Genomic DNA, 115,343 nt, shown 5'->3' with positions numbered 1-115,343 from the left:
GTTGTTCAAAGCCTGGTTATCATCAAAAAGTTTAACCCGGATGTAGTAATCTCATGCGGCGGATATGTTGCCGGACCCGTAGGATGGGTAGCAACAAAAATGGGAATTCCGCTCGTAATCCAAGAACAAAATAGTTTTCCAGGTATAACCAACCGCATGCTGGGCAAAAATGCAGAGCTCATTTTTACTGCTTTTGATGATGCTGAAAATTATTTCCCTAAGGGAAAAACACAGTTAGCCGGTAATCCCACAAGAAAATCCCTGAGCCGGGCAAATCGCGAAGAGGCACTGCAAACGTTTGACTTTAGTAATAACAAAAAAACGCTTTTGATATTAGGCGGGAGTGGCGGTGCTAAAAGCATCAATACGGCAATGCAGAAACATATTGAAACACTCCACAACGATTTAGGACTTCAGATTATCTGGCAATGCGGCAAACGATATTATGATACGCTTCGCAAAGATGTGACACCAAAGAAATTTGAACATTTGAGACTGAAAGATTTTATCAATGATATGGCCGCGGCCTATGCAGCGGCAGATTTGGTAATAAGCCGAGCCGGGGCCCTCTCCTGCTCAGAGCTGGCACTAACCGGAAAACCGAGTGTCCTTGTTCCCTCACCTAATGTAGCCGGTGATCATCAGACCAAAAATGCACGATCGATGGCTGTTAACGGCGCTGCTAAATTGGTAGCTGATGATGAGCTGGAAAGTAATTTGGGAGATGTTGTTAAAGACATCATTGATGATGAGCAGCAACTAAACAAAATGAGCAAAGCAGCTAAAAACTTAGCACGACCCAATGCCGCCGAAGAAATAGCAGCCGAAACACTAGAACTAGTCAAAAAGAAAAAACAAAATTAATGTCATCCGGAATTTATTTCAGGATTTAAACGATCCTGTTCAATAGATACTGAAATAAGTTCAGCATGACATGTGCGAGATAAAATAAACATAAAATGAGTACGCAAATACAAACACAACCTATTTTTGGCAGAACCCGACATATCCACATGGTCGGGATTGGCGGCATCGGTATGAGCGGCATGGCCGAGATATTACTTCAAAAGGGATATTACATTACCGGTTCGGATGCCAACATGGGCGAAACCATTGAACGACTCCAAGAACTCGGTGCCGAAATATCCATCGGTCACGATGCCAAGAATATCGAAGGAGCTGATGTGGTTGTTTACACCAGCGCGGTACAGGCAGAAGAAAACATTGAAACAAGTGCCGCACTTGATCAAGGGATTCCAGTAATAAAGCGTGCTGAAATGCTGGCTGAACTTATGCGTATGAAATATGGCGTAGGTGTTGCCGGCACTCATGGAAAAACAACCACCACAACGATGATCGGCCATGTAATCCAGGATGGCAGCTTTGATCCAACCATTATGGTAGGTGGCAAAGTACACAGTTTTTCCAAAACAAATGCCGTGGTTGGAAAGGGCGATATTATTGTTGTTGAAGCAGATGAGTTCGACCGTACCTTTTTACGACTTACACCGAGCTTGAGCGTTATTACCAATATTGAAGCCGAACACCTGGATATTTACGACAATCTCGAAGATGTCAAAGAAGCCTTTATAGAATTTGCCAATAAAGTACCGTTTTACGGCGCTGTGGTACTTTGTCTGGATGATCCCAATGTCCGAAGCATTATTCCCGACATTGATCGCCGCACTACTACATACGGATTAACCCCCCAGGCACAAATACGAGCAGTTGATATCGAGGTCGATCACTTTAACAGTAAATTTACCGTTATCAAAGAAGGAGAAAAACTCGGTGAGATTAATCTCCAGGCTCCCGGTGAACATAATGTGAAAAATGCGCTGGCGGCCGTGGCAGTAGGACTCGAACTTGATATCGATTTCAAAGATATAAAATCAGGCCTTGAGCGATTTGAAGGGGTATTCCGGCGGTTCCAATTGAAGACAGAAAAAGATGACGTAATAGTAATCGATGATTATGCGCATCATCCCACAGAAGTTCAGGCTACACTTAATGCAGTACGAAAGGGATGGAAAGATCGTCGCATTGTAGCCGTTTTTCAGCCCCATTTATATTCGCGAACCCAAGAACTTTATAAGGAGTTTGGGCTTTCATTTTTCGATGCCGAAGTGTCTGTCATCACAGATGTATATCCTTCCCGCGAAGAACCTATTGAAGGCGTTACCGGCAAACTTATTGCTGATGTCGCCAAGGAGTATGGGCATCGCAAAGTTCACTATGTGGAGGACAAAAATGACTTGCCGGCGAAACTAAAGGATATCGTAGAGCCGGGAGATGTTGTGATCACCATGGGAGCAGGCGACATATATAAGTACGGCGAACAATTTGTAGAAGCACTGGAAGCAGGAATATCAAAATTGAAATAATAATTAAGATCCTGAAACAAGTTCAGGATGACACGAATATGTTTTAATTAAATAAATGACTGAAAACGAGCAACATACCGAATCCCCAAAAAGCCAAAATGCCTGGCCTTGGATTGCCGGTGCAGTACTTGTGCTGGGATTAGCAGGTATGGCCGGACTTTACTGGAATTCAACTATGAAAGTACATGGTGTCCAGTTTGAGGGCAACCATTTTGTGTCGGAACAGGACCTGCATTTGGTAGAAGTCCCAACAGGCATCAATCCGGACAGCATGGATTTTGGGGTAATCAGAAATAGATTTGAGGAATTACCCTATGTAAAACAGGCCGATATCAGTATAAATCCAAACGGTACAATCCATATCAATATAACTGAACGCCAACCCATTGCTCTATTAGCGGACAATAAGAAGAAAATATATATCGACAGCGAAGGGATTAAACTGCCTATTGTACCGGGGAAAACGGTTGATGTACCGATTCTATATGGATTTACTGCTACGTCGATTGGAGACACACTGCAGGGTAAGGCATTTGAAACGGTTTCGGACTTTTTAACAGCGGTTCGCAGCAATAATGTTGCTGATGCTACGATTAGCGAAATAGCATGGTCTTCGTCCAATGATGGAATTGTTGCGTTGACAAACCAGAATGGCGTAAAGTTGATTTTTGGCAAAGGGGATTTCGATACCCGAATTCGCAACTGGGAAGCATTTTATGGTAAAGTTATCAAACAAAAAGGAATTGAAAAGATGCGTTCGGTCGACCTGAGATTTGAAGGTCAGATTGTGACGCGGGAAAATTAAAACGAAAATTTAAGTATAAACTACAGCGTCATCCTGAACTCGTTTCAGAGTCAAATAACAAATTAACGAACTAAGATGCTGAAACAAGTTCAGCATGACACGATGACTAAATAAATCACAATAGTACGTGGATAACATTATGGAAGAACAAGAAGATAGAATTGTCGTTGGTCTGGATATTGGCACTACAAAAGTATGCGCAATTGTTGCATCCATCGATCCACAGGACAGAATAAATATCCTGGGCGTAGGTAAAGCACCAAGCGATGGATTAAATCGCGGCGTGGTTGTAAATATCGATAAAACGGTAAATGCCATTCAAACTGCCGTTGAGCAGGCGCAGCTGGCTTCCGGCATCGAAGTAAATTCCGTGAATGTAGGTATTGCCGGAGACCATATCCGCAGTATGCGCAGCAAGGGAGTGATTACTATCAACAACCGTGATAATGAAATTACAGTAGATGATGTTGAACGACTGCTCGAAGATTGTCAACGCATTATGCTGCCAACTGACCAACAGATTATCCACGTGATTCCACAGGAATTTGTCGTTGATGGTCAAGACGGTATAAGCGATCCGGTGGGCATGAGCGGCATGCGAATGGAAGCCGAAGTCCACATTATAACGGGCCTTGTTTCTGCCGCTAAGAACATTTACCGATGTGTTGAGCGTGCAGGCTATCAAGTGGCCGATATCATTCTGGAGCCTCTTGCTTCTTCTTACTCCGTACTCGATGAAGAAGAAAAAGAAGCCGGCGTGGTGCTGGTCGATATCGGCGGAGGAACAACGGATGTCGCTATCTTCCAGGATAATACCATACGTCATACGGCTGTCATTGCCATTGCAGGTAAAAAGGTAACCGATGATATCCGTGTCGGGTTAAGCGTTCTCGATGATCAGGCTGAAAAACTGAAGCGTGAGCACGGCGAAGCATATGTGGATATGATCCAAGAAGATGAAGCCATTACCGTGCCCGGCATTGCAGGACGTCCACCAAAAGAAATCACAAAAAGCATCCTCGGGAAAATTATACAGGCCCGCATGGAAGAAATCCTGGAAATTGTCGCCATCGAAGTAAAACGGAGCGGCTATGCCGACAATCTCAGTGCCGGGGTCGTGCTTAGCGGCGGCGGATCGCTGATTAATAATGTCTGTCCCCTGGCCAATGAAATACTCGGCATGGATGCCAAAATAGGTAAACCGATCGGGCTTAGCGGCGGACTCATTGAAGAAGTAAATAATCCAATTTATGCAACGGGTGTGGGACTGGTAATGCACGCAATAAAGACCGGTTCCGGCCCTACAAACCAGGCAATCGTACCATCGTCCACCAAAGGATCGAGCGTGGAAAAAGTAATGAATCGCATCGCTGAACGGATGAAGAGCTGGTTCAAAGAACTTTAAAAAATGCCGACAGCCATATCTGCTGTCACAAAGAGAAAAACATATAGCAATCAAATAGCAATAAACAGTACACAGCAATCTAAAAAAGGAGTAAATATTATGTCTAACCTCAACTCTCGTTTTAGTTTTGACATCGACGGTCAAGACAATGCGAAAATCAAAGTGATAGGTGTTGGAGGCGGCGGAGGCAATGCCGTTAACAACATGATCGAAAAAGGCCTGACCAGTGTGGAGTATATTGCTCTTAACACTGATGCACAGGCACTAAAAAATAGCATGGCTGACCTTACCATCCAGGTGGGGGCCAACCTTACCAACGGACTTGGTGCCGGAGCACGTCCTGAAATTGGCAGGGAAGCCGTGGAAGAAAATCGACACGAAATTGAAGAAGCCATCGAAGGCGCCGACATGATTTTTGTTACAGCCGGCATGGGTGGCGGAACCGGAACGGGAGGTGCGCCTGTCGTTTCAGGTATTGCCAAACGCAAAGGTATCTTAACGGTCGGTATTGTAACCACACCATTCGACTGTGAAGGTCCAAAGCGAATGAAATATGCACTCGAAGGCATTACTGAGCTCAAGAAAAACAGTGATACCGTCATTGTTATTCCCAACGAGCGATTGATGGATATCGCCGACGAAGATACCACCTTGCTCGAAGCCTTTGAGCAGGCCAACCAGGTTCTCTATAATGCAACACGCGGTATTTCGGATCTCATCCTGATGCCCGGCCTTATCAACCTTGACTTTGCCGATGTGCGAACAACCATGCTTGACGGTGGTGCCGCCATCATGGGTGCTGCAAATGCAACGGGCGAAGACCGAGCCGAAATTGCAGCCCGTGAAGCCATTAACTCCCCACTGCTCGATGGGGTGAGCATCAACGGTGCACGCAATGTGTTGGTTAACATTTCTTCCGGGGCAAATCTCGGAATGCAGGAAACCAATACGGCAACCAGCATCATCCAGCAAGAAGCCGGAGAAAATGCCGAGATTATTCTCGGTACAGTGCTCGACGAAAGTTTTGATGATGAGCTGCGAGTCACCGTTATTGCTACCGGGTTTGATCTGGCTGAAAGTAACAAAGAAGCTCGCGTAGCGCCCAATGAGACTAAGAAAGGGACTCAAAAGAAAGCCGATGACGATAAACTGGATATGCCAAAAGCCAGTGATGTTACCGGCCACAGCCGATATTCTGCAACAAACGAGCCTTTTTATAAAGGCGAGAAAAATCTAAAGCAGATGGATCAGCCGGCATTTCACCGTCGCGGTCTTAAAAACGTGCGTCCCCTCAATGATGATGAGAAAGAGGAAAAAGAAATGCAGGACGAGCAGGAGAAAAGCAACGAACTGCTCAACAATCGCCGCGAACGAATCGACAAAACCGATTCCGATCAGCCTGCATTTCTGCGCAAAATAATGGATTAACTGTTGATATATATCCTGTTTAGATTGCTATGTACCTAACAAATGGCTGGTAACTACCAGTTTCATTTAATCCCTTTACTCTGGGATTTTGATTGCTATAAAATGAAAAGGAGTCCTTTGATCGGGACTCCTTTTTTTTCTTTGCATTTCCTTTAAAACTTTATCTATATAACAACCTCAATAAATAATCGTACGCAAGAACTGCTTTGCATAAAAAATCACTTTTGCACTATTACAGCTTTAACATTCAATAAAATGTCACCATGATGCGGTTTTCAAAACTCTATTTTTTCACAGTATTTATTTTCCTCTTCTCTTTTCATTCTCTCACAGCTCAAAACCAAAAGCAGAAGCTTGAGCCTGAAGATTACGATCAGTGGCAATACATTGCATCCACCGAGCTTTCTGCAGACGGCAACTGGTTTTCATATAACATAAGCCTCGAAGATGGCGATGGGTGGCTGATCATCAAGGAGGTAGGAGCGGACTCTACTGAAGAACACAAATTTATGCATGGAGAACGAGTTGACTTTTCCCAGAATAATAAATGGGCAGCTTTTCTGATTGGGGTTTCCGAGGATAAAAAAGAGCAGCTCGAAGAAAACAAAAAGCAGGTCCGCTACAAACTGGGCCTGATGAATTTGGAATCTGCTAAGGTAGACACCTTCGAAAATATTCAGGAATATGCTTTTTCTGATGATGGCCGGTATCTGGCTATGAAAAAGTACAAACCTGAAGAAGTCAAAACTGATGGCACCGACCTGATCTTGCGTGACCTTACTCGGAAAACAAATCAGTTAATCGGCAATGTTTCGGAATTCGCCTTTAACGATAGTGGATCAAAACTTGCTGTTCTCCTTGACTCAAACGAAAAGCTTGGAAATGGAGTCCATCTTTATGACTTACCATCCAACCGAATTACCGTGCTTGATAGTGATACAACAAGTTATAAAGATCTCAGTTGGCACGAGGATAAAAACGCATTGGCATTTTTAAAATCAGCAGAACACGAAGATTATAAAGATCCCACACACCGTATCATGGCGTTTAAAAATCTTGATGCCACACCAAGACAATTTGAATTTAATCAGCAAAAAAGCAATGCCTTTCCCGAGGATTTTCGTGTTGTTGACTATCGGTCACTAGAGTGGTCAGAGGATGGAAGTTCCCTCTTTTTTGGCATTAAAGAGTGGGAAAAAGCAGAAAAACCTGACACTACAAAAGAAGAATCAAAAGATGAACTTGATCCGTCAAATGTAGAAGTCTGGCACTGGCAGGATGATGATATTCAACCCAAGCAGAAAGTACTGGTCAATCAGCTTAAAGAAGACAATCACCTCTCTGTATGGCACCTTGACGAGAAGACGTTTGTACAACTCGGCACTGAGCAATTTGAGCAGTTACAACTAACCGGAAATCAGCAACATGCCGTAGCATACGACCCGCATCCCTACGAGCCGGCTTTCGAAGAAAACTGGCGGGATGTCTACTTGATTGATGTTAATACCGGTGAATCCGAACAAATTCTCAAGCGTCAAGAACAAGTACGTACCTCTCCAGATGGCAAATACCTGCTCTATTTCAAAGATCAAAACTGGTGGACCTACGATATTGCAAACAAGAATCATCATAATGTAACAGGAGATATTGACACACGATTCGAGAACTTTACAAACGTAAACGGACGTGACCATCGCCGGCCCTTTGGAATGGGCGAATGGTCAGAAGATGACTCCTGGGTACTGATTTATGACCAGTATAATACTTATAAAGTTTGGACAGATGGGAGCAATTATCAAAAAATTACGGAAGGTAACAACGACAAGATTCGATATCGGCAGGTTCGATTTGAGTATGACAATGATGGTATTGCCTCCGATGAAGATATTTACTTTTCGATGTACGGAGATAAAACCAAAGACCGGGGATATGCCCATATTGACGAGAGCCAAACTGCCGAAACACTGATGTACGATTCCAAGATGTTCAGCAGCCTTGCCCAGGCCGATTCAACCAAAAACTTTGTTTACCAAAAACAGTCGGCCACCGATTCGCCCGACTACTTTCATGTAGATCATGATTTTAATGATCCGGTTGCACTTACGTATACCAATCCCCAACAAGACAAATACTACTGGGCTGACGACGAACTCATTACCTTTACCAACGAAAATGGAAAAGAGCTCGAGGGACGCCTGCTTTATCCGGCCAATTATGATCCGGACAAAAGCTACCCGATGATCACCTACATTTATGAAAAGCTCTCTCAGTCAATGCATAGCTACAGTATGCCCTCAAAGAAAAGTCCCTATAACGCGCGACGTTTCTCTTCTGAGGGATATTTCGTATTTCTTCCGGATATTACTTACGAATTGAGTGATCCCGGAATGTCTGCTGTCGAAAGCGTCGTTCCCGCTGTAGAAAAAGTTATCAAAACCGGTATGATAAACGAGGATCAAATTGGCCTTACCGGCCACTCGTGGGGAGCCTACCAAACGACGTTTATCATCACGCAAACCGACTTATTTAATTCTGCTGTTGCCGGTGCCCCGCTTACCAACATGATCAGCATGTATAATTCGATCTACTGGAATACCGGTACGACCGACGCCCGAATTTTTGAAACGAGTCAGGGACGATTTCCCGATCCCTGGTGGAAAGACTGGGATAAATTCGTGGAAAATTCTCCTATCTTTAATATGGAAGGCGTTCAAACACCGCTACTGGTAGAGTTCGGTACGGATGATGGTGCCGTCGACTTCAACCAAGGCGTTGAACTATATAATACGATGCGCCGCATGCAAAACCCATTTGTGATGCTGGTGTATGAAGGCGAAAACCACGGCTTGGCGCGTGAAGAAAATCAAATCGATTACGCCACCCGTGCTTTTGAATGGCATGAGCATTATCTGCTTGGAAAAGAAGCTCCGGAATGGATTACGGATGGGCTTCCCTACCTGGAACGTCCGGCAATGCAGGAAAAAGAAAAGCAGGAGAACAACTGAATTTCTAATCCCTTTATTCTGGGATTTTGATTGCTATAAAAGAAAGGAGTCCTTTCATCGGGACTCCTTTTTTAATGATTACTTAACCGATAATTATGCATTAGATTAATGAGCATCATTAAGCCAAGCTGTTGATCAAAAAACTTCTACAAGTAATTTAACAGCCATGCCAATAGCCAATACCGAAAAGGCATACTGCAAATATCGACGATTGATTTTCAGATTAAATAACGCCCCGAGAAATCCTCCCAACAATCCTCCCAACGCCAACGGAAAAGCTGCTCCAAAATCTACATACCCCCAGTGGAATTCCGTAAGCGTACCAATATCATTTCCTGTGAACCCAAGCTGTATCCATCCCGAAAGGGAAATCAAAACAATAGCCAAGGATGAGATACTCACCGACCGTGCAAAACTTTTTTTAAAGACCAGATTCATCAGCGGCACCATCACTCCTCCGCCCCCAATCCCAGCCAGGGCCGCCACAAAACCGCCGAGTCCACCGGTTGCAAATGACTGCGGTAACGTTACAGGCGTTTTATTTTGATCAATTTCATGTTTATTCCGTGCACCGCGACGGTAAAACATATACGCGACATATAATAACAGCAGACTAAAAAAGATCACAAACTCCTGCTGGCTGTAGTATGGGGATGTAATTACCAACTTTCCCAAATAAACGCCACCCGCTCCCATCAAGCCAATGGTTATACCCTCTGACCAATAAAAGTTTTTTTGCTGAAATTGTCGTATCGAACTCCCAAAAGCTGCAATGAAGGTGCAGAAAAGTGAGCTTCCAATGGTCAAAATTACAGGATTTGCAATGCCGGCATCGCTAAATACAATAAACAAAATGGGAGTAAATAAGATACCGCCACCCAACCCAAAAAGCCCGGCGACAATACCTGCTAAAACTCCAAGAAGTAAAAGAATGAGCATCTCCATCAGATTGTAAACTCTCCTTGCATCACGGTACAGGCTTTCCCTGAAATTTCCACCCTATCTTTTTTATAATGACAATATACCGTTCCTCCGCGCCGGGAAACTTGTCGTCCAACCAGCTGCTGCTTTCCCAAGCGATTGCTCCAATAGGGAGTCAACATCGTATGGGCCGAGCCGGTCACGGGATCTTCATCAACGCCGGCATTGGGCGCAAAAAATCGTGACACAAAATCGAGATCATTCTTATCGGCAGCAGCCGTTACGATGATACCCCGCACATCGGCTTTAGCCATTGCTCTAATATCCGGATTTAAATTTCGAACCTGGTTTTCTGATTCAACCACATACAAATAATCGGTATCACGATAGAGTTCTTGAACCGGAACGCCTACGGCCTCCTCCAAAAAATTGGGAGCCTCTTCCCTGTTTAATGCTGCAGTGGGAAAGTTCATTGCCAATCGATTGCCTTCTTTTCGAACCGTCAATCTCCCACTGTTAGAATCAAAATGGATGGTCTGCTTGTTGTATCCAAGCTCTTCAAAAAGTACCTGTGCCGTCGCCAGCGTCGCATGCCCACACAAATCCACCTCGGTGGTTGGCGTAAACCACCGCAGCCGATAATCGTTATCCTGCGCAACAAAGAAAGCCGTTTCGGAGAGATTATTTTCCATGGCAATTTGCTGCATGAGCTCATCGGGCAACCATTCATCCAGCGGACATACAGCTGCGGGATTTCCCTCAAAAGGTTCTGAAGCAAAGGCATCAACTTGATATATAGGTAATTTCATTTCAATAACGGTAATTTTTTTAACGGAATCTCCCTGTGGAATTAACAATTATTTTACTCTTTTCAAATTCATCATTTCTGCAGTAAGAAGCTTATATTTAGGCGTATTTTGAAAAATTATTGTTATAGATCCTGAACCAAGTTCAGGATGACATGAGACAGAAAACATAAATGCATTTATTCCCGGAACATCTAAGTAATAAAATTGGATTTGAGTCTATTCGCGAAGCCACTGTCAAAAAAGCGCAGTCAGACATGGCTCGTAACCAGCTCAAATCCTTGATGCCTTTTTCCGACCGACAGGTTATTGAACGCCGGCTTTCCCAAGTCAAAGAGATGATGGATCTGCTGTTGAACGACTCGTCCTTTCCCCTTCGTAACCTTCACGATGTCCGTGACTCTCTCGACAAAGCTCGACCCGAAGGCAGTATTATTCCGCTGGAAGCTTTTGTAGAAATTTTGGAAGTCAGTATTACTGCGCGCGTCGTCAAGTCGTATATCGACCAGCGAAAGGAACATTATCCTGCGCTTACAAAAATTGCCGTGGGACTTATCCCACTTAAAGACTTGGAGGAAACCCTTCAAGATGTACTCACCGAGAATGGCGAACTCAGAAGTGATGCCAGTCCCAAGTTGCAATCCATCCGAAATAAGATCAATAAACGAAAAAATGACCTGCGCACAACTATTAACCGGGTAATGGGACGCCTATCCAAGCAAGGTATGACATCTGATGAAGGCGCCACTATTCGTAACGGACGCATGGTGATTCCGGTTCAAGCCGAGTATAAACGAAAGGTACAGGGTTTTGTCCACGATGTATCTTCATCGGGACAAACGGTATACCTGGAACCGGTGGAAGCACTCGACATCAACAATGAAATTCGTCAGCTCGAATCGGAGGAAAAGCAGGAGATTGAACGCATACTCCGCGAACTAACCACGCACGTTCGGCATCAGCGAGATTCCATCCGGCAAAACCTGGAAACGCTAACTACCTTTGATGTCATTTCTGCCAAAGCGCAACTAAGTATCGATCTGGATGGTTTTGTGCCCGTGATTTCAGAGTCTTCCCATCTATATCTGAAAGAGGCTTACAATCCGCTTTTACTTCTTAAAAACCTGCAGCTTCCCGAAAAAAAACAGGAAAAAGTAGTGCCTCTTGATATGGAGCTTTCTGAAGATGAGCACTGCCTTGTCATTACAGGCCCCAATGCCGGCGGTAAATCGGTGGCACTAAAAACGCTGGGCTTATGCAGCATGATGATTCAATCCGGATTTGCCATTCCGGCTCGCGACAGCTCGGAAATCCCTATTTTTGACAGCATTTTCGTGGATATGGGCGACGATCAATCCATCGAAAATGATTTAAGTACCTTTTCCTCGCGCCTGGAATGGATGAAGCACACCTTGAATAATGCCGATGATCAAAGCCTGATTCTCATTGATGAGGCCGCAGCAGGAACCGATCCTGAGGAAGGCGGTGCGCTGTTTCAATCCCTCATTGAAATCCTGATGGAGCGCCAAGCCAAAACCTTGGTTACGACCCACCACGGCTCACTTAAAGTTTTTGCCCACGATCACGAACATGCGGTCAATGGCTCAATGGAATTTGATCAGGATACCCTTTCTCCCACCTACCGTTTTAAAAAAGGCGTACCCGGAAGCAGCTATGCGTTTGAGATTGCTGAGCGAATGAAGCTTCAGGACGAGCTTCTGCACCGTTCCCGCACACTGCTGGGCGAAGCCAAAAGCGATATGGAAACGCTTATTACCGAGCTCGAATCCAAAACGCAGGAAGCCGAAGAGCTCAAAAAGAAATACAATCAGCTGCAATCCAAAACACAAAAAGAGCGGAATCGTTACGAAGAAAAACGCTCGGCTATCGAAAAAGAAAAAGAACAAATACGAGAGAAAGCGCTTAAGGAAGCGAAAGAAATTATGGACTCCGCCAACCAAAAAATTGAGGAGGCCGTACAGCGAATCGTCGAACAGGGTGAAAAAGATGACGAAACGATTAAGGAAGCGCGAAAAGAAGTGGAGTCCCATCGCAAAAAAGTGGCATCCGAGCTACGGGAATTGGAGGAAGAGCAGGAACAGGATCAGGATTCATCCGAACAGCCGGAAGTTGGGGATTTGGTACGGTTAAAAGACGCCAATACGACGGGGGAACTCAAAGAGGTCAACGGCAATAAGGCAGTGATTTCAGCCGGCGGTCTTCGAGTTAAAACAAAATACCAAAAGCTGGTCAAGGTTGAAGATGCTTCAAATCGCAAACCAAAAAAGCAAAAGGTTAAAGTTAATTTTGAGGACAGCAGCCGATTCAAGATGGTAAAACCTCAACTCAGCATTCGGGGTATGCGCGGAGATGCCGCAATGAAGGAAGTTCAGCGCTACATCGATGATGCTGTGGCCGCGAGCAAAAGGGATGTACAGATTATCCACGGCAAAGGAGAAGGAATCCTCAAAAAGCTGGTGCACGAATATCTCGACAAACGCAAAGAAGTTGAAGGATATGAGATGGCTCCTATTTCACAGGGCGGCGCAGGGTGTACCGTTGTAAAATTCAAGTAGCGGCAGAGGATTTGCTACCACTATTGATTACAGTTCTTTTTCAATTATCTCAATAATAGAGCTCCAACTCCCCTCGGCCTGCTCATCAACCGTAATATCCTCTTTCCCCAGCTTATCAGTCACAGCCTGATCACCGGAAATAATATAAGAATCGCTAAAATTGGTATTTGGAAAAGCAGCCAACATTCGGTTTACTGAGCGGCGTGAGTGAAAGATCACAAACTCCGGTTGATGCGCCGCAAAGTCTTTTCGATACTCTTCCAATTTATTTTCTTCCGGCCCTTCTAGCGTAAACAACACTAATTCGTTAACCTCAATCTCCAACTCGCGAAGCAAAGCAGGCAGATCTTCCGCAGTTTTATCGCCACAGGGATATAGCGTTTTGCCGATGCGTTTAATCCGCAGCATAAATTCCAGCAGATTAATCGCCTTTCCCTCTGAATGTGGATGCACCGCCGGAATGCCCTGCTCTTCAAGATAATCTGCTGTATGTTGATTAAGTGCCAAATTCAGCTGATTTCGCGCTTCCTCCATCTTGTCAAACTCCTGCAAGCAGTCAACCCAAAACTGGGCATTCCGTTTACTGCCGTGAACGATGTTCTCATATTCTTCGATGTTTTCCAAAGCATCCAGAATATCTCCATTATCTTCCAGCGCTTCATAACGCTCCAAGGGATAATGTAAGACAGATACGGGTTTTTCCTCTAACCTATCTCGAAAAACTTCGGTGTCTTCCGGTGCGGCTGTTAACAAAACTGATCTGCTCATTATTAGTATACTTCTTAAAGCTTAAAATTACTGTACGGTGTTTAAAAATAAGATGAACACTGAGTCTAAAACGAACTCAGTACAATAAAACTCTTCTGTCTTAAAATCCTAAAACATATACCCTACGCCAATATAAATACGACTCACATCTTCAGAAAAGCCAATCTCTCCCCGCAAAATAAAATCAGGATTAAAAATAGACATCGCTCCACCGAATCCCAGGGTTTGATGGTATCCCTCCAACAAATCATTTATATCATCTGTTTCCGTAAATACACGTCCCGCATCCGTAAAAAGCTGACCACCAAACTTAAGGCCGTAAAACTCGGGAAACTTAAGCAACCACGTTCGTAATTCCAGCGTGTAGGCCAATGAGGTATTACCCTTAAAACGATTCAAAGGATAACCTCGGAGCGTTTTTTTATCCCCCAACGTAGATAATTCCCAATATGGCGTATCGCCCGTTGCATGACGCGCTTCCAGTCGATTTGCCACTGTAAGCCAATCAAATAGATGAAAATATTGTCGTAATTCTAATCGAGCTGTAGCTAAACCATAATTACCAATCCATTTGGGGGCCGCACGCAGTTCCAGCTCTGCCCTGTTTCCTCGCCGGGGATCAAACTCGCTATCGCGATTCTCCCAAATGAGTCCTGTATTCAAATTGTTAACCCAGCCGCCCTCACTTCCATTAGGCGTTTGCAGTGCAAAAGATGATTGGTCCTCATTTATATAGGGGATATGATATTCAGTAGCAGCTCCAAACTGTATATCAAGCTGCTTTCGCCCCTGCTCAAATATCGGTTTTCGTATCCGGTAATCCAGGCTAAATCCTATCGACCTGAAAAAATAGTAATCGTCTTCCCATCGCTCATCGGTAAACGTAGTCTCATTTCCAATCCCAAAAAACTGGTCCTGTGTATAGCGATAAAAATAAATATCTGCTATTGATCGAATTTCCCGACCGAACGCCCGGGTCTGCTCGTATCTTGCATTCACCTCAACAAATCCTTTGGTAGTCGCTATGCCCGACGTCTCCAACACATTATTAAACGGCCGTTGGTTTCCCCGGTAATCGTACCGACTAAAAATGAGTCCACCTAAAAACCCCTCATTAGAACTATAACCCAACGCCGGAACCAATGCAGTTGACACGGAATCCGGACCTACCCGGGAAGCTACCATCTGGGCCTTTCCCGAAGAACCTATCAGTAATATGAAGATAAATAATAGCGATGCGTAGCGAATCAAAACGATAATCTTTTAGGAATCAAGGTGACCTTCTTCTTCCAATATTTCGAGTGTTTCCACCGCATGCCGCAAATGGGGAATTACGATACTCCCTCCCACAACCAGCGCAACATTCAAGGCGTCCACAATTTCATCTTTGGTAAATCCACTTTTAGCACTTTGTTCCAGGTGATAATCGATGCAATCATTACAGCGAAGCACTGTCGAAGCCACTAATCCAAGTAGCTCTTTGGTTTGGGCCGGCAATGCACCCTCTTTATATGTGTTGTTATCGAGATTAAAAAAGCGTTTGATACCTAAATGATCAAGATCAAACACTTTGTCATTCGCTTCCTCGCGTTCCTTGCGAAATTGTTCCAGTCGGTTGCTTTCTATTTTGCTCATCCTTTTACTACATTCTGTTTGAAAAAAGACCTGTTAAGATACGACTTATTCTCAGGAAGTTTAATCATAATTCCAAGCCGGATGGCTAAGACTCCTTTTACCTGTGAGCAATAAAAATACACGTCCCAAACATAAACTTGTAGTGCTGGGTGACAGTGTCAGCCAAGGATTCCAAAATGGAGGGATTTACCGTACTGATCTCAACTTCCCTAATTTTTTACGTCAGTGCTGGGAACCTGAACCTGATTTTGAGCAGCCGCGATTTACCGCCCAAGCGGGAATCCCCCTCAATCTGGAGGTACTGGCGCGCGGTCTTTCTGATGAGTTCGGCAATTCGATCGAGTGGAATGAATACCTGCCAGCCATCAGCTATTTATACTCTACACTGCGGCGGGTAAAACGCTATTGGGAGGGAAAGATAAAGCCTCTGAAACAGGAACGCGATATGCCTTACCATAACCAGTCGATTTGGGGATTCGCGATGAATGATACTTGGATGATTACCGAACAACACAGCCGCGAATATATCAAAACCCAGCCTGAGACCTACTCGATCTTTGATATGCTTCCCGATCATGCCATGTATGTCACTGCCCGATTGGTTCTTAACCCTTCTTTCGATGAAAAATTCAGCCAATTTACCCAGCTCAACAACGTAGAATATTTACAAGAGAACGGTGGCATCGAGAATCTCATTATTTCAGCGGGACATAATAATGTTATCGGTGCAGCATCTGACCTAAAATATGAACTTTCCGAAAAAGGGGATTTAAATAAATTCCCTTCCAAACGCAACTATACCGTCTATCGCCCTGAACACTTTGAAGAAGAATACCGCAATCTGGCAGAAAGGGTAAGCAAAATCGGAGCTGAACGCGTTATCACCCAAACTATTCCTTATGTCACTATTCCTCCCGTTACCCGTGGGGTCAACGCAGATAAATCACGTGAAAGCCACACCGGTTACTTCGACTATTATACTCGCTTCTGGATTTGGGATGCCGACTTTGACCCCGACAAACACCCCCATCTTACCAAGGAACAGGCTATTTCGCTGGACCAACATGTGGATGAGTACAATACCATTATTAAAAATGTTGCAGATGAATATGGCTGGATTACTGTGCCCCTAAATCGGTATGTCAGCGGTATTGCACGACGAAGACTGGGGGGCAAAATGCGATTACCTTATCCCGAAGAATTCTGTAAAGCAATGAAACGAAATCCCGATACAAAACATCTTGTTGAGGATACAAATAATCCCAAATTGAGTACCGACTATCTACGTATTGATCGCGATTCAGAAAAAGTATACAAAGGAGGTATTTTCAGTCTGGATGGCATCCATCCTACCACTATCGGTTACGGGCTAATTGCGCATCTATATAAAGAAACCATGGAAAAGCACGGTATCGAATTTCAACGCTCGCTGGACTGGGACCATATCATAAAAAGCGATACGCTGGTAACAAATCCTCCCTACGTATTGGTTGAACTAAGAAAGTTCCTGCGCTTTCTGTCAATGGGTCGGCAAGAAAAACTATCGGTTGTTAGTAACAGCTTGCTCAATCAATTGATGGATACCTTTTCTGATCGGGACTAGTCTCGCTTACCCTTTTTCCAAAAATATTATCGGGGGTTCAGGTCATACCCAACAAGACTATTAAAAATTCGATTTTCTATTTAGAATTAGTCTATATAGTTATTATTTTCCCTCGCTAATTAGAACTAATATAAATAAATATTACCAAAAATGTTACGCACTGCACTATCCAGCCTCGTGTTACCTGCTCTGGCGGTATCACTTGTTATCTCCTCTTGTGATGTCCTCGATGGCAATAATGATGATTCAAACATTCAAGCTCCCGATACCTACGAATTTACCCGTAATGGAGAATCAACGGTCGCATATCCCGGTCAAAATGATCGACTGGACATGGTTGAAGAAATGAAGGCCTATATTGCTACAGCCAATGACGGCCAAATTATCACCGAACAAGCTCTAAATGATATGTTCGAAAACACGAATGGAGACGGAGGTGGTCACTTTTCGTTTACTTCAGATCGCGATCTAAAAAGCAAAACTTTTGCTCCCGACCTAGACAATAATCTTTTTGAAGGTATTTTTGCTGATGCTGCTGCTGCCAGTGAAAATGGCAACTCTGGTGTTCGGGCACAAAATGGTGTTGCAGGTCTTATTGAACGCGAAGAAAGCGGAAGCGATATTTTGGTAGATGCAAAAGGCCGTGAATTCACTCAACTAGTTGAGAAAGGGTTGATGGGGGCTGTTTTCTACAATCAAATTTTTAACGTGTATCTGACTGATGAACGTATCGGTCCCGATGTTGAAAACAGCGAAACTGAAGAAGGAGCAAACTATACTCCCAAAGAACACCACTTTGACGAAGCCTACGGCTATTTCAATGCTCCGGCAGATTTTGAATCAGGTTGGCCCGAGTCGCGTAACAATGAGCTTCGGTTCTGGAGCAAATACTCCAATGGCTCTGATGCACAACTTGGTTTTAATGACACCATCATGGATGCCTTTATTCTGGGAAGAACAGCTATCGTCAACGGCAACCAGGATGAACTTAATGACCAAGTTGATGAGCTGTATGAAAACCTGGAATTACTCTCAGCAGCAACGGCCGTTCACTATATCAACAGTACTCTTAGCCACCTTAATAGTGACAATACCGGAGAAGCTTTTCATGCACTTTCAGAAGCTTGGGCATTTGTCAATGCGTTGAAATACAGCCCCAATAGAAAGATCACCAACGATCAGGTTAACCAGATCATAAACACTGATTTTGGCGATAACGGGAACTTCTGGGAAGTGACCCCACAGGGATTGAACAATGCAAAGTCTACGCTTGTTGAAATTTATCCTGATCTCGATTCTGTTCAAGACCAGCTATAAGAATTACAATCATAGAACCGAATCCTTTCGAGGATTCGGTTCTCATTTAATTCAGCAATCTCATGATACACTTCCGAAACACTTTTATTGTTACGTTACTTTTGCTCTTTCTCGGGGCATGCGGCAGTAGTACATCATCTGATGAACAGCCAAATTTTGATCGGGCAGCTATGCTCGAGAATTACGGCAATAATATTATCCTACCGGCTTTTGAGTCACTGCAAACATCCGTTGATGACTTGCAGGTGGCAGCACAGGATTTTGAAACTGAACGCACGCCTCAGAACCTAGAAACCCTGCAAGAGGCGCTTAAAAATGCACGGTTAGTCTGGCAGGATGTAAGCCCCTTTCAATTTGGCCCTTCTGAAGCTGTTTTACTGCGGGCTTCGCTGAATACATATCCGGTTGATACCACAAAAGTTTCCGACAGGGTATCCAGCGGCGAATATTCGTTCGGTACCATAAACAATCGTGATGCAGCCGGCCTCCCTGCTCTTGGATATCTGCTGCACGGGGTAGGAGACACTGACGAAGAAATATTGGCAATGTATACTACTGACAAAGATGCTCAAAACCGCCTTGATTACCTACTTGATAATATCGCATTCATAAAAGAACAAGTCGATACAGCAACAAACGACTGGCAAGCTTCCGGTGGAGATTATATCGGCATGTTTTTAAGTGAAGAAAATGCCGGCACCGATGTGGGAAGTTCTTTAGGCATGCTCATCAACAGCTATGTCCGACATTACGAACGTTTCCTTCGGGATGGCAAAATTGGTATTCCGGCCGGCGTACGAAGTGCAGGAACTCCTCGTCCACTTGCTGTTGAAGCCTATTACAGCGGCTATTCCGTTGAATTGGCCTCAGCAAATTTACGGCAGGTAGAAAGAATCTTTACCGGCGGTGATAGTAGAGGACTGGACGATAACCTTGAAGCGCTCGGAGCCGGAGATCTGGCCAATGAAATACAAAATCAAATTGATGAAGCGCAGTCTGCACTCGAGGGACTTAACGATCCGCTTTCGCAGCAGATTGAAGAAAACAACGATCCCGTCTTAACCACTTTTGAAGATATACAACAGGCTGTAACGCTGGTCAAGGCAGATATGACTTCTATTCTGGGTATTACCATCACCTATCAAGATAACGACGGTGATTAACGACGAATGATTCCCGAGGCCATTAAAAAGCATATTACAGGAAGGGCTTCTATTGCCCCACTGGCGGTATTCCGTTTCCTTTTTGGATTCATCATGTTGGTAAGCATTATAAGATTTGCCGCCAACGGATGGATTTATGAGCTGTATATAAAACCTGACTACTTTTTTACTTTTTACGGCTTTGACTGGGTCACGCCGCTGGGTGAAACGGGCATGTACCTGTTATTTCTGGGGATGGGCTTGGCTGCCCTGTCCATCATGCTGGGCTATTTTTATCGCTTCGGTATCGTTTTCTTTTTCCTGGCTTTCACCTATGTCGAACTCATCGACAAAACAAACTACTTAAATCATTACTATTTTGTCAGCATCGTAAGTTTTCTGCTGATGTTCGTACCAGCCAACCGAAGCTTTTCCCTTGACGTCCTTCGCAAACCTTCGCTTCGACGTGAAAACGTACCCGCCTGGACAATTAACATCTTTAAACTGCAACTAGGACTTGTATACTTTTTTGCCGGCGTAGCCAAACTCAATCCCGACTGGCTTCTCAATGCCATGCCGCTCCAAATCTGGCTACCCGCAAATGCCGACCTCCCCATCGTCGGCCCCCTGCTTGAATATACGGTAAGCGCCTATATCTTCAGCTGGGCAGGTGCCTTTTACGATCTAACCATTGCCTTTTTTCTACTCTGGAAACGGACCCGAGTTCTGGCATACCTGGCTGTGATCGTTTTTCACATGTTCACGTGGTTCCTGTTTCAGATCGGGATGTTCCCGTTCATTATGATTTTGTGTACGCTCATTTTCTTTTCAGCGTCTTTCCATCAAAGAATTATTCGGTTCATATCCAGTGCTATAACCTATCTTCCGTTTTCCATGCCCGAAACCAAACCTGCTGAGAACAAAAAATTTCAGCTCACCAAAAGCACAAATAGTATTATAAGCGGTATCCTGATCATTCATTTTGTACTTCAGTTTTTAGTGCCGCTTCGCTTTATGCTCTATCCGGGTAATCTTTTCTGGACTGAACAAGGATTTCGCTTTTCATGGCGGGTTATGCTGATGGAAAAAGCAGGACATGCTACCTTTCATATCCGAAATCCCGAAACAGGGAACAAATGGCAGGTAAGGAACTGGGACTACCTCACACCAAACCAAGAAAAGGAGATGTCTACACGACCGGACATGATTCTGCAATTTGCCCATCATCTTGAAGACCAGTACCAGAAAAACTTTGGCTGGGATGTAATAATCACAGCAGAATCTCATGTCACATTAAACGGGCGGCGCAGCCAACCTTTAATTGATCCCAACGTAGATCTGACTGAGCAAGAACGCGGGTTTGCTCACAAAGACTGGATTCTACCCTTTAACGAGAAACAACAAAACTGGTTTAAGAATCTACAATGATGAAGCTTCGTGCAATACCCTTTTTACTTTGTTTGATCCTTTCCTTTTTTGATTTAGCATTTGCTCAAAGTTTTACTTTATCGGGTACCGTTACGGATGACAGTGGCGACCCTATTGAGGAGGTGAGCATCTATGTTTCTGAAAGCAACTCGGAAACCCAAGGAAAGCTGCCGATTCAATATCAATCCAAAACCTCTACCAATCAGCAGGGACAATATGTCATTCGTGACCTGACATCCGGCAAATATGTTGTAATCGCATATTATCCCGGCAAGCAAACACAAAGCAAAGCCGTAACTATAACAAGCGACACAGAAAAGAATTTTGAACTCCAGGGGTTTGAGAGTGAAATGGCAGAAGTTGTTGTAGACGCAAAACAACAGCAGCAAACAAGTGGAATCACTCGACTACAATCCGTTGAAGGAGTAACCATCAACGAGAGCAAAAAAAATGAAGTGCTCGTTCTTGAGGATATGGTTGTCAACAAGGCAACAAATAACAACCGGCAGATCTATTCTAAAGTGCCCGGTCTAAATATCTGGCAGAGCGGGGATGCCGGCATACAAACCAGCGTGGGCGGACGCGGGCTGAGTCCCAAACGCAATTCCAATTTCAACACACGACAAAACGGATACGATATCGCCGCTGATGCCCTCGGATATCCCGAGAGCTACTATACACCTCCTGTAGAAGCCTTAAAACGCATTGAGATCATTCGGGGTGCGGCTTCGCTACAATACGGAACACAGTTTGGCGGTATGCTAAACTTTGAGTTTAAGGACGGTCCCGAAGATACCCCCTTCAAGCTAAATACCAATCAATCTGTTGGTTCATTCGGATTATTTAATTCCTTTAACAGCGTGGGAGGTACAAAAGGTGACGTCAGCTATTATGGTTTTTACCAATATAAAACCAGTGATGGGTGGCGGCCGAATTCACAGCTGGATCAACATACCGCATATGTTTCCTTTGATCTCAATCTGAGCGAAAAGCTTACCTTGACGCCTGAGTACACCCACATGCATTATCTGGCGCAGCAGCCAGGCGGATTGACCGACGCCCAGTTTTACGATGATCCCAGCCAATCAAACCGGGAACGAAACTGGTTCAAAGTGAACTGGAATATTTTTGCCCTCGATGCAGATTACATCTTTAACAGTAAAACCAGAATCAATAGCCGCTTTTTTGGCCTGCTTGCCGGTCGTGATGCCCTTGGTAACCTGCAGCGTATAGATCGACTTGATTTCGGAGGAGAACGAGATTTGCTTAAAGATGACTTCCAAAACTGGGGCAACGAAACGCGGCTGATTCACCGGTATAATTTTCTTGATGGGATATCTGTTTTCTTGGCTGGCACCCGTTTTTATAACGGCTATACTCATCGCCGCCAAGGTAATGGTCCGGCCGGAAGTGAACCCCACTTTCGATATCTGAACCCTGCCAATCTCGAAGGGTCCGACTTTGATCTGCCCAGCCAAAACCGGTCCGTATTTGTCGAAAACATATTCAACATAACACCTAAGTTCAGCATAACACCCGGCCTGCGCTTTGAATATATTAAAACCGAAGCCGAAGGGTATTATCGCAACATCGTAAGAGATTTGGCCGGCAATATTCTGGTCGATGAACGCATTACCGAAGACCGCAGTCGAGAACGATCACTTGTACTGTTTGGTATCGGATCCAGTTACCGGCCAAGCAGTGAACTGGAAATCTACGGAAACTTCTCCCAGAACTATCGCGCTATGAATTTTAATGATATCCGCGTCGATGTCGGTAACCTGGAAGTAGATCCCAATATACAGGATGAGCGCGGCTATAATATCGACCTGGGGATTCGCGGGCAAATTGATGACCTCTTTCAATATGATGTCACTGCGTTTCACCTTTCTTATGAAGATCGGATCGGTACAGTTCTTCGCACCGAACCAAACCCAAAATTCAATGGCTTAATTGATCGGACTTTTCGGTACCGCACCAATATAGCTGATGCCAAAATCTACGGCATCGAATCATTTGCCGAGGCTAACCTGCTGAAACTTCTTAATCTTGATACTGATACCCGTCTCTCAGTTTTTACAAATCTCGCTCTGATTAACGCCACGTACAGTGAGTCTGATGAACCCGGCATTGAAGGTAATGACGTAGAGCTCGTTCCCCCTCTTAATTTCAAAACGGGACTCACCTTATCTAAAGGCGGTTTTGAAGCATCCTATCAATTTTCCTATGTAGCAGAACATTTCTCTGATGCTTCGAATGCTAGGCGTACTCCTACAGCTATTGAGGGCATTATTCCTTCTTATAAAGTGATGGATTTATCCGCTAAATACAGCTTTAGCCGATTTACGCTGGAAGGGGGCGTCAATAATCTGATGAATGAAAAGTATTTTACGCGACGAGCTACCGGCTATCCCGGTCCCGGTATTATTCCAGCCAAGATTCGCAATTTTTATGTATCCGTTGGCATAGAAATATAATCCATAAAAAAGCCCTGCCAAAAACTGGCAAGGCTTTTCAAACTCATTAGCAAAATTCTGCTAAATCAATCCTGCTTCACGAAGCATGTTTAAAGTCCCCTCTAACTGTTTAAGCTGTTCGTAATCATATTCTGGACTAAGCTCAAAAGCATCCTCAGCATCAAGCATATAATCCGGCAGCTCCACATCACGAATCACCGGATATTCGTGCACTGATTCTGCTGCAAACTTTTGTGCCTGCTGCGATAGCAAAAAGCTTAAAAACTGCTGGGCTTTTTCGGGATCCTCGGCCGTAGTAAGTTGTGCTGCACCGGTTACCATAGCCAAATTACCGACATCGCCTTCAGCAAAATGATATGTTTCTACCTTTGACCCAGCGTCAAAATCCCCGGCATCCATGGAAGTGTCCGAATCTGAATCCGTATCGGTATCTGAAGATTGATTTCCTGAACTTCCATATTTCATCCTTAAAATGTAATAATGATTGGTAAGTGCGATATCAATTTCACCACCGGCCAGGGCCTGCAGCATGGGCGTATTTGAGCTGTATGATTTAGGATTCAATTTCTTCATACCTTCCAGCCATTTCATGGCCACATCATCTCCTTGGATAAGACGCATGCTGGTCATAAAATCGTAAAAACTGGAATACGTTGGCGTCCATCCTATGCGTCCATCAAACTGTTCCAGTGATGGGATATCCATAACTGATTCGGGGAGATCTGCCTCGTCAACTTCATTGGAATTATAAGCCAATGTCCGAAATCGGACGGTCACCGGTATCCATTCTCCTGATGAAGAAGTATAAGAAGCCGGCTTTGATGTCAACGAATCGGGAAGCGAAACCAGTTTTCCTTCCTGAGAAGCATTCGCCAAAGCTCCGGTCGTATTAGCCCAGTAGATATCGGCCGGACTTTGATCACCTTCTTCACTCATCACAGCCAGAAGTTCAGCATCATTACCATAACGCACCTCAATGTTAATGCCGGTTTGCTCTTTAAAATCCTCTACCAAGGGATCAACCAATCCTTGACTTCGCCCTGAATATACAACCAATTCATCTTCGGTTGTATCTCCACATGAACTCAAGAAAAAAGCAGCAATTCCGACTGCCAGTACTTTTAATACATTTTTCATAATTATAAATCCTCAGTCTTCACTTGTCATTAATATTTTATTACTATCATTTTGGTGTAAGCAACCACACTGATCTTAATTAGATTAATTCTAATTAAGCTACAAAATGTATTGAATTTATGGTACAATGACCAATAAAAAACCATCTGTTGGCATACTTGGGGCAGGAATTTCGGGATTATCAGCAGCCTATAAATTATCTCAAAATAATATCAATGTAACGGTCTATGAAAAGGAGAACCAAGTAGGTGGAGCCATCAAAACCCATCAAGAAAATGGATGGTTGGTCGAAGAGGGACCCAACACGCTAATGGTCAAATCGAAGGAGGTTTGGAATCTTCTGGAGGAATTAAATCTTAAAAAAAGCAGTATCGAAGCGGGTAAAACTGCCAAAAAGAGATTCATCGTTAAACACAATCACCTTACTCCTCTACCAATGTCGCTGGGCAGTTTTTTGACAACCAGTCTCTTATCCTTGAGAGCAAAATTCAGATTACTCCAAGAGCCTTTTGTTTCACAATCAAATAAAGAGGATGAGTCCATTGCTGATTTTGTCACACGTCGTCTCGGCACCGAACCCCTGGATTATGCTGTAAATCCATTTGTATCCGGAATTTATGCCGGTGATCCTAAAAAGCTATCGGTTAAACACACCTTTGAACCGCTCTGGAATTTGGAACAGCAACACGGCAGTTTGTTCATGGGGATGTTCAAGCGTGATCTCAATAGCAATTCCCCAAGACGCGCCTTACTCTCTTTTGAAAAGGGGAATCAGCAATTACCAATAGCAATAGCTGATACTCTGAAGAAAGGGGTCCAAACCGAAACAGAAATACAGTCTGTCGTTAATAATAGTGAAAAATGGATTGTCAGGGGGCAACAAAACAACAATACTTTTACTGGTGAGCATGATATCATTATTTCAACGCTTCCGGCACATTCCCTCTCAACTTTGTTTAATAATTCTGTTTTCAAGCCGCTTGATAATCTGCCATATGCCCCCCTAAGTGTTGTAGCATTAGGCTTCTCTGATGAACAGATTGGTCATCCGCTTGATGGTTTTGGAATGCTTATTCCCGAAGCGGAAAACCGTAAAACATTGGGAGTGCTATTTTCATCCTCATTATTTCCCGGCAGAGCTCCTGAAAATCATCAACTGCTGACTTGTTTTATAGGTGGGGCGAGGAATCCGGAACTTGCGGAAAATAGCCAACAAAAGTTACAAAATACCGTTTTATCTGAAATTAGAGAGCTGCTGGATATCACCGGGGAACCAGTATTTTCGCATTACCGCTTTTGGCCCCAAACGATTCCCCAATATGAAGTGGGGTATGATCGATTTCTCAACCAGATAAACGAAGCCGAAAAACAACAAAAAGGTCTTTTTATCGAAGGCAACTTTCGAGGCGGCGTATCGGTACCCGACTGCATTTTATCGGGATTTGAAACGGCTAAAAAAGTTCAAACGTTTTTAAAAGGACAGTAACAATTTCCAAGAGTTTACAAACTCCAATTCTGTTAAAAATTTAGTACCTTCATAGACAAAATCAGCAAGTATTATTTTTTAAGAAAATCCGAATTAAAAGCAACCTAATTATTATGGCTAATGCATTTTTTGAAATTCGGGAACCGGAAAATGAGTCCTATAACTCATACGCTCCCGGCACGCCCGAACGTGAGGAACTCCGTAAAGAACTGGACCGGCTAAAAAATCAGGAGATTGAAATTCCGGCGATTATTGGCGGTAAGGAAGTAACAACTGATCGTCAAAAAGATGTAGTCATGCCCCACAATCACAGCCACAAGCTGGGTACTGTTCATCTTTGTGGTGAAAAAGAGGTGGAAATGGCTATTGAAACAGCACTTGAAGCAAGAAAAGGGTGGGCTGAGATGCCCTGGCAAGATCGGGCAGCAATCTATTTAAAGGCTGCTGATCTCATAACCGGTCCCTATCGTTACACGATGAATGCTTCTACGATGCTGGGACAGTCGAAAACCCCTCACCAGTCTGAAATTGAGGCGGTTGGAGAATTTGCGGATTTCTTACGCTTTAACGCCTATTACCTGCAAGAGATCTATAAAGATCAGCCGTATTCTCCGGACGGCATGTGGAACCAGATGGAATACCGTCCGCTTGAGGGATTCGTCTTTGCCGTAACGCCTTTCAATTTTACCGCAATTGCCGGGAATCTGCCGCTGGCTCCTGCGCTGTGTGGCAATGTGTCGCTGTGGAAACCGGCATTATCCTCGATCTATTCCAGCTACTTTATCATGAAAGTATTGAAAGAGGCCGGCATGCCCGATGGCGTGATTAACTTTCTGCCGGGCCACGGTCCTGATGTCGGTGATCCTGTCCTGCAAAGTGAGCATTTATCAGGATTACACTTTACCGGATCTACTGGTACGTTCCAGCATCTATGGAAAAGCATTGCCGAAAATATTGAGCATTATAACACGTATCCTCGCATTGTCGGTGAAACAGGCGGTAAGGACTTCATTTTTGCTCATGAATCGGCCGATGTCGATGCCGTTGTTATTGCAGCTATCCGTGCTGCTTATGAATACCAGGGACAGAAATGCTCAGCGGCTTCGCGCATGTATCTGCCGGAATCAATCTGGCCAGAGTTCCGCGAGAAGTTCCTTGATGAAGTTAAAGATGTGAAGTACGGCGACGTAGAAGACTTCACCAACTTCATGGGCGCTGTAATCGACCAGAAAGCATTCGATAATATTTCTTCCTACATCGATTACGTCAAGGAATCTGATGACGCCGAAATTCTTTACGGCGGCGATTATGACGATTCGGAAGGATACTTTATTGAGCCGACCCTGGTGCAGGCTCACGATCCGAAATTCAAGACTATGGAAGAAGAGATCTTTGGTCCGGTGCTCACGGTCTATGTCTATGAAAATGATAAATTCGACGAAACACTTGAGCTGTGTGACAATACCTCACCATATGCGTTGACAGGTGCTATTTTTGCCCAAGAACGCTATGCGCTTAACAAGATGGCAGACTATCTGCGTCAGGCTGCCGGCAACTTCTACATCAACGACAAGCCGACGGCAGCGATCGTCAACCAGCAGCCCTTTGGCGGAGCGCGCAAATCCGGAACCAACGACAAGGCCGGAAGTGCTGCCAACCTGATGCGCTGGATTTCAGTCCGTTCTATCAAGGAAACGACCGTTCCGGCCAAAGACTGGACGTATCCATATATGGAAGAAGAATAACCATAGATCCTGAAACAAAACTTACCCCGAAACCTCGGAGTTCAGGGTGATACATAATTAATAAGGCTCCCGACCTTTGGTGGGGAGCCTTTCTTATTTATAGTTATATATAGAAGCATTGTTCTACAGCAGAGCTGTAGAATGAGTAGGTGAAATATAAACTACGAGTCGACACTCAAATCCTCTTTCAAGTTGTTGAATGATTCTTCGACACTGTCAAGCTGATCATCAATGTTCTCCTTGAGATCATACCAGCTCTCATCGGCCTTAGCCCTTAATTCTTCCAAACCATTTTCAAGCTTATCCTTTTTGTCATTCAGACTCTCCCACTGTTTTTCGAGCTCGGATTTCTTTTCTTCTGATTCTCTATCAATTTTCTGTTTCAGCTCCTCCATATCCCTCTCAAGTTCAGCAAGCTCTTCTTCAACATTGTTAAGGAATTCCTGCTTCTTTACTTCAACTTCCTTTTGAGCTGATTGTATAGTTTCTTCCACCCCTTCTTTTGCCTGTGGTGTATTACGCTCTGACTTTTCGGTGCAAGCAGTAAATCCTAAAACAAATAAAATTGCTGCGAAATAAATTGTTAATTGTTTCATGACAGAATAGTTTATTTTAGCATTCGTTATTGAACTTAATACCTATCATTTTATTCCATACCCTGCATTTTGTTCCAACAATGATATTGGGTTTTGCTTTTTAGATATTAAACCGAATTTCTTTTTAGACAATTAACCAACTATGAAAATCAGCATTTTGGGCTGCGGATGGCTTGGCCTGCCGTTGGCCGAACGGCTTCGCGACGAAGGACATCAAATCAAAGGGTCAACAACAAGTGAAGAAAAACTGCAACTTCTCAAGGGAAAAGAGATACAGCCTTTTCTTCTGGAGTTAACACCCGGCTTGCACTGTGATAACTGTGAGGATTTTTGGGATGCTGATGTGCTTGTTCTCAACATCCCACCCGGTCGAAGCAAAGATAATGTCAAAGAATTTCATCAGCAGCAGATACAGGCAGTTATTGACCGGCTTTCTGAGTCACCCATAAATTTTGTGGTATTTATAAGTTCAACTTCTGTATACCCGGAAAAGGCAGGTATTGTAAGCGAAGAGGATACTAAAAAAGGAAAGGCCTCTCGTGCCTCCGGGAATGCTCTTTTGGAAGCTGAACAGATGCTTCGAAAAGAGTCGGGGTTTGAGACTACCGTTATTCGATTTGGTGGATTATATGGTCATGACCGCCATCCCGTTAAATACCTGGCCGGACGAAAAAATATATCCAAGGGTAATGCACCCGTTAATCTCATTCACCAGAAAGATTGCATTAATATTATCCAAAAGATTATCGAAGAAAATATTACTGGGCAAATTTTCAATGGTGTTTCCGACGGGCATCCACCCAAAAAAATGTACTATCCCGCAGTGGCCAAAGCGATGGACCTAGAACCCCCGACCTTTAATGACGACGAAAGCAAAGAGTACAAAATTGTTTCAAATAGAAAACTAAAAATGATGCTTAACTATAAATTTAGTCACCCCAATCCTATGGATTTTTAGGGTTGGTAGCCCGTGGTTCGTAATCCATTGCAATCCACTCATTATTGTTGCCACTTTCTATAGCTTTATGGATAAAATGCACGCCACGAGCCCCATCCTCAACGGATGGAAAGTCCTGTGCTAACTTATTAGGCTTATCTCCCGACCGACGAGCTGCAATCACCTCGGCTACATTTGAATAAATATTAGCAAAGGCCTCTATAAAACCTTCAGGATGTCCCGCCGGTATACGGTTATGATAATTTGCACCATCCGAAAGATAATCATTTCCTCTTTTGTAGATTTTCTCTGGCTTGTCAGGATACTTTATTCGTAAATAATTGGGATTCTCCTGCTCCCATTCGAGGGCGGCCTCATCCCCATAAAGTCGAATTCTCAGACCATTCTCTTCTCCTATGGCAACCTGGGATGCATACAAAATTCCTCGCAATCCATGTTCGTAATGCACCAACATACTGGCATCATCTTCAAGCTTACGACCTTCACCGAAGGCATGAATATCAGCATATAACTCCTTGAGCTTAGTCCCTGTAATGTAACGGACCAAATGCTCGGCGTGGGTTCCAATATCAGCCACAGTTGCAGATACGCCTGCCACATTGGGATCCAACCGCCAAACATCCTTCTCCTTTTCTACTGAATCGGACAACCACCCCTGGGGATATTCCACTACTACTTTCCGAAGTGACCCCAGCTCCCCGTCCTGCACCAAGGTTCTTGCTTCCTTTACCATCGGATAACCCGAATAATTATAGGTAACCGCAAAAATTGTATCGTGCGCATTTACTAATCGACAGAGCTGTTCGGCTTCTTCAATAGTGTTAGTCATAGGCTTATCACAGATCACATGAATGCCTGCTTCTATAAAAGTTTTACATACCTCATAGTGCAGGTGATTGGGTACCGTGACACTTACCACATCGATGCGCTCACCATCAGACAATGAAGCTTCTTTTTGGGCCATCTGCTGAAAAGTATCATATACCCTATCATTTTCGATCCCCAGCTCTCGCCCCATTTTCTTGGATTTCCTGGGATCTGAAGAAAATACTCCCGCCGTTAGCTGCATCATCCCATCCAAATTAGCCGCCATGCGATGCACCTTCCCAATAAAACTTCCCGGTCCTCCCCCCACCATTCCATACCGAATCTTTTTATCCATATCCATTTATTGATTCAACTTTTTTAAAGCGCTGTAATATATAAATCTTTTGTCCGCTTGACGATCTACATAAATCATATATCTTATGTACAAAACAAATCAAGGATTTTAGTGCTATGGAAAAAAAGATACACAATTACGAATCGGAAAGTATTACAGTAGAATTTGATAGTAAGCGATGCATTCACTCTGCGGAATGCGTCAATAACTTACCTTCGGTCTTTAATCCAAATAATAAGCCCTGGATTACTCCCGAAGAAGCTTCTGCCGAAAAAATAAAAGAGGTTGTGCACCACTGTCCTACCGGGGCACTAAAATACAAAGGGGTTGAAGAAGAGCTTCCGGCACGCGAGAATACCATTACTATTGTTCCAAACGGCCCGCTTTACCTGCGAGGCGATATTGAGGTTCAGAATGCAGACGGAGAAACATTACTCGAAGATACGCGAGTTGCCATCTGCCGCTGCGGGGCATCCGAAAATAAACCCCTTTGTGATAATACGCACAAGGACGTCGATTTTGAAGCGCCTGCCTCTTTCGATAAGGCTAAACTGCATCCCACCAAAGACGGAGATCCATCCCAAAATAAACTAATTTTAAAACTGATGGATAACGGACCGATCTTGCTTGAGGGGACATATCGGATACACTCTATTGCAAACGAAGCAGTAAACAGCTCTAAAAATGTTGCTCTTTGCCGCTGCGGACAATCGTCCGGCAAACCGTTTTGCGATGGTACACACAAAGAGGTGGGGTTTGAAGGATAAGCTAATCTTCAGCCTTAATTTTTATCTGCAGATATACTCCTTTATTCAGAGAGAACACCATGATCCTTCACAATAGCTTCATTTGCTATTTTTATTTAGTGCCAGCTTAAAAAATACAATTGATATTTGCTCGAACAGCAATCAATTGGAGGAGTTCCCAAATAAAAAGTAATACTTCATATGCAGAAACTGTTTTTGATGATCGGTTCTATTTCTATGGCTCTTGCTGTGGGGTTAGGAGCTTTTGGCGCTCATGGTTTAAAAGAACTGCTTTCGGATGAAATGCTGGATATCTTTGAAACTGGCGTTAAGTATCATTTTTATCACGCCATAGGTCTTTTAATTGTCGGCCTTATAGCACAGCTAATCCCGCATTCCTTTCTTCTGCAATGGTCCGGCTGGTTGATGTTAGCCGGGATCATCATATTTTCAGGGAGCCTGTATATTCTCTCGGTGAGTGGTATTCGCTGGATGGGGGCAGTAACGCCAATTGGTGGTCTATGCTTTATCATAGCCTGGATATTGCTGGCTCTTGCAAGTTGGCAAAACCTGTAATTAATCAAAACCAACTGCATGCGCTCATAAAAAGCACTTGCAGTTCCGGATCATTATTATATTTTAAGACTAATTATTTAAAAACGTCTCATTTTTCTTGAGACTATCATCTGTCATAAATAGACGCACAGTTATATCAAGGTAACCGACATTTATTGTTTTGCATATATCGACTAACACACAAACTGTAGGCGTTTTTTATAAACCAATTCTTTACCAAGTAACAATTTCACATGAATATAGAAGACTTCAGAGAATTTTGCCTGTCATTTAACGGTGTAACCGAGGATTTTCCTTTTGATGATGAGAAAACCCTTGCCTTTAAGGTGATGGATAAAATTTTTGCTATCACCGATGTCGAGGAATTCGACGGTATAAATCTAAAATGCGACCCGGTAAAGGCAGCCATGCTTCGTGATCTCTATCAAGATGTACAACCAGGCTATCACATGAATAAAAAGCATTGGAACACTGTTAATCCCAAGGGTAAGCTCGACGATGAAATTATAAAAGAATGGATTAAAGATTCGTACAACTTAGTGGTAGAAGGATTATCACGTAAAAAACAGAAAAAGCTTGAAAAGATGGAAGATTAGGAATCTTTTTACTCATTGCTCGTAAAGAGGTTCTTGATCCTGTTAAGGCTTTTCTTTTCAAAGTTCCACACAAATTCGAACTGACCCATCACAAAGCCGAATAGTAAAAACAAAAGCTGATAAGACGGGAATACGATAAGAATCCATGCTACAAGCTCTAGCCAGAGTGGCGTTTCGGGACCAATTCCTATCCAACTAAAAGCCAGCTTGCGAATATAAAGCGTCGTTATTCCGGTTATAGCAAAAATAAAAAGGATCAGCAGTAAGCCGCCAAAACTATCAACGCCCCACCGCTTTTTCATTTTTTCTATCAATTCGCCCACAATTATCCTCATTTTAGGTCTGTTTCAGGGCTTCTTTGATAGATTTATCAGCGGCCTCAATCGTCGTTTCCAAATGATCATCTGTTAATGAATTTGCAAGAAAGAGCGATTCAAAAGGTGATGGCGGCAAATAAATTCCATGCTCTAACATCTGATGGAAAAAAGCCTTAAAAAACGCCTGGTCCGTCGTATTAGCTGTTTTAAAATCAATAACTTCATCTTGCTCCGTAAAAAAGATACTCAACATGGAACCCACCTGATTAAGTACAAAGGGTACCTTGTGTTCTTCTAACACATCTTTTAGTCCTGTAGCCAGCTTAACAGTCTTTTCTTCCAGCTCATCATAATGTAGGGGCTTCTCATGCAGCTCAGTAAGTAGCGCGTATCCCGCCGCCATTGCCAACGGATTGCCCGAAAGGGTTCCTGCTTGATAGACATCACCCACCGGAGAAACAACATCCATTATCTCTTTCTTGCCACCAAATGCTCCTACCGGCAATCCTGCACCAATGATCTTTCCATAAGTTACAAGATCAGCAGTAACACCGTAACGTTCTTGTGCTCCCCCCATCGCTACGCGAAAACCAGTCATTACTTCGTCAAAAATAAGAACCACATCATGAGCATCACATAGCTCGCGAAGCCCGGACAAAAAACCCTTTTTGGGGGGAATGCACCCCATATTGCCAGCAACAGGCTCTAAAATAATGGCCGCAACTTCTCCCTCATATTCATTGAGCAGTTTCTTAACGGAGTTCAGGTCATTAAAGTTAGCAGTCAACGTATCTTTGGCTGTCCCTTCTGTAACTCCCGGACTACTCGGTTGACCAAGGGTGAGCGCACCGCTGCCGGCGTTAATCAAAAAAGAATCTCCGTGACCGTGATAGTTTCCTTCGAACTTGATAACCTTATCCCTTCCGGTATATCCACGCGCCACGCGGATGGCACTCATACACGCTTCCGTTCCGGAATTCACCATGCGAATTTTATCCACTCCAGGTACCATCTGCTTAACCAATTCTGCCATCTTAACCTCGATCTCAGTCGGTGCGCCAAAAGAGGTAGATTTGGCCGCTGTTTCTTTAACGGCTTCAATCACCGGCTCATAAGCGTGGCCCAAAATCATTGGTCCCCAAGAGCCTACATAGTCAATATATTCTTTGCCATCAACATCTGTAAGAATAGATCCCTTCGCCTTTTCTAAAAATACGGGCGTACCGCCAACCGATTTAAAAGCTCTGGCAGGAGAATTTACGCCCCCGGGAATAAATTGCTGTGCTCGCTCAAATAATTTTTTACTATTTTCTAACATAAATTCTTTAAGATTTTTTGATGTGTCATCCTGAACTTGTTTCAGGATCTTTAATCAAGCAATAGAAAGCTATAGATGCTGAAATAAATTCAGCATGACACGAAACGTTATTTAGGGCTCCTTATTCAATATCTTTGATGCTGCCTTTGCAAAATAGGTAGCAATCAAATCCGCACCGGCACGCTTAAAACCAACCAGTGCTTCCATCATCGCTTCTTCTTCATTCAACCACCCTTTCTCAGCAGCGGCCTTTAACATAGCGTATTCTCCGGAGACATTATACACCGAAACCGGCACCGAAACGTTTTCTTTCACGCCTCTAATCACATCCATATACGGTAACCCGGGCTTCACCATCACGATATCTGCCCCTTCCTGTTCATCAAGTTTAGCCTCTTTAATAGCTTCCTGAACATTAGCCGGATCCATCTGATAGGTTTTCTTATCTCCAAATCCGGGCGCTGAATCCAGCGCATCCCGAAACGGTCCGTAGTAACTTGAGGCATATTTTGCGCTATATGCCATAATACCGGTGTGCTCAAATCCTTCTTCATCCAGAGCCTTACGCATTGCGCCAATGCGACCATCCATCATATCGGATGGGGCCACCATATCAACACCGGCCTCGGCATGACTCACCGCCATTTTTGACAGCACTTCAACCGATTCATCATTCAGAATTTCTCCATCTTCAACGATGCCGTCATGCCCATAACTCGAGTAGGGATCCATTGCGATATCGGTCATCACCAGCATCTCGGGAAATTCATCCTTAATGGCGCGAACCGTCCGCTGCATCAGTCCATCGGGATTAAGCGCTTCGGTGCCCTTATTATCTTTGAGCTCATCGGGCACTTTTGCAAACACCAATACCGAGCGAATTCCCACATCTTTCAACTCCTGAATTTCATCCATCAGCAAGTCCAGCGTGTAGCGAAAGTAATCTGGCATGGATGGAATTTCGGCTTTCTCATTTTCGCCCTCCATCACAAAAACAGGAGCGATAAAATCAGCCGGTTTTAGGTTATGCTCGGCCACCATATCGCGCATGGCTGCCGATGTTCGCAATCTTCGTCCGCGTATGTAGGGAAATTGTCCGTATGACATATATATAAATTATTTTTGAAAATTTTCATGTCATCCCGAACTTGTTTCGGGATCTATATCTCCAGATGCTGAAACCCCGAAAAGTCGGGACACGGCAAGTACAGCATGACACGATACTTTTATTTCTTAATAGCCACTGATCTACACAGATTTATACTGATTAATCCATGCCTATCTGTGTTAATCTGTGGCTAATTCTTCTCCATATTCGATCCAGTCAATAGGATTTTTCAATCGATCAATAAGATACGCCTCGCGGCTGTCTTCTTCGATCTCAAAATCATAATCCCACCGAACGCGCGGGGGCAAACTCATCAAAATGGACTCCGTTCGACCGTTCGTTTTAAGGCCGAATAACGTACCGCGATCATGGATCAAATTAAACTCGACATAGCGGCCGCGACGAATCTCCTGGAAATACCGCTGGCGATCGGTAAAAGGTTCATCATTTCTACGCTCAATAATGGGCACATAGCTATCCAAAAAAGCATCTCCTACACCGGTGGTAAAATCGTACCAGTCCTCAGCCGAACGCTGCTCATTGGGACGCAAATAATCGAAAAACAACCCACCGATGCCGCGTCCTTCCGATCGATGATCGTTATAAAAGTATTCGTCGCATTCTTTTTTAAACCGGGGATATAATTCTTTGCCGTGTTTATCGCAGGCTTCCTTCAGCACCATGTGGAAATGTACCGCGTCTTCATCCCACAAATAATAGGGTGTCAAATCCGCGCCGCCGCCAAACCACTGATCGCGCACCTTATTCATCTCGGCATCATCATAGAGCTCAAAATAGCGGTAGTTGGCATGAACCGTGGGCACCATGGGACTTTGGGGATGGATAACGAGCGATAGTCCACCGGCCCAAAACCAACCCTGTTCCACTTCAAATCGTTTGCGTATCAATTCAGGCAGTTCTCCATGCACGCTGGATATATTGACGCCGCCTTTTTCAAATACATCGCCTTTTTCAATTACGCGGCTATGTCCACCGCCCCCGCCATTGCGTTCCCAATCATCATGGCGAAATCGTGCCTTACCGTCGATTTCTTCCAGGGAATCACAAATTTTGTCCTGCAAATTCCGGATATAGTCTTCGAATCGTGACTTCAGGGATGGTTTTGAGTCCCCCTTTGAAGGGGGGGCAGGGGGATGATTCTCTATCCAACTTTTTATTGAGCTCTCAACATTTCTAAGGTCATTCATCACTTCCTCATCAGTAAATCGCAGAACGGTAAATCCTTTTTCCTCGAGCTCCTTTTGTCGCTCTTTATCCTCATACCACTTGCGCTCATTTTCGTGTGAGTATCCATCAATTTCAATTACAAGCTGAAGCTCTTTACACATAAAATCTGCGATATAATTTAACACCGGACGCTGACGTAAAAAGGTATAGCCTTTCATTTTTCCTGCTCGTAATAATTCACTCCAAAGTCGTATTTCAGCTTTGGTTGAATCCTTTCGAAGCTTTCGGGCAAGCTCTTTAAGATCTTTATTGTAACCGTAATTGTCGTATTCAGCTGACATAATGTTTTTTGCTTATAGGTCATCCCCCTAATCCCCCTTCGAAGGGGGACAAAAATCTGCGTCCTATTTAGCTTGATATTCTTTCACCGTATCCACGAAAACGCGGGCGTTTTCTACGGGGATGTTCGGCAGAATGCCGTGTCCCAGGTTTGCAATATAATTTTGAACTCCGAACCGATCGATCATGCGCTTGGTCTGACGACGAATTTCATCCTGCGGCATCATCAATTTTGAGGGATCAAAGTTCCCCTGTAACACAATATTGCCACGCGTGGCATCCCGGCCGTATTCAGGCGTGATGGTCCAATCAAGTCCCAATGCCTGGGCATTGCTTTTAAAACTGAGTCGCTCTAGGGCATACCAACTACCCTTGGCAAACAAAATCACCGGCACTTCATCGATGGCATCGCAAATTTCCATCAGGTAAGGCATCGCCCACTCGTTAAAATCCTCGGGACTCAATAATCCAGACCAAGAGTCAAATAACTGTACGACCTGGGCACCGGCCTCTATCTGAGCTTTAAGATAATCAATCGTTGCCTTGGTTAACTCCTTCATCACGTGCTTGGCCGCATCAGGATGCTGATACATAAACGCCTTGGCCTTGGCAAAATTCTTCGAGCCCTCACCCTGCACCATATAACAGAAGAGCGTCCACGGCGCCCCGGCAAAACCAATCAGCGGCACGCGTCCGTTTAGCTCCTTGCGCGTCAGCGTTATCGCTTCCATCACATGATTAAGCTTACCGGGAATATCTTCAGCTAAAATAGAAAACGCATCATCCACGCTGCTTATGGGATTATCCATCACCGGACCCTTGCCTTTCACTAAATCCACATCGATACCTAGCGCCTGGGGAATCGTCAGGATATCCGAAAAGATAATAGCCGCATCGGGCTCAAGTTCATCAATGGGCTGGATGGTGATTTCGCAGGCCAGCTCAGGGGTTTCCACACGCTCGAAAAAGGTGTATTTCTTGCGGAGCTTCATGTATTGTGGAAGGTAACGTCCGGCCTGACGCATCATCCACACCGGTGGACGTTCGACTTCTTCGCCACGTAGGGTTCGGAGTAGTAAATCGTTTTTTAGTTCTGGAAAATTCTTGCTCATAAATACTTTTTGTTATGGCCGCAGATCTACACGGATTGATACGACTTTACCCGTTTTAAACTTGTGTTAATCCGCGGCTTCTGTACCTTCTTTGTTAAAAATATAATCGGCGGTAGTTCGAAGGAGTACTTCGGTATCGGGTTGTTTGGAAATTTCTACATGTTGATCGGTATACTCTTTAAGCGCGCCGGCCGTTGTTGGACCGATGGCAAACAGTGGAGGCAATTCTTCATCAAACCCTGTGCCCTGGGAAAATCCTTCAACAGCGCTTGGGCTGTAAAACAGGATTCCGCTCACCGGCTTTTTTGGCATTTCCACTGGATTGATAATCGTTTCATAGACTTCCAACTCAATCACTTCAATACCGTCTTCTTCAAGCTTATCAGTCATTTCATCACGACTCAAGTTGCCGTGGAAATAGATCACCGAATTAATTTTTCCTTCTTCGATGATCAGCTCAGCCAAGTGTTTGCCATCCTGTTTTCTTGGGATCTTAGCATCCAGTCCTAAATCCTGTAGGGCCTCCCGGGTTTTTGCTCCCACGGCAAAAAGTTGCACCTCGGGACGAACGCGCAACCCGGCATCCATTAACTCTTTCAGTGCTTTTACGCCATTCACACTGGTAAAAACCCAATCTGATTTTAGATTTTCATTAATCACTTTAAGCACACCATCCCAGTAATCAGGAAAATTAAACTGCAGCGCTGGCTCAATAATTGGTTCTAATCCCAGAATACGGGCGTATTCAAACTGTTGGGCAGACAAAGGTCGTGTTACTAAAATATTTCGCTTGTCTTGTCTCATTTAATTAACGAACAAATATGTCATCCTGAACTTGTTTCAGGATCTATTCAAATTACTACGTTACAGATGCTGAAATAAATTCAGCATGACACTAAACTTTCTTACTCTGATTTCATCTCATTAATTACCTTGATCGCACCTTCACTGAGCAGTGCTTGTGCAGCAGAATGGCCAAGCTCACCGGCTTCGCCAACCGATACTTTGTCTTCAAAATCATATCGCTCACTGCCATCAAGTGTCAAAGCAACAGCTTTAAAATGAACCTGTTCTTCTTCAATAAAAGCATAAGCTCCAACAGGCGCACTGCAACCGGCTTCCATATCGTGCAAAAAATCACGTTCAATGGTTGTACAAAGTGCTGTTTCATCGTGATTTAACTGTGAGACAATTGACTCCATCTCGCTGTCATCTTCACGAATCATCACCGCCATCGCTCCCTGCGCCGCAGCTGATACCATCCAGTCAAGGTAAGTACTTATATGATGACCAAGGTCAATGCGTTCCAAACCGGCCGCGGCAAAAATAGCCCCGTCCCAGCCGTTCTTTTCAACTTTCTCGAGGCGGGTATTTACGTTACCACGGATGTTTACAATCTCGTGGTTGGGATAGCGGTGCAGCCATTGCGCTTTGCGGCGATTACTGCTTGTGGCAATGGTTGCCTTGTAGTCAGGGTCATCCAAAAAATCGGTCCCATCGGGTGCAACCAGGGAGTCGCGTGCATCAGCTCGTTCCATGATGGCAGCCACCTTTAGCGGAAGGGGATTTTCGGTAGGTAGATCCTTAAACGAATGAACTGCAATGTCTATTTCATCGTTAAGCTGGGCATCATCGAGCGCCTTCGTAAATACGCCCTTCCCCCCCATTTCGGTCAGTGGGGTCGTCAGATCAAGATCACCTTCCGACTTAACAAAAATAAGCTCGGTATCGTGGCCGAGCTTTTGAAGTTCTTTGGCAACCTCCCTGGCCTGCCACGTAGCAAGTTGGCTGTCGCGGGTACCAATACGAATGGTCTTACTCATCTTCTGCGTTGGTTTCGAGCTTAAACATATCATTAACGACTTTGGTCACCTCTTCGGACTCATGATGGTCACGAAGATGCTCAATAGAATAGGCAGCTATTTTATTGACAATACGACGAGTCAAATTTTCAACCTTTTCCTTATCCGTTTCAGAAATCTTATTCTTAAAGAAATCATATTCGTCTTCACGGATGGAGTCAAACTTATTTGTCAACGCCTTGATGGTAGGCACCACCTTCTGTTTACTAAGCCAATTTTTATAATCAGTCAGCTCATCTTCAATAATCTTTTTAACCAGTGGAATATTCTCTTCGCGCCGACGATACGCCTCGTCAGTCACATCCGTCAAGAAATCCATATTAGCTAAATCCACAAAATCCATTTCGCCAATTTCAGGATCAATATTTCTAGGCACTGACAAGTCTACCATCACCTTGAACTTGGGATCGAGTAGTGACGGCTTCATATCATCGAGCGTAATAACCGGCTCTTTCGCTCCCGTGGCTACAATAATCAGATCAGCCTCGGCGATTTCATCAGGCATCTGATTCATATCTGCTACCTGAAGATCAAATTTGTCAGCCACAAACTCGGCCCGTTCTCGCGTTCGGTTTATAAGCGTAAGTTTTCGGGCACCGAGATTGATCAAATTCTTACAGGTAACCTTGCCAATCTTACCGGTTCCTATCAGAAGAATATCCTTGTCTTTCAAATTTTCGAAGGTCTTCACCGCAAACTTTACTGCCGCATAAGCGGTAGTTGCTGCTCCTTCTCCAAGCGATGTTTCATTGCGCGAACGTTTGTGAGCCCGAAAAACATGCTGCATTAGGCGGTGAAGCTCTCCGTCCACAGCATCCATTTCGCTGGCCAGCTCGTATCCTTCTTTTACCTGCTTTACAACTTGAAGATCACCCAAAATCTGGGAGTCGAGTCCCACTGTAACCTGAAACAGATGCTCAACTGCCTGCTGTCCTTCTTTTTCAAATCCGTAATTGTGAAACTCATCCAGCGAGGCATTGGAATACGTCACCAGAAGGCGAATTAGCTCTTGGGGAGTCACATCCTGGGCAAAAATCTCGGTACGATTACAGGTCGACACGACAAACAAGCTGTTGATACCTTCACGTTTAGCACCTTTGATAAGCTCACGTTTCTGAGCCTTTTTCAAGCTGAAGCGTTCGCGCACATCAATGGTTGCCTCCCAGTGATTAACGCCAACAGCACAAAAATCAGTTATTTGTGGTTGTTCTGACATCTATTTAGGCAGAAACTTTATTAGATCTTTGTTCTTCCTGTTCCACTTCATGGTCCAGCTTGTCCAAAACCTGATCGGCCAAGGCTTCAATATATTTTGGATGATCATTGATCCCTTCCATCACTTTCAGGTTTTCAAACTCATAACCCTCTTCTTCAAGATCTTCGACTAGCTCAACGCCTAACTCAAACAGCGTTTCCACATGATCGGTCACAAAGGCGATTGGGATCATCAAAAAGTTTTTAATCCCGTATTCAATATGTCGCTCCACAAGCTCGGCGGTATTGGGCTGCGTCCACTTTTGCGGACCCACTTTCGACTGATATCCCAACCAATAATCGTGGTCATAACCGCGCATCTCCATGATCGCTTCCATCGTCTGATTGATCTCCGTTGTGTAGGGATCACCGCTGCGGACCTCGAGCTTGGGCGTTCCGTGTGCGCTGAAGATAAAGTGTGTTTTGTTACGGGTTTCTTCATCCATCTCGGCCAGAGCCTCATCAATACGATCGTTCATTGCCGAGAGGTACTTTTTATCAAGATGGTAATTCTTAACATGAAATTCTTTCCAAGGCGTATCATGACCAAACTTCTCATCCCGTTTGGTTTCCCAGTCGCGATAACTGCTACCGGTTGTTGTCCATGAAAATTGCGGATAGAGCGGTACCATCACCGCGTGGGTAATTCCGTCATCTTCCATATCCTGAAGTGTTGTTTCAGCAAAGGGCAGCCAGTAGCGCATACAGGTATAGACCTTCACAAACTGATTGTCGGCCATCACATTCTTGAGATACTTCTCCAACCCGCGACGCTGCTTTTCAGTCAAACTGTTGATAGGTGAACAGCAAGTTGAAACAATACTTTTTTTGCGATTCAGGCAGTGTTTGTTTCCCATACATCCCTTCGGACATCCATTGATTTCTTCGTAATCCTCCTGAACATTGGGCGCCCGAAACTTTGAAATTATTTTAGCAAAAAAGTCTTGGAATTTTCCGCCACCCAATTTAATGATGTCCTCATCTCTAAAAAGATTATATAAAAATGGTCGAACGGCATAATCGGCAGTGGGACCACCGAGGTTCATCAATACAACACCAATACGCTTTTCTTCTTCTGCCATAGAAATAACTTCGTTATTTCAAGCCTATACAGGCTGATTTCCTATTCTAAAATTCTACTGATCACAGTCCTCATTCATCATGGTGAAGAAAGTCATTCTTTGTGAAGGAAATTTGAAGAAGAGCTGGCGAATTCTATTTAGAATGAGTCTAATTGATTTGAAGTGGCATACTCTTTTACCCTTTGGGCAATGTAAACCAAAAACGCGTTCCTTTACCCACTTTACTTTCTACGTGAATATCAGAACCATGTCCTTTTAAAATGCTCTTTACTACAGCCAATCCAAGCCCGGTCCCCCCCTTGTCGCGGGAGCGCGCTTTATCAGTGCGGTAAAATCGATCGAATAAGCGATCCAAATGTTCTTCTGATATCCCGATTCCGGTATCTTCGATTACTACCCTAACCCCAGAACCTTCGGATGTATAGGTGACGTCTACTGATCCTTGATTCGTATACTTCAGCGCATTTGAGATTAGGTTATCCATCACCTGTTCAATTTTTCCGGGATCCCCAATAGCTTTGCAAGAATGTTGATCTATATTTAATTCCAGTCCCTTTTCTTCGGCTTTGTCTAAATACCAGTCCTCCATATGTTTTGCAATATCAGCCATATCAAATTCCTGTCTCTCTACAAAATACTCATCAGAGTCGTATCGCTGAAGGATCTTTAAATCCTTAAACAGATGGGAAATTCGTTCGGTCTGTTTCTTTGCGGTAGTGATATATTTATCCTTTTTCTCTTCAGATAATTTATCCAGCTCCAGCATGTCCAGCGCGCCGGATATGGTGTGCAGCGGATTGCGAATTTCGTGAGTAATATCCGCAAAAAACTGGCGCTGTTTCTCGGCAAACTGCTTTATCTGCTCGGTATCGGCCCGCAGCTTTGATGCCATTTGATTAAGTGATGTAGCAAGTGTTCCAAATTCATCACTACGGTTAATATCGATCTCCCGATCCACGTCCCCATCGGCAATATCCTGTGCAGCATCTTTTATCTGAGTAATGGGTTTTGTCACATAGCGGGCAATCCATATGCTGACAATCACTACCAACCCTATAGAAATAAACATCCCGTAGTAAATTATCCAGCGGATGGTTTTGATGGGCTCATAAATCTGATCCTTAAACTGAGAAGCCTGCAAAAACATGGCGCCCGCAGTAGAATCGGGGAGTATGATATAGCTTGTCAGAATTTCCGAATCAGAATCACGGGGTAGCAACGGCAGATTATCGCGAGCCTTCAAACTTTCCATAATACCGGCATCCAATTTCGGGGAGGCAGTAATAGTAGTATCGCTACTTTGATAACTGTCGATTAATTTTCCAGTAGAATCGTAGACTGCCAGCTGGTATCCCGATGTGCGGGCTGTCTTAATCAATCGCTTATCGAAATTTTCATCATCAGATAAGTTTGCTGCCGTTACGGCCAACCACCGGGTATCGCGCTCCATCTCAACGCGCCCTTCTTCGAGCAGATAGTCGCGAATGAACAAAATAGAATAGCTGCTGATGGAGGTAATCCCAAAAATTAATAACAGAATAAACGTCCATGCAAGTTTCGAACGGATCTTCATATTAACGAACTGATTGTTTAATTACCCTCATAATAAAATCATTTTCGTAAATCCGTACGATCATATTCTTCAATAATTATACCTTTACGACTTCGCGATTCAACCCGTAACCAATACCGCGATAGGTCTTTATCACCTCTCCGGCATCTCCCATCTTCAAGCGCAGATTTTTAACGTGCACATCCACCGTGCGATCAAAAACATATCGATCATCCTCAGTTATGTGCTCCAAAATTTCTTGCCGCGTATACACACGCTTTGGGTTTTGATAAAATAGCTCAATTAATGTGTATTCCGTTGACGTCAGATCAATTTTTTCATCATCCACATACAACTCCTTGGCATCCGTATCCAGATAAGTATCACCATACTGCAACCAGTTGGCTTTCTGCGGATTTTGGCGACGCAGCAATGATTCTACATGCGCCTTAACCAGTGGGAGACTGGCGGGTTTGGGGATGTAATCATCAGCTCCCAGCTCCAATCCCTCAATCTCATCCTGTTCTTCATCTTTAGCGGTTAAGAATATCACGGGAATATCATTCAAAACCGGATGGCTGCGAATGTGCTTACAAATTTCCTTTCCGTCTACATTAGGAACCATTATATCGAGAATGGCCAGATGTATTTCTCCGGCATGTTGCTCAACAAGCTCCAGCGCCCGATTCCCTTCATGGGCCACGAGCACCTCATAATCATTCATTTCCAGGAAATTTGCCAACATCTCTGCCGGTTCCTCTTCATCTTCAACTAATAATATGCTATGCTTTGGTCTCACAATATTTATTTTTACTTATAATAATGAGTCACAAACAGCTTTTACTTCCAAATCGTTGATCGTAATAAAATAGCAAACTTTGCAGAGTATCTGAACAGACCTTTTGAACTCTGCACATCCCACTTGTCAAACTTGACTCGTTTCTACATTTTGAGCGGCATCAACTTTGTTTTACTGATTTCTAATTAGCTATTATCACTATGTCATTTCAAGATAAAATTGCCTGGATTACCGGTGCTTCGTCGGGCATTGGAGAAGCACTTGCCTACGAACTCAGCAACAGGGGCGCAAAACTTATTCTCTCCTCGCGGCGCAAAGAAGCACTGACACAAGTTAAAAACAATTGCAAAAACCCTTCCGATGTCCATATCATCACGCTTGATCTTGCCAAGACAGATCAACTTCCAGCTATAGCTGACGAAGCGCTCAATATATTCGGACATATTGATTACCTCTTTAATAACGGAGGCATCAGTCAGCGATCGGAGGCCATTAATACAAAACTGGAGGTTGTTCGCAAAGTGATGGACATTAATTTCTTTGGTTCTGTAGCATTAACAAAGGCAGTGCTCCCTTCCATGATAGAGCGTCAGTCGGGTCATATTGTGGTTACCAGCAGCGTGATGGGAAAGTTTAGCACACGGCTGCGATCGAGTTATGCCGCTTCCAAACATGCTTTGCACGGTTATTTTGATGCCCTCCGCCAAGAGGTTTATCAGGATAACATTAACATTTCGCTGGTCTGCCCGGGATTTATTAAAACAAATGTTACAAAAAATGCGCTTGAAGGTGATGGAAGCAAGCACAATAAAATGGGTAAGGGACAAGAAAATGGCATGCCAGCTGATGAATTTACCGAGAAACTCATCCCACAAATCTTAAAAGAAAAGGAAGAAATTTATATTGGCGGAAAAGAAATATGGGGCGTTTACCTAAAACGGTTTTTCCCTCGGCTGCTGGAAAAAATGCTGCGCAATGCTAATGTTACATAAAAAAGGCCCTTCTGAGCGAAGGACCTTTTAAATAGAGATTATAGCCTATGCGAAATACTATCGTTTTACGACTTGATCAACAATATAAACAATGCCATTAGCCGCAGACTCATCTTTTTCTTCAATCTTGACTCCCATAGAAGATTTCACCTTCTCGGAAGAAATTTCCCCCTGGTACAAATGACTTTGCACAACTTTCTGTGCCTTATCTCTATTTTCTTTGGCGGCCTCAACATCCACTCCTTCACTTTCAAGCGCTTCATTTGTTGGTGCAAGCACCGTATAAGTACCTTGCTGTGTGAGCACTTGGGCAAAGCCGGATGCTTCAACAAGGGCGGTAAAATCTGATAACTTGTCGTTGCTATTCATTTTGTCAACTACAGTTTCCCCATCTACCTGACTTTGTTGACCAGTATTTTGTGAAATAGCAATATTTGCGCCAACAGCAAACATCAACATTAATGCAAACGAAGCTGAAACAAGTCTTTTTATTTTAGATCTCATAGAGTAAATAATTTAATTAAAATTATTACAGAGCTATCCGCTCCGACTTTGAGATCTTATAAACAATTAAACTTTTTAGATATTATAAAATAACCCTAAACCATTTTATCCCAACTGTTTACGCTTATTTAGATATGCCAGCAGTGCCATATCAAAATTACTTTGTGTATCCAATTGTTCGAAGTCAATCTGGAACTCGCTGCAGGCCATCTTAAATTTGTGCGTCAACTCCTCAACCTTTTTCTGATAATCCTCGCGAATCTGTGACGGCACTACTTCCATCTGTGATCCCGTTTCCATATCCTGCATCACCAGGCGCCGATCAGGAAAATCCAATTCCCGCTCACTTTTTTCTTCCAAAACGTTAAAGAGCAGTACCTCATGCTTACTGTGCCGCAGGTGCTTTAAGGCTGAAATAAGCTGATCATGCTTATCTACATTTTCAAAAAGATCGGTAAGCACCACAACCAAACTACGATGGTTTAGCCGCTCGGCCACCTCGTGCATCGCCTGCGCCGTAGCGGTTTGACGTTTATTTTTATCCGCATTCTTTTCCTGCTCCAGTAAGTTTTCAAACTCTGTAAACAACAATCGCAGATGTGAATAGGAGGACTTCGCAGGAATAAAATTATTAATCCCCTCATCAAAAGTAATCAACCCGCAGGCGTCGCGCTGTCGATTCATCAGGTACATGAGCGAAGATCCAAAGTGGATGGCATAACGCAATTTGCTCCAGGGGCTAAAATATTTATAAAACATTGAGCTGCTGGTATCCAACAAAACATAGCAACGGAGGTTCGTCTCTTCCTCGTACTTTTTTACATAAAGCCGTTCGGTTTTGGCATATACTTTCCAGTCGATATGCTTGATTTCATCACCGGGATTGTACGGCCGATGCTCAGCAAACTCAACGCTAAATCCATGGTGCGGACTTTTATGCAAACCGGAGATGAACCCTTCCACAATCTTTCGAGCACGCAGCTCCAGCGGAGCCAATTGCGAAAGTAATTCGTGATCCAGCAGCATAACATTGTTTCTTTTAAGTTGAAGCTTTAAACTAACGAATCTTTCCTTAATCCCGTATTCAATAATTTAGGTATAGATAAAAACGGGTTTAAAGTTTATTCTTTTATACAAATGGTTATTTTAGGAGTCCGATTTATGGGAGAACCTTTCTGAAATACTGTAACTAAGTTTAATATTTATGGCGCAAGTAATTACATCCGCAGATCAAATTGACTTTACCGTTGATGAACGTCCATCCATGCCGCTACCTACCGAAGTGCTGATGGTACGTCCGCTTCACTATTCTGTAGATTATGTTATAAATCCCCATATGGCCGATCAGGTCGGCAAGGTCGATAAAATTGAAGCCCATAATGAGTGGAATCTCGTGCGATCACTTTTCGATCAAATTGGAATAAACATCCACGTTATCGAAGATCAGGAAGGGCTGCCGGACATGGTTTTTTGTGCAAACCAGAGCCTGCCCTATATCGACGAAGAAGGCAATGAGCATGCCTTTATGAGCATCATGCATGCTGATCAACGCAAAGACGAGGTGCCCTATATTGAACAGTGGTATCGCCAAAACGGCTATGAAATTCATTACCTGGATGAGGATAAGATCAGCGATTTTGAGGGGTGTGGCGACGCAATATGGCATACGGGCAAACGATTGCTCTGGGGCGGATATGGGTATCGATCATCATTAGAGGCCTACGAAACCATTTCCAAAACTTTTGATATACCTATTTTAGCACTCGAACTCGTAGACGAAACATTCTATCATCTGGACACGTGTTTGTGTGTGCTGGATGAGCATACCGCTCTTATTTATCCCGAGGCTTTTACTGATGAGGGACTCGAGATGATCAACAAGGTGTTTGATACCGTGATCAAAGCTTCTAAATATGAGGCTGAGGAGCTTTTCGCCTGTAATGCTTCGTGTCCCGATGGCCGTAATGTGATCATCCAACAGGGATGCACCGATGTCAATAAGAATCTCCGCGATAACGGGTTCTCTGTTCACGAGGTAAGTACCTATGAATTTCTCAAAAGCGGGGGCAGTGTTTTTTGTATGAAGATGTTGCTTTGGTAAAAGTGTTAAAGTTCTGAAGTTTCGAAGTATAACTTCTTCACATGAACTTTGAGTATAATCCAGAAACCTTATAAACTCTTTTCTAGAGTATCGAGCAAAACCTTCAGCTATATTTGTCATAGAAGATACAGCTGCTCTTTGAATCTGGTCTCGTAGTCCAAAATCTTTTCTAAATCTTGGTTTTTTAGTCAATTCATAATTTTGATTGACTAATTTTCGTGATTCTTTCCAACAATCTAACTCTTCAAAATTTTTCACTGTTGGCATTTGTCAAAAGTTCTTTTAATTGTTTAGAAGTAAGATCATTATAAATCTCAATCCTTACAGTAGTACTAAACTTCAATACTCCAACACTTCAAAACTTTAACTTGATGAAGCATTCCGCTGAATCACAAGGAAGTGAATTTCGCTGCGCATACTGCGGAGAAGTGAATCACACTTTCGTGGACCCCTCCCAGGGCAATACGCAAAAATATATTGAAGACTGTCAGGTTTGCTGTCGCCCGAATGAACTTTCTGTCTCATATGACCAATGGAATAAAGAATTCATTATCCAAAGTCGTCAGGCGCAATAGGTTACAGTTTCTATAAAATTTTCGTTGAAAATAGAGGCTCGGATTTGTATCTTTCCACAGTTTTGCGCTGGAGCAAAATGAACTACACAATTTTGAAATCTTGATGTTCTAACAGAATTCTTTTGATCTCTAAGTCTACAAAATTTGTAGTAGATGGCAGGCTCAACTGCCTCAAAAAATTTCCGAACAGTCCCTGGATTCGGAAATCTCACATTCCATTCCCTTTTTTAAAATCCGACTCTTTGTTAGTCGGATTTTTTTTATGTCTAAACTTTAATCCCACAAAACCAATACACCCTCACTATGTCACTCTATCCCAGAGATAAAGCTATCATTGCCCTATCCGACGGTACCGTCGAGCACGGCTTTGCCATCGGTAAAAAAGGTACCACCGGTGGTGAACTCTGTTTCAACACCAGCATGGTTGGCTATCAAGAAATTTTTACCGATCCCAGCTACTATGGGCAGCTTATGATGATGACCTATCCCCATATCGGAAATTATGGTACTATGAGCCGCGACGACGAAGCACGCAAAGTCATGATTGCCGGACTTATCGTTCGATCATTTTCTTGGGAGCACAGCAATCAACAAGCCGACAGCAACCTGCAGGAATATCTGGAACGCAACGAAGTAGTCGGTATCAGCGGTATTGATACCCGAAAACTTGTCCGACATATCCGAAGCAAAGGTGTGATGAACGCCGTGATCTCATCTACTGAACTCGATGAGGATAAATTGGTGGAAAAGGCCAAGAATTGGGATGATATGGTCGGCCTTGAACTTGCTACCGAAGTTACGCGAAAGGAACCGCAAACCGTACACAGCGACGGCCCTTTCAAAGTAGCAGCCTTCGACTACGGTATTAAACAAAGCATCATCGATAATCTGGTAGAGCGAGGTTGCACACTGCGTGTATTCCCAGCCAAAGGTGACTTCAAAGAAGAACTCGATCAATGGAATCCCGATGGGTTTTTCTTTAGCAACGGACCAGGAGATCCCGATGCCACGGCCAAATATGCATTGGATGCTGTAAACTACGCCAAGGATTCGGGCAAGCCGATATTTGGTATTTGCCTTGGTCATCAGCTGATGGCCCTCTCGGAAGGTATTCAGACGACAAAAATGTATGTAGGACATCGCGGCGCCAATCATCCGGTAAAAAACCTGGACTCCGGATTAGTCGAAATCACGACGCAAAATCATGGCTTTGCCGTAGATGAAGAAGCACTTGATGAGTCAAAAGTAGAGGTGACGCATAAAAACTTAAATGACGGAACCATTGAGGGACTGCGATTCAAGAACTTCCCGGGCATGTCGGTACAATACCATCCCGAAGCATCACCGGGTCCGCACGACTCTCGTTACCTCTTTGATCAGTTCCTCGATATGATAAAAGAAGGAAAGGGACAACCAGCATAGATCACGTAAATTCCTTCGGACACGGTGCGCCGTGTCCCAACTAAAAAATTATAATCTATCAACGAATAGACCAGCAAAAACAAAATGCCACGACGCGACGACATCAACAAAATTCTTATCATCGGATCAGGTCCAATTGTAATTGGCCAAGCTTGTGAATTTGATTACTCCGGATCACAAGCCTGCAAATCACTGCGGGAAGACGGCTATGAAGTAGTACTGATAAATTCCAATCCGGCTACCATCATGACCGATCCTATGATGGCCGATGAGATCTACCTGAAGCCGCTTACCGAAGAATCCATCAAAGAAATTGTGGAAATTGAAAGTCCGGATGCTGTTCTGCCTACCATGGGCGGACAAACGGGCTTGAACCTGACACGAAACCTGCAACAGGAAAACTATTGGACAGAACATGGAATTAAGGTCATTGGCGTGGATATTGACGCCGTGGATATCACCGAGGATCGCCAGCAATTTCGAGATCTTATGGACGAAATTGATATTCCCCAGTGCCGCAGTCGCGCCGCCGAATCAATGCTCGAGGCCAAAGAAATAACCGAAGAACTGGGCGGACTGCCTATCGTTATTCGTCCTTCCTTTACCATGGGCGGTGCCGGGGGCGGTATCGTATGGAGTGAGGACGAATTTGAACGCAAAGTACGCCGCGGCCTTGAAATGAGTCCCGTACACCGCGTGCTCATTGAGGAATCTATTTTCGGATGGAAAGAATACGAACTTGAACTACTGCGCGACCCCAACGACAACGTGGTCATCATTTGTACGGTCGAAAACATCGATCCAATGGGCGTACACACCGGCGACTCTGTGACTGTGGCACCATCCCAAACACTTACCGACAAGCAGTTCCAGATGCTGCGCGATGCGGCCATTAAGATGATGCGCTCGATCGGAACTTTTGCCGGCGGATGCAATGTGCAGTTCGCTGTTGAGCCGGGCAGCGACCGTTTTGTGGCTATCGAAATTAATCCCCGCGTAAGCCGGTCTTCTGCTCTCGCATCCAAAGCAACGGGATACCCCATTGCCAAAATTGCTACGAAGCTCGCAGTCGGATACAATCTTGACGAACTCCCGAACCCGATAACCGGAAATACCTCGGCCTGCTTTGAGCCGTCTATAGATTATGTCATCGTGAAAGCCCCCCGCTTCAACTTTGAAAAATTTCCTAATGTGGATGAAGAACTTACCACCCAGATGAAGGCGGTGGGCGAAGTGATGTCAATCGGGCGAAATTTCCCTGAAGCACTGAACAAGGCGTATCAATCGCTTGAAATCGGCCGGGCCGGATTAGGCGCCGATGGATATAATGAGATTGATCGCAAGGAGGTCCGCGAGCGACTCAAAAAGCCTTATTGGGATCGTATGCTGAATATTCGAAATGCCTTTAAATTAGGGGCATCCGTCGAAGAAATAGCAGACATTACAAAGGTAGATCCATGGTTTTTGCAGCAAATTCGTTACATGGTATCCCTTGAAAATCGAACTGAAGGACAATCACTTGATACCATCAGCAAAGATGACCTGTTTGAACTAAAACAAGCCGGCTTTGGAGATAAACAGATTGCCTGGCTGCTAAGCCAGAGCAATGGCGAGGTTACTCAAAAAGAAGTACGTAAAAAACGCCACGAATTAAATCTAAAACCTTCTTTCAAAGTTGTTGATACTTGCGCGGCAGAATTTCCTGCGGAAACACCCTATTTCTACTCAGCTTATGACGGGGAGAACGAAAGTGAAGTATCCGATAAAAAGAAAGTCATTATTCTCGGCAGCGGCCCTAACCGAATTGGTCAGGGTATTGAGTTTGATTATTCGTGTGTACATGCTGTTAAAGCCGCTCAGGAGATGGGCTACGAAGCGATTATGATTAACTGCAATCCCGAGACGGTATCTACAGATTTTGACACCGCCGACAAGCTTTACTTCGAGCCGGTTTTCTGGGAGCGTGTAATGGATATTTATGAGCACGAACAGCCTGAGGGCGTCATCCTGCAAGTGGGCGGACAAACAGCCCTTAAGCTCGGGAAAAAGTTTGTGGAAGAAGGCATTAAGATTTTCGGAACTGATTTTGAGATGATCAACTTTGCCGAAGACCGCGGATCGTTTTCAGAGTTTCTCCGGGACCTTGATATTCCATTTCCCTCTTACGGTACAGCCGAAGATGTGGAAGGAGCACTTGAAATCGCTGATCGCATCGGCTACCCGGTACTCATCCGACCCAGTTACGTGCTCGGCGGGCAAGGAATGCGTATCGCCGTAAAACAGGAAGAGCTTGAATTTTATACCCAGCGCGTTCTAGACACTCATCCCGAAAATGCTTTCCTCATCGATAAGTTTTTGGAACATGCCGTTGAGGTAGATGTAGATGCCGTTTACGATGGAGACGATATGCATATCGCCGGCATCATGCAGCATATTGAGCCGGCCGGCGTACACTCGGGCGACTCTACTGCGGTAATTCCCACTTATTCGCTGAGCGATACCGCCATCGAAAAAATCAAAGAGTATCACGAGAAAATAGCCTCTAACATGAATATAAAGGGTTTCCTGAATGTACAATATGCCGTCAAAGGAGATGATGTATATGTACTGGAAGCCAATCCGCGTTCAACACGGACGATTCCATTTCTGGCAAAAGCCACCGGACGTCCCGAAGCACGAATTGCTGTAAAAGTGATGCTTGGAGCAAAGCTAAAAGACTTTGACAAAAAAGATCTTACGTCTACGCTTGAAAAATGGGCCATTAAAGAACCGGTATTCCCATTTGATAAATTTCCCGAGGTCAAAAAAGAGCTTGGCCCCGAGATGAAATCCACCGGCGAAACCATCTACTTTATGGAGGATTTCAACGACGAACACTTCAAAAAACCATACGAGTTTAAAAACCTTTATCTGAGCAAGTAATAATCTTATATTTACCTACTTTTTAGATGCCATCGTAAATACGGTGGCATCTTTTATCAGAACAAAGCCTTACTTTGGGAACAGAAATTTCTAATAGCAATTCGATCTGTTCAAGCAGATTTTCAAATACCTCAGCGATACATGATTAAAGAAGCACGCAGTAAACTCAATAACGTTTTTGGCTTCGAAGATTTTCGTCCTCTGCAGGAAGATATTATTTCAAACGTCATGGACGAAAAGGATACGCTCGTCATTATGCCCACGGGGGGTGGAAAATCACTCTGTTACCAAATCCCGGCACTCCTTTTTGATGGATTGACCGTGGTTGTATCACCACTTATTTCGCTGATGAAAGACCAGGTAGAGCAGCTTCAACAGTACGATATTCCTGCTATTTACCTCAATAGCTCCCTTACCGAGCAGGAATATGAGCGCAACATACAGCGATTAAAAAACAAAGAGATCAAACTGCTGTATCTCGCGCCTGAAACACTGCTGATGGAGCGCACACGAAATCTGCTTTCCAATCAAAATGTTGATCTATTTACGATTGATGAGGCTCACTGTATTTCAGAATGGGGACACGATTTCCGTCCCGACTATCGCGAACTCACCAAAGTTCGGGAAGACTTTCCCAATGCAACGTGTCTGGCGCTAACAGCAACCGCCACACCCCGCGTACGTCAAGATATAAAGGAAGTACTGGAGTTTGAAGAGTCGGACACCTTTTTGGCCAGTTTTGATCGTAAAAATCTATTCCTGAAAGTCGCTGACAAGGAAGATCCGGTGGAACAAACGCTGGACTTTCTATACACGCGCAAGAAACAGTCCGGCATTATTTACTGTTTTTCGCGCAAGCAGGTAGAAGAGCTTTTCGTAGAATTGAAGAAAGCAGGGCACTCTGTTAAACCTTATCATGCGGGGTTATCGAAAAAGTTGCGCAACCGAAACCAAGAGCTATTTATTCGCGATGACGTCTCTATTATCGTAGCTACCATTGCTTTTGGGATGGGAATTGATAAACCCAATGTGCGGTTTGTAATGCACTACGATATGCCCAAGAATATTGAATCATATTACCAGCAGATCGGTCGGGCCGGGCGTGATGGTCTTCGTTCGGATTGCCTATTGCTTTACAGCCGATCCGATAAGCAGAAAATTCAGTATTTCATCAATCAAAAAGAAGGGAAAGAAAAAGAGGTAGCAGAAAAGCACCTCAAAGATCTGATGAAATTTTTGGAAACCGACGAGTGCCGTCGTGTACCGCTGATGAAATACTTCGGTGAAACCTATGAAAAGGATGAGTGCGGCATGTGCGACAACTGCTTGTCTGTTGATGCCGAGGTGGAAGATCTTACCGTGCAAGCACAGAAAATGCTTTCTTGCATCGCCCGTACCGACGAAGAATTTGATGCCTACTATATTGCTGATGTTTTGCGAGGATCCACCAAAGAAAAGGTATTAGAAAATGGTCATGACCAACTTTCTACGTATGATATTGGCAACGAGTGGGCTAAGGAACACTGGATCCTGCTGGCTCGACTCTTGGTTAAACAGGGATATTTGAGCCGTGAAGAGCAGCACGGAGCTCTTCATATGACCGATCAGGGAAAAGCTGTGCTGAATGGCAAAGAAAACGTATTTGGCGTACTTGACCGCAGCGACACCGTAGTGGCGGATGAGGCAATTGATCGCACGTCTGCCGACGTGGAAAATAACTACGATAAAGATCTGTTTGAACAGCTAAAACAGAAACGTAAAGAACTGGCCGACCAACAGTCTGTACCTCCCCATGCTATTTTCCCGGATACCACCCTTATGGAGATGGCCTATTATTTCCCCCAATCCAAAGACAACGTAATGCCTATTTACGGAGTGGGATCGGTAAAACTTAAAAAGTATGGGACTGATTTTCTGAAAATCATCAATAAATACTGCCGGGCCAACGATATTGAAGAAAACACCGAATCACTACAAGAGAAAATAGAGAAACAAAATCAGCACGGAGAGCCATATGAACGAATTGGCAAAGAGTATAACGCCGGCAAATCTATCGATCACCTAGCCGAGCAGTTTGGCGTTAAAGATGTTACCATCATTAAGCATCTGAAACAATATCTTAAGGAAGGCAATAGCATACGCCCGGAAGGAATCGTAAAAGCTTCGTCGCTTTCAACCCGGAAGCGCGATGAAGTGCTGGAAGTCATGGATGAAATACCAACACATATGCTACGCAAAGTATATACCGAGCTCGATAAATCCGTAAGCTACAGCGAGTTGCGTATTATTCAGCTATATTACATGGCCAAGAACAACAAATAACCAAAGCATCAGAGTCCGAATCTCCTCCTTTTTGATATTTCATGATATGGGGAGATCGGCTTTTATTTATTTGCTGGAACCCAACCACTTCTTCCTTGCATTTATATCACATCTGAGGCGATCTTTTCTTATCATTCGAAGTATTATCAATCTAAATCCAAAACTAATCCATGAGTTCTCGCAATCTCGTTGTGGCATTTGGTGGCGTTTCACCTGAGCATGAAGTCTCCGTGCTTACAGCTATGCAGGCTATTGCCTCTCTCAAAGAATCCGATTACAACATCATACCGCTTTATATTTCAAAATCGGGTCGGTGGCTAACGGGCGATATGCTTCTGAAAATGGAAAACTACCAAGATCTTGACGAGCTGAAAGAAGAAGCTACTCACTGTACTTTTTCTCATGATAGTTTAGGGAAACCGGTGCTGCTGGAAACAGAAAAAAAAGGATTTTTCAATACTCCCGGCAGCTATCCTATTTACGCCCTCATTCCGGCCTTTCACGGATCAGAGGGAGAAAATGGTGCTTTTCAAGGAACGTGCGAAATGTATAACATCCCCTATGCCGGAAGTGGTGTTTTTGCATCAAGCCTGGGGATGGACAAAATAAAAGCCAAAGATATTTGCAGAGCTCATGACATTCCTGTAGTAGAAGGATTCGATTTTTTCGAATCGGAATGGGTTAAAGATCAACAATCGATTTTAAAATTTGCTAAGCAGCACGGTTACCCCCTCGTCCTAAAACCGGTAAATTTGGGTAGCAGTATCGGCGTTACCAGAGTGGAGCACGAAGATGAACTTATTGAGGCCGTAGAGTCTGCTTTTCGATATGATGAAAACCTGATGGTAGAAAAAGCTATATCGCCCCTTATTGAGATCAACTGCTCGGTGTTGGGTACACCACATGATCTTCAAACAAGCGTTTGTGAACGCCCCCTTGGACAAGACGAAACATTATCTTTTGAAGACAAATATCAGTCCGACAATGGATCCCAAAAAGGAATGGCTTCTGCAGATCGAGAAATTCCTGCGGATATTCCTGATGAGCTTACGCAGAAAATTAAGTCACTATCAGAAAAGATATTTAAATTATTTAGGGCTTCGGGTATTGCCCGGCTCGATTTTCTGATCAATGCAGATACCAAAGAGCTCTATTTTAATGAAATTAACACCATTCCGGGCTCGTTCTCATTTTACCTTTGGGAAGAAAGCGGAATGAATATGCGCGAATTAATGCTAACATTGATTGACATAGCTACCGAACAGCATCAGAAAAAGGTTGGGCGTATTCGCTCTTATGATACGAATCTCCTGAATGAAAAAGCTGTAAAAGGCATTAAGGGCTTAAAAGGAACTCAACAACAAGAACCGTCGGATAAATAATCGTTATCAACCATAATTTTCGGATCATGAAATTACTTAGCTCGCAGAATTATTTACCTGTACTTATTTTATCGTTGGTGTTACTGTGGGGATGTAAACAGCCGGAAACAGTCGTTATTGAAGATGCACCCACCGCTTCAGCCCCTGCTGATACCACTGATGAATACACTCCCAGTGATGATTCGGATTTCCGAAAACTGGTTATTGGCGAATATCAATCGATTACAAGTTTTGATCCTCTACTGGCCGAAAACGGGGCTACCATGCGGGCTCTACAACTCGTTTATGAAGGACTCGTCCGACTGAATGCCAACGGAAATACTGTGCCTGCCGTTGCAAAAAGCTGGGAAGTAAGCAACGACTCGCTTACCTATACATTCACTCTCAACCCAAATATTTATCATCACGACAGTGACGTATTTAGCACCGGAACCGGACGTCGACTCACCGCCCATGATGTAAAGTTCGTATTTGAACGAATGGCCAAAGCAGGTAATCCACCTACAGCTGCAAAATTGTTTTGGGACATTGAAGGTTTTGAGCCCTTTTATCAGGAACAGCACAAGGTCTATGAACCTAAAAAACGAACACTTTCTGAAGTTTCAGGAATCCAAACACCAAACGATAGCACGGTCGCTTTTGAACTCCATGAACAAGATCCACAGTTTTTAAAAAAGCTCGCTTCGCCCTATGCGGTTCTCTATCCACGGGAGGCTGTTAGCAGCACACCAAACTCTTTCGCAGCGGTTGGTACAGGTCCATTTACGCTCTCTTCCCAAAGAGCAGATTCGGCCTATATCTTTGCAAAATCTCAAAAATATCATGACTACAAAACTATTAGCCTGAACAGAGTTGACATTCTAACAAGCAACTCCGAGTCAAACCTAATGCGACAAATGGGATTAGGCAATATCCATTTACTCCCTGAACTTGGTCCTAATATTATTAAAAATGTTGCTACCGATGCAGGTACCCTTAAGGGGGGATTCAATGATCGGTATACATTAACGAGACGGAATAATTTTAATCAAATATCAGTCCGTTTTAACCCGCAAGCAGATATTACGGATGAAATTGCGAGCCGCATCTCACGCTTGGCATATGCTAATACCTCATCCTACTTTGGACAATTGCCCGGCTCTTTAGTTGCTCCTGATTCTACCGTTGATCAGCAGCCATCAGATACCACCATTGCTGAAGGTGATTTATATGCCGTTTTTTCTGAAGATCCATTTGTCCGGACGTACTTGGCGGACCTGGGAAAAATAATGGAACGCCAAGACGTGGAACTGAAGATGACCAACCTTCGTACCCCTACAAGAAATATTGATCTCTGGGTTACGCATCAGGCTCCCCTCATAAAGAACTATAATGACACATTATATAAGAATTATCCTGAACTATTTCGCTTTCGGGTGTTCCCGACGGCGCTGCAGCGAAATGAAATAACGGGACTCAATTTTAATCAATACGGATGGTGGCTCGATCTGCGCGGTGTTTCTCTTCCAACTGCCGACAAACTAAATTAGCATCATGAAATTTGCGGTTATTGCAAATCCCCAAAAATATTCCGTTAAGGACCCCTTTATCGATCTGTTAACATGGTCGGACGAACACGAGGTAAAGGTATACTTTTGTTCGGATTTAAAAGAACTGTATGATGGCAAAGATCACCCGTCTGCAGTAGTAGTGGAGGATGAGGAATCAGCTATCGATCATGCAGATGTTATTATTGCTCTCGGCGGGGACGGTACAATGCTATATACCGCTCGCCTGATGAAGAGTATCCAAAAACCTATTCTTGGAGTCAATAGCGGACGCCTGGGCTTTATGGCCTATACCCAAAAAGAGAATCTCCATCAGGCACTCGATTACCTCGTTAAAGACAAATATCGCATCGAAAAGCGCTATCTGCTGGAAGCCAAAGATAATCAGGGCAACATTTATCATGCGCTGAATGAATTCCTGTTTTCAAAAAAGGATTCTACCTCAATGGTGAACGTAAGCGCAGAGTACAATGAAATGTTTATCAACAACTATTGGGCAGATGGGTTAATTGTCGCCTCACCTACCGGCTCTACGGCATATAATCTATCTTCCGGGGGACCCATCGTGATGCCGAATACTGACGTGATGGTGGTAACGCCTATTAATCCTCACACACTTACCACGCGTCCGCTTGTATTACCGTCAGATAAACACCTCAAGGTCACTGTTCAGAAACAAGACCATGAGGTGCTATTTTCTTACGATGGGCAAATAAAAGAGATCTTCGACTATCCGTATGAGGTCAATATTAAACGCTCAAACTTTACTATTGATCTCATTGAATTGCCCAACCAAAGCTATTTTGATACTCTCCGCAATAAGCTTATGTGGGGCATGGATTCGCGGCAACAATCTTAGTGTTGAATGTTAAAAGTTTGTAGTTCTTATACTACAACATTCAACCTTCAACAATTACACTTCACCCTTTCTGTCCCTGAAATTCAGGAGATAAAATATTATATTTAACCTGAATTTTTAACCCCCAAAACTATTAGTCTCATGAAAGTAACAGTAGTCGGTGCCGGCGGTAATGTCGGCTCAACGGTATCAATGGCCGTAGCGCAACGTGATTTTGCCAAAGAGGTTGTCATGGTCGATATCGTACAAGAGAAAGACGGAGATAAAATTTATCCATCAAAAGGACGTGCACTTGACCAGTGGGAATCATCGCCCATCCATCAGTTTGATACCAAGCTGACCGGAACGGTTGATTATGAAGATACCGCTGGTTCTGATGTTTGTGTCATTACTGCGGGTGTTCCTCGTAAACCGGGCATGAGTCGTGATGACCTGCTCGAAACCAATGCAAATATTGTTCAAGGCGTTGTTGAACAATTAGTTCAACATTCTCCAAATACTATTCTTATTGTGGTATCCAATCCCCTGGATGTAATGGCGCAGGTTGCCCTCGAAACCAGCGGACTTGATTCAAGTCGCGTAATGGGTATGGCCGGTATTTTGGATACGGCTCGCTATCGCTCGTTCCTTGCCGAAGAAATTGGCGTATCACCTAAAGACATTCAAGCGCTACTACTTGGTGGACACGGAGACACGATGGTACCCCTTCCCCGTTTTACCACCGTTTGCGGAATGCCGATCACTCAGTTTATTGATGAGGACAAGCTCGAAGAAATTGTGGAACGTACGAAGGGCGGCGGCGGTGAGCTCGTCAACCTGATGGGAACCTCTGCCTGGTACGCACCCGGTGCTGCAGCCGCACAGATGGTTGAAGCAATTATGCTCGACCAAGATCGCGTTTTTCCCTGTGCTGCGTACCTAAACGACGAATATGGCCAAAAGGACTTGTTCCTTGGCGTTCCCGTCAAGCTGGGGAAAGGCGGCATTAAGGAAATAATAGAGGTTGACTTAAACGACGAAGAACAACAACTTCTAGATGAGTCGGCTGATCACGTACATTCTGTACTTAAAGAATTCCGTCAGCTGATGGACAAATAAATCGCAAATAAATTGAGGACGTAAGGCCCTCACTACTTGCATTTACAAAAAGGGACTTCGCAGACCAAAGCGAAGTCCCTTTTTCATTTCCCCCACCGAGCCAAAAAGTATTTAAAACAGACCCGTAATAACACCGTCATCATTTACATCCATATCTACTGCGGCAGGTCTTTTGGGCAGACCCGGCATCAACATCATATTACCACAGATAATGACCAGGAATCCTGCCCCGGCCGACAATTGTACATCGGTTACCGTAAGCGTAAAATCCTTAGGCGCACCTTTCAGTGTTGGATTATCTGAAAGTGACGACTGCGTTTTAGCAATACAAATAGGAAGATCACCATATCCGAGTCGTTTATACTTTGCCAGATTTTTAAGGGCCTTTTTTTCTAAATAGATCTCTTCGGCACCATAGATTTCTGTAGCAATAGTACGAATCTTTTCTTCTACCGGTTGCTCCAAATCGTATAATGTTACTTTTTCCGGATCGGGATTAGACTCGGCAAGTTTTACCGTTTTATCTGCCAGTTCAGTTACGCCTTCGCCCCCTTTGGCAAAGCCTTCGTGGACGGCACACGCTACGCCCATCTCCTTACAGAATTCATAAATACGTTCAATTTCATGTTGCCGGTCACCTTCAAATTTATTGATGGCCACTACGATCGGAGCCTTAAACTTTTTCATATTCTGGATGTGTGCCCGAAGATTCTTCAAGCCTTTTTCAAAAATCTCCGGATCGTCATACCCATTTTGAGCCTGTTCTACCGATAACCCTCCGTGATATTTAATTGCGCGACAGGTTGCTACCAGAACAACTGCCGATGGCCAGATATCGGATGTGCGGCAAACAATATCGAAGAATTTCTCTGCTCCCAGATCAGCCCCGAAACCAGCTTCCGTCACTACATAATCCGCAAGCTTGAGTCCTATTTTATTGCCCAAAATGCTGCTCGTACCGTGGGCGATATTCGCAAACGGACCGGCATGTATAAGGGCCGGTACGTGCTCAAGCGTTTGCACCAGGTTCGGCATTATTGCCTCATTTAGAACAACTGCCATCGCTTTGTGTGCATCCAGGTCACGAGCCCGGACGGCTTCACCCGATCGATTATATCCAACCACAATTTTTCCAAGCCGCTCCTTCAAATCTTCGCGCGAAGTAGCCAATGCTAAAATTGCCATGATCTCTGAGGCTGCCGTAATCAAAAAGCTGGATTCCCGAGGCACGCCATTCACTCTTCCGCCCAATCCCACCACCGTATTGCGCAGGGCGCGGTCATTCATATCCATCGCGCGATCCCAGAGCGTATTGGTCACATCTATATCCAGCTCATTGCCTTTGTAAATGTGATTATCCAACATGGCAGCTAAAAGGTTATGGGCTGTTGAAAGAGCGTGAATATCTCCATTGAAATGAAGATTAATTCGCTCCATCGGTATTACCTGCGAATACCCTCCTCCGGCTGCACCACCCTTAATACCAAACACGGGACCAAGTGACGGTTCACGAAGGGCAACAAGCGGTTTCTTTCCAATTTTCTGAAGCCCCTGACTTAATCCAATTGAAGTAAGCGTCTTACCTTCGCCTGCAGGCGTTGGAGTCATTGCTGTAACGAGTATAAGTTTCCCGTCGGGACGATCTTTGAATTTCTCTAATACATTCAGTCGAATTTTTCCGGTATATTTGCCGTAAAATTCAAAGTTCTCTTCATCCAGCTCAAGATCAGCCATAAACTGGCGCATGTGATTGAGAGGGGCATCTTGCGCAATTTCAATACTTTCTTTCATAACAATATCCGTTAATTGAGACTCCCGGTAAAACCTTAACCAAAAACTAAATTAGACAAAAGAGTCTTTTATTACTTTTAGGAATGAGCCTAAGAAGATTTGCAATAAAGCGCAATATTTAATTGGCATTAAGAGATTTTAGCACTGATTATTTTCTGCTCAATGCTTTTGCAAGCCAATCATCGCTAAATACGCTTATAAATGATTTTGTCTGGCTATGGTGCTGATATCAATACGATATCTTCGGCAACCAATCCTTTCTCATTTTCGACCAGGTCGAACTCGAAAATAAGATCTCGGCTGGGTAGAAAGTCGGTATCAAAATTATTCTCGAATTGAGAGATATGGGCAAATACTGTGCTGTAGGGAGATTCCTCAAAACGGGAATCGGTGATCCAGAGATTTTCCCCTATATCCGTAAGAAAACGAAGGAAACCATACCCATCCTCGTGGGAGAAATCGTAGCAAACCCCTCGCACCTTGGAGCCCGGTTCGCCCCAGCCGTAGGGCGATTCAATCGGCAACAGTCCCGGAATAAGATATCCCGAAATATAAACATCCGATTCTTTTTTCAGATTGCTTGACATATCATCAAAACCCACAAGCTCCACACGCGTGCCCTTGCGCTGAACGGCATCCACCACGCTCACATAACTGCCATTATTAGTCAGCAGTACCAACTTGTCCATGTCATCGGCCTGCGTGATCATATCCACGGCCATATCCATATCGACCGTGGACTTGGTAATAATTTCGTCAGTCTCCGTATCTCGATAATATTGAACAGGTTCTTTTATCACCTTGTATTCAAAATCCCGGAGGACTTCACTAAAACGAGTGGTTTTATTTTTGTAATCAGGATCTTCTTCAGCTCGCCTCTCGTCAAAAGCCAGATACACATTCATCCGAGACGGGGTCATGCCTTCGCGACAGGCAAACTTACGTAAAACATCATATCGAAGACCAAATCCACCGTTCATGGTTACATTTACCGCGTCCACATAAATACCAACATTGCCCTTCATAATAGTATCACCAAATAGTTTTAAATATTTGAGCTAATAGTTTCAAAAAAGGGCAGGAATTCCCTTTATCGCTCTCATTCACAACCGGGAAAATGGTCTTATTTCTTCTGAAAATAATTTGGAATTGCTAATAAGACCATTCCTGCTCCGCCTATTAATAACACGGTAAAGCGACTCGTCCATTCCGAACCCATCCACCCTATTACCCACGGCAAGGCATACAATGAACCGGCAGCGACTAGCATCATCAGAAATGTGCGTACAAGTTGATAATTGACAGGATATATGCGAACGCTTTTGTAATAGAGCATCATTGCCATTGCCGCATAACTTAGAAAGGTGGCATATGCCGACCCCATCATCCCGTAATGAGGAATCAACAGCAGGTTGGCTGCTACAGTTATTGCAGCTCCGATAAGCGTTATAACGGGCAGGATTTTGGTTTCCTCCTCGATAAAGATACCGGCCGAAAAGTTCATGTACCAGCCCTGAAACCAATATGCCCCAAGTAGCACAGGTACAATACTAAGTCCTGACCAGTATTGCTCACCTACCAAATAGACATCCAGCACCGGTACTTTTATCTGGACAATATGTTGGGCAAACAGGGCCACGACCAAAAAGCATATTCCGGCAACGACATTAAAATACCGAAAGACATCGCGGTAAAGTTCGGGAGCATCAGGATCATCAGATTCTCGCAGAAAGAAAGGTTGCCAAGCCATCCGAAACATCTGCACCAGCAACAACATAAATACCGACAATTTATAGCATGCGCTGTAGATTCCTACAACATCGTCAGGGGCCATTTCGGGACTGTAAAGCTCAGCCACCGTAGATTGTGATAAATAATTGCCCAAGAAAAAGCGGTCCAGAGTCTCATTGATGGCATAGCCAAGCCCTGCGGGAACAAAAGGCAATCCAAATTTAAGCGCTTTACGAAATACGGGAGTATCCCAGCTACCTTTAAGCATAGGCGCTGTAGCAATCCAGAGCGCAACGGCTGTCAAGCCTGAGGCAACAAGACTTGCAAAAAATACCGCTTCAATACCCCAGTTCAGTCCAAGAATCAGATAAAACTGAAGACCCACATTCACCAAAATGTTACCCGTTTTAAAAATGGCGAACAGCCACTGGCGACGCACCAGCCTAAGTTCAGCAAAAGGCACCAGCACCATCGTATCGAACCAGAGGATACCTAGCATCATCCAATACAGGTTTTGGCTCCCGGTGGACTCCAGGCTCATGGCCGGCATCAAAGCTGGTGAAAGAAAAACAAGTAATATAACCAAGACGGTAGAAAGGGCTCCCAGTCCTATTTGCAGCGTTTTGAAGACATTTTTTGCCTGTTCCCGATCTTTGGCATAACGCAGGTAGGCCGACTCCATGCCAAAGGTGAAAATAACATTCAGGAAAGCGAGACCGGCATAAACCAAACTCACCACTCCATACTCCGATGTGGGAAATACATCGGTATGCAGCGGTACCAGCAGATAACCGATGAAACGAGCCAGCACGCTGCTGATCCCATAAATAAGCGTATCAGAAAGTAGTTCTCTTAGCTTTTTCAAAAGGCGGCTTTTATTTTGTCCCTACAAAAAATTCTGAAACAAGTTCAGGATGATATTCGCCATTTTCAGTGTTTCTCAACCAACTTTTCAAGTGCATGTACCCCAAGCAGATAACTTTGTTTCCCAAATCCTGTAATAATGCCATCTGCCACCGCTCCCGTTAGCGTGCGTTCCCGAAATTCTTCGCGGGCATGAACATTGGAAAGGTGTACTTCCACAATTGGAATATCAATTAACTCAAGTGCGTCACGGATAGCCACCGAGGTATGTGAGAATCCTCCGAAGTTCACAATGACGCCGTCAAAATTGCTATTCATCAGTGATTGAATAGCCTCAACAAGTTCTCCCTCTAAGTTACTTTGAAAGAAAGTCATTTCATGGTCGGAAAACGAATCGATAAGCAATTGCTCAATATCCTCCAGTGTGTCGGTTCCATATTGCTCGGGATCACGTTTCCCCAACATATTTAAATTAGGTCCGTTAAGAACTGATATTTTCATAGGGACACCTCAGCTGTGATCTTTTCTTTCAGCTCAACCATCCGCTCCTCGCTGACCGATACATTATGACCCAACGCCATCACCTGATTCGCTTTATACAATGGTATCAAGTGCACGTGGGCATGCGGTACTTCCAATCCTTGGACAATAACACCGGTCCGCAGTGGATTTAACGCTTTATCGATTGCTTTTGCAATATGTCGGGATACTGCCATAGTACTTTCCATTAACTCATCCGGAAGATCAAAAAAGTAGTCTATCTCTTTTTTGGGCACCACTAACGTATGGCCCTCGGCTATAGGATTAATATCCAAAAAAGCGATATGGTCGTCGGTTTCAGCTACTTTGTGACACGGAATTTCACCTTCAATAATTTTCGTGAATATCGTAGACATGATAATTGGAAATTTTCAGTTTTTGGAATCTTGAACTCAAATTAAACAAGCAACGCTACAGTTATAATTTTTCATTTTAAATTCCTAATTCATAATTCATTCCATGAAAAACTATTTGATAGCTCGATATTCCATTGTTGCCTCGTCCACTTCGATAACTCCTTCATGGATTCCCCAATCCAAATAACCCAGCACTTCCGACAAAACAAGAAATAGGGCGCCCTTTTTAATAGCATCCGGAAAAATTTGTTGGGATAATTCCAATAACGTCAACGGCTGTTCACGCAGCAGCTTCTTAATTTTCTGATATCGATTTCGGTGTTCATTTAGGTGATGATCAGCAACAGAGGCTGCATGTTCTATGATCTCTCCATGACCCGGTAGCACCAGCCCTCCCTGCTCGCGAATCCATTTTAACGATTCTCGGTACTGCAATAAACTTCTATTGCGTTGATCTGTTTTTGCATCAAAATTAATTAAAGCATTGGTACTGATATGTCCCAGTAACAAGTCCCCACCAAAAATGACCCCCATGTTACTTTTGTATGCTACGTGACCGGGAGCATGACCGGGCGTATGAATAACTTCGAACGAAAGGTCACCGCTAATGAGCACCGCTTCCTCTCGGATCCATTCAGGTTCAATCGGCAGCTGAAATTGTTGCAGCCAATCCAGCTGATTAACCATAGTCTGAATGCGATCTTGGGGAATACCATGTTTTTGGAAAAAGGCTTCAAATAATTCGGCATCATCACTTCCTCCAAAGTTTGACCGCTCCAGGGGATGTCCGAACACCACTGCGCCCGCACGGTCAGCAAGTCGAGTAGCCTGCCCATAATGATCAGGGTGCCCATGCGTGAGCCAAATCTCATCGAGATCTTCAATTGCAAGTCCCTGTTCACCTAAATGATGACGAACACACTCAAAGGCGTCATCAGTATATTGACCGGTATCAACCAGTACATTTTTTTCGTCTTTAATCAGATAGCTAAAAACGTCTCCCACTGCAAATGGAGTAGGAATCTTAATGGGATAAATAGAATGCTGTTCTAAAATATTGTGACGCAATATACTTTCTCTTTTAAATTCTAAAATACATTGAAGGTACCATTTTTTTACTGGAATCGACCAATTTCCTTCCCCGTAATACCGAAATTATGAGAAATAAAATTTTACTCAATTTTTCCTTGAAATTAGTTAGTCGAAATCCGTATATTTGGAATCTGTTTTTGACCCGAGAGTCGGTAGCTCAGTTGGTAGAGCAACGCCCTTTTAAGGCGTGGGTCGTGGGTTCGATCCCCTCCCGACTCACAATATGTAAAGAAACTCTCTCTAAGCCTCTGCTGGTTGATAGCCTCAGAGGCTTTTTTTGTATAATTCAGAGTAAAAAAAGTTAAACGGTTAATAATCTTGGAATTTAAACACCGTTAACTTTCGTTGAATGTGATACATATTTATCCAAATTTTAGTTGATTTCATTTAATTCGATTCTATGCCCGAGAATAAGAAGAAGCAAAATCCGAACAAAAACGATCAAAAAAAGAATAAAGGACTTCAGGGTCCCGGCGGTAAACATCAGTACACATTTTACTGGATTGTCTTAGCAGCGCTTTTTGGCTTTTGGTTATTCAGCTCGCAAAGCGGTGGACTTTTTGGCGGCCCTCCCACGATAGATTACAGTGAATTCCGTAATCAAATCACCTCCGGTAATGTTGAGAAGGTTGTTATTCAGGGTGACCAAGTGACCGGTGATCTTAAGCAAAAAACACAACTTAAAGCAGCCGAAAACGATACTACCCATTACAAAAGCTTTAACACCTATCTTCCTTCCTTTGGCGATGATAAGTTGATGAACATGCTCGAGGAAAACGAGGTAAAAGTAGAAACACGCCCTAAAAGTGACTTCAACTGGTGGACAGTACTGCTATGGGGATTACCGCTCATTTTCCTCATCATGATTGGCTTCCAGTTCTTCCGGCAAATGCGCATGCAGGGACAGAATATGTTCAAGATCGGAGAAAGCAAGGCCAAGCTGCAGGATGCCGAGACTGTCAACACTACATTTGATGACGTAGCCGGTCTTGAAGGGGCCAAAACAGAACTCCAGGAAGTGGTTAGCTTCCTGAAGGATCCCGATAAATTTGATTCTCTGGGAGGCGAACTTCCCCGCGGACTGTTGATGGTGGGCCCACCGGGTACCGGTAAAACACTACTTGCTCGTGCAGTAGCAGGCGAAGCAGGGGTTCCATTTTTTACAATTACCGGGTCTGACTTTATGGAGATGTTTGTTGGTGTCGGTGCCAAGCGCGTTCGCGACATGTTCAACAAGGCCAAAGAAAAAGAGCCTGCAATTATTTTTATTGACGAAATCGACTCCATCGGTCGCAAACGTGGGGCCGGACTTGGCGGCGGTCATGACGAGCGCGAACAAACGCTCAATCAACTGCTTTCAGAACTCGACGGATTCGAGAAAAACGAAGGCGTCGTCGTAATGGCAGCAACCAACCGACCCGACATTTTGGATAAGGCATTACTGCGTCCCGGGCGTTTTGATCGACAAATTACCGTACATCTGCCTACGCAGGAACATCGTGAGGAGATACTTAAAATCCACTCACAAAACAAGAAAGTTTCAGAAGGTGTGGATATGGAAGAAATTGCCCGTTCCACACCCGGCTTCAGCGGCGCCGATCTTGAGAACCTGCTCAATGAAGCTGCTCTTATTGCGGCACGGTATAAGCGAAAAGCTATTGAACAACAAGATATTGACCAAGCCCGCGACAAGGTGATGATGGGTCTTAAGCGCGAAGGCATCAGGCTCACTGACCACGAGAAAAAACTTTTGGCCTATCACGAAGCCGGACACGCTATTGTTGCAGCGGTATTACCTAATACCGATCCCATACACAAGGTAACCGTAATTCCACGCGGCAAAGCCATGGGTGTAACTATGCAGATGCCCGACAAAGAGAAGTATTTATATGAAAAGAAATACATGCTCGACCGCATGGCTGTGATGATGGGCGGACGTGCTGCAGAAAATCTCATTTTTGATACGGCCACCAGCGGTGCCGAAAACGATCTAAAACAGATTCGAAAACTGGCTCGCAAGATGGTACTCGACTGGGGTATGAGCGATAAATTTAACAACATCGCCTTCGGCAGTCAGCGCGAGCAGGTATTTCTGGGCGAACAGATGGGTAGCTCTAAAGAGTACAGCGAAAATACGGCCCGCGAAGTAGACGAGGAAGTTCTGAGAATCCTCAAAGAGGCGTATGACCGTGCCATGACCGCTATTACTGAACACAGAGATATCTTGGATAAACTTGCCGATGAACTCATTGAACACGAAGAAGTATCCGGTAGAAAAGTCATGCAGTGGCTGAATGGAGCAGCAGAAGAGGAACCGATTGAAGAAGAGACGCAAGAGAAAACCGCTGACGACACTAAATTAAAAGAGAATGAAGAACCTGCGGACGAAGAAGAATAGCGGATATACTTTTCATGCTTTAGGACTTTACTTTATATATTGTAGTAGTATCCATTTATGCAATTGAAATCGCTCGCTGCAGCTATCTTGATACTTTCTAATTAAAAGCACGTAAGTGATGACTAACTACAAAATCATCTTTGAGAGCGGAGTAACAGTAGATATTACAGCTGGAAGTATTGAATTAAACGATGTTCTCGACAAAGTTGAGGTTAAGGATGATGATGGCAAAGAAATGGAAGAACTTTATCTCAACTTCGAGGATATTTCTGCGATCATTCCACAATCGTAACCATCACGGCATTTTCTGTCCGAAATTTCTTGATCTAACCACACCTATAGGTTTTCATTCTACTTTTTCGTAACGTTAGTTCTATCAAGTAGTTAACTATTATCTATACAGGGAGGGATTATGCTTAAGGACTTTAAAGAATTTGCCATCAAGGGGAATGTAGTGGATATGGCCGTGGGTATTATCATCGGAGCTGCATTTACCGGGGTTGTTCAATCACTTGTTAAGGATCTATTAATGCCTCCGCTGGGCTTACTATTGGGAGGAGTCGACTTTTCGGAATTTTTCATCGTGCTTAAGGAAGGCAGTATTCCACCGCCGTACGCCACTGTATCTGCTGCCCAGGAAGTTGGTGCAGTTACCTTAAACTACGGTCTGTTCATAAATACTGCCATCAGCTTTCTGATCGTAGCATTTGCTGTATTTATCCTTATCCGCTATATCAACAAGCTGAAACGGCCGGAAGAAAAGCCCGAACCGGTAGCTCCATCAATAAAAAAATGCAACTACTGCTTTTCAGATATTTCCGCAAAGGCAACACGTTGTCCACACTGCACTTCGGAGTTGGAAGAATAGCCACTTAACAATTTTAGATGTAAAGCACTCAGCAACCTAACAATATATAAGATTGGGTTACGCAGCTAAGCAACGTAACCAGATTAAGAACGATCCTTTTACACAAATACTGCCACAATCAGCGTGTAGAGTACGGCTCCGATTCCCGCAGCCAAAAGTGCCAGGGGAATCTGTGTTTTTACGTGATCCATCAAATCACTACCCGTAGCCAGTGAAGAAAGAATGGTTGTATCCGAGATAGGCGAACACTGATCTCCAAAAACGCTTCCGCCTACAACCGCTCCAAAGCAGAGTGTTATAAAGAATGGATCAGGTAATATGGTCCAGGCCAATGGCATCGCCACCGGAAATACCACCGCATAGGTCCCAAATGAGGTACCAGCCGCAAACGCAATGAGCATACATAATCCCATCAAAATGGCAGGCAAAAACATGGGCGCAATGGAATCGCCCACCAGAGCAACAACATACTCGGCTGTACCCACCGATTCAGCGACCTCTTTTAATGTTACCGCCAAAGCTAACACAATAGCGCCAATCGTTACACCTTTACAACCATCCACGAAACCATCCATCACTGTTTTAAGCTCCATGCCTTTGGCCAACGCTATAAACATTCCCGCAAGTACGGCCAAGACAAAAGCCTCTGCAATCATCAGCAGGGGATCTTCGGTGTTACCCAAAAAGTAGTAGGTTATTATATAGGGAATGATTGCCACGCCAAGCAGTGTGCCTATGGGACCAAAAAAATCAACCAATCCTGAATTATAATCTTCCGGAATATCCATCTCGGTCAACTCTTTCGAAGACATCGGATCAGAACCATCCCGATCCAACTTGCCGGTTTCACGGGATCGTTGGATGGCTTCACGCATTTTCTTGCTTGGAATCCACGGCAACAGCTCCAACGCAAAAAACAGGGTCATCAGAATAGCTAGAATCCCGTAAAAGTTGAATGGAATGGCCTGAATAAAAAAGGTGACAACATCCTGATTGGTCTCAAATAGCGGAATGGTTCCTACCAACAACCCAGCAATATAGAGCGGCCAAACATTGAAGGGAATTACGGTAGCGGCCGGTGATGCCGTCGAGTCCACCATATAGGAGCTTTCCTCGTGCGAAACCCCCTGCTCATCCGAAATGGGGCGCACGGTGGCTCCCGTTAGGACCGTACTGATTGTTCCGCCTTGATGAAATATCAACCCCATTAACCAGGTAAAGAATTTTGCACTTCTGGGTCCACGCACCATTTTTTTAGCGGCCCATTCGGCAAAACGCTCAGCACCACCGGTGCGCGTCCAAATTCCAATCAATCCACCGAGCGACCACAGGTACACCAGTAAAATGAGCGCAAAATCCTCAGTTCCGATTGACGGTATCAGGTAAGCATCCACAATATTGATATTCCCGGAAATAAATCCTCCTAACACAATACCTACAAACAGAGAGCTCACCACCTCTTGTGTCCAAAAAGCCAGTACAATAGCAATTAAGGGGGGCAGTACGGATAAAAATCCATAATGATCGCCATACTTCGGTAACTCACCGGCAAAAACAACCCCTAATACAATCACAATAAGGGCTATTATTATGTTAATACGATTTCCTTTAGAAAATTGTGAAAGTATTGAATTATTGGTGTCTGTCATTCTCTTTATGGTTGTTTTTTCGAAAAGTCACCGCAATCTGTATAAAAGCCGTCATCAAATCAAACGACTATTCTCGCAATCAATCATCATTTTACTATATTAGGCTTCACCACATTTAGTGAATAGATAAGGGTCATTATGAGCTACTCGGATTTTGGCTTTACCGAATACCTGCGCAGCATTCTTGCCATCGCTACGTTTTTTCTGATCTTTTTACTCTTTACCCCGATCATTTTATTTCTACTGCTGATATCCTTTGGTAAAGCCTCGAACTTTGTTGTCGAAAAAATTGCCCCCATCATGGTACGTCCCGTGATGTGGGTTAGCGGCATCTCCTTTGATGTCAAGATGCATGCTGACGAACTAAGCAGCCCTGCCGTTTTTATCATTAATCACAGTTCAACGCTGGACGTCCTTACCCTGCTGGCGCTGGGATTGCCCAAAATACGTTTTGTAGCTAAATGGGAATTTCAGTACAATCCCATTTTTCTGATTTTAGGGCGCCTTACCGGACAAATTTTTATCAAGCGCGAAAAATCAGAGAAGGCTATTCAAACCCTCAAGAAAACACACCGTCGCATTAAACGCGATGAGCTTTCCGTGATGATGGCTCCCGAGGGATCACGCAAACATCCCGGTATCATCGGTCCCTTTAAAAAAGGTCCTTTTCGGATGGCCATGGATTTGGACTATCCCATTGTGCCCATCTATTTTGAAGGAAACCGCGACCTTAGCAAGGGCGGAACCATGATCACCAAATCAGGTCAAGTAACTGCTCACATCCATAAAGCTATTGATGTTTCGGACTGGACTGTTGATAATTTGAATGAACATATCAAAGAAGTTCGTAATCGGTATTTGGAATGGGCCGGCGTCCAGAATGATGAGGTCAGACCGATTTCATAAACAACTCCTTATTTATGAGTATCCTAAATATCGAAATTAAAGCCCGATGCAATCAGCCCAATCACATCCGCGAGATACTTAAGCAGCATAATGCCGATTTCAAAGGCACCGATCATCAAATAGATACCTACTTTGATGTACCTGAAGGAAGGCTAAAGTTGCGCCAGGGTACGATTGAAAACAACCTAATCTTTTATAAGCGCGACAATCAATCCGGACCTAAGGCCTCAAATATCAACTTGGTTCCCGCAGAACATCCCGACAAACTACTAAGCTTGCTTGATAATGCCCTAAACACTAAAGTAGTCGTAGATAAACAACGGGAAATCTACTTTATCGATAACGTTAAGTTTCACATCGATCAGGTTAAAGAACTCGGCAACTTTGTAGAAGTTGAAGCCATCGATGAAGATGGCACTATCGGGGAAGAAAGACTTCGCGAGCAGTGCCAGAAATACCTCACGCTATTTGAAATTTCGGACGCCCAACTTATCTCCCACTCCTATTCCGATATGCTTTTGAGTGCAGCAAAATAATTTTAGGTGGCAATTATATGCTTTGATCAATCTAAAAGGATGATATTAGCCTTCGATGACTAATGTGCATATTTTTTATATTCTGTAGGAATGCAATATTCCAATAAGCATCAGCGAACAGCTTAACCACAAATAATTTTCCGATGATTTCATTTTCTCCAAACAGTCCCAAGTACTATCAGATTTATGAAAAGCTGCTGGAGAAGATTCAATCCGGTGAATACGAAGAAAACGATCGTTTTCCCAGCGATACCGAACTTGTGGAGCAGTTTGATGTAAGTCGTGGAACTGTACGTGAAGCAGTTAAAATGTTGATCAATCAGGGGTATTTGGTACGCGAACAAGGCAAAGGGACATTCGTTACCTATAAGAAAATTGAACAAACATCCGATCAGCTGATTGGGTTTAGTGAGCTGATGAAACGAAATAACATCAAACCTGACGCCAAGCTTCTCCATAAAGAGATTATTACTCCGCCAGAAGAACTAAAAGATCGGATGCATTTGTCGGATAACGATAAAGTAGTGCATATAATCAGGGTTCGATATGGCGATAGCCTGCCATTAATTATTGAACGCTCCTATTTCAATTACCGTCTTTTCAAACCTATCTACGAAAAAGATCTGGAAGACAATTCTATTTTTAAATTATTATACGATCATACTGATATTCGCCTGGGCGAAGCGGTCCAGCATATCGAGGCAATAAACGCCGGAGAAACTGAGCACGACATGCTGAATATTCCCATAGGAACGCCATTACTATTGCTGAAGCGGCTTATCCAAACCAGTGAAGGAGAATATTTCCAGTATTCCGAAGATGTCTACCGAAGCGATCGCATCAGCTTTACTACAAAAACGATGTCCTACGATCGCACTCACACCGAGGCCGGATTACCCATAGATCTTGCAGATCAAAGAATATCTTAGCTTAGCCCGATTACTAAAGCGCTGTCTTGCACAATATTAGCAAGACGAAATTATTTTTTCTCTTTATAAAGATTTTTCTTGACTTATTGTAACCGGTTTCACAACTTAATTACAAGTTGTATAGACAACCATACATCAATACAAATGATCGCCATCCACAATCTTTAAAACCCGTTTCCCATGTATGATCAGTATATATTAGCACTCGACCAAGGCACTACCAGTTCCCGATCCATCATTTTTGACCGTCAAGGCGCTATTGTGGCATCAGCTCAGACCGAATTTCAACAAATTTATCCCAATGCCGGATGGGTAGAGCATAGCGGAAATGAGATATGGTCTACGCAAGCCAGTACAGTGGCCGAAGTGATTGCCAAAGCGGGTATAAACGGTAACAATATCGCAGGAATTGGCATTACCAACCAACGCGAAACTACGCTAATTTGGGATCGAAAAACCGGTAAGCCGGTTTACAATGCCATTGTATGGCAGGATCGACGAACCTCTGATTTTTGTGACAGCCTGAAAGAGCAGGGATATACCGAGATGATTCAGGAGAAAACCGGGTTGATGATCGATTCCTACTTTTCGGCTACCAAAATTCGCTGGATCCTCGAAAATGTGGAAGGCGTAAGGGAACGGGCAGAAAAAGGAGAACTGGCGTTCGGTACCATGGATACCTGGCTCGTATGGAAATTCACCGGCGGTGATCTTCATATTACGGATGCAACCAATGCCTCTCGGACCATGCTATACAATATTAGGGAGGGACAATGGGACGATGAAATTATTGACTTATTAGATATCCCCAAATCTTTATTGCCGGAAGTTAAACAGTCGAGTGAAATCTACGGGCATACGCGTACCACCATTTTCTCAAGTAAAATCCCCATTGCAGGCATAGCAGGCGACCAACAGGCCGCACTATTTGGCCAACGCTGCGTGAAGTCCGGAATGGTAAAGAATACCTACGGTACCGGCTGCTTTATGATTATGAATACGGGCGACCAATTTATTAAGTCCGAAAATAATCTTCTTACCACCATAGCCTGGGAGGTCGACGGAAAGGTTCAGTATGCATTGGAAGGCAGCATCTTCATCGGGGGTGCTATTGTGCAATGGCTGCGCGACGAACTGGGATTAATTCGTCAGTCAACCATAGTTGAAGCATTAGCTAAAACAGTTCCCGACAACGATGGCGTATACATCGTGCCCGCTTTCGCAGGCCTTGGCGCTCCTCACTGGAATCAGCATGCAAGGGGAACAATTGTAGGTATGACCAGAGGAACCAATTCGGGACACTTTGCACGAGCAGCTTTGGAAGCTATAGCGTACCAAACGCGCGATGTTCTCAAAGCCATGGAAGCCGATTCGGGCATTGATATCCGTGAGTTGCGTGTAGACGGTGGAGCCACTGAAAATGACCTACTCATGCAATTCCAGTCGGACATCCTCGGAGCTCCTGTTATTCGTCCTAAAATTCTGGAAACCACCGCCCTCGGTGCAGCCTATCTTGCAGGCCTCGCTGTTGGGTACTGGGATAGCCAAGAGGAGATCAGTGAACAATGGAAAGAAGATAATCGCTTTGAAACTACAATGGATCCCCAAAAAGCAGAGAAGTTAATTGACGGATGGGATCGTGCCCTCAAGGCAGCCAATGCGTGGTCAAAAGCATAGCACTGCAGAAAACAAATAGTAATTCTCACATTAACCATTTTGTTATGAATATTGATAGAACAACCATGCTCGATAAAGTCAAAAAAGAAACTGACTTTTGGGATATTGTCATTATCGGTGGGGGTGCAACCGGACTTGGTGCTGCTGTCGATGCCTCTTCAAGAGGTTATAAGACACTGCTTCTGGAGCAACACGATTTTGCCAAGGGAACCTCAAGCCGATCCACCAAATTGGTGCACGGCGGCGTTCGGTATTTGCAGCAAGGGAATGTTGCACTGGTTTTGGAGGCACTGAGAGAGCGGGGACTCTTAATTCAAAATGCTCCTCATCTTGTAAAAAACCAATCATTTATTGTACCCAACTACGACTGGTGGGAAGGACCTTTTTACGGTATCGGCATGAAAGTGTATGATATGCTGGCCGGCAAACTGGGGATTGGGAAATCAAAAAATCTGTCGCGGGAGAAAACCCTTGAATTGCTACCTACAATCGAATCAAAAGGCCTTAAAGGCGGCGTCATTTATTATGACGGGCAATTCGATGACTCAAGACTGGCCATCAACCTGGCGCAAACTGCTATGGATCACGGAGGCTACACTATTAACTATGCTAAAGTTACGGGACTCCTCAAAACCAATGATGCCGTGAGCGGCGTTACGGCACAAGATCAATTAACCGGCGAAGATTTCGAAGTTAACGCCCGCGCCGTCGTGAATGCTACCGGCGTTTTTGCCGACGATATTCTGGAAATGGATGACTCGGATGCCCAGGATATTATTGTGCCAAGCCAAGGCGTACATATTATGCTTGATAAAGATTTTTTGCCGGGCGATAGCGCCATCATGGTCCCCCACACCGAAGACGGCCGCGTATTATTTGCTGTACCCTGGCACGATAAAATTCTGGTCGGCACTACGGACACCCCCGTTGAATCTCCGTCCCTGGAACCCATGGCAATGGAAGATGAAGTGGATTTCATTCTGAATCATGCCAAACAATATCTTACAGGGAATCCAACACGCGATGATATCCAAAGTGTGTTTGCCGGGCTTCGTCCTCTCGTTAGCCCCAGTGGGTCGAAAGACACCGCTGACATATCACGCGATCATACTCTACTGGTTTCCCTTTCGGGACTGGTTACTATTGCCGGTGGCAAGTGGACGACCTACCGAAAAATGGCCGAAGATACTATTGATAAAGCTGCTACGGTTGCAGGACTAAATGAACAAGACTGCATTACAGAAGACCTGCGTATCCACGGTTGGCTAAAGAATGTTGATCGTGAAGAACATCTACATTACTACGGATCCGACAAGGTAGCCGTAGAGAAAATAATCGAAAGCAATCCCGAATTGGGCGAACGGCTGCATGAGCGCTTGCCCTATCTAAAAGCCGAAGTTATCTGGGCCGTACGAAACGAAATGGCGATTACCGTCGAAGACGTATTGTCGCGCCGCACGCGTGCTCTACTTCTTGATGCCAAAGCCAGTATTGAAATGGCTCCTGAAGTAGCACGCCTCATGGCCCAAGAAGCCGGCCACGATGAACAATGGCAGAAAGAACAAGTGAAAGAATACAAAGCGATAGCTGATCGATATATTTTCACATAACGATGCATTTTCAAATAGAAAAAAGTGTAACACACATTAAAACCTCACTCCCTTAACACCTATTCTCATGTCTCCATATATCGCAGAAATAATAGGAACAGCCATTCTCATGCTCCTTGGAAATGGCGTAGTCGCTAATGTATTACTAACCGAAAGCAAAGGAAAAGACAGCGGGTGGATTGTCATTACCTGGGGATGGGGGATTGCCGTTTTTGTCGCCGTCTTTGTGGTCGGGCAATTCAGCGGGGCCCACATTAATCCCGCAGTAACCGTGGGCCTTGCCGGAGCCGGTCTGTTTGAATGGGCACAAGTCCCATTTTATATACTTTCTCAACTACTGGGTGCAGCTATAGGAGCCCTACTTGTTTGGCTGGCGTATAAAGATCACTTTGCACAAACCGAGGACAGTAATTTAAAACTGGCCGTTCACTCTACCATACCCGCCATTCGAAACTATCCGAACAATGTGATGACCGAAGCTATCGGCACAATCATGCTTGTCTTCGGCGTATTTTACTTGGTCGAACCAGGCTTTATCTCTTCCAACGGAGATATGCTGAAAACCATCACTATCAATGGACAGCAAATTGGATTTGGCCTTGGATCCCTTTCAGCTCTCCCCGTAGGGCTGTTAGTCCTTGGAATCGGATTATCACTTGGCGGACCAACAGGATATGCGATCAATCCCGCCCGAGATCTTGGGCCTCGCATCATGCACGCGATTCTCCCAATCCCCGGCAAGCGAGACAGCGACTGGGCATACTCCTGGGTCCCGGTTGTAGGGCCAACCTTAGGCGCCCTGCTTGCCGCCGGACTCTACCTGTTGCTTCAGTAGCAGATCCTCCAACGCCTTCATCTTCATCCACTAACCAATTTATACTATGGAAAAATCAACCTTCTATGCCCGAACTATAGGTCTTCTTTTGCTCGCAAGCACTTTATTACCCTTTCAAAGTACTGCTCAAGATGTTTCGTTCAACACTAATGGCTGGCAAGCCCAACTAACCGGTGATTTTCCGGTATTTCTTGTTGGCTCTAACCACCGGGATTACAGCATTGGAAACAGTGATCAGTTTTCCACCAGAATTATGTCGGGATTTAACCCCGCAAACCTGACCGTTAGTATTACGGCACCTACCCAGAAAGGCCTTACCGTTACAGGAATTGTACAAATCAATACGCACCTGCAAGGTCCCGGCATCCAAAACGACGGGTTGTTCGAAAGCCGTATTGCACAAATTAAGATCGCAGGTAATTTTGGGACCATCCATGCCGGCAAGGGATTCGGTATTTTCAACAGTACCTCTATTGGTGACAATGGAAGTGGGCTGGGCGTAGGCCGATTCGGCGGGCCTGATGCCGCTGATGCGACTCTCGGACGCATTGGAACCGGCTATACCTATGCCAATTTCAATCCCCGGCTAACCTACACCACTCCCGAAATCAACGGCTTTACCATTAAAGCAGGATTAATAAATCCGGAAAAGCCAAACGGAAGTGGAAACCGATCCGCTGACTTGGAAACGGCCACCCCCCGCATAGAAGCACAAATACATTACAATAGAGCATTTGATTTCGGTGACCTGCAATTTTGGAGCAGCGGCCTTCACCAAAATGTGGAGGTCATCAGTCAGGATTTTTCCTATGCATTTTCCGGATGGGAACTGGGATCAAAACTTCAAACAGGAGCCTTGACGCTGCTCGGGTCCTACTCCATCACCAACAGTATAGGTGCCGATGGCCTGATTGGACTAAACATTTCGGGGGGCACCGGCTTGGATCAAGCTGATGTTAACGCAAGTCAGTGGTACCTCGAAGCGACCTACGACTTCAAAGATATCCTGATCGGCGGCAGTTTCGGGGAGGGGGATCAAGACTCCGAAACAACACCCGTGGGCTCATCCCCGGCTATCAAAAACCAGCTGGCTATGATTTTTGCCCGCATGCCGGTTACCGATAACCTAATGCTGATGATGGAACTCCAGGATTTCTCCTCCGATGCACAAGCCGATTATCAGGCGGTAATATTCGGAACTCAGTTCTCTTTTTAAAATAGAATCCTGCGTTGTATTAATGCCATGTTTTTATATTTTCGGGAGTCCTTTGTGAATTTCAGCATTACACCATGGCCAAAACCGATCCCGAAGCGAAACAGAAGCAGTCCGAAGAAAGTGATCAGCGAAAAAATGACGTCAGATACCGGCGTCGGCCCGAGGCCATTGCCGAGCATCAGACCCAAGGGCAACACGTTCTGGTCTGCTCCGAAAATGATATTAAGCTGCATATTACCGTCCTTACTGATGAAATCATCAAGCTGAAGTACGTACTTGAAGGTGATCGCCCCTCTGATTTTTCCTACGCTATTGCGCCAGACTTTCATCCCGATAATCCTGAATTTGCGGTACGCGAAACAGAAAAATACATCGAAATAGCTACTGAGAAGCTCCTTTGTCGAATATCTCAGAAGGATATGAAGGTTAGCTTTCTGGATATCGATGGTACCCTACTCTGTGAAGATGCCAAACCGTTCCGTCGCAAAGACAGCATCATGCAGGGCGTTACCGAAGTAAAAGTCACCAAGGAAGCACCCGATGAAACCCAATACTTTGGACTGGGTGATAAAATTACAGACAACGGTACTTTGCGCGGACAATCATTTGAAAACTGGAATACCGATGCCTACGCTTATGAGCTGGATGAGCATCGCGATCCGCTCTACCGGAGTATCCCTTTTTATCAAGCACTTAATAGCGATGGCAACGCCTACGGAATTTTCCTGGATAACACCTACCGCTCCCATTTCGATTTTGATTCAAAAAATAACAAGACCTGCACCTTTTCGGCCGAAGGCGGATGCATGAACTACTACTTTATCTATGGTCCGCAGCTCACCTCCGTTTCTGAACGCTATGCCAAGCTTACCGGCACGCCCGAGCTGCCGCCCCTCTGGGGACTCGGCTACCACCAGTGCCGGTGGAGCTACTATCCCGAAGAGCGGGTCCGGGAGCTGGCCCAATCCTTCCGCGAAAAGGAGATTCCCTGTGATGCCATCTACCTTGATATCGACTACATGGACGACTACCGCGTGTTCACCTGGAATAAGGATCGCTTCCCGGATCCGAGGAAATTAATCAGCGATCTTAAAGTAAATGGCTTCGAAACCATTGTCATGATCGATCCGGGCATCAAAATTGATAAGAATTATGAAATATACCAGCAGGGGTTGGAAAATGACTATTTTTGCAAACGCCCTGATGGTGAGCTCATGATCGGACCCGTTTGGCCGCCCAAAACCGTATTCCCCGACTATACGAACCCCAAAGTGCGTCAATGGTGGGGCAACCTCTATAAAGATCTGCTGACCGACAAAGGCGTCAGCGGCGTATGGAACGACATGAACGAACCCGCCGTCTTTGAGGTCAAAGCGAAAACCTTTCCCGATAATATCCGCCACCATTTTGACGGACAACCGGCCAGTCACAAGAAAGCCCATAACATTTATGGCATGCAGATGGCCCGCGCTTCGTACGAAGGCATCAAAAAACATAACAAAGATAAGCGCCCCTTTCTGTTAACCCGCGCCAACTTTTCGGGCGGACAACGCTACGCCGCCCTGTGGACCGGTGACAATATCGCCAACTGGGAGCACCTCCGTCACGCCCTCGAGCAGTGCGTGCGGCTCAGCATCTCCGGCTATTCCTTTGTGGGCACCGATATCGGCGGCTTTGTCGAGCAACCCAGCGCCGAACTCTTTACCCGATGGCTGCAGCTGGGGGTTTTCCATCCGTTATTTCGCAACCACACCATGGGCTACGAAGAAGAAGGCGCCGATGTCGTTAAAGAAGACCAGCAAAAACAGAAAAAACTGCAATCCGATGCCGATCAGGAACCCTGGACGTTCGGCCAAAAACATACCGACATCAACCGCTCGGTTATCGAACTTCGCTACCGCCTGCTGCATTACCTTTACACCGCATTTCGCCAATACGTAGAGCACGGCACCCCGATATTACGTCCTGCAGCCTTCCACAACCAAGACGATGCCAAGACCATATATTCGAACGATACCTTTTTGTTTGGGGATAAGATTCTGGTTGCGCCTGTTATCAAAAAAGGTGCCCGCGGCAGAAAAACCTACCTCCCCCCGGGCAAATGGTTCGACTATCGCACAACCAAGCTTCTCGAAGGCGGGAAAACCCACACCGTTAAAGCACCCATTTCTGATATTCCATTTTTCATCAAGGCCGGCACAGTGCTCCCCCTTCGCGAAGTGATGCAATATACTTGCGAAAGCGATCCCGAGCTGCTGGAGCTGAATGTATACTACGGAGAGCAAGAAAGCGAAAGCTATCTGTATGAGGATCAGGGAAAAGGGTTTACTCACAACGAGGGCAACTACCGTTTGAGCACATTTCGATTTGAATCGAATCCCCAGAAAAAAACCGTAACGCTGACAGCCGATCGAGAAGGCACTTTTGTTCCGGCATATGATACGGTAAAAATCAATCTCGTCGGGCTGCCGTTCGAACCGGTAGGCATTGAAGCAGATAGCCGATCGGTTTCCATCCGCATAACATCAGAAGACCAATCGGTATACACTTTTGAGGTCAATCCTGATTTTACAACCATCTCCGTATACTGATATCCCTGATGGCTGTCGCAGGGATTCCCCTATTTTTTCGATCTCACCTCATTATTATTCTGTAACTACTTGTTTTCAATATATTTATATCTAATAATAAAGGGGAACTGTTATGAGATCACTATTCGCTTTTATCCTGTGCGCATGTTTTTCACTCGCCATTACTTTCGATGCTGTTGCTCAAGATATGCCGCAGGCCAAAAAAATGGAGGGACATACCTGGCACCAAGTGGTGATGGTGAAATTTAAACCCGGTATGGCTGATTCGGCCGCGAAGATCATCAACAATAATTTCATGAAAGCCGGAATGGAGATGGAGTCAGATATGCCCGGTCCGCAAATTATGCGGCTGCGCTCTGGTGAATGGGACATGCTGATGGTTTGGACGATGAAAGGCATCGAAGATATGAACTGGGAGACGTCGCCCGATGATGCCAAGTGGATGGCCCAAATGGCTGAGCAGGAGGGCGGTATGGACAAGGCTATGAAGCTGATGGAAGACTATATGTCGCTCATCGATAATTCTACATCCTATTTGGCCACGACCCGCGATATGACCGGCGAAGCGATGGGCAGTCGGGAGTAAATTTATCCTTGGAACACCATTTATATTGTAATTGTAGCCGTGGTTGCGGAGAACATTTTCTAATTAACATAATGCGCGGAAATGAATTCCCGCGCTAATAGAAAGACCGTTTAAAATCCTCTCCCTGCGGGGTACAGCATCGATTCGGCGGGATTGTCGTATTTAAAGGGTTGGTCTTAAGCACACACCCTGCTTCCGACATTCGTCGGAACCACCCCTCCGCGGGAGGGTCACCGACGCTTCATAGCTTTAGCGACGTAGCGGTGCCGAGACCTTCGAGGCGTGGTGGGTAGTTAATATAGGGGAATAAATTCCCAAGCTTCATATTGTCAATAATAGTATTCTTCAATTCATTTCAAATTTCCTTACCTTTACATTTTCGGATGCTCCTTATTAACGTTGAGATATATTAGTAACCACATGATCCGGATTACCCTCCGCTTTTATGGTGATTTAAACGATCTCCTTTTTGGCGGATTTACGGGTCCCATAGTACAGCGTCAACTGCCGGGTCCTACTTCTGTCAAAGACCTCATCGAAGGATGCGGCGTGCCCCACACCGAAGTGGATCTGATCCTGGCTGACGACCGCCCGGTCGACTTCTCTTACCTCATCCGGGAAGATCAACGCATTAGCGTCTACCCCTTTTTAAACCGGGTTGAAATACCCCCAAGTGAGCACCTGCAAAAACCCACGCTACCCCACAATCGCTTCCTGGTCGATACCAATTTAGGCAAGCTGGCTCGTTACCTGCGAATGGCCGGTTTCGATACGGCCTATATTCGAGAGCAAACAGATGAAGAAATCATCAGCCAAATGTTAGGCGAACAACGGGCCCTGCTCTCACGGGATCATAAGCTGCTAATGCATAACGTAGTGGAATACGGTTACCTTCCGCGATCGGATAATCCCGCCGAACAGTTCCGTGAAGTAGGTCTCCGTTTTGATCTTCTCGATAAGATCCATCCCTTTTCAAGATGTCCCAACTGCAATGGGGTACTGCATTCCGTATCCAAAGAAACAATCATCGAACAGCTTGAACCCCTTACCAAACAGCATTTTGAGGATTTTTCCCAATGCGCCGACTGCGGACAGATTTACTGGGCGGGTTCGCACCGACGTCGACTGGACCCTAAGGTAAAAGAGATACTCAATAGAACCTAAATTAAAGCTTTTGTACGCTCTCTGTAGGTTCACATTCACTCCCAAATAAATTATTTAAGCTTATCAATTATTGCGGGGATTTTCTTCTCCTCCAACGTTCGTATAAGCTTAAGAACTTGCGGTAACAGAATTCCCGGGGGATCAACCACTTTCTTGGCAACCTTCGCTATGTGTTGATCCATCTCGCGAATAATATGTTCCTTTTCCTCCTCATCAGCGTGCGCCAGAGTAACCGCGGCATTCCAAGCGAAGTCGCGCGCCCTCCTGATGTTGAAATTCACAACAGCTTCATCGCTTTGCTTGCCTATCCAGTCAATCAGAAACAGCAGCGGTGAGGCCCGTGAAATGCGCCCCTGCATTTCATCAATCAGTTCCTCCAGCAGCGTATTCACCGTCATAAAATCCTTTTTAAGGGGCTGTATCTGTCCGTCCGGAACCGTCTCGGCCGCCGCAATGCCCAGATCCAGGTTGATATGTGCATTCATACCCAGCAAAAGATGCTGTAAGATAACCGGCTTTTGACCGCCGAGATCCGTTGCCGCATCGAAAGCAATCTTCCATACCAACGATACCGGTTGGTCGTGCCGGTAGCCCCAAAAGGCGCGAATATATTTCTTGGCAAAATTGATATCAAAGCGCTCCATTCGCCGGACATCTTCGAACTGTCCTTGCGCTATCCCCTCCGCTATCTTGACCGTGGTTCTGCGATATACAAAAGCAAAAATACCCAACGGACTGCCTTCCCCTACGGTAGTTTCGATGATATCATCGAGCTCATCCAGTACTCCCTCAATAGTTGTTATTTCCGACATAACTATAGCTATCAGTTTGATGACATTTAATCTGATACGATACAACCAACAAGGGAAAGAGGCAAACAGGGTGATAGGCACGCAATAGATAGTCGATCATTAAAAGACCCGTCCGGGACTTTTGAATACCTGCTCGTGATTCCAAGCGATATAATCTACCTCGGGCTCGTAAACGGCCCGCACGGGACGACTGACCTCCTCACCATGAAACCGTCCCAGCCAAAGGTCAAAGCCGTCGGTACCCACTACTTTTTCGGATACGAGGAACTGCCGGTCTTCACCGAGGGTAAAAGCTCCCAAATCGAACAGTTTATGATGGAGAGTACACAGGGCAATGCCGTTGGTAATTTCATCTGGACCACCATGACTATGCCATTTGATATGAGCTGCTTCTATGCAGAGCGTCTTTGCTCCCATCCGTACATCAAAATCACATACCGCACAGCGATGCTCATAAGCCTGCAATACATTATGCCTGAACTTCGGATCGCGCTTATTTCGACTTATAACCTGCTCCTCGAGCGAAATGCCTGTTTCCTGGATAATATCTTTGTGAATAGTATCGGGGAAGTGCGCATCCAGTAAATCTGAGCAAACCTTGTTGACCACAGATGGATGTTCCTTCAAAAACTCATAAACCTCCGGCTTAAGACCAGCCCGGATCTCTTTATCGCGCAGTTCGGTTTTCCTTACATCTCCACTGGCATTGACCCTCAACTCACTGGCCCTTTCGACTTCCCAGATATCATCCTTGCGTAACCTCCAAAATGGATACTGCGTACCCGAGGAGTTTCGCGGCGTACCAAACTCAGTCAGCAATTCTTCAAATTTGATATCAACCTGCTTGTAAGATAACAATCGCTGATCTTCATTCTGCAGATAACCAATCGCCAACAAAAGGAGCAGCGGCTTATGGGGAGCCCGACGATCACCACTACGCCAGATCGAAAGGGACTGAAAAGTATTTAGAATTTCTTGCTCGGTCATTACGATAGTTTAAAATAACTCTTGCAATATCTTAACTTCACTATCTTCCATAGAAAAAGGAATAGCAGTAAGGTTAAGCTGAATATTTCGATTTCCTCGACTTATTTCTGCAGTATGCACATGGCGATCCCGCTCTATCAATGATTTCCATGTTGTCTTTTTACAGGGATACATAAGTGAACAGCGAATTTCTTTATCTTCGGGAAGAGAAGCATACGCCAAAATTTGAAGTAAATCATTTCGGTGCCGCTCCCTGATAGTATCCCCGATATTATACCAGCTTTCGGTATTTAGATCCTCCCAATGATCTTTGTATTTGGCATCTATGATGTGGACAACACCCTCTTTTTCTACCACAAGGTCTGGCACCAATGAACTTTGTGAACCAAGAAAGGGCGGATCCCAAGAAATAGGCACTACCGTTTCTCTATTGCGACCACTTTTCAACGTACCACCTGTTTGCTGTACGATTTTTTCTATTACCGATTCGACGTAGGATTCAAACAGCTCTTCCATATTCATTTTCCACGGCAAACCGCTTAAATCTCCCAGACCCGCCAAACCTTTGTTCTCAGTAGTCCAAACAATTGCTTGTAATCCCCGCTGAATAGCTTCGCCCTGTAGTAAAGACGATTGCAAATAATCGATTTGGAGATTATTCGGTTGCCGGGCCGGACAGTCAGCTACTTTTTGGATAAGCTGATTACACAAATCGATGAGCTGTAATACATGAACGCCGGAATCTCGCTGGGTTGCTAAACTCTGTCGCTGCTTCTTTAATGCAAAATGGACGACGGACTTAAGTTCTCGATTTTCCTGTAATTCCGGATATCGGCATTTGAAGTTCAGAAACTTTCCTTTTGGAACCTGTTTCTGTGCATAGTTCGCCCAATCTACTTTTCCCTTAGGTTTCGTTCGGTGTAACTCGTCCATTTCAAAGCGGCGATCAAGCTGCTTGATTAATTCTTTCAATCGTCCCAAAATTACGCTCGATAATACCCATGGTGGGACGCGACGTTCGGATATTTTTAGCTGAGGCAGATTCAGGATATTTGGAAGAATCTTCCATCCTGTAGTAGATAAAATAGGCCCAATACCCTGCCAGCCAAAGCGAGGTCTTATTATTAGACTGTATTCATACTTGTGCGTGATTGGTGAAAGTAAAGGAATCGCTCCGACACAGGTATGCGATTTTAATTTTAGCTTCAGACTATCCCCGGAATAATAAATCTCAGGAACCAGATCGAGCTTATTTAGCGTATCCCTATTGAAATTTAAAAACTGCTGGCCTAGCTTAGCCGTCACTTTGTCTGTATTCCGAGCATCTACATGTTTCGACAAAAATTCAGTGCCCAAATAAGCAGTCTGATTATCGTGAAGCTCTAATACATCCGAATGGTTGGCCTGTATACCCTTGGCCCATTCATCGGCTGTTTGCTTTTTAGCCATAGCAGTTAATCCTTAAAGTTGTTCAATCTCCTGAATATAGGCATGAATGGCATCTGCAAAATTAGCAACATATCCCTGTGCCAAATATTCTTTCAATAATGGAATCAAGTTCGTCTGCATTTGACTAGCGGCGTCAACATCTTCGTGAGCAATGAAGTAGGAATGTCCAGGCATGAGGTCAAAAGAATCCTCGGAAGCATAATTAATAAAGATCGATAGTAATTTCTGATAGGCCTCTTTTGTCATCCCATTTCCTTTATCTTCCACGACTTCTACCTGTGGCCACATGTTCAGGAAAGCAAACCGACGACGAATAGCTACATCCAAAATGGCAATACTACGATCTGCTGTATTCATTGTGCCAAGAATATGTAGGTTATCAGGAAAGGCTAACTCCTGACCAATCTCCCCTCCAAAATCATAGGACAGCTGAATAGTTCGGTCTTCATAGGGTTCCAGGCCATAAATAGCTTCCCCTAACACTTTAGCCAAATCTGCCCGGTTAATCTCATCAATAACCAATAGTACATTTTCTTCAGTTTGGTATGCTTGTTCAACGGCATCCAATAGGTGTCCGCGACTGACAGCAAAATTCAATCCTAACTCTGTTCCTGTAGATATAGGAAAAAGACCCCCAATAAAATTTTCATAAGTGATATTCGGATGAAATTGAATGGTCCTACCCTGATTATCATAATCTTCTTCCAATAACTTATTCGCCAATCGAGTTTTTCCTGTACCCGGCGGACCTTGAAGTACTACGTATTTACGCTGCTTTAAAAGATTGCCAACCTTTTGCTTTGTTACTGTTGGCATCAGATAGGAAAAATAACTGCTTTTAATCTCTTTGAACTCATCTTCAGCAACACTAAGAGGAGTATAGCCACGCTCCTCAAAATTGAAATCTAAAAAGGCTTTTATTGCTTTTTCTGCTACTTCATCCTTAGCGATGCAGAATCCATAAATTTCTTTTCCATATCGATCAAATATGCTTTTATACTCGGGGTGAGCATTGGTCACGTTTTGAGGCACAGTGATATCGGTACGTACTGCATCTTTTTTAGCCCAAGCAATAGGTTCATTTCCGGAATATTGCTCATTTAACCAGCGGACAATAGCATTCATTTTTCGGGAATGGCCGGGCTTGCCAATAATATTTTCGTCTGGACTTAACCCCTGTGTTCCCACTCCCATGGCGACCATAGTGGGTCCCTCTTCAACGGGAAAAATCACAAAGCTCATCCCGCTGTATCCTCCACTTGTTGGATTTGACTCATGGATTATTGCAGAAAAAGGAACTTTTGCTGCTGGGGTACGAAACTGAATATCTTTTTGCGCACTCAGGGGATAACGACCACCATTCGATCCAAATAGTTCCTCAAATGCTTTTTCTGACAACTCCGACCAATGTTCTGAATTGTATGTCTTTTTACAAAGCTCAATTAATGAATCCATTCTTATGAATTTATTTTCAGGAATTTTACTCTCAAAGGTGAGCTATTTAAGAAAAGAATACAAATGTTGAATACTTATCCTCTGTCTTCAAGAAAATTGGTCTTGCTCATGTCTCACAATAAAACCAACACAGAAAATAATTCTACCCACTCCCAAAATCATTACTCTCTGGCAAATCTAAAACAGGGACAGCAATAACGAGCCACCAATCCCAATTATCCCTTCTAATTGACAGTATTCTATTATATACTGTTTTGTCAGAGTATAATACCCTTTGAACCTTAGCAAGTAACCCTATGAATGTATCCCGTTTACTGACCCTTGTCGCTAAGCCCGTGTTATTCCTACTGGAATATTTGTTTAAGCTCGCTGCAGGGGTCATCAGCATGATTGTGCTGGGAGCCGGCGGTTCTTTTTTCAGCAAAATGGGAACGGGCTTCGGCTCGATTGGAAATGTGGTGCATCAAATTGCTGAATGGCCTGACAGGCTTACCTATATCGGCACCGTAGTTCAGGATTATAACACCCTTACCGCCTCAGCATTTAACGAGCGTTACGGTGGAGATGCGATAAGTCGGCTGATGGAATTACTTAACGAAGGCGTGGCCTATGGACAGGCCGTTTATCAAAATGTTACCGAACAGCCGGTTACAACCATTCTAGCGACCCTTATTGTTTTTCTTCTCTTTTATGTTATCGGTCGGGCCTTCCGCTTTTATCGCCAAAAAGGTCAAGGTTCTTTTCTAATTAAAAAAGAACGCGAGCTTGGGAAACAGGTTTTTGATCAGCCGGAACATACTGACTACCACTAAGGCACCAAGGTCGGTAAGTGTAATAAGTTTAAACGGGAATGATTAATTTCTCTTTAGTTTCTGTGCAAGTCTCTGACTTCTTTGGATGTTCATTTTTTACCACCAAAAAACGAACACACACAAGTGTCGGTGGGAATCGTATATTTTGATCTAATTAAACTCACATTCAAAGGATAGCTATTCTGCGTAAGTTTTTTTTAAAAATTTCTTTCCCGCGATTCCCCCGAACCCCCTCAAGTTTTTAAATCCTTGAGATTGGTAGTATTAAAATCCCAAATTCTCGGAGTACGGTAAAAGGGACACTACACAAACTGAATCAACGATAATCGGTTATGAACAATTAATACCATACATCCTTCCTCATGAATGCTCGGGACATAACAAAAAGAGAATTTCTATATGCCTATTTCATAGTTTTCAACTCCGGCATAAGAATTTTTTGGCTGAGGCCAAAGTCGGCGATCGTGTTTTTTGTACCGGTTCATTCCTTCATAAATGCTTCAACAGTCAACAGACCATCAAAAAACACGCCTACTGACGGCTGAAGCCGATTACGAAATTCTCAGACGGCGACTTTTTTGAGTTTCGTTTTTTCGTCGTTGAAAAAATGGAACAACCCTCCTTTGGTACCGACATAGGAACAGAATTGCACAATAACCTATAGCAATACACTGCTCGTAAGAGACAACTTGCAATCTTATGTAGCATTTAAAAGTTCGCCCCTTACACTAAGCTAAAATCTTCATCATTTGATCAATCTCCCTAAATCCCTCTTTTCTAAGAGGGACTTCATCCTCCCCGCTTCATGATATATCAAGGTAAAAGAGAGACCACTATTTACATCACAAAAAATGAAGACAAGAAAAAAGCTTAAAAGCTGTTATAGTTTGAGAATCTTCGCTGCCCGTTTGGGTCCGATACCTTTAACGGCTCGGAGTTCCTCTTCGGTGAGCTCCATCAGGGCTTCCTTGCTTTTGATCCCCATCTCCACCAGGTTTTCGGCCACGCGGCTGGTCACCCCGTCAATGTTGCTCAACTCCTCAATGAGTTGTGCAGTTGAACCCATCCCGCCTTGCTTCGCTTCGGCACCGCTCCCGGGAGAGGGTTGCGAGGTCGTATGGTCTTCTGCCGTCGGTTTGGGTTGTTCTTCCGTTTCCGTCGGCCGCTCCCATTTTTTGCAGAGCCAGTACCCGCCGATGGGCAGGGCCGCAAGGAGTACTATTTTCCAGAAGAGTCGCATAAGGCGTTCCGATTTTAGGATGCTTATACAAATAGTTTATAAAAGTATAATCAGGAATTTACTGCTTTCCTGCAATACGGTTTTCCTACTCCCTCATTGTATTATTCTTTCCCTAGAAAAGAAATTTTTCTGAAATGTTCTCCGGGTTATATCACTCAGGGGGTCTGGGGGAATTGCGGGAAAGAAGACCGCAAAAGCATTAAATGGGTTAGAGCAAAAATATACTTGCGAATATCTAAAGATCAATATCTACAATTCCCACCAGCGCTTTTTTCGTCTATTTTTTGGTGACAAAAAATAGACGTATCCATTCTATAAAGGTAAAAGAGACAGACCCCTCCACTAACTTACGTCATTTTATCCCTCAACAACCCCATCAATCCGCCGACCGTTGCCGCGCCGCCGCCCACCATCATCCAGATGGCTTTATCGGAACCCGATCCACCAAATAGTTGGTCCACCTCTGACTGAAAAGACTGGTATTCCTGGTATCCGAAATACAATAATAGAAGTCCGCCCACTAACAACGCCGCTGAAATAATTTTTCTCATGATTTCTAATCGTTTAGTAATGGTTTGCTAATATCTACCAAAATTCCAGATGAATTAAAAATGACTGGTAGTAACATATTCTTATTACTATCCCATATCAGTTAGAAAATCCTGCTCAAAACCGTACCTTTAGGCAGAGAATTTTATGGCCAATTTCCACCTTGACCTCCTACCGTCTTATGCGTAACGACGATATCATACAAAGTATCCGCCACATGCTGGATATCAATGATAATGAAATAGCACATATCCTTAAACTTCGGGGATACAAACCTGAGCGCGGCGAAGTCGCTTCCATCTTCAAAAGCCAGCACTTACCTGAAGATGAAAAGGGGCAAGACACAAACCATGTGCTTATGGCCCATTTTTTAGATGGCCTGATCTATTACAAACGCGGCAAAAGTAAAAAACATACCCCACGGCCTATCAAAACGCCGGTTACCAATAATATGGTTCTTAAAAAGATGCGTGTAGCTTTTAAGCTTCGCGAAAACGATATGCATGATATCCTGGAGCGGGGCGGGTTTTCCATATCAAAGCACGAGATGAGCGCCCTGTTCCGCCGCAAGGGACACGAGAATTACCGCGAATGCGGCGACCAGATTCTACGCTACTTTCTAAAAGGATTAACGGAACGGCTGCGAAATTAATCTATGCTTACCAATGGTCTTTTAAGATCCCATGACTACTTTTCCACGATTCACACCAGTCTCAATGGGTATCCGTTTCCCCTTCACCGCCGGGAACTAATATTGTTTTCAGCTCTTTCCAGCTTACAGCCAGTACAGCCACCCAGAGCAGCGTCCAGAGATTTACAATTACAGGGGACCCCATCAGACCAACCTGGTCTAATACCCCGGCCTGATATACCTGATTCATCCCGATGATTACCACAAGGATATCAATAACGAACGGGAGCAATAAAAATCCAACAAATACCCGCCATCGCTTATCAGGATGCAAGCTTTGCCAACTGCGATACAGTGGTGCAAATAAAATAGCAGTAACCAGCAGTATGGCCATCACCCACAGAACCGTTTCGCTCAAATAATCACCAAAGAAAAACTTCAGCTCAAACAGTTCATCTCCCTTGCCTATTAGGGCCGTAAACAGGCGACCAAAAGGCAGGCTACCGAATACCAATGCAAAACCCAGAGACTTTATGCCGTACGAATTATCATAACGATTGCTCAACAGGTAGTATCCAAGATAAATTATCAGATAGGTAAAAAGAGGACCTGCTATAGAGGCTAAAATTGTTAAATCACCTTCGCAACAAAGCCCCCAACTATTAAAGTTGCGTTCGCCCCAGCATCCACAAATAATACGCCCCACAGCGGTATGCGCAATTTCGTGCAGTTCGTGTAATACCAGCACCAAAGAGGCAAATGCCAGGGCATTTTTAAAGGTAAGATTCAGTTTAAATCTCGATGCGATCTTTTTGGCAGCTCCCATAAGTAACCGTCAAAAAAATTGTATTAGAATGCTATTTAAAACTCCTGCCCTAAAGCAGTATTTAGATTTTTCAATCACACAATCCGGCTACGAATCTTCTGCGCCAGTGTTACACAAAGATGTTTTTGGGATAAAGAATGTCACATGTATCGCGTCCGGCTTTTCCCACCAATGGCTACCGCTCGTAATGAAAATTTGCCCGCATTTTTTTTAAAGATTTTTAGCTATGGAGCGCCCCAACTTTATCCTTATATTCACGAATCAAAATCAATCCATCCCAATCTAAAAGTTTCAATAGCGTGAGCGATCAAAAAGTTATTTTTTCGATGGAGGGCGTCAGCAAAGTATACAAGCCCAACAATTACGTACTCAAAGATATTTATCTTTCGTTTTTTCATAGTGCTAAAATCGGGGTGCTCGGCAATAACGGTTCCGGCAAAAGTACCCTACTGAACATCATTGCCGGTAACGATGAAGAATACCAGGGCAAAATATCACGCAACAAGGGTATTACCTTTGGAATGCTTCCTCAAGAGCCCAAGCTCGATCCCGATAAAACGGTCAAGGAGATTGTGGAAGAAGGCGTGCAGGAGCAGATCGACCTGCTGGCGGAATATGAAGAGATCAACGCGGCTTTTGGCGAACCGGATGCCGACTTTGAAAAACTCATCGATAAGCAGGAAAAACTGCAAGAAAAGATCGAACACTTGGGTGCCTGGGATCTGGATAGTAAACTGGAACAAGCGATGGATGCCCTGCGTACCCCGCCCGGCGATACCTCGGTGGAAGTGCTTTCAGGCGGTGAAGCCCGACGGGTGGCCCTTTGCCGCCTGCTGCTGAAAAAGCCGGATGTGCTACTGCTGGATGAACCGACGAACCACCTCGATGCCGAATCGGTGGCCTGGCTCGAGCAGCATCTTGATCGCTATGAGGGAACGGTGATTGCCGTAACGCACGACCGCTATTTCCTGGATAATGTAGCGGGATGGATTCTGGAGCTCGATCGCGGCGAAGGCATTCCGTTCGAAGGGAACTACAGCTCGTGGCTGGATCAGAAAAAGAAACGTCTGGAGCAAGAAGAGAAACAGGAGTCAAAGCGACAAAAAACGCTGCAGAAAGAGCTGGAGTGGATACAGCAAAATCCCAAAGGGCGGCGATCCAAAAGCAAATCCCGTATCAACCATTACGAGGAATTGCTTTCAGAAGAACGCCGAAAGCAGCGCGAGGATATGGAGATTTTTATCCCCGCCGGTCCGCGGCTGGGCGACAAGGTGATTGAAGCCCATGATGTATCCAAGGGCTATGGCGATCGCCTGCTGATTGAAGAGATGAACTTTAGTCTGCCTCCCGGTGGTATTGTGGGCGTGATCGGTCCCAATGGAGCCGGAAAATCGACGCTTTTCAAAATGATTACCGGCGAAGAAGAACCGGACAGCGGCAGCATCGAAATTGGTGAAAGTGTGGAACTGGGGTATGTGAATCAAAAACGTCCATTGGATCCCGATAAAACCATCTGGGAAGAAATTTCCGGCGGAAAAGATACGGTTAAGCTCGGCAATCGCGATATCAATTCGCGTGCTTATACCGCTCGGTTTAACTTTAGCGGTAGTGATCAACAAAAACGATGCAGCGAGATTTCCGGCGGAGAGCGCAACCGCGTGCACCTCGCAAAAATGTTAAAACAGGAATCCAATGTATTACTCTTAGATGAGCCGACTAATGATCTGGACGTGCATACCCTTCGTGCGTTGGAAGAAGCCCTGCTCGATTTTGCAGGCTGTGCCGTTGTTATTTCTCACGACCGCTGGTTCCTGGATCGTATCGCCACGCACATGCTGGCCTTTGAAGGCAACAGCCAGGTGTATTGGTTTGAGGGTAATTACTCAGAGTACGAAGAAAATCGCGAAAAACGACTGGGCTCCAAGTATCATCCCGAACGTGTGCAGTACAAAAAGCTCATGCGCGACTAACATTTGGTGATCCCAAATTGAAGGTTGGGTTCGGATAACTCAGGCCAGGATATTCTCATTGCCAGAATCGGCTACAAACACACAGGCCGACTGTGTTTTATCTACAAAAGATCGCAAGTCTTCGAGGTTAGGATCTTCCGGCAGCCCCATCAGACTCAGGTCAGCTTGAGGAGCACTTTGCATGGCTTCTTTGAATGATCCGATCTCAACATGGGGAACGGCATCCGGCAAGCGGGCTACATCAAGCAGATTTTCAAGGTAGCGGTAAGCTTCTTCCACCTCGGACTCTTCAACAACGGTAATTACGCGCATCTGAGCATTCCAATTTACTTTTAATTTATAGGCTGTCAGCAAAGCCAGATCCACATTACCAAGCTCCATGCTCAGATCCCAGTCGGGACTCTGCTCATGGATCCACACATTCACCGAAGCGCTTCGTCCAAGCTGGGCAATAGTATCTTCAACATACAGCTGTATCCCCATTTTATTGAGGCGGGCCTGGTTAATGATCGACAGAATTTCTTCGTCGTATCGTTTGTGAGCAGGTAATCTCAAAAATAAGATATTGGGCTTAAAAAAGGTGCCCTGCAATGTTTGCAGTGAATTCAACACCGCTTCTTTAAAATTATCCGAATCGATTACACTCCAGCGGGCGTAAATATTCTCGCGGTTGAATGAAAGCGCAAAATCCATCAGCGAATCCCTGAAATTGCCGTCATTTTTTGCTTCGGACATACCCACCAGCTTTACCGATCCCTTGGGATAAACCAAATTCCTGATAAGACTAAAATTACCGCGCAGCTCCCGGGCACTTCTGACCGGAACCAGCAGATTGGCTTTCCATGCACGCTCATTATCTTCGGGTAAGGAGGATACTCTTTTAGCTGCCCATTCGGCAAGCGAGACAAAAAGGCCACTTCGCATATCACCGTAAGGTACTTTTAACTTCCTGTTTGACAGATACAGATAGGTGACAATGACAAATCCCAGCGCAATAAGACCAAAGGTAGAATTGATGATAAACATCGTAAACAAACATCCCACTGTCCCTAAAAAGGGCACAAATTTGGGAATCTTAAAGGTAGGTCTAAAGCTGATCATATCCATTCGCTGCTCAATAAATACTACTAGGTTAATCATCATATAGGTGATCAAGAAGAACATGGTGATAAGCGGGGCAATGGTATTTAAATCCCGAAGCAGTAACGTTGCTAAAACGAGTCCGCCGGTTAGCAAGATGGCGTTACGTGGCTCCCCATTTTCAGCAAGTTCCGAAAACATATCTCCGCCGGGGAAAATTTTATGATCGCCCAGCGCCTGCAAGATACGCGGGGCACCTACGATAGAGGCTAATGCCGATGAAAACGTTGCTCCCAGCAAACCACCCAGCACGGCCGGCGACCATAGCGCATAATCAATCATCACATTGTAGTTGTTTATCAACTCATCAACCGGTGCTACTCTGGCCATCCAATATCCTGAAGCCATATAAATCAGATAACTTATTGCAATAGCCGAAAGGGTGCCCAAGGGAATACTTTTCTTCGGATTTTTGAGCTCACCCGACATGTTGGCTCCCGCCATGATGCCCGTGGCCGCCGGAAAAAGCACCGCAAACACGACCCAAAAACTAACGCCCTCAAAATCATTTTCGGGCGCCCCCGGGAAATTACCCCACCACTGAATACTTTGCTCCATCGCGCCCGTAAACACCGTGGCACCAATCGATACCAACGCACCAACAATGACCGCCAGAATGATATATTGAATACGAAATGCCAGCTTGGCACTTAGGAAAGCGACCATAAACAGCAATCCAAACACGACGATGTCAACCACAATTGCATAGTGGCCGGGAAAGATATACAGCCAACCCTCCCTGAAACCAAAGATGTACATGGTGATAGCAAACGTCTGCGCAAGATAGAGAGGCACCCCAACGCTGCCGCCGACCTCCAATCCAAGAGATTGTGAAATAATGGAATAGGCACCACCGGCTTTTATGCGAATATTAGTGGTAATACATGACATGGAAAGCGCAGTAAATGTCACAATAACAAAGGCCAGCGTAATAATTAACCACCCGCCTAAAAGACCCGCATTCCCAATTACCCAGCCTTGACGCAAAAATAAGATAACACCCAGGATAGTAAGTAAGGTTGGGACAAATACCCCGCCAAATGTGCCATACTTTTGTTGTACGGTGGACTCGTGTTCCTCTACCTGTTCTTGTAATGTCGCTTTTCCCGGGCTTTGCTCATCCATATACAATCGTTGTTTATTATATTACACACACAATACTACAATAATTAAACAAACAGCAAAAACCGTTTTTGGGCTCTACGGTATCAGGGCATCAAGGCACAGGACACAATCCCATGGCTACCTGCACCATAAATGATCCTACAATCAAAAAGATACCGATGATCATCACTATAAGTCCGGCCGAGAGTCCCTCTTCTTGAGGATCATTTCTAAAAAATTTAATCATAACAACATGGGTTACTGATTACCAGCCTGCACTTCCGGGCTTTCCTTTAAAAGGGCCCACAATATCGCTCGTTATCCAGCCGCCATAAAAACCACCTTGCTGAGCGTCAACACGCTCATTATTGACATAACAAGACCCCATCTTGTGGGCGTAAAAAGCGATATTTCCTGCAATAGCTGTGAACTTATCGGTTGGATCGGGATAGTACCAAGCGGCCTTGGTTGCACGTTGATCATTGACAATAACATCAAAATATTGCGCTCGGCCCTTCCACTCGCAATAGGTCGTGCCACCGATAGGATCAAGACACTCCATGCGAACATCTTGCCGGGGAATATAATAGACGGGCGGATGGCTGGTTTCGAGCACGCGCTTTGTTTGGGATGAACGGGCAATTTCTGCACCATTGAATACAACTCGAATCTCTTTGTCACACTCCTCTACTTTCGGGGGACGCGGATAGTCCCACACCGATTCTTGTCGGGGCCCGGGTTTAACCTTTTCCATGACATCTACTTTTTAACCAGGTATTGCAGTGAAAAATAGTCCCTTTCATCCGTCCACACTTTTTCTACCGAGTACCAATCATCAACCAGCTCCTCAAACTCCTGCAGGCTGTACTTATATGAATTTTCGGTATGGATCGATTCCCCCTCAGCTAACGTGAATTCTTGACCACCAATAGCTACCGTCTGTTGTTGGGATGATACCAAGTGCATTTCAATACGTCCTTCTTCTTTATGGTAAAAAGCATGGTGATCAAACTGGTCTACATTAAAATCGGCATTCAACTCATCATTAATATGCTTCAATATGTTTTTATTGAACTGAGCGGTAATCCCCTGATGATCATTATAGGCTGCTTCCAACACCTCAATATCTTTCTTTAGGTCTACCCCGATCAACATTTCAGAATCTTTGGCTGTAATTTCTGCAACATTTTTCAGAAAGGCTCGGGCTTGGGTTGGATCAAAGTTGCCTACCGTCGATCCGGGAAAAAAGACGACCTGCTTCTGAGTCGAATTTTCTGAGACCGGCAACTCAAATTGAGAGGTGTAGTCGGCAAAAACAGGAATGATAGATATTTTTGGATATTCCATTCGCAGCTGGTTCACCGTCTTAAGCAGAAACTCTTCTGAGATATCCACCGGGATGTATGTAGAAAGTTCTGACAATTCTTCCAGTAAAAACCGGGTCTTGTAGCTGCTTCCACTTCCCAGTTCTATCAGTATAACGTCCGTACCGATGTAATCTGATATCTCCGCAATATTGCTTTGCAGGATCTCTTTTTCACAATCGGTCAGATAATATTCATCGAGGCGGGTAATTTTCTCAAACAGATCTGACCCACGTTCATCATAAAAATATTTGCTGGGCAACTGCTTTTGAGGCTTTGCCAATCCCTCTAACACCTCTTGTTGCATAAGGCTTGTATCAACGGACGAAAGATCTTCCATAAAGAATATTCGAATTGAAAAACTGTTGAGTACCCATAACGGTGAACAGCGTTACTATCGTTCTCTATAGAAATAAATTTTTTTATTCTTGGAATCCTTGCCGCTCTTAATTTTAACTCCCTTTTTTTGATTGTATTGATAAACAGCCGTTCGCATGGAATTTACGCTTTTATCATCCTCGTAATCTATTTCAATAGCATCGCCACCAATTTCAAGCTGATCAAGTGCTTCCAACAGAGGCTTAAATTTCGAAGATCTTTTCTTTGAGGTATAAATTTTTTCTCGATCTACAAATTTAATGTCCATATCAAATTAATTTTTAAACTTTTTCTCACAGCATACATATAATGTACAATTTAATTTATAAAATAATATACATACCCACTATAATCATTGGATTATCTTAATAGAAATGCGACATAAAAAAAGCTTGCAGAGTTATCTGCAAGCTTTTAGAAAAGTATGATAAAATAAACTTTATCTATTATTGTATCTCATAAAATTGATCATAAACATAATCCCAAAAATCTGCCAGATTTGAACCTTTATTATGAGGATTTTTAGATTTTGTCGATTTCATGGCATCAACACAAGCTTTTTCTTTAGCGTCATAATAAGCTTTCAGCTGGTGTGCGGTAGGGTCTTCGATCATCTCTTCAAACTTCTCTATCTTCTCAGGCATAAATAAAAAGGCTTTAGTTCTTTTTGTTACATAACGAAAAAAAGGGGCGAAAAATTTCCTTTCGATTTCTAATAAAGCAGTTTGAGATTGATATTGCAATAGCAGATCGGCGAAATATATTTCAGCAGGGTACAGATAATTGCCGTGTTGTCAACAAATTTCATTTTAGATTTTTACAACTAAAAATGATAAAAGAAACCCACGTTTACTTTAAAACAAAAAAATTCTACTATCAAGACTTGATTCATATTTGTTTTTAGCTGGTAATAACGATTATCCGACATGCAAAAAATCCGGATCTTAAATAGGTTAAAGCAATTTTCGTTCTCGGATTCCCGATCGGCAGCCCACCGCTACATGCAAAAGCTCAAATGGCCGGTCACCAGAAACTTATCGGTGCTTATCCTAACGATCCTCTGCTGTATAGCCGTTGTTTATTTTTTCACCCCGCCCGACCTAGCACCTTCGGTCCAACACGCCCTCTTCATCTTATTAGTCGCGGCTGCCTTGTGGATTTCCGAAGCCATTCCCCCGTTTGCCGTAAGTTTTCTGATAATCGGACTGGCCGTCTTTTTCCTGGAAAGTCTCGGACCTCTTGAAATCTCTCAAGACTGGGAAAAATATGTTAACACGTGGTCCAGTCCTGTAATTTGGATCCTGCTCGGCGGCTTTATCCTTGCCTTTGGGGCCCAGGTAACGAAGTTCGACCGCAAGTTTTCCAAGGTGATCATTCGTCAGTTTGGCAATACCCCCTATCGCCTGTTGCTTGGTATCATGCTCACCACGGGTGTATTAAGTATGTTTATATCAAATACTGCCACCGCAGCGATGATGCTGACAATCGTCATGCCATTTGTAAAACAGTACGGAAAACAGGAACCAATTGTAAAAGCGATGCTGCTGGGTATTGCCGCTGCTGCTACAACTGGAGGTATTGGAACTGTCATCGGAAGCTCTCCCAATGCCATCGCACTGGGAATTCTGCAATCGGCAGGCTACGAATTCACCTTTATTGATTGGATGATTTCGGGCGTACCCACCGCTCTGTTTCTAATTTTTCTCTCTTGGCTTGTGTTAAAAAAACAGTTCAAGACCGATCTACAACAGATCGAACTGATCATCAAAGAAGAACCAGCTCCGCAAGAATTAGCTGATCGAAATACTACCGAAAATAGAGTAATTGTAGTCAGCACCTTTATGATAACCATAGGAATGTGGATGACTTCTGCCATCCATAATATACCTGTGGCAGTAGTTTCGCTGATCCCTATCGTTATATTTACGGCCACTGGCATTATTCAATCCGAAGAAATCAAATGGATTCCCTGGGATACACTCATACTGGTAGCAGGCGGCCTTACGCTGGGTATAACCATTAACGATTCTGGCCTAGCAACATGGATGGTCGAGAAAATTCCGGTATTAGGGAATCCTCTGGCCACAATATTAATGATGGCCTTCGTGATGAGCCTTACTTCTAATATGATGAGCAATACAGCAGCAGCCAGTATCTTAATTCCACTTGGTGCTATCCTGGTGTCCCCGGACTACGTATTACTCATGGTTTTAGCGTTGGGATTTTCGGCTTCTACAGCACTGCTCCTCCCCATCTCAACTCCTCCAAATGCATTAATCTATTCTACTAAATATTTGACTCAATCCGATTTTCGTATTCTAGGTCTGTTGATTACCGCCGTTAGTCCTTTCTTGATCATGCTCATCATATGGCTATTCAATCCCATTTAAGACTTATGGTCAGGTCTACAATGTGTACACCATAAGAATTGCTTTCCGGAAAAGTATGCAAGTCAATTATTTAAAGAAGGGCAACTACATTGATTGTACATCTCAAATAACAAAACCCTTGCAAGTCAGCGACCTACAAGGGTTTAAGTGGGCGCTGCAGGATTCGAACCTGCGACTTCTTCCTTGTAAGGGAAGCACTCTAAACCGCTGAGTTAAGCGCCCATTTGAAAGAGCACAAATATACGGATATTCTATTATCTCGCAAAACAATTTATTGAACATTTGATGGCAGTAACCTATAATTAGGTTAACAGTGTTAAGTTAATGCTTGACTTACGATTTTGATTCAACCATCTTAGTCGTAATCACATATTCGTTGGTTCTCATTTCAACATTTTTATTATGGCAGATCAACCACAAAACCAAGCACCTTTTGAAGCGGTAATTGTTGATGGCGGACGCATTCCTTTTCAGCGTTCGGGTACCGGGTACAAAAAATTGATGGCTTACGATTTGGGTCGTATGGCCATTGAAGGACTCATTGGCCGCGCCCCCATCAACGGTGATGACCTTGACCGGGTTATTATGGGTACGGTTATTCAGGATGTTAACACCAGCAATGTAGCGCGTGAATCGGCACTCGGGGCCGGTATACCCAATAACGTTCCGGCGCATACTGTAACACAGGCTTGTATATCATCCAACCAGGCTATTACCAGTGCCGTTGAACTAATACGGACGGGACAGGCTAAAATTATCCTGGCCGGAGGAACGGAAACAATGAGTGATATCCCTATCCGTTTTCGAAAGAAATTCCGGCAAAAACTATTAGATGCACGTAAGTATAAATCTATCGGAGATTTTCTGAAATTTTTTAAGGGACTTCGTCCTTCTCATCTGCTGCCCGAAATTCCATCTATATCAGAGTTTTCAACGGGTGAAACGATGGGCGAAAGTTGTGATAAAATGGCGGCTCGATTTGGAATCAGCCGCGAAGCCCAAGACGAATATGCACTGCGATCACATCAGCTTGCAGCCAAAGCCACGAACGAAGGCTGGCTTGATCCGGAACTATTGCCGGCTGCTGTGCCCCCTGATTTCGATACAGTAAAGCATGACAATACCTTTCGCGAAGATACCTCGATGGAAAAACTTCAAAAATTGTCTCCCGCATTTATTAAGCCCCACGGCACTATTACGGCAGGCAATTCATCGGCACTGACCGACGGAGCCTCGGCTTCGCTTATCATGGAGAAAGAGGAAGCGCTGGATCGTGGCCTAAAACCCAAAGCCATTCTCAAAGCATATACGTATGTAGCGCAAGATCCGGAAGACGAGCTGTTGCTGGGTCCTGCCTATGCTACACCACAGGTCTTGGATATGATGGGACTGGGACTGGCAGATATAGACGTCTTTGAATTTCATGAGGCTTTTGCCGGACAAATTTTAACGGTTCTTAAAGCACTTAATTCTGATACGTTTGCCAAAGAAAATCTGGATCGTGATAAAAAGGTGGGCGACATCCCGATGGAGAAATTTAACTGCTGGGGCGGTTCCCTTTCATTGGGTCACCCTTTTGGCGCTACGGGCACACGCTTGGTAACTACGGCAGCTAATCGACTGCATCACGAAGACGGGGAACTGGCACTGGTTGCAGCTTGTGCAGCTGGCGGACAGGGACATGCGATCATCCTGGAACGCTTCGACGGTTAACATCAAGACTTTTAACTACTACTCAGGTATATCATTATGAGTTATTTAAATACGGAAATGCAAGACAACATTTTGGTTGTAACGCTGGATCAGCCCGACTCAAAAGTAAACAAACTTACCGAAGAGTTGATCTCAGAAGTTAAAGAGCTTCTCGAAAACACCAATCCCGATGACATTGACGGCATCGTGCTCGTCAGCGGAAAGAAGAATAATTTTATTGCCGGTGCTGATGTAGAAATGCTCAAAAACAAGAAGGCCCCTGAAGAAATTGAGGATCTAAGTCAACGGGGAAACCGGTTGCTGCTTCAACTTGAGAATTATCCTAAACCAGTAGTCGCTGCTATTCACGGATCGTGCTTGGGTGGAGGCTTAGAAGTTGCTATGGCCTGCAATTATCGGGTAGCCTCTACTCACTCGGATACGGTAATGGGTCAGCCGGAAGTACAATTGGGACTGCTGCCCGGAGGTGGAGGAACACAGCGGCTGCCACGCCTGATTGGCATACAGAATGCACTTACCTACATGCTTACTGGCAAAAACATTTATCCGCGGAAGGCCTATAAACTGGGACTTGTAGATGAGCTTACGCATCGCGATGCGGTGCTTACAGCCGCTAAAAAAGCGGTGAGCAATATTAACAGCGGAACATTTGAGCGCGAGGACAAACGTAGCCACGTCCATCAGCTGATGGAGGGGATGAGTCCGCTCCGCAAAATTATTTATTCACAGGCGCGAAAACGAGCAAAATCTGAAAGTAAGGGCAACTATCCCGCCCCGGATAAGATTATCGACTGCGTGCAGGAGGGATACGAAAACGGCATGCAGGCAGGCTTGCAGCTGGAATCTAAGAACTTTGGTAAGCTGGCAGCAACGCCCGAATCCGAAGCGATGGTCAACCTCTTTTTCGGCATGCAAGGGGCAAAGAAAAATCCCAATAAGGATAAGGCAAAAGAGATTCATAAAATTGGCGTACTGGGAGCCGGTCTTATGGGGTCCGGTATTGCGGATGTAAGCGCCAACAATGAGTATCGCGTATTACTAAAAGACCAGGAAGTAGAACAGGCTGCCAAAGGCAAAAAATCGATCTGGGATAATCTTGACAAGAAGCGGAAAAAAAGAATTATCTCTGAATTTGAACGCGATCGCGTTGCTAGTCATGTGACACCCACGGCCACCTACGACGGTTTTGAAAACGTGGGGCTTGTCATCGAGGCGGTATTTGAGGACTTGGACCTCAAGAAATCCATTATAAAAGAAGTGGAAAAAGTTACGCCCGACGATTATATATTTGCCTCTAATACCTCTTCTCTGCCCATTAGTAATATTGCTGAAGCATCACGCAGTCCCGAACAGGTTGTGGGTATGCACTACTTTTCACCTGTCCCCAAAATGCCGTTATTAGAAATTATTACGACAGATAAAACAGCTGATTGGGTTACCGCTACTGCACGAGAAGTAGGGATTCAACAAGGTAAACATGTCATTATCGTTAATGATGGTCCAGGTTTTTATACGACTCGAATTTTAGCGCCCTTTATGAATGAGGCGCTTATGCTACTCGAAGAGGGAATATCCATTAAAGAGTTGGACAAACATATGAAGCAGTTTGGCTTTCCCGTTGGACCGGCAGCCCTATTTGATGAGGTGGGAATCGACGTAGCGGCACATATTACCGAAGTACTTAGTGACCTTTTTGCTGAGCGCGGTGTCCATCCCAGTAAAAAGCCGACAGAACTTTTTGAAGAGGGATATAAGGGCAAGAAGAATAAGAAGGGCTTTTACATGTACGAGCAGAAAAATGGAAAAACCAAGAAAACCAACCCCAATAAAGATATTTACCGGTATTTTGAAGGCAGTGGCCGAAAATCCATGGACAGACAAACGGTACAGCAGCGAATGACGCTTACGATGGTAAACGAGGCGGCTTGGTGCCTGCAGGAAGACATCTTGCGCAATCCTACAGATGGCGACTTAGGTGCCGTTCTCGGTCTGGGATTTCCTCCTTTCCTGGGTGGGCCATTCCGATATATCGACCGGGAAGGAGCAGATACCATTGTTGAACGATTGCAGGAATTTGAGCAAGAACATGGCCCGCGATTTACACCGGCGGATATTCTCAAAGAGCATGCGAAAGATGGCAAGAATTTCCATCAGGATTAACCTCAATTTCTATAATCAGATGGAAATGATAATAGCGTCATAAATCCATCAGCCACTCTTTTAGGGGCAAGCTTTAAGTAATTCCACAAAATTGGAGCAAGCCGCCAAAAATGCTATCTTTGTACACTCTTTTAACTACGTTGATAGTAATTAAACAAGTTATTTCATGTTAAATATCGCACTATTATTAATGGGCTCTCCTGACGGTGGAGGCGGCTGGTCAAGTCTCATCTTTTTAGGAGCTATCTTTGCCATCTTCTACTTTTTTATCATTCGACCACAAACGAAGCGTCAGAAAGAGCTTCAAGAAATGGTTGATAACATTGAAAAAGGAGACAAAATTGTAACTTCCGGTGGAATGATTGCCAAGGTAACCACTGTTGATGAAGACACCGTCTTGGCTGAAATTGATAAGGGCGTTAAAGCTCGGTTTAAGAAAAGTTCCATCTCGGATGTAAACCCCAATCAAGATTAATTAAGTCTCCAAAATTATATTATGGGTGCAGATATCAACTTTGATAGTATAGAAGACGCTATCGAAGATATTAAGGAAGGACGGATGGTTATCGTAGCCGACGACGAAGATCGCGAAAACGAAGGCGATTTTGTCATGGCGGCAGAAAAGGTGACCCCCGAAGCTATTAATCTTATGGCTAAGTATGGCCGCGGGCTTATCTGTGTACCCATCACGCGTGAGAAGGCGTATTCCCTTAATCTTGATTATATGGTTACTGAGGGGGCCGACCCCGATGAGGCAGCCTTTACAGTTTCCGTCGATCATAAAGAACTTACGACTACCGGAATTTCTGCCAGTGATCGAGCAAACACTATTATGGAGATGATCAAAAGGGATGCAAAACCCGGAGATTTCCGGCGTCCCGGTCACATATTTCCGTTAATTGGCACCGAGGGTGGCGTTTTGCGTCGCGCCGGACATACCGAAGCAGCCATCGATTTAGCCAGACTGGCAGATCTCCAACCGGCGGGCATCATTTGTGAAATCATGAAAGATAACGGGGCCATGGCTCGATTGCCTGACCTGGTCGAGATTGCTGATGAGTTTGATATGAAACTGATTAGTATTAAGGACTTGATTTCTTACCGCATGCAGAATGAGTCGCTGGTCCGCAAGGTAGTAGATGTAAATCTACCAACGATATACGGTGATTTTCAGCTTCATGCATTTCAAGAACGACTCACCGGTGATCATCACCTAGCCTTGGCAAAAGGCGAATGGAATGAAGACGACCCTGTTTTAGTACGAGTGCATTCCTCATGTATGACCGGCGATATTTTTGGGTCAAAGCGCTGTGATTGTGGAGAGCAACTGCATCAGGCGCTGCTTCAGGTTGAAGAAGAAGGTCGAGGCGTGGTTCTTTATATGAATCAGGAAGGCCGTGGCATTGGATTAGTAAACAAGCTCAAAGCCTATAAGCTACAGGAAGAAGGACTGGATACCGTTGAAGCCAACGAAGCCCTTGGTTTTGAACCCGATGCCCGTGACTACGGAGTGGGAGCACAAATTCTGCGCAGTCTTGGCATCTCAAAAATGCGCCTAATGACGAACAATCCCGTTAAGCGTGTTGGACTAAAAAGCTTTGGGCTGGAAATGACTGAACGCGTACCGCTCGAAGTCGGTGCATATCCCGAGAATGTGAAATACCTGAAAACCAAACGCGATAAGATGGGACACGATCTAAAACTCGATGAGTTGGATCCCCACAGTCCTGATTTTATCGACAGTATTGTTACTGAGGAATAGCATCCGTTAAATTCTTCGAATCCTCAGTAGCGTCCTTATATACTTCGAGAACTACCCTTCTATGGGACGCTGAATATCAGCATTTCTTTCTTCGCTCGACTGGTCTTGCTGTTTTGATCCCGATAGGCTTTGAGGCACGATGCGCTTATGGAACACCAGCATGGCAATAATAGCCGTACTGATGGCGACATCTGCTACATTGAAAATGTATGGGAAAACGGGGTATCCGCTGATCCTTAGATTGAAATGAATAAAGTCGATAACATGCCCTTCGAGCAAGCCGCCGTAGGATTCAATATATCCCATAATCAGGCGATCGATAATATTTCCTATAGCTCCGCCAAGTATTAGTCCCATACAAAGAAGATACCCTATGGTAGCGTCCTCTCTATTATAAAGCACATATGATAGAATAGCGATTGTAGCTAAAATAGCGATGCCGCTGATTACTTCCGTTGATGCCCAGCGCATCCCTAATGCCATACCCGGGTTTTGGGTATAGTTAAAGGTAAGCCACCCCGGAATAAGGTCAGCATAATGCCACTGTGGATTAAGACGAATCCAATGCTTACTAAACTGATCCAAAAAAATCACGATCAGTGCCGGGGCTGACAAGGCTGTTATTTTACTTCTATCCAACTGGAATAATTATTTACGCTTGAGTTTTGCATCAATGCTAAGCTGGGTATGGGGAACTGCTTCGAGCCTGCCCTTGGAAATCTTCTTACCCGTTACTTTGCAAACACCGTACGTTTTATTTTCGATCCGCTTTAACGCATCGTCCAAGTAACGAATAAATTTCTTCGTTCTGTTAAAAAGCATGTATGTTTTTTCACGCTCCTGGGCATCTGTTCCGGCATCAGCCATATGGAACGAATATGCCGACTCGTCGCTGGCATTTTCCATGCTATCGCGCAGAGCATTTTGAAGGGATTCGAGCTCTCGCTCAGCCTCTTCGCGTTTTTTCAGGATAATTTCTTTGAAATATTCCAATTCCTCATCAGAATAAGGGGAAACGCGCTCTGTATCTTTGTTGTCATTTTTTGATGATTCCATAATAGCTCACTTTCTTAATTAGGGTTTCTTCTTATAGAAATGGTTGATTCATTATCGCCAATCTCCCAACTCTTAACAAAATCAGATACTTCCAATTTTTCGGATGAAATTTCTTCTGCCAGAGTTTCACTTTTAATATAATCTTTCATCTCTGTTACAGCTTGCTCAAGTTCTTCAGAACCGTCAAAGCCTATAATAATACGATCTTCTACATCAAAATCTGCTTCTTTACGCATATTCTGAATACGATTGACAAACTCTCGAGCCAACCCTTCTTGAATAAGCTCCTCTGTCAGTTCGGTATCCAGTGCTACACTTAATCCTTTTTCGGTTTCAACCGACCAGCCTTCCAAACCGGTACGGATAATTTCGAGACTATCCTCACCAAGCTGTACAATACCCTGTTCACCCAGATCCAACTCGATAGATCCGGTCTCCTCATATTCAGTAATCTCTTCGGTAGTCAATTCGGCTACTTTTGATGCCACCGGCTTCATTTTGCTACCTAACTTACTACCAAGCTTAGGGTAATTGGGTTTCGCCGACTTGTGAACAATTCCGGAATCATCATCCACAAACTGGACTTCTTTAACATTTACTTCATCCAATATAATTTCTTTGACCGATTCAATGGCCTGTCGATCCTCTTCTTTCTCGACCGGCAGAATAATGCGTGACAACGGCTGACGAACATTAAGTTCCAGCTTGTTGCGCAAGCTTAACACCATAGAAGAAACATGTCGTGCCAGCTCCATGCGGTGCTCGAGTTGTTTATCAATTGCTGTCTCCTCTACCGTAGGATAAAAAGAAATATGTACCGACTCTTCATCCGCTTCTGTCACTTCATTTAACCGTTGATACAGCCATTCTCCCAAAAATGGGGCAATAGGGCTAATCAATTTGGCTAAGTCTACCAGACATTCATACAGTGTTTGATAAGCGGCCTGCTTGTCCAGACTTTTACCCTCTTTCCAAAAACGACGGCGATTTCTGCGTACATACCAGTTACTAAGCTCATCCACAAAGTTTTCGATAGTACGCGCCGTTTTGGTTGGCTCGTAATCATCCAAGTATTCATCAACCAATTTCACGGTAGTGTTCATACGAGAGATTATCCAACGATCCATCTCAACACGATCGCTAACCGGTATTTGTGAACCGGAATAGGTAAAACCGTCGATGTTAGCGTACATCGCAAAGAACGAGTACGTATTTACAATCGTATTAAAGAACTTGCGCTGTGTTTCCTGTAACCCTTCTTCACTGAACCGCAGATTTTCCCACGGCGAAGAATTGCTCATCATGTACCAGCGTACCGTATCAGCACCGTACTCCTGAATAACCTCAAACGGCTCAACCGTGTTGCCTTTGGATTTACTCATCTTGTTGCCATCCTCATCCAAGACGAGTCCGTTGGATACTACATTTTTATAGGCAGGCTGATCAAAAAGCATTGTTCCCAGCGCGTGCAGGGTGTAGAACCATCCACGTGTCTGATCAACGCCTTCAGCAATAAAGTCAGCAGGAAAATTTTCCTTAAACTTATCTTTGTTTTCAAACGGATAATGCCATTGCGCAAACGGCATTGAACCCGAATCAAACCAAACATCCATCAGGTCGGGTATGCGACGCATTGTGCCGCCATTGGGACCTTCCCATGTAATATCATCAATATGGGGACGATGCAAGTCAAGCTCTTCATCATCGGGTAGCCCCGCCTTTTTCTTGAGCTCTTCAATACTTCCGACAACTTCAACATGCTCAGGGTTTTTGTCGCTCACCCACAGAGGAATAGGCGTTCCCCAATAGCGCTGACGCGAAACGGCCCAATCTACATTGTTTTCGAGCCACGTCCCAAAACGGCCACTTCCCGTACTTGGCGGCTTCCAGTTAATCTTTTTGTTAAAGTTGACCATCTTGTCTTTCACATCCGTGGTACGGATAAACCACGATTCAACCGGATACTGCATCAGCGGTGTACCCTTGCGCCAGTCATGCGGATAGTTGTGCAGATAGGTCTCATGCTTGTACATAAGGTGCTTATCTTTAATAGCACGAGAAATTCCTTTATCGGCATCCTTAAACCATTGTCCCTCAAACTCAGGCACCTGGTCGGTAAATCTTCCATCCTGATCAATCGGATTAAATAATGGGACATCGTGTTTCTGTCCCATCTCATAGTCATCAACACCAAAAGCAGGCGCGGTATGCACAACACCGGTACCTTCTTCAGTTGTCACAAAATCAGCTGAGACAACCCTCCATGCCTCGTCCTTATCAAATTCTTCAAGCGCATAATCAAATACCGGATCGTAGGTCCATCCAACCAGCTCTTCGCCTTTGTATTCCTCTACAATTTCATAGTCATGGTCGATTACTTCATCGATGCAATCCTTGGCCATGATGTAATATTCAGTACGATCGCCTTCAGAGAGCTTAATTTTGGCATAATCGAGATTGGGATTTACAGCCAATGCCATATTCGAAATAATCGTCCATGGTGTAGTCGTCCAGGCCAAAAAGTAAACATCCTCGGCCATCTCCACCTTAAACTTTACAAAGATGGAAGGATCCTGAACTTCCTCATAACCCTGGGCTACCTCGTGAGATGACAGTACTGTACCACTGCCCGGCGAATACCATTGAATTTTATACCCCTTGTACACCAGCCCTTTTTCGTGCAGCGTCTTAAAAGCCCACCAAACTGATTCAATATAATCGTTGTCAAAAGTGATATAGGGATCGTCCAGATCTACCCAATAAGCCATGCGGGTAGTGAGCTTGTCCCAAAGATCTTTGTATTTCAACACACTCTTGCGGCACTTTTCATTATATTTGGCAATGCCATATTCTTCGACCTGCTCGCGCCCTTCAAGATCAAGCTCTTTTTCAACCTCAATTTCAACAGGTAATCCATGGGTATCCCACCCGGCTTTCCGATCAACACGGAAGCCTTTCAGGGTTTTGTAACGGCAGAACATATCTTTAACCGTACGTGCCAGCACGTGGTGAATACCAGGCTTGCCGTTTGCCGTTGGCGGCCCTTCATAAAAGGTGAAGGGAATACCTTCTTCGCGTGTAGATACACTTTTCTCAAAGATGTTGTTCTCCTTCCACCACTTAAGGGTTTCGACTTCGAGCTTTGAAAAATTTAGTCTTTTTACTTCGTCAAATTGTTTACTCATAAAGGCCGTTGTACCTTCTCTATTGGCTTTTGTAAAGCTGTTAATATAAGGGTTTTCTGTACCTTACAGTAGCTTAAGTTTTAGTATAAATTTTCATCGAAATAAATGAACCCCAAAGATACAAGTCTTAGCTCATCAATTCACATTCTGAGGCGTATTTTTCCATGTTAGCGACCTATTAAAAGCATTGCGATAACAATTTGCAAATTAGAATTACCGCAAATGTTTACGCTATACTTTATTGTCTTCAGCCATTATTTTAATGCTGCTATCTTCATAACCGATCTCAATTCAATTGTAATTGCTATATGGATATACCTGTTAACAATCCTATAACCAGAGAAAATCACTATAAGATTTGTTTTGTCTGCCTTGGAAATATTTGCCGGAGCCCGACCGCGGAAGGCATATTCCAGCATCTAATTAATGAGCGCGGACTTGAAAACTATTTTGAGGTCGATTCGGCCGGCACCTCGGCGTATCATCTGGGGGAATCGGCCAATAGTAAAAGCCAGCGTACGGCCCAAAAACATGGCATAACGCTGCATTCGAAGGCGCGTCAATTTGATGCCTCAGATCTGGACTATTATGACCTGATCTTAGCAATGGACAACGAAAATCTTAAAAATGTGCGTCAGATGGCTAACGGAAATCAGGATAACAAAGTAGGTCGCATGCGTGATTTCGATCCGAATCCCGGTGACGGGGAAGTTCCCGATCCCTATTACGGTGGGCCAGAAGGTTTTGAAAATGTATTCCAAATTGTAAAAAGAAGCTGTGAGAACCTCCTTGATGAATTAGAAAACCATGTTCAAAAATGATCCCCGATTCTGTAAAACAACATATTCAGCAAGCAATAGAGCACTCAGTAACTTCAGCGCAGCGCGTTTCGGGCGGCAGCATAAATCAGGCCGCCAAAGTTACCTTGGATGGCGATAGGGTCTGCTTTTTAAAATGGAATACCTCAGCCGACCCTCACATGTTCAATGTCGAGGAAAAAGGCCTTCAACTGCTTACATCAGCTGATACCTCCTTGCGTATTCCCTCTGTTCTCGCGACAGGCCAAACGGAAGAAGGCACAGGATTTTTGCTCCAGGAATTTATCGTTCAAGGACGTTCCAAACCAAATTCAGCCGGTGATTTTGGTCGGGCATTGGCACAATTACATAAACACCACAATGATACCTTTGGGCTGGATCACGATAACTTCATTGGACGACTCCCGCAATCTAACACCCCCCATAATAGCTGGGTTGACTTCTTTATTCAGGAACGTATGGAACCGCAGCTACAAATGGCTAGTGACAGTGGAAAGGTAGGTTCTGATACTGCCAGCAGCTTTCAAGCTATGTATAAAAAACTGCCGGATATTTTTCCGGATGAACCGCCCAGCTTATTGCATGGCGATCTCTGGGGCGGCAATTACTTTTTTGATCAGGATGGCAAGGCCACCATTTATGATCCCGCAGTATATTATGGGCATCGTGAAATAGAGCTGGCCTTCACTCATCTTTTTGGGGGATTTCCAAGTAATTTTTATAGTGCATATGAAGAAACCTATCCACTTTCATCCAGATTTTCCCGGCGAAAGGATATCTATAACCTATACCCTCTTTTAGTACACACAAACCTATTCGGCGGAAGCTACGCTCGGCAGGTAGAGAGTATCGTTCGTAAATTTTGACTACCATGTAAGTTGGAAAAGAGCACCCGATCATAAGTAAGTCCCTTTATGTTATTAATATGTAATTTTGAGAAATAATAATGATCTAAACATGGCAACACCCCCACAACGTATTATCAGCCTCGTTCCAAGTCTTACAGAATTGGTTATTGACATGGGATTGCAAGAGCGCCTTGTCGGCCGAACTCGATTCTGTGTGCATCCCAAAAAAAAGGTAGAAGAAATTCCCATTGTCGGCGGGACCAAAAATCCGCGTTTGGATAAGATCAGAGATCTCGACCCCGACCATATCATTGCCAATAAAGAAGAAAATCGTCCGGAAGATATCGAAGCGCTGGCAAATGATTTCAAAATAAATGTCACCGAAATTGCCACAATCGAGGATGCACTCATAACGATTCATGAGCTGGGCAAAACATTCGAAACGTTGGAGGAAGCAGAAAAGCTAATCAGCGATATCCAAGAAGCGCTGGAAAATCGTCCCCAGGTTTCCGAACTAAATACGGCCTATTTGATCTGGAAAGATCCCTGGATGACGGTGGGGCGCGATACTTACATTCATGATATTATGGATCACTGGAAACTGCCTAATGTATTTGCGGATAAAAAACGATATCCCAAAATAAGTCTGGATAATCTCAAGAGACAGAATCCCGACTTAATTTTACTGAGCAGTGAACCTTATCCCTTTGAAGAAAAACACATGGCACAAATTGAGGAAGCGTGTCCTGCTGCACGTGTGTTACTGGTCGAAGGAGAGTGGTTTAGCTGGTATGGATCGCGCATGAAACACGCATTTAAGCGGTTAAATGGCTGGCGAAAGACCATTGCTTAAAAGGATTACCTACTGCCGGTTGTAAATTATTATACTACCAGTCAGTCAATTGTTGGTTTTTATGAATACTATCCTGTTACATATCCGGCTTGCATCAGCAGGTGTTTCTATCATCCTGTTATCTGTTTTTGCCACATCTTCGGTTTTTGCACAAAACCAAACGGTTGAAGAACAAGAATATATCGCAGCACAAACTGCTTATATTGATGGGTTAGCCGCTTTTGAGAATAATAATTATGAGGAAGCAATCAGGCTTTTAAATAAGGCCTATGTAAAACTACCTAATCATCCCGGAATTAACTTCGCTTTGGCCGATGCCTACCTGCAAATAAATGATCTTGAAAATGCAGGGTATTACAGTAAGCAGGCTCGAACTCTGAATCCCGAAAACAAATGGTATCATCTCCAACTTGTTGAAATTTATAAGACTCTTGGCAATAACGAGGGGGCCGCCAAGGAACTTCGCAATGCATTGACGCATCATCCCAAAGATATCGATATTTTATATAATTTAGCGCAAACCTATACCGAATTGGGAAAATTAGAACGGTCGAACGCAGTATATAACAAACTGCTCCAACTAAAGGGAGAAATGATTTCCATACGGATTGAGAAACTTAAAAACTTCAACAAACTGAGTATGAAGGATTCAGCTATTGTTGAACTGGAGAAAATCCGTTCAATGGATCCCGGAAACGTTTCTACACTTCACCTGTTGAGCAATTATTATTTGGAACTTAACAGAGCAGACGAAGCGCGTGACGTCATTAAAAATGCCCTTCAAATTAACAGCAATAATCCAAAATCCCGGATAATCCTTGCCGATATTTACCTGAGCCAAGCCAAATGGGATAGCGCACAAACCACGCTTGCCGTTCTTATGGATAACACAGCAGTTTCCATTCAAGCAAAAGAAGAAGTTGCACAATTTATCTACAGCAAATACAAAAGTGATTCTTCTAATTCTGCCATTCAGCAAACAGCAGACAACCTCTTCAAAAAACTTATCCGAACCGCTCCAAAGTCCGGCAAAGCTTCTGCAATGGCGGCAGATTTCTTTTTAGATACTAATCAGATCCAGCATGCCATTAACGCACTTAAGCGGGCAACAGAACTAAATCCCACAAACGATTCATTCTGGCAAAAACGATTACAACTGCTGCTTAAACAGCGAAGGTTTGACGATGTTATCAAGGCCGGCAAGCAAGCAATCCAAAATATTCCTCAAGACCCCGTTCTGCTATATATTCTCGGGAACGCTTATTTATCTTCTCAACAGTACAATTTTGCAGAGCAGCACCTCAAAGAAGCATCTACACTCCCCGCGCGGCGGCCGCTGAAAGCCAATATTTGGGGTTCTTTGGCTGATACTTATGCCGGATTGGGAGACTGGGATTCTGCATTTGAATACTATCAGAAGGCTACGGATCTGGGTACACAAAATCCTGTCATTTACAATAATTACGCCTATTACCTGTCTCAGCAAGAAAAACAACTTTCCAAAGCAGAACAGTTGGCGCTTCGGGCTTTAGAACTCTCTCCAGACAATACATCGTTTATGGATACCGTTGGATGGATATACTACAAACAAGGGCAGCTGCAAAAAGCCCTTAAATATATCAAACGGGCCATAGATTCGGGTACGCCCAGCGCCGAGACACTGGAACATATGGGCGATGTTTTGCTTAAACTTGATAAGCCGGAAGAGGCTAAAAAGCGGTGGAGACAAGCGCTCGAAAAGGATTCAACAAGAACTCATCTTAAAGATAAAATTTCGAACGATACGTGAACCAACACCAATATATACTGCACTGTTTGTTATGGGGATGTTTATGCCTGGTGATGCTTTCCTGTTCGAGCTCCCAAAAGCTTGTTGATGATAATTTTCGTCCATCAGAAGCAAACCTTTCAAAAACCATTAACCATTTGCCCAATTACAGTGATGATTTACAATCCGTAAAAGGAAAAGGACGGGCAATAGTTAGCGAACCGGGCAATACTGAACGTGTTACTATACATTTTTCCAGCAATCAACAAAAAAGCCTGGTAACGATTCGCAATGGCTTGGGTATTGAAGGTGGACAATTGCTCACTGACGGCGATACGCTTCTTATCTACAATAAAGTAGATAAATATGCCCGGAAG

98 protein-coding genes, 2 tRNA genes and 1 pseudogene (2 of these 101 running past the window's edge) are annotated in these 115,343 nt (G+C 44.3%); 55 read left to right on the top strand and 46 right to left on the bottom strand.

Features of this window, described 5'->3' with window-relative positions:
- The 6 genes from murG to ACT3IB_RS06390 all read left to right on the top strand — a co-directional run.
- Nucleotides 1-864, top strand: the 3' portion of a protein-coding gene (murG, locus tag ACT3IB_RS06415) for an undecaprenyldiphospho-muramoylpentapeptide beta-N-acetylglucosaminyltransferase (RefSeq protein WP_491538177.1). It extends 249 nt beyond the left edge of the window; 864 of the gene's 1,113 nt are visible here — the last part of the coding sequence; its start codon lies beyond the left edge, outside the window; it ends in the stop codon at nt 862-864.
- A 95-nt stretch (nt 865-959) separates the two neighbouring features.
- Complete coding sequence (gene murC, locus ACT3IB_RS06410; protein WP_491538176.1) at nt 960-2,384, top strand: UDP-N-acetylmuramate--L-alanine ligase; 1,425 nt, start codon at nt 960-962, stop codon at nt 2,382-2,384.
- A 55-nt stretch (nt 2,385-2,439) separates the two neighbouring features.
- The gene (locus ACT3IB_RS06405) at nt 2,440-3,189 is read left to right on the top strand and encodes a cell division protein FtsQ/DivIB (protein WP_491538175.1); all 750 of its coding nucleotides are present in this window, start codon (nt 2,440-2,442) and stop codon (nt 3,187-3,189) included.
- A 139-nt stretch (nt 3,190-3,328) separates the two neighbouring features.
- Entirely contained in the window at nt 3,329-4,594 is a 1,266-nt protein-coding gene (gene ftsA / locus ACT3IB_RS06400; RefSeq protein WP_491538174.1) for a cell division protein FtsA, read from the top strand.
- 99 nt (nt 4,595-4,693) lie between these two features.
- A complete protein-coding gene (gene ftsZ, locus ACT3IB_RS06395) occupies nt 4,694-6,022 on the top strand; it encodes a cell division protein FtsZ (protein ID WP_491538173.1) in 1,329 nt (442 codons plus the stop codon).
- A 263-nt stretch (nt 6,023-6,285) separates the two neighbouring features.
- A complete protein-coding gene (locus tag ACT3IB_RS06390) occupies nt 6,286-9,027 on the top strand; it encodes an alpha/beta hydrolase family protein (RefSeq protein WP_491538172.1) in 2,742 nt (913 codons plus the stop codon).
- A 135-nt stretch (nt 9,028-9,162) separates the two neighbouring features.
- On the opposite strand, the gene ACT3IB_RS06385 is transcribed toward ACT3IB_RS06390, so the two are convergent.
- Entirely contained in the window at nt 9,163-9,966 is an 804-nt protein-coding gene (locus ACT3IB_RS06385) for a sulfite exporter TauE/SafE family protein (protein ID WP_491538171.1), read from the bottom strand.
- Between the two features lie 5 nt (nt 9,967-9,971).
- On the bottom strand, nt 9,972-10,757 hold the full coding sequence (locus ACT3IB_RS06380) for a PhzF family phenazine biosynthesis protein (RefSeq protein ID WP_491538170.1): 786 nt from the start codon (nt 10,755-10,757) through the stop codon (nt 9,972-9,974).
- Between the two features lie 170 nt (nt 10,758-10,927).
- Here ACT3IB_RS06380 and ACT3IB_RS06375 point away from each other — a divergent pair, with 170 nt between their 5' ends.
- Entirely contained in the window at nt 10,928-13,330 is a 2,403-nt protein-coding gene (locus ACT3IB_RS06375) for an endonuclease MutS2 (RefSeq protein ID WP_491538169.1), read from the top strand.
- Between the two features lie 27 nt (nt 13,331-13,357).
- Here ACT3IB_RS06375 and ACT3IB_RS06370 read toward each other — a convergent pair whose 3' ends face one another.
- The 3 genes from ACT3IB_RS06370 to ACT3IB_RS06360 all read right to left on the bottom strand — a co-directional run bounded on the left by ACT3IB_RS06370 (nt 13,358) and on the right by ACT3IB_RS06360 (nt 15,733).
- The gene (locus ACT3IB_RS06370; RefSeq protein WP_491538168.1) at nt 13,358-14,098 is read right to left on the bottom strand and encodes a uroporphyrinogen-III synthase; all 741 of its coding nucleotides are present in this window, start codon (nt 14,096-14,098) and stop codon (nt 13,358-13,360) included.
- Nucleotides 14,099-14,206: 108 nt separating this feature from the next.
- Nucleotides 14,207-15,349, bottom strand: coding sequence for a BamA/TamA family outer membrane protein (locus ACT3IB_RS06365; protein ID WP_491538167.1), 1,143 nt, complete (start codon nt 15,347-15,349; stop codon nt 14,207-14,209).
- A gap of 12 nt (nt 15,350-15,361) precedes the next feature.
- Complete coding sequence (locus ACT3IB_RS06360) at nt 15,362-15,733, bottom strand: carboxymuconolactone decarboxylase family protein (RefSeq protein WP_491538166.1); 372 nt, start codon at nt 15,731-15,733, stop codon at nt 15,362-15,364.
- A 103-nt stretch (nt 15,734-15,836) separates the two neighbouring features.
- Between ACT3IB_RS06360 and ACT3IB_RS06355 the strand changes: the two genes are divergently transcribed.
- The 5 genes from ACT3IB_RS06355 (at nt 15,837) to ACT3IB_RS06335 (ending at nt 23,700) form a co-directional block, all read left to right on the top strand.
- Entirely contained in the window at nt 15,837-17,336 is a 1,500-nt protein-coding gene (locus ACT3IB_RS06355) for a hypothetical protein (RefSeq protein ID WP_491538165.1), read from the top strand.
- 150 nt (nt 17,337-17,486) lie between these two features.
- Nucleotides 17,487-18,653 carry a DUF4856 domain-containing protein gene (locus tag ACT3IB_RS06350; RefSeq protein ID WP_491538164.1) on the top strand — a complete coding sequence of 389 codons (1,167 nt, stop codon included), beginning with the start codon at nt 17,487-17,489 and terminating at the stop codon, nt 18,651-18,653.
- A gap of 62 nt (nt 18,654-18,715) precedes the next feature.
- Nucleotides 18,716-19,816 (top strand): imelysin family protein, encoded by a 1,101-nt coding sequence (locus ACT3IB_RS06345; protein WP_491538163.1) that lies wholly within the window; start codon nt 18,716-18,718, stop codon nt 19,814-19,816.
- Between the two features lie 6 nt (nt 19,817-19,822).
- Nucleotides 19,823-21,223 (top strand): HTTM domain-containing protein, encoded by a 1,401-nt coding sequence (locus tag ACT3IB_RS06340; protein WP_491538162.1) that lies wholly within the window; start codon nt 19,823-19,825, stop codon nt 21,221-21,223.
- Nucleotides 21,220-23,700, top strand: coding sequence for a TonB-dependent receptor domain-containing protein (locus tag ACT3IB_RS06335; RefSeq protein WP_491538161.1), 2,481 nt, complete (start codon nt 21,220-21,222; stop codon nt 23,698-23,700). The genes ACT3IB_RS06340 and ACT3IB_RS06335 overlap by 4 nt, the downstream gene beginning before the upstream one ends.
- 60 nt (nt 23,701-23,760) lie before the next feature.
- Here the strand turns inward: ACT3IB_RS06335 and ACT3IB_RS06330 are convergent, their stop codons facing one another.
- Nucleotides 23,761-24,837, bottom strand: coding sequence for an extracellular solute-binding protein (locus tag ACT3IB_RS06330; RefSeq protein ID WP_491538160.1), 1,077 nt, complete (start codon nt 24,835-24,837; stop codon nt 23,761-23,763).
- 127 nt (nt 24,838-24,964) lie between these two features.
- On the opposite strand from ACT3IB_RS06330, the gene hemG reads away from it, so the two are divergent.
- Both hemG and pruA read left to right on the top strand, forming a co-directional pair.
- The gene (gene hemG / locus ACT3IB_RS06325; RefSeq protein WP_491538159.1) at nt 24,965-26,323 is read left to right on the top strand and encodes a protoporphyrinogen oxidase; all 1,359 of its coding nucleotides are present in this window, start codon (nt 24,965-24,967) and stop codon (nt 26,321-26,323) included.
- A gap of 113 nt (nt 26,324-26,436) precedes the next feature.
- The gene (gene pruA, locus ACT3IB_RS06320) at nt 26,437-28,068 is read left to right on the top strand and encodes an L-glutamate gamma-semialdehyde dehydrogenase (protein ID WP_491538158.1); all 1,632 of its coding nucleotides are present in this window, start codon (nt 26,437-26,439) and stop codon (nt 28,066-28,068) included.
- Nucleotides 28,069-28,229: 161 nt separating this feature from the next.
- Here pruA and ACT3IB_RS06315 read toward each other — a convergent pair whose 3' ends face one another.
- Nucleotides 28,230-28,664 carry an Rnase Y domain-containing protein gene (locus ACT3IB_RS06315; RefSeq protein ID WP_491538157.1) on the bottom strand — a complete coding sequence of 145 codons (435 nt, stop codon included), beginning with the start codon at nt 28,662-28,664 and terminating at the stop codon, nt 28,230-28,232.
- A 142-nt stretch (nt 28,665-28,806) separates the two neighbouring features.
- On the opposite strand from ACT3IB_RS06315, the gene ACT3IB_RS06310 reads away from it, so the two are divergent.
- Nucleotides 28,807-29,622, top strand: coding sequence for an SDR family oxidoreductase (locus ACT3IB_RS06310; protein ID WP_491538156.1), 816 nt, complete (start codon nt 28,807-28,809; stop codon nt 29,620-29,622).
- Here ACT3IB_RS06310 and ACT3IB_RS06305 read toward each other — a convergent pair.
- Complete coding sequence (locus ACT3IB_RS06305) at nt 29,609-30,784, bottom strand: Gfo/Idh/MocA family protein (protein ID WP_491538155.1); 1,176 nt, start codon at nt 30,782-30,784, stop codon at nt 29,609-29,611. The genes ACT3IB_RS06310 and ACT3IB_RS06305 overlap by 14 nt on opposite strands.
- Nucleotides 30,785-30,900: 116 nt before the next feature.
- On the opposite strand from ACT3IB_RS06305, the gene ACT3IB_RS06300 reads away from it, so the two are divergent.
- From ACT3IB_RS06300 to ACT3IB_RS06290, 3 genes are all read left to right on the top strand, one after another.
- Nucleotides 30,901-31,551 (top strand): CDGSH iron-sulfur domain-containing protein, encoded by a 651-nt coding sequence (locus ACT3IB_RS06300; protein ID WP_491538154.1) that lies wholly within the window; start codon nt 30,901-30,903, stop codon nt 31,549-31,551.
- A 180-nt stretch (nt 31,552-31,731) separates the two neighbouring features.
- Nucleotides 31,732-32,106: a DUF423 domain-containing protein gene (locus tag ACT3IB_RS06295; protein ID WP_491538153.1), complete on the top strand. Its 375-nt coding sequence runs from the start codon at nt 31,732-31,734 to the stop codon at nt 32,104-32,106.
- Nucleotides 32,107-32,339: 233 nt separating this feature from the next.
- The gene (locus ACT3IB_RS06290) at nt 32,340-32,702 is read left to right on the top strand and encodes an MmcQ/YjbR family DNA-binding protein (protein ID WP_491538152.1); all 363 of its coding nucleotides are present in this window, start codon (nt 32,340-32,342) and stop codon (nt 32,700-32,702) included.
- An 8-nt stretch (nt 32,703-32,710) separates the two neighbouring features.
- Here the strand turns inward: ACT3IB_RS06290 and ACT3IB_RS06285 are convergent, their stop codons facing one another.
- The 11 genes from ACT3IB_RS06285 to ACT3IB_RS06235 form a co-directional block, all read right to left on the bottom strand.
- On the bottom strand, nt 32,711-33,037 hold the full coding sequence (locus ACT3IB_RS06285; RefSeq protein ID WP_491538151.1) for a DUF6787 family protein: 327 nt from the start codon (nt 33,035-33,037) through the stop codon (nt 32,711-32,713).
- Nucleotide 33,038: 1 nt separating this feature from the next.
- The gene (gene hemL / locus ACT3IB_RS06280; RefSeq protein ID WP_491538150.1) at nt 33,039-34,337 is read right to left on the bottom strand and encodes a glutamate-1-semialdehyde 2,1-aminomutase; all 1,299 of its coding nucleotides are present in this window, start codon (nt 34,335-34,337) and stop codon (nt 33,039-33,041) included.
- Between the two features lie 111 nt (nt 34,338-34,448).
- The gene (gene hemB / locus ACT3IB_RS06275; RefSeq protein WP_491538149.1) at nt 34,449-35,444 is read right to left on the bottom strand and encodes a porphobilinogen synthase; all 996 of its coding nucleotides are present in this window, start codon (nt 35,442-35,444) and stop codon (nt 34,449-34,451) included.
- A gap of 180 nt (nt 35,445-35,624) precedes the next feature.
- Nucleotides 35,625-36,974: an oxygen-dependent coproporphyrinogen oxidase gene (gene hemF, locus ACT3IB_RS06270; protein WP_491538148.1), complete on the bottom strand. Its 1,350-nt coding sequence runs from the start codon at nt 36,972-36,974 to the stop codon at nt 35,625-35,627.
- A gap of 63 nt (nt 36,975-37,037) precedes the next feature.
- Nucleotides 37,038-38,084, bottom strand: coding sequence for a uroporphyrinogen decarboxylase (gene hemE, locus ACT3IB_RS06265; protein WP_491538147.1), 1,047 nt, complete (start codon nt 38,082-38,084; stop codon nt 37,038-37,040).
- Between the two features lie 66 nt (nt 38,085-38,150).
- Nucleotides 38,151-38,888 carry a uroporphyrinogen-III synthase gene (locus tag ACT3IB_RS06260; protein WP_491538146.1) on the bottom strand — a complete coding sequence of 246 codons (738 nt, stop codon included), beginning with the start codon at nt 38,886-38,888 and terminating at the stop codon, nt 38,151-38,153.
- A gap of 101 nt (nt 38,889-38,989) precedes the next feature.
- On the bottom strand, nt 38,990-39,907 hold the full coding sequence (gene hemC / locus ACT3IB_RS06255) for a hydroxymethylbilane synthase (RefSeq protein WP_491538145.1): 918 nt from the start codon (nt 39,905-39,907) through the stop codon (nt 38,990-38,992).
- Nucleotides 39,900-41,162 carry a glutamyl-tRNA reductase gene (gene hemA / locus ACT3IB_RS06250; protein ID WP_491538144.1) on the bottom strand — a complete coding sequence of 421 codons (1,263 nt, stop codon included), beginning with the start codon at nt 41,160-41,162 and terminating at the stop codon, nt 39,900-39,902. Before hemA ends, hemC begins: the two co-directional genes overlap by 8 nt.
- Before the next feature lie 4 nt (nt 41,163-41,166).
- Nucleotides 41,167-42,282 carry a ferrochelatase gene (hemH, locus tag ACT3IB_RS06245; RefSeq protein WP_491538143.1) on the bottom strand — a complete coding sequence of 372 codons (1,116 nt, stop codon included), beginning with the start codon at nt 42,280-42,282 and terminating at the stop codon, nt 41,167-41,169.
- Nucleotides 42,283-42,457: 175 nt separating this feature from the next.
- Complete coding sequence (locus ACT3IB_RS06240) at nt 42,458-43,855, bottom strand: sensor histidine kinase (protein ID WP_491538142.1); 1,398 nt, start codon at nt 43,853-43,855, stop codon at nt 42,458-42,460.
- 76 nt (nt 43,856-43,931) lie between these two features.
- Nucleotides 43,932-44,633 carry a response regulator transcription factor gene (locus ACT3IB_RS06235; protein WP_491538141.1) on the bottom strand — a complete coding sequence of 234 codons (702 nt, stop codon included), beginning with the start codon at nt 44,631-44,633 and terminating at the stop codon, nt 43,932-43,934.
- A gap of 200 nt (nt 44,634-44,833) precedes the next feature.
- On the opposite strand from ACT3IB_RS06235, the gene ACT3IB_RS06230 reads away from it, so the two are divergent.
- The gene (locus ACT3IB_RS06230; protein WP_491538140.1) at nt 44,834-45,625 is read left to right on the top strand and encodes an SDR family oxidoreductase; all 792 of its coding nucleotides are present in this window, start codon (nt 44,834-44,836) and stop codon (nt 45,623-45,625) included.
- Nucleotides 45,626-45,682: 57 nt separating this feature from the next.
- On the opposite strand, the gene ACT3IB_RS06225 is transcribed toward ACT3IB_RS06230, so the two are convergent.
- Together ACT3IB_RS06225 and ACT3IB_RS06220 are read right to left on the bottom strand one after the other, a co-directional pair.
- Nucleotides 45,683-46,129, bottom strand: coding sequence for a fasciclin domain-containing protein (locus ACT3IB_RS06225; protein WP_491538139.1), 447 nt, complete (start codon nt 46,127-46,129; stop codon nt 45,683-45,685).
- A gap of 105 nt (nt 46,130-46,234) precedes the next feature.
- The gene (locus ACT3IB_RS06220) at nt 46,235-47,155 is read right to left on the bottom strand and encodes a DUF58 domain-containing protein (RefSeq protein ID WP_491538138.1); all 921 of its coding nucleotides are present in this window, start codon (nt 47,153-47,155) and stop codon (nt 46,235-46,237) included.
- A 178-nt stretch (nt 47,156-47,333) separates the two neighbouring features.
- Here ACT3IB_RS06220 and ACT3IB_RS06215 point away from each other — a divergent pair, with 178 nt between their 5' ends.
- Entirely contained in the window at nt 47,334-48,230 is an 897-nt protein-coding gene (locus ACT3IB_RS06215; RefSeq protein WP_491538137.1) for a dimethylarginine dimethylaminohydrolase family protein, read from the top strand.
- Between the two features lie 39 nt (nt 48,231-48,269).
- Here the strand turns inward: ACT3IB_RS06215 and ACT3IB_RS06210 are convergent.
- Nucleotides 48,270-48,497: pseudogene (locus tag ACT3IB_RS06210) on the bottom strand (four helix bundle protein); the annotation flags it as partial.
- 104 nt (nt 48,498-48,601) lie between these two features.
- Between ACT3IB_RS06210 and ACT3IB_RS06205 the strand changes: the two are divergent.
- The 8 genes from ACT3IB_RS06205 to mdh all read left to right on the top strand — a co-directional run bounded on the left by ACT3IB_RS06205 (nt 48,602) and on the right by mdh (nt 60,357).
- Nucleotides 48,602-48,805 carry a CPXCG motif-containing cysteine-rich protein gene (locus ACT3IB_RS06205; RefSeq protein ID WP_491538136.1) on the top strand — a complete coding sequence of 68 codons (204 nt, stop codon included), beginning with the start codon at nt 48,602-48,604 and terminating at the stop codon, nt 48,803-48,805.
- 303 nt (nt 48,806-49,108) lie between these two features.
- Nucleotides 49,109-50,227, top strand: coding sequence for a glutamine-hydrolyzing carbamoyl-phosphate synthase small subunit (gene carA, locus ACT3IB_RS06200; RefSeq protein ID WP_491538135.1), 1,119 nt, complete (start codon nt 49,109-49,111; stop codon nt 50,225-50,227).
- An 84-nt stretch (nt 50,228-50,311) separates the two neighbouring features.
- Complete coding sequence (gene carB / locus ACT3IB_RS06195; RefSeq protein WP_491538134.1) at nt 50,312-53,149, top strand: carbamoyl-phosphate synthase large subunit; 2,838 nt, start codon at nt 50,312-50,314, stop codon at nt 53,147-53,149.
- Nucleotides 53,150-53,290: 141 nt separating this feature from the next.
- Nucleotides 53,291-55,471: a DNA helicase RecQ gene (gene recQ / locus ACT3IB_RS06190; protein WP_491538133.1), complete on the top strand. Its 2,181-nt coding sequence runs from the start codon at nt 53,291-53,293 to the stop codon at nt 55,469-55,471.
- A 170-nt stretch (nt 55,472-55,641) separates the two neighbouring features.
- Nucleotides 55,642-56,853, top strand: coding sequence for a D-alanine--D-alanine ligase (locus tag ACT3IB_RS06185; RefSeq protein WP_491538132.1), 1,212 nt, complete (start codon nt 55,642-55,644; stop codon nt 56,851-56,853).
- A gap of 26 nt (nt 56,854-56,879) precedes the next feature.
- Nucleotides 56,880-58,382, top strand: coding sequence for an ABC transporter substrate-binding protein (locus ACT3IB_RS06180; protein ID WP_491538131.1), 1,503 nt, complete (start codon nt 56,880-56,882; stop codon nt 58,380-58,382).
- Between the two features lie 4 nt (nt 58,383-58,386).
- Nucleotides 58,387-59,259, top strand: coding sequence for an NAD(+)/NADH kinase (locus tag ACT3IB_RS06175; RefSeq protein ID WP_491538130.1), 873 nt, complete (start codon nt 58,387-58,389; stop codon nt 59,257-59,259).
- A gap of 141 nt (nt 59,260-59,400) precedes the next feature.
- The gene (gene mdh, locus ACT3IB_RS06170; protein ID WP_491538129.1) at nt 59,401-60,357 is read left to right on the top strand and encodes a malate dehydrogenase; all 957 of its coding nucleotides are present in this window, start codon (nt 59,401-59,403) and stop codon (nt 60,355-60,357) included.
- 111 nt (nt 60,358-60,468) lie between these two features.
- Here the strand turns inward: mdh and ACT3IB_RS06165 are convergent, their stop codons facing one another.
- The 6 genes from ACT3IB_RS06165 to ACT3IB_RS06140 all read right to left on the bottom strand — a co-directional run bounded on the left by ACT3IB_RS06165 (nt 60,469) and on the right by ACT3IB_RS06140 (nt 66,707).
- Complete coding sequence (locus tag ACT3IB_RS06165) at nt 60,469-62,148, bottom strand: formate--tetrahydrofolate ligase (protein WP_491538128.1); 1,680 nt, start codon at nt 62,146-62,148, stop codon at nt 60,469-60,471.
- Between the two features lie 215 nt (nt 62,149-62,363).
- A complete protein-coding gene (locus ACT3IB_RS06160) occupies nt 62,364-63,173 on the bottom strand; it encodes a LabA-like NYN domain-containing protein (RefSeq protein WP_491538127.1) in 810 nt (269 codons plus the stop codon).
- A gap of 98 nt (nt 63,174-63,271) precedes the next feature.
- The gene (locus ACT3IB_RS06155; RefSeq protein WP_491538126.1) at nt 63,272-64,744 is read right to left on the bottom strand and encodes a lipopolysaccharide biosynthesis protein; all 1,473 of its coding nucleotides are present in this window, start codon (nt 64,742-64,744) and stop codon (nt 63,272-63,274) included.
- A gap of 65 nt (nt 64,745-64,809) precedes the next feature.
- On the bottom strand, nt 64,810-65,244 hold the full coding sequence (aroQ, locus tag ACT3IB_RS06150; protein ID WP_491538125.1) for a type II 3-dehydroquinate dehydratase: 435 nt from the start codon (nt 65,242-65,244) through the stop codon (nt 64,810-64,812).
- Complete coding sequence (locus ACT3IB_RS06145) at nt 65,241-65,639, bottom strand: HIT family protein (protein ID WP_491538124.1); 399 nt, start codon at nt 65,637-65,639, stop codon at nt 65,241-65,243. The genes aroQ and ACT3IB_RS06145 overlap by 4 nt, the downstream gene beginning before the upstream one ends.
- A 111-nt stretch (nt 65,640-65,750) precedes the next feature.
- The gene (locus ACT3IB_RS06140; RefSeq protein ID WP_491538123.1) at nt 65,751-66,707 is read right to left on the bottom strand and encodes an MBL fold metallo-hydrolase; all 957 of its coding nucleotides are present in this window, start codon (nt 66,705-66,707) and stop codon (nt 65,751-65,753) included.
- Nucleotides 66,708-66,877: 170 nt separating this feature from the next.
- On the opposite strand from ACT3IB_RS06140, the gene ACT3IB_RS06135 reads away from it, so the two are divergent.
- From ACT3IB_RS06135 to mscL, 4 genes are all read left to right on the top strand, one after another.
- A tRNA-Lys gene (locus tag ACT3IB_RS06135) sits at nt 66,878-66,950 on the top strand.
- 181 nt (nt 66,951-67,131) lie between these two features.
- The gene (ftsH, locus tag ACT3IB_RS06130) at nt 67,132-69,129 is read left to right on the top strand and encodes an ATP-dependent zinc metalloprotease FtsH (protein WP_491538122.1); all 1,998 of its coding nucleotides are present in this window, start codon (nt 67,132-67,134) and stop codon (nt 69,127-69,129) included.
- Nucleotides 69,130-69,247: 118 nt separating this feature from the next.
- On the top strand, nt 69,248-69,421 hold the full coding sequence (locus ACT3IB_RS06125; protein ID WP_491538121.1) for a hypothetical protein: 174 nt from the start codon (nt 69,248-69,250) through the stop codon (nt 69,419-69,421).
- A 120-nt stretch (nt 69,422-69,541) separates the two neighbouring features.
- Entirely contained in the window at nt 69,542-69,997 is a 456-nt protein-coding gene (mscL, locus tag ACT3IB_RS06120; RefSeq protein WP_491538120.1) for a large-conductance mechanosensitive channel protein MscL, read from the top strand.
- Nucleotides 69,998-70,095: 98 nt separating this feature from the next.
- Here the strand turns inward: mscL and ACT3IB_RS06115 are convergent, their stop codons facing one another.
- A complete protein-coding gene (locus ACT3IB_RS06115; RefSeq protein ID WP_491538119.1) occupies nt 70,096-71,646 on the bottom strand; it encodes a Na+/H+ antiporter NhaC family protein in 1,551 nt (516 codons plus the stop codon).
- 138 nt (nt 71,647-71,784) lie between these two features.
- Here ACT3IB_RS06115 and ACT3IB_RS06110 point away from each other — a divergent pair, with 138 nt between their 5' ends.
- From ACT3IB_RS06110 to ACT3IB_RS06065, 10 genes are all read left to right on the top strand, one after another.
- The gene (locus ACT3IB_RS06110) at nt 71,785-72,552 is read left to right on the top strand and encodes a lysophospholipid acyltransferase family protein (RefSeq protein ID WP_491538118.1); all 768 of its coding nucleotides are present in this window, start codon (nt 71,785-71,787) and stop codon (nt 72,550-72,552) included.
- Between the two features lie 14 nt (nt 72,553-72,566).
- Nucleotides 72,567-73,088: a class IV adenylate cyclase gene (locus ACT3IB_RS06105; protein ID WP_491538117.1), complete on the top strand. Its 522-nt coding sequence runs from the start codon at nt 72,567-72,569 to the stop codon at nt 73,086-73,088.
- Between the two features lie 143 nt (nt 73,089-73,231).
- Nucleotides 73,232-74,017 carry a GntR family transcriptional regulator gene (locus tag ACT3IB_RS06100; RefSeq protein WP_491538116.1) on the top strand — a complete coding sequence of 262 codons (786 nt, stop codon included), beginning with the start codon at nt 73,232-73,234 and terminating at the stop codon, nt 74,015-74,017.
- Between the two features lie 180 nt (nt 74,018-74,197).
- Complete coding sequence (glpK, locus tag ACT3IB_RS06095; protein ID WP_491538115.1) at nt 74,198-75,694, top strand: glycerol kinase GlpK; 1,497 nt, start codon at nt 74,198-74,200, stop codon at nt 75,692-75,694.
- 50 nt (nt 75,695-75,744) lie between these two features.
- On the top strand, nt 75,745-77,304 hold the full coding sequence (locus ACT3IB_RS06090; protein WP_491538322.1) for a glycerol-3-phosphate dehydrogenase/oxidase: 1,560 nt from the start codon (nt 75,745-75,747) through the stop codon (nt 77,302-77,304).
- A 67-nt stretch (nt 77,305-77,371) separates the two neighbouring features.
- On the top strand, nt 77,372-78,139 hold the full coding sequence (locus tag ACT3IB_RS06085) for an MIP/aquaporin family protein (protein WP_491538114.1): 768 nt from the start codon (nt 77,372-77,374) through the stop codon (nt 78,137-78,139).
- A gap of 46 nt (nt 78,140-78,185) precedes the next feature.
- Nucleotides 78,186-79,355: a porin family protein gene (locus ACT3IB_RS06080; protein WP_491538113.1), complete on the top strand. Its 1,170-nt coding sequence runs from the start codon at nt 78,186-78,188 to the stop codon at nt 79,353-79,355.
- 74 nt (nt 79,356-79,429) lie between these two features.
- Nucleotides 79,430-81,946 carry a glycoside hydrolase family 31 protein gene (locus tag ACT3IB_RS06075; RefSeq protein WP_491538112.1) on the top strand — a complete coding sequence of 839 codons (2,517 nt, stop codon included), beginning with the start codon at nt 79,430-79,432 and terminating at the stop codon, nt 81,944-81,946.
- 112 nt (nt 81,947-82,058) lie between these two features.
- Nucleotides 82,059-82,532, top strand: coding sequence for a hypothetical protein (locus ACT3IB_RS06070; protein WP_491538111.1), 474 nt, complete (start codon nt 82,059-82,061; stop codon nt 82,530-82,532).
- Nucleotides 82,533-82,952: 420 nt separating this feature from the next.
- The gene (locus ACT3IB_RS06065; protein WP_491538110.1) at nt 82,953-83,696 is read left to right on the top strand and encodes a Mut7-C RNAse domain-containing protein; all 744 of its coding nucleotides are present in this window, start codon (nt 82,953-82,955) and stop codon (nt 83,694-83,696) included.
- 50 nt (nt 83,697-83,746) lie between these two features.
- Here ACT3IB_RS06065 and ACT3IB_RS06060 read toward each other — a convergent pair whose 3' ends face one another.
- From ACT3IB_RS06060 to ACT3IB_RS06045, 4 genes are all read right to left on the bottom strand, one after another.
- Nucleotides 83,747-84,508 carry a DUF5995 family protein gene (locus ACT3IB_RS06060; RefSeq protein ID WP_491538109.1) on the bottom strand — a complete coding sequence of 254 codons (762 nt, stop codon included), beginning with the start codon at nt 84,506-84,508 and terminating at the stop codon, nt 83,747-83,749.
- Nucleotides 84,509-84,607: 99 nt separating this feature from the next.
- Nucleotides 84,608-85,495, bottom strand: a complete 888-nt coding sequence (locus ACT3IB_RS06055; protein WP_491538108.1) for a phosphorothioated DNA-binding restriction endonuclease — start codon at nt 85,493-85,495, stop codon at nt 84,608-84,610.
- Between the two features lie 9 nt (nt 85,496-85,504).
- Nucleotides 85,505-86,944 (bottom strand): 5-methylcytosine restriction system specificity protein McrC, encoded by a 1,440-nt coding sequence (locus ACT3IB_RS06050; RefSeq protein WP_491538107.1) that lies wholly within the window; start codon nt 86,942-86,944, stop codon nt 85,505-85,507.
- Nucleotides 86,945-86,956: 12 nt separating this feature from the next.
- Nucleotides 86,957-88,399, bottom strand: a complete 1,443-nt coding sequence (locus ACT3IB_RS06045) for an McrB family protein (RefSeq protein WP_491538106.1) — start codon at nt 88,397-88,399, stop codon at nt 86,957-86,959.
- Nucleotides 88,400-88,695: 296 nt separating this feature from the next.
- Here ACT3IB_RS06045 and ACT3IB_RS06040 point away from each other — a divergent pair, with 296 nt between their 5' ends.
- On the top strand, nt 88,696-89,211 hold the full coding sequence (locus tag ACT3IB_RS06040; protein ID WP_491538105.1) for a hypothetical protein: 516 nt from the start codon (nt 88,696-88,698) through the stop codon (nt 89,209-89,211).
- Between the two features lie 880 nt (nt 89,212-90,091).
- Here the strand turns inward: ACT3IB_RS06040 and ACT3IB_RS06035 are convergent.
- A complete protein-coding gene (locus ACT3IB_RS06035; RefSeq protein ID WP_491538104.1) occupies nt 90,092-90,451 on the bottom strand; it encodes a helix-hairpin-helix domain-containing protein in 360 nt (119 codons plus the stop codon).
- 347 nt (nt 90,452-90,798) lie between these two features.
- Entirely contained in the window at nt 90,799-91,002 is a 204-nt protein-coding gene (locus ACT3IB_RS06030; RefSeq protein ID WP_491538103.1) for a DUF3185 family protein, read from the bottom strand.
- 179 nt (nt 91,003-91,181) lie between these two features.
- Between ACT3IB_RS06030 and ACT3IB_RS06025 the strand changes: the two genes are divergently transcribed.
- Nucleotides 91,182-91,652: a YehS family protein gene (locus ACT3IB_RS06025; protein WP_491538102.1), complete on the top strand. Its 471-nt coding sequence runs from the start codon at nt 91,182-91,184 to the stop codon at nt 91,650-91,652.
- A gap of 61 nt (nt 91,653-91,713) precedes the next feature.
- Here the strand turns inward: ACT3IB_RS06025 and ACT3IB_RS06020 are convergent, their stop codons facing one another.
- Nucleotides 91,714-92,457, bottom strand: coding sequence for a hypothetical protein (locus ACT3IB_RS06020; protein WP_491538101.1), 744 nt, complete (start codon nt 92,455-92,457; stop codon nt 91,714-91,716).
- Nucleotides 92,458-92,756: 299 nt separating this feature from the next.
- On the opposite strand from ACT3IB_RS06020, the gene ettA reads away from it, so the two are divergent.
- Nucleotides 92,757-94,427, top strand: a complete 1,671-nt coding sequence (gene ettA, locus ACT3IB_RS06015; protein ID WP_491538100.1) for an energy-dependent translational throttle protein EttA — start codon at nt 92,757-92,759, stop codon at nt 94,425-94,427.
- Between the two features lie 39 nt (nt 94,428-94,466).
- On the opposite strand, the gene ACT3IB_RS06010 is transcribed toward ettA, so the two are convergent.
- The 6 genes from ACT3IB_RS06010 to ACT3IB_RS05985 all read right to left on the bottom strand — a co-directional run bounded on the left by ACT3IB_RS06010 (nt 94,467) and on the right by ACT3IB_RS05985 (nt 99,057).
- The gene (locus ACT3IB_RS06010) at nt 94,467-96,692 is read right to left on the bottom strand and encodes an amino acid permease (protein WP_491538099.1); all 2,226 of its coding nucleotides are present in this window, start codon (nt 96,690-96,692) and stop codon (nt 94,467-94,469) included.
- A gap of 91 nt (nt 96,693-96,783) precedes the next feature.
- A complete protein-coding gene (locus ACT3IB_RS06005; RefSeq protein ID WP_491538098.1) occupies nt 96,784-96,918 on the bottom strand; it encodes a hypothetical protein in 135 nt (44 codons plus the stop codon).
- A gap of 18 nt (nt 96,919-96,936) precedes the next feature.
- Nucleotides 96,937-97,425, bottom strand: a complete 489-nt coding sequence (locus ACT3IB_RS06000; RefSeq protein ID WP_491538097.1) for a DUF427 domain-containing protein — start codon at nt 97,423-97,425, stop codon at nt 96,937-96,939.
- Between the two features lie 5 nt (nt 97,426-97,430).
- A complete protein-coding gene (gene egtD, locus ACT3IB_RS05995; protein ID WP_491538096.1) occupies nt 97,431-98,375 on the bottom strand; it encodes an L-histidine N(alpha)-methyltransferase in 945 nt (314 codons plus the stop codon).
- A gap of 54 nt (nt 98,376-98,429) precedes the next feature.
- On the bottom strand, nt 98,430-98,681 hold the full coding sequence (locus tag ACT3IB_RS05990; protein ID WP_491538095.1) for a hypothetical protein: 252 nt from the start codon (nt 98,679-98,681) through the stop codon (nt 98,430-98,432).
- A 178-nt stretch (nt 98,682-98,859) separates the two neighbouring features.
- A complete protein-coding gene (locus tag ACT3IB_RS05985) occupies nt 98,860-99,057 on the bottom strand; it encodes a hypothetical protein (RefSeq protein ID WP_441001354.1) in 198 nt (65 codons plus the stop codon).
- A 357-nt stretch (nt 99,058-99,414) separates the two neighbouring features.
- Between ACT3IB_RS05985 and ACT3IB_RS05980 the strand changes: the two genes are divergently transcribed.
- A complete protein-coding gene (locus ACT3IB_RS05980) occupies nt 99,415-100,803 on the top strand; it encodes an SLC13 family permease (protein ID WP_491538094.1) in 1,389 nt (462 codons plus the stop codon).
- 148 nt (nt 100,804-100,951) lie between these two features.
- On the opposite strand, the gene ACT3IB_RS05975 is transcribed toward ACT3IB_RS05980, so the two are convergent.
- Nucleotides 100,952-101,025: transfer RNA gene (locus tag ACT3IB_RS05975), tRNA-Val, on the bottom strand.
- 180 nt (nt 101,026-101,205) lie between these two features.
- Between ACT3IB_RS05975 and ACT3IB_RS05970 the strand changes: the two genes are divergently transcribed.
- The 4 genes from ACT3IB_RS05970 to ACT3IB_RS05955 all read left to right on the top strand — a co-directional run bounded on the left by ACT3IB_RS05970 (nt 101,206) and on the right by ACT3IB_RS05955 (nt 106,438).
- Nucleotides 101,206-102,516: an acetyl-CoA C-acyltransferase gene (locus ACT3IB_RS05970; protein ID WP_491538093.1), complete on the top strand. Its 1,311-nt coding sequence runs from the start codon at nt 101,206-101,208 to the stop codon at nt 102,514-102,516.
- A gap of 36 nt (nt 102,517-102,552) precedes the next feature.
- Entirely contained in the window at nt 102,553-104,676 is a 2,124-nt protein-coding gene (locus ACT3IB_RS05965; protein WP_491538092.1) for a 3-hydroxyacyl-CoA dehydrogenase NAD-binding domain-containing protein, read from the top strand.
- A gap of 166 nt (nt 104,677-104,842) precedes the next feature.
- On the top strand, nt 104,843-105,151 hold the full coding sequence (gene yajC, locus ACT3IB_RS05960) for a preprotein translocase subunit YajC (protein ID WP_095605846.1): 309 nt from the start codon (nt 104,843-104,845) through the stop codon (nt 105,149-105,151).
- Nucleotides 105,152-105,172: 21 nt separating this feature from the next.
- Nucleotides 105,173-106,438, top strand: coding sequence for a bifunctional 3,4-dihydroxy-2-butanone-4-phosphate synthase/GTP cyclohydrolase II (locus ACT3IB_RS05955; protein ID WP_491538091.1), 1,266 nt, complete (start codon nt 105,173-105,175; stop codon nt 106,436-106,438).
- A 51-nt stretch (nt 106,439-106,489) separates the two neighbouring features.
- Here the strand turns inward: ACT3IB_RS05955 and ACT3IB_RS05950 are convergent, their stop codons facing one another.
- From ACT3IB_RS05950 to ileS, 3 genes are read right to left on the bottom strand one after another with little or no spacing between them, the layout of a single operon-like run.
- Complete coding sequence (locus ACT3IB_RS05950) at nt 106,490-107,077, bottom strand: signal peptidase II (protein ID WP_491538090.1); 588 nt, start codon at nt 107,075-107,077, stop codon at nt 106,490-106,492.
- 9 nt (nt 107,078-107,086) lie between these two features.
- Nucleotides 107,087-107,494, bottom strand: a complete 408-nt coding sequence (locus tag ACT3IB_RS05945; RefSeq protein ID WP_491538089.1) for a TraR/DksA family transcriptional regulator — start codon at nt 107,492-107,494, stop codon at nt 107,087-107,089.
- 14 nt (nt 107,495-107,508) lie between these two features.
- Nucleotides 107,509-110,679 carry an isoleucine--tRNA ligase gene (gene ileS / locus ACT3IB_RS05940; protein ID WP_491538088.1) on the bottom strand — a complete coding sequence of 1,057 codons (3,171 nt, stop codon included), beginning with the start codon at nt 110,677-110,679 and terminating at the stop codon, nt 107,509-107,511.
- Between the two features lie 308 nt (nt 110,680-110,987).
- Here ileS and ACT3IB_RS05935 point away from each other — a divergent pair, with 308 nt between their 5' ends.
- From ACT3IB_RS05935 to ACT3IB_RS05915, 5 genes are all read left to right on the top strand, one after another.
- Nucleotides 110,988-111,500 carry a low molecular weight protein-tyrosine-phosphatase gene (locus ACT3IB_RS05935; RefSeq protein ID WP_491538087.1) on the top strand — a complete coding sequence of 171 codons (513 nt, stop codon included), beginning with the start codon at nt 110,988-110,990 and terminating at the stop codon, nt 111,498-111,500.
- The gene (locus ACT3IB_RS05930) at nt 111,497-112,363 is read left to right on the top strand and encodes a fructosamine kinase family protein (RefSeq protein WP_491538086.1); all 867 of its coding nucleotides are present in this window, start codon (nt 111,497-111,499) and stop codon (nt 112,361-112,363) included. Before ACT3IB_RS05935 ends, ACT3IB_RS05930 begins: the two co-directional genes overlap by 4 nt.
- 91 nt (nt 112,364-112,454) lie before the next feature.
- On the top strand, nt 112,455-113,198 hold the full coding sequence (locus ACT3IB_RS05925; RefSeq protein WP_491538085.1) for a helical backbone metal receptor: 744 nt from the start codon (nt 112,455-112,457) through the stop codon (nt 113,196-113,198).
- Between the two features lie 61 nt (nt 113,199-113,259).
- Complete coding sequence (locus ACT3IB_RS05920; protein WP_491538084.1) at nt 113,260-114,987, top strand: tetratricopeptide repeat protein; 1,728 nt, start codon at nt 113,260-113,262, stop codon at nt 114,985-114,987.
- Nucleotides 114,988-115,040: 53 nt separating this feature from the next.
- Nucleotides 115,041-115,343, top strand: the start of a protein-coding gene (locus ACT3IB_RS05915) for a DUF4292 domain-containing protein (RefSeq protein WP_491538321.1). Its footprint extends 405 nt past the window's final position; 303 of the gene's 708 nt are visible here — the first part of the coding sequence; its start codon is at nt 115,041-115,043; its stop codon lies beyond the right edge, outside the window.

The sequence above is a fragment of the Fodinibius sp. GM21 genome (assembly GCF_058386955.1).
Note: the sequence above shows the minus strand (reverse complement) of the source record. Positions and strands in the feature narration are given on the sequence as shown.

Excerpts from the sequence above, each read along its gene's own strand:
- ACT3IB_RS06375 (WP_491538169.1), top strand. The coding sequence starts at position 10,928 with ATGCATTTATTCCCGGAACATCTAAGTAATAAAATTGGATTTGAGTCT.
- ACT3IB_RS06025 (WP_491538102.1), top strand. The coding sequence starts at position 91,182 with ATGCGTAACGACGATATCATACAAAGTATCCGCCACATGCTGGATATC.
- ACT3IB_RS06045 (WP_491538106.1), bottom strand. The coding sequence starts at position 88,399 with ATGGATTCATTAATTGAGCTTTGTAAAAAGACATACAATTCAGAACAT.
- pruA (WP_491538158.1), top strand. The coding sequence starts at position 26,437 with ATGGCTAATGCATTTTTTGAAATTCGGGAACCGGAAAATGAGTCCTAT.
- ACT3IB_RS06205 (WP_491538136.1), top strand. The coding sequence starts at position 48,602 with ATGAAGCATTCCGCTGAATCACAAGGAAGTGAATTTCGCTGCGCATAC.
- ACT3IB_RS06000 (WP_491538097.1), bottom strand. The coding sequence starts at position 97,425 with ATGGAAAAGGTTAAACCCGGGCCCCGACAAGAATCGGTGTGGGACTAT.
- ACT3IB_RS05920 (WP_491538084.1), top strand. The coding sequence starts at position 113,260 with ATGAATACTATCCTGTTACATATCCGGCTTGCATCAGCAGGTGTTTCT.
- ACT3IB_RS06240 (WP_491538142.1), bottom strand. The coding sequence starts at position 43,855 with ATGAAGATCCGTTCGAAACTTGCATGGACGTTTATTCTGTTATTAATT.
- murC (WP_491538176.1), top strand. The coding sequence starts at position 960 with ATGAGTACGCAAATACAAACACAACCTATTTTTGGCAGAACCCGACAT.
- ACT3IB_RS06105 (WP_491538117.1), top strand. The coding sequence starts at position 72,567 with ATGAGTATCCTAAATATCGAAATTAAAGCCCGATGCAATCAGCCCAAT.
- carA (WP_491538135.1), top strand. The coding sequence starts at position 49,109 with ATGTCACTCTATCCCAGAGATAAAGCTATCATTGCCCTATCCGACGGT.
- hemB (WP_491538149.1), bottom strand. The coding sequence starts at position 35,444 with ATGTCATACGGACAATTTCCCTACATACGCGGACGAAGATTGCGAACA.
- hemE (WP_491538147.1), bottom strand. The coding sequence starts at position 38,084 with ATGAGCAAGAATTTTCCAGAACTAAAAAACGATTTACTACTCCGAACC.
- ACT3IB_RS06350 (WP_491538164.1), top strand. The coding sequence starts at position 17,487 with ATGTTACGCACTGCACTATCCAGCCTCGTGTTACCTGCTCTGGCGGTA.
- ileS (WP_491538088.1), bottom strand. The coding sequence starts at position 110,679 with ATGAGTAAACAATTTGACGAAGTAAAAAGACTAAATTTTTCAAAGCTC.
- ACT3IB_RS05930 (WP_491538086.1), top strand. The coding sequence starts at position 111,497 with ATGATCCCCGATTCTGTAAAACAACATATTCAGCAAGCAATAGAGCAC.
- ACT3IB_RS06370 (WP_491538168.1), bottom strand. The coding sequence starts at position 14,098 with ATGAGCAGATCAGTTTTGTTAACAGCCGCACCGGAAGACACCGAAGTT.
- ACT3IB_RS06040 (WP_491538105.1), top strand. The coding sequence starts at position 88,696 with ATGAATGTATCCCGTTTACTGACCCTTGTCGCTAAGCCCGTGTTATTC.
- ACT3IB_RS06345 (WP_491538163.1), top strand. The coding sequence starts at position 18,716 with ATGATACACTTCCGAAACACTTTTATTGTTACGTTACTTTTGCTCTTT.
- ACT3IB_RS05965 (WP_491538092.1), top strand. The coding sequence starts at position 102,553 with ATGAGTTATTTAAATACGGAAATGCAAGACAACATTTTGGTTGTAACG.
- ACT3IB_RS05945 (WP_491538089.1), bottom strand. The coding sequence starts at position 107,494 with ATGGAATCATCAAAAAATGACAACAAAGATACAGAGCGCGTTTCCCCT.
- ACT3IB_RS06315 (WP_491538157.1), bottom strand. The coding sequence starts at position 28,664 with ATGAAACAATTAACAATTTATTTCGCAGCAATTTTATTTGTTTTAGGA.
- ftsZ (WP_491538173.1), top strand. The coding sequence starts at position 4,694 with ATGTCTAACCTCAACTCTCGTTTTAGTTTTGACATCGACGGTCAAGAC.
- ACT3IB_RS06185 (WP_491538132.1), top strand. The coding sequence starts at position 55,642 with ATGAGTTCTCGCAATCTCGTTGTGGCATTTGGTGGCGTTTCACCTGAG.
- ACT3IB_RS06100 (WP_491538116.1), top strand. The coding sequence starts at position 73,232 with ATGATTTCATTTTCTCCAAACAGTCCCAAGTACTATCAGATTTATGAA.
- ACT3IB_RS06380 (WP_491538170.1), bottom strand. The coding sequence starts at position 10,757 with ATGAAATTACCTATATATCAAGTTGATGCCTTTGCTTCAGAACCTTTT.
- ACT3IB_RS06030 (WP_491538103.1), bottom strand. The coding sequence starts at position 91,002 with ATGAGAAAAATTATTTCAGCGGCGTTGTTAGTGGGCGGACTTCTATTA.
- ftsA (WP_491538174.1), top strand. The coding sequence starts at position 3,329 with ATGGAAGAACAAGAAGATAGAATTGTCGTTGGTCTGGATATTGGCACT.
- ACT3IB_RS06390 (WP_491538172.1), top strand. The coding sequence starts at position 6,286 with ATGATGCGGTTTTCAAAACTCTATTTTTTCACAGTATTTATTTTCCTC.
- hemL (WP_491538150.1), bottom strand. The coding sequence starts at position 34,337 with ATGTTAGAAAATAGTAAAAAATTATTTGAGCGAGCACAGCAATTTATT.
- mdh (WP_491538129.1), top strand. The coding sequence starts at position 59,401 with ATGAAAGTAACAGTAGTCGGTGCCGGCGGTAATGTCGGCTCAACGGTA.
- ACT3IB_RS06175 (WP_491538130.1), top strand. The coding sequence starts at position 58,387 with ATGAAATTTGCGGTTATTGCAAATCCCCAAAAATATTCCGTTAAGGAC.
- ACT3IB_RS06290 (WP_491538152.1), top strand. The coding sequence starts at position 32,340 with ATGAATATAGAAGACTTCAGAGAATTTTGCCTGTCATTTAACGGTGTA.
- yajC (WP_095605846.1), top strand. The coding sequence starts at position 104,843 with ATGTTAAATATCGCACTATTATTAATGGGCTCTCCTGACGGTGGAGGC.
- hemA (WP_491538144.1), bottom strand. The coding sequence starts at position 41,162 with ATGTCAGAACAACCACAAATAACTGATTTTTGTGCTGTTGGCGTTAAT.
- ACT3IB_RS06055 (WP_491538108.1), bottom strand. The coding sequence starts at position 85,495 with ATGACCGAGCAAGAAATTCTAAATACTTTTCAGTCCCTTTCGATCTGG.
- ACT3IB_RS05990 (WP_491538095.1), bottom strand. The coding sequence starts at position 98,681 with ATGGACATTAAATTTGTAGATCGAGAAAAAATTTATACCTCAAAGAAA.
- ACT3IB_RS06160 (WP_491538127.1), bottom strand. The coding sequence starts at position 63,173 with ATGAAGGGCAATGTTGGTATTTATGTGGACGCGGTAAATGTAACCATG.
- ACT3IB_RS06385 (WP_491538171.1), bottom strand. The coding sequence starts at position 9,966 with ATGCTCATTCTTTTACTTCTTGGAGTTTTAGCAGGTATTGTCGCCGGG.
- ACT3IB_RS06260 (WP_491538146.1), bottom strand. The coding sequence starts at position 38,888 with ATGAGACAAGACAAGCGAAATATTTTAGTAACACGACCTTTGTCTGCC.
- ACT3IB_RS06225 (WP_491538139.1), bottom strand. The coding sequence starts at position 46,129 with ATGAGATCTAAAATAAAAAGACTTGTTTCAGCTTCGTTTGCATTAATG.
- ACT3IB_RS06165 (WP_491538128.1), bottom strand. The coding sequence starts at position 62,148 with ATGAAAGAAAGTATTGAAATTGCGCAAGATGCCCCTCTCAATCACATG.
- ACT3IB_RS06145 (WP_491538124.1), bottom strand. The coding sequence starts at position 65,639 with ATGTCTACGATATTCACGAAAATTATTGAAGGTGAAATTCCGTGTCAC.
- ACT3IB_RS06115 (WP_491538119.1), bottom strand. The coding sequence starts at position 71,646 with ATGACAGACACCAATAATTCAATACTTTCACAATTTTCTAAAGGAAAT.
- ACT3IB_RS06215 (WP_491538137.1), top strand. The coding sequence starts at position 47,334 with ATGGCGCAAGTAATTACATCCGCAGATCAAATTGACTTTACCGTTGAT.
- ACT3IB_RS06085 (WP_491538114.1), top strand. The coding sequence starts at position 77,372 with ATGTCTCCATATATCGCAGAAATAATAGGAACAGCCATTCTCATGCTC.
- hemC (WP_491538145.1), bottom strand. The coding sequence starts at position 39,907 with ATGAGTAAGACCATTCGTATTGGTACCCGCGACAGCCAACTTGCTACG.
- ACT3IB_RS06035 (WP_491538104.1), bottom strand. The coding sequence starts at position 90,451 with ATGCGACTCTTCTGGAAAATAGTACTCCTTGCGGCCCTGCCCATCGGC.
- ACT3IB_RS06110 (WP_491538118.1), top strand. The coding sequence starts at position 71,785 with ATGAGCTACTCGGATTTTGGCTTTACCGAATACCTGCGCAGCATTCTT.
- ACT3IB_RS06220 (WP_491538138.1), bottom strand. The coding sequence starts at position 47,155 with ATGCTGCTGGATCACGAATTACTTTCGCAATTGGCTCCGCTGGAGCTG.
- ACT3IB_RS06360 (WP_491538166.1), bottom strand. The coding sequence starts at position 15,733 with ATGAGCAAAATAGAAAGCAACCGACTGGAACAATTTCGCAAGGAACGC.
- ACT3IB_RS06180 (WP_491538131.1), top strand. The coding sequence starts at position 56,880 with ATGAAATTACTTAGCTCGCAGAATTATTTACCTGTACTTATTTTATCG.
- hemG (WP_491538159.1), top strand. The coding sequence starts at position 24,965 with ATGACCAATAAAAAACCATCTGTTGGCATACTTGGGGCAGGAATTTCG.
- ACT3IB_RS06335 (WP_491538161.1), top strand. The coding sequence starts at position 21,220 with ATGATGAAGCTTCGTGCAATACCCTTTTTACTTTGTTTGATCCTTTCC.
- ACT3IB_RS06305 (WP_491538155.1), bottom strand. The coding sequence starts at position 30,784 with ATGGATAAAAAGATTCGGTATGGAATGGTGGGGGGAGGACCGGGAAGT.
- ACT3IB_RS06070 (WP_491538111.1), top strand. The coding sequence starts at position 82,059 with ATGAGATCACTATTCGCTTTTATCCTGTGCGCATGTTTTTCACTCGCC.
- ACT3IB_RS06285 (WP_491538151.1), bottom strand. The coding sequence starts at position 33,037 with ATGAGGATAATTGTGGGCGAATTGATAGAAAAAATGAAAAAGCGGTGG.
- ACT3IB_RS05925 (WP_491538085.1), top strand. The coding sequence starts at position 112,455 with ATGGCAACACCCCCACAACGTATTATCAGCCTCGTTCCAAGTCTTACA.
- ACT3IB_RS06405 (WP_491538175.1), top strand. The coding sequence starts at position 2,440 with ATGACTGAAAACGAGCAACATACCGAATCCCCAAAAAGCCAAAATGCC.
- hemH (WP_491538143.1), bottom strand. The coding sequence starts at position 42,282 with ATGGCAGAAGAAGAAAAGCGTATTGGTGTTGTATTGATGAACCTCGGT.
- ACT3IB_RS05985 (WP_441001354.1), bottom strand. The coding sequence starts at position 99,057 with ATGCCTGAGAAGATAGAGAAGTTTGAAGAGATGATCGAAGACCCTACC.
- ACT3IB_RS06340 (WP_491538162.1), top strand. The coding sequence starts at position 19,823 with ATGATTCCCGAGGCCATTAAAAAGCATATTACAGGAAGGGCTTCTATT.
- ACT3IB_RS06065 (WP_491538110.1), top strand. The coding sequence starts at position 82,953 with ATGATCCGGATTACCCTCCGCTTTTATGGTGATTTAAACGATCTCCTT.
- ACT3IB_RS06060 (WP_491538109.1), bottom strand. The coding sequence starts at position 84,508 with ATGTCGGAAATAACAACTATTGAGGGAGTACTGGATGAGCTCGATGAT.
- ACT3IB_RS06005 (WP_491538098.1), bottom strand. The coding sequence starts at position 96,918 with ATGATTAAATTTTTTAGAAATGATCCTCAAGAAGAGGGACTCTCGGCC.
- mscL (WP_491538120.1), top strand. The coding sequence starts at position 69,542 with ATGCTTAAGGACTTTAAAGAATTTGCCATCAAGGGGAATGTAGTGGAT.
- carB (WP_491538134.1), top strand. The coding sequence starts at position 50,312 with ATGCCACGACGCGACGACATCAACAAAATTCTTATCATCGGATCAGGT.
- glpK (WP_491538115.1), top strand. The coding sequence starts at position 74,198 with ATGTATGATCAGTATATATTAGCACTCGACCAAGGCACTACCAGTTCC.
- ACT3IB_RS06080 (WP_491538113.1), top strand. The coding sequence starts at position 78,186 with ATGGAAAAATCAACCTTCTATGCCCGAACTATAGGTCTTCTTTTGCTC.
- aroQ (WP_491538125.1), bottom strand. The coding sequence starts at position 65,244 with ATGAAAATATCAGTTCTTAACGGACCTAATTTAAATATGTTGGGGAAA.
- ACT3IB_RS06020 (WP_491538101.1), bottom strand. The coding sequence starts at position 92,457 with ATGGGAGCTGCCAAAAAGATCGCATCGAGATTTAAACTGAATCTTACC.
- recQ (WP_491538133.1), top strand. The coding sequence starts at position 53,291 with ATGATTAAAGAAGCACGCAGTAAACTCAATAACGTTTTTGGCTTCGAA.
- ACT3IB_RS06230 (WP_491538140.1), top strand. The coding sequence starts at position 44,834 with ATGTCATTTCAAGATAAAATTGCCTGGATTACCGGTGCTTCGTCGGGC.
- ACT3IB_RS06300 (WP_491538154.1), top strand. The coding sequence starts at position 30,901 with ATGGAAAAAAAGATACACAATTACGAATCGGAAAGTATTACAGTAGAA.
- ACT3IB_RS05970 (WP_491538093.1), top strand. The coding sequence starts at position 101,206 with ATGGCAGATCAACCACAAAACCAAGCACCTTTTGAAGCGGTAATTGTT.
- ACT3IB_RS06010 (WP_491538099.1), bottom strand. The coding sequence starts at position 96,692 with ATGGATGAGCAAAGCCCGGGAAAAGCGACATTACAAGAACAGGTAGAG.
- ACT3IB_RS05955 (WP_491538091.1), top strand. The coding sequence starts at position 105,173 with ATGGGTGCAGATATCAACTTTGATAGTATAGAAGACGCTATCGAAGAT.
- ACT3IB_RS06295 (WP_491538153.1), top strand. The coding sequence starts at position 31,732 with ATGCAGAAACTGTTTTTGATGATCGGTTCTATTTCTATGGCTCTTGCT.
- ACT3IB_RS06075 (WP_491538112.1), top strand. The coding sequence starts at position 79,430 with ATGGCCAAAACCGATCCCGAAGCGAAACAGAAGCAGTCCGAAGAAAGT.
- hemF (WP_491538148.1), bottom strand. The coding sequence starts at position 36,974 with ATGTCAGCTGAATACGACAATTACGGTTACAATAAAGATCTTAAAGAG.
- ACT3IB_RS06310 (WP_491538156.1), top strand. The coding sequence starts at position 28,807 with ATGAAAATCAGCATTTTGGGCTGCGGATGGCTTGGCCTGCCGTTGGCC.
- ACT3IB_RS05980 (WP_491538094.1), top strand. The coding sequence starts at position 99,415 with ATGCAAAAGCTCAAATGGCCGGTCACCAGAAACTTATCGGTGCTTATC.
- ftsH (WP_491538122.1), top strand. The coding sequence starts at position 67,132 with ATGCCCGAGAATAAGAAGAAGCAAAATCCGAACAAAAACGATCAAAAA.
- egtD (WP_491538096.1), bottom strand. The coding sequence starts at position 98,375 with ATGGAAGATCTTTCGTCCGTTGATACAAGCCTTATGCAACAAGAGGTG.
- ACT3IB_RS06050 (WP_491538107.1), bottom strand. The coding sequence starts at position 86,944 with ATGGCTAAAAAGCAAACAGCCGATGAATGGGCCAAGGGTATACAGGCC.
- ACT3IB_RS06330 (WP_491538160.1), bottom strand. The coding sequence starts at position 24,837 with ATGAAAAATGTATTAAAAGTACTGGCAGTCGGAATTGCTGCTTTTTTC.
- ACT3IB_RS05935 (WP_491538087.1), top strand. The coding sequence starts at position 110,988 with ATGGATATACCTGTTAACAATCCTATAACCAGAGAAAATCACTATAAG.
- ACT3IB_RS06125 (WP_491538121.1), top strand. The coding sequence starts at position 69,248 with ATGACTAACTACAAAATCATCTTTGAGAGCGGAGTAACAGTAGATATT.